This window comes from Paenibacillus sp. FSL R7-0302 (assembly GCF_038006885.1).
GTDB lineage: Bacteria > Bacillota > Bacilli > Paenibacillales > Paenibacillaceae > Paenibacillus_AQ.
This window is the reverse complement of the sequence record NZ_JBBOWB010000001.1, coordinates 5,301,309-5,416,651: the sequence shown is the minus strand read 5'-3', so window position 1 is coordinate 5,416,651 and position 115,343 is coordinate 5,301,309. Positions and strand designations below refer to the sequence as shown.

General features: G+C 52.8%; 102 protein-coding genes and 1 pseudogene (1 of these 103 only partly in view). 70 read left to right on the top strand and 33 right to left on the bottom strand.

Annotated features, from left to right (window positions below):
- Positions 1-70 precede the first annotated feature (70 nt).
- Positions 71-1,705, top strand: coding sequence for a chaperonin GroEL (gene groL, locus MKY96_RS23420; protein ID WP_036723193.1), 1,635 nt, complete (start codon positions 71-73; stop codon positions 1,703-1,705).
- A gap of 144 nt (positions 1,706-1,849) precedes the next feature.
- Here groL and MKY96_RS23415 read toward each other — a convergent pair whose 3' ends face one another.
- Complete coding sequence (locus MKY96_RS23415; protein ID WP_340943719.1) at positions 1,850-2,827, bottom strand: tRNA dihydrouridine synthase; 978 nt, start codon at positions 2,825-2,827, stop codon at positions 1,850-1,852.
- Positions 2,828-3,070: 243 nt separating this feature from the next.
- Here MKY96_RS23415 and MKY96_RS23410 point away from each other — a divergent pair, with 243 nt between their 5' ends.
- The 10 genes from MKY96_RS23410 (at position 3,071) to MKY96_RS23365 (ending at position 22,235) form a co-directional block, all read left to right on the top strand.
- Positions 3,071-4,714 (top strand): clostripain-related cysteine peptidase, encoded by a 1,644-nt coding sequence (locus tag MKY96_RS23410; RefSeq protein WP_340943716.1) that lies wholly within the window; start codon positions 3,071-3,073, stop codon positions 4,712-4,714.
- A 14-nt stretch (positions 4,715-4,728) separates the two neighbouring features.
- Complete coding sequence (locus tag MKY96_RS23405) at positions 4,729-11,547, top strand: hypothetical protein (RefSeq protein WP_340943713.1); 6,819 nt, start codon at positions 4,729-4,731, stop codon at positions 11,545-11,547.
- Between the two features lie 3 nt (positions 11,548-11,550).
- Positions 11,551-17,241 (top strand): dockerin type I domain-containing protein, encoded by a 5,691-nt coding sequence (locus tag MKY96_RS23400; protein ID WP_340943711.1) that lies wholly within the window; start codon positions 11,551-11,553, stop codon positions 17,239-17,241.
- The gene (locus tag MKY96_RS23395; protein ID WP_340943709.1) at positions 17,238-18,851 is read left to right on the top strand and encodes an S-layer homology domain-containing protein; all 1,614 of its coding nucleotides are present in this window, start codon (positions 17,238-17,240) and stop codon (positions 18,849-18,851) included. The genes MKY96_RS23400 and MKY96_RS23395 overlap by 4 nt, the downstream gene beginning before the upstream one ends.
- 271 nt (positions 18,852-19,122) lie before the next feature.
- Positions 19,123-19,377 (top strand): hypothetical protein, encoded by a 255-nt coding sequence (locus MKY96_RS23390; protein ID WP_340943708.1) that lies wholly within the window; start codon positions 19,123-19,125, stop codon positions 19,375-19,377.
- Positions 19,374-19,550, top strand: a complete 177-nt coding sequence (locus MKY96_RS23385; RefSeq protein WP_155991288.1) for a hypothetical protein — start codon at positions 19,374-19,376, stop codon at positions 19,548-19,550. The genes MKY96_RS23390 and MKY96_RS23385 overlap by 4 nt, the downstream gene beginning before the upstream one ends.
- A complete protein-coding gene (locus MKY96_RS23380) occupies positions 19,537-19,899 on the top strand; it encodes a hypothetical protein (RefSeq protein WP_340943706.1) in 363 nt (120 codons plus the stop codon). The genes MKY96_RS23385 and MKY96_RS23380 overlap by 14 nt, the downstream gene beginning before the upstream one ends.
- 179 nt (positions 19,900-20,078) lie before the next feature.
- Positions 20,079-21,035, top strand: coding sequence for a peptide-methionine (S)-S-oxide reductase MsrA (gene msrA, locus MKY96_RS23375; RefSeq protein WP_340943705.1), 957 nt, complete (start codon positions 20,079-20,081; stop codon positions 21,033-21,035).
- A 74-nt stretch (positions 21,036-21,109) separates the two neighbouring features.
- Positions 21,110-21,841 carry a ZIP family metal transporter gene (locus tag MKY96_RS23370; RefSeq protein WP_340943704.1) on the top strand — a complete coding sequence of 244 codons (732 nt, stop codon included), beginning with the start codon at positions 21,110-21,112 and terminating at the stop codon, positions 21,839-21,841.
- A 94-nt stretch (positions 21,842-21,935) separates the two neighbouring features.
- Positions 21,936-22,235, top strand: coding sequence for a hypothetical protein (locus tag MKY96_RS23365; protein WP_036693755.1), 300 nt, complete (start codon positions 21,936-21,938; stop codon positions 22,233-22,235).
- 91 nt (positions 22,236-22,326) lie between these two features.
- Here MKY96_RS23365 and MKY96_RS23360 read toward each other — a convergent pair whose 3' ends face one another.
- The 3 genes from MKY96_RS23360 to MKY96_RS23350 all read right to left on the bottom strand — a co-directional run bounded on the left by MKY96_RS23360 (position 22,327) and on the right by MKY96_RS23350 (position 26,068).
- On the bottom strand, positions 22,327-23,235 hold the full coding sequence (locus MKY96_RS23360) for an aldo/keto reductase (protein WP_340943701.1): 909 nt from the start codon (positions 23,233-23,235) through the stop codon (positions 22,327-22,329).
- Positions 23,236-24,140: 905 nt separating this feature from the next.
- Positions 24,141-25,130, bottom strand: a complete 990-nt coding sequence (locus tag MKY96_RS23355) for an aldo/keto reductase (protein ID WP_340943700.1) — start codon at positions 25,128-25,130, stop codon at positions 24,141-24,143.
- Between the two features lie 95 nt (positions 25,131-25,225).
- Positions 25,226-26,068, bottom strand: coding sequence for an AraC family transcriptional regulator (locus tag MKY96_RS23350; RefSeq protein ID WP_340943698.1), 843 nt, complete (start codon positions 26,066-26,068; stop codon positions 25,226-25,228).
- A gap of 443 nt (positions 26,069-26,511) precedes the next feature.
- On the opposite strand from MKY96_RS23350, the pseudogene MKY96_RS23345 reads away from it, so the two are divergent.
- The 4 genes and pseudogenes from MKY96_RS23345 to MKY96_RS23330 form a co-directional block, all read left to right on the top strand.
- A pseudogene (locus MKY96_RS23345) lies at positions 26,512-27,006 on the top strand (general stress protein); the annotation flags it as partial.
- Positions 27,007-27,899: 893 nt separating this feature from the next.
- A complete protein-coding gene (locus MKY96_RS23340) occupies positions 27,900-28,274 on the top strand; it encodes a lactococcin 972 family bacteriocin (protein ID WP_340943696.1) in 375 nt (124 codons plus the stop codon).
- 82 nt (positions 28,275-28,356) lie between these two features.
- The gene (locus tag MKY96_RS23335; protein ID WP_340943694.1) at positions 28,357-30,579 is read left to right on the top strand and encodes a DUF1430 domain-containing protein; all 2,223 of its coding nucleotides are present in this window, start codon (positions 28,357-28,359) and stop codon (positions 30,577-30,579) included.
- Between the two features lie 4 nt (positions 30,580-30,583).
- On the top strand, positions 30,584-31,225 hold the full coding sequence (locus MKY96_RS23330) for an ABC transporter ATP-binding protein (protein ID WP_340943691.1): 642 nt from the start codon (positions 30,584-30,586) through the stop codon (positions 31,223-31,225).
- A gap of 88 nt (positions 31,226-31,313) precedes the next feature.
- On the opposite strand, the gene MKY96_RS23325 is transcribed toward MKY96_RS23330, so the two are convergent.
- Entirely contained in the window at positions 31,314-32,264 is a 951-nt protein-coding gene (locus MKY96_RS23325; protein WP_340943689.1) for a DMT family transporter, read from the bottom strand.
- Between the two features lie 262 nt (positions 32,265-32,526).
- Between MKY96_RS23325 and MKY96_RS23320 the strand changes: the two genes are divergently transcribed.
- On the top strand, positions 32,527-33,951 hold the full coding sequence (locus MKY96_RS23320) for an aminotransferase-like domain-containing protein (RefSeq protein ID WP_340943688.1): 1,425 nt from the start codon (positions 32,527-32,529) through the stop codon (positions 33,949-33,951).
- A gap of 65 nt (positions 33,952-34,016) precedes the next feature.
- Positions 34,017-34,697, top strand: coding sequence for a hypothetical protein (locus tag MKY96_RS23315; RefSeq protein ID WP_340943687.1), 681 nt, complete (start codon positions 34,017-34,019; stop codon positions 34,695-34,697).
- A gap of 446 nt (positions 34,698-35,143) precedes the next feature.
- Here MKY96_RS23315 and MKY96_RS23310 read toward each other — a convergent pair whose 3' ends face one another.
- From MKY96_RS23310 to MKY96_RS23275, 8 genes are all read right to left on the bottom strand, one after another.
- Positions 35,144-36,466, bottom strand: a complete 1,323-nt coding sequence (locus tag MKY96_RS23310) for an IS4 family transposase (protein ID WP_340943685.1) — start codon at positions 36,464-36,466, stop codon at positions 35,144-35,146.
- A gap of 290 nt (positions 36,467-36,756) precedes the next feature.
- The gene (gene cysC, locus MKY96_RS23305; protein ID WP_340943684.1) at positions 36,757-37,317 is read right to left on the bottom strand and encodes an adenylyl-sulfate kinase; all 561 of its coding nucleotides are present in this window, start codon (positions 37,315-37,317) and stop codon (positions 36,757-36,759) included.
- Entirely contained in the window at positions 37,317-38,186 is an 870-nt protein-coding gene (locus MKY96_RS23300) for an STM4011 family radical SAM protein (protein ID WP_340943682.1), read from the bottom strand. Before MKY96_RS23300 ends, cysC begins: the two co-directional genes overlap by 1 nt.
- Positions 38,183-39,541: an STM4012 family radical SAM protein gene (locus MKY96_RS23295; protein WP_340944739.1), complete on the bottom strand. Its 1,359-nt coding sequence runs from the start codon at positions 39,539-39,541 to the stop codon at positions 38,183-38,185. The genes MKY96_RS23300 and MKY96_RS23295 overlap by 4 nt, the downstream gene beginning before the upstream one ends.
- Before the next feature lie 72 nt (positions 39,542-39,613).
- Positions 39,614-40,396 (bottom strand): STM4013/SEN3800 family hydrolase, encoded by a 783-nt coding sequence (locus MKY96_RS23290; RefSeq protein ID WP_340943680.1) that lies wholly within the window; start codon positions 40,394-40,396, stop codon positions 39,614-39,616.
- Positions 40,393-41,376, bottom strand: coding sequence for an STM4014 family protein (locus MKY96_RS23285; RefSeq protein ID WP_340944737.1), 984 nt, complete (start codon positions 41,374-41,376; stop codon positions 40,393-40,395). Before MKY96_RS23285 ends, MKY96_RS23290 begins: the two co-directional genes overlap by 4 nt.
- Positions 41,310-41,783: a hypothetical protein gene (locus MKY96_RS23280; RefSeq protein WP_340943678.1), complete on the bottom strand. Its 474-nt coding sequence runs from the start codon at positions 41,781-41,783 to the stop codon at positions 41,310-41,312. The genes MKY96_RS23285 and MKY96_RS23280 overlap by 67 nt, the downstream gene beginning before the upstream one ends.
- 86 nt (positions 41,784-41,869) lie before the next feature.
- Positions 41,870-42,715, bottom strand: a complete 846-nt coding sequence (locus MKY96_RS23275; protein WP_340943676.1) for an STM4015 family protein — start codon at positions 42,713-42,715, stop codon at positions 41,870-41,872.
- Between the two features lie 119 nt (positions 42,716-42,834).
- Between MKY96_RS23275 and MKY96_RS23270 the strand changes: the two genes are divergently transcribed.
- A complete protein-coding gene (locus tag MKY96_RS23270) occupies positions 42,835-43,692 on the top strand; it encodes a hypothetical protein (RefSeq protein ID WP_340943673.1) in 858 nt (285 codons plus the stop codon).
- On the opposite strand, the gene MKY96_RS23265 is transcribed toward MKY96_RS23270, so the two are convergent.
- From MKY96_RS23265 to MKY96_RS23255, 3 genes are read right to left on the bottom strand one after another with little or no spacing between them, the layout of a single operon-like run.
- Positions 43,575-44,984 (bottom strand): nucleoside recognition domain-containing protein, encoded by a 1,410-nt coding sequence (locus tag MKY96_RS23265; RefSeq protein WP_340943671.1) that lies wholly within the window; start codon positions 44,982-44,984, stop codon positions 43,575-43,577. The genes MKY96_RS23270 and MKY96_RS23265 overlap by 118 nt on opposite strands.
- Positions 44,962-45,693: a FeoB small GTPase domain-containing protein gene (locus tag MKY96_RS23260; RefSeq protein WP_340943670.1), complete on the bottom strand. Its 732-nt coding sequence runs from the start codon at positions 45,691-45,693 to the stop codon at positions 44,962-44,964. The genes MKY96_RS23265 and MKY96_RS23260 overlap by 23 nt, the downstream gene beginning before the upstream one ends.
- The gene (locus MKY96_RS23255; protein ID WP_340943667.1) at positions 45,690-45,944 is read right to left on the bottom strand and encodes a FeoA family protein; all 255 of its coding nucleotides are present in this window, start codon (positions 45,942-45,944) and stop codon (positions 45,690-45,692) included. Before MKY96_RS23255 ends, MKY96_RS23260 begins: the two co-directional genes overlap by 4 nt.
- 246 nt (positions 45,945-46,190) lie before the next feature.
- Here MKY96_RS23255 and MKY96_RS23250 point away from each other — a divergent pair, with 246 nt between their 5' ends.
- Positions 46,191-47,093, top strand: a complete 903-nt coding sequence (locus MKY96_RS23250; RefSeq protein ID WP_340943664.1) for a helix-turn-helix transcriptional regulator — start codon at positions 46,191-46,193, stop codon at positions 47,091-47,093.
- Here MKY96_RS23250 and MKY96_RS23245 read toward each other — a convergent pair.
- The 6 genes from MKY96_RS23245 to MKY96_RS23220 form a co-directional block, all read right to left on the bottom strand.
- Positions 47,085-48,179: a GerAB/ArcD/ProY family transporter gene (locus MKY96_RS23245; RefSeq protein ID WP_340943660.1), complete on the bottom strand. Its 1,095-nt coding sequence runs from the start codon at positions 48,177-48,179 to the stop codon at positions 47,085-47,087. The genes MKY96_RS23250 and MKY96_RS23245 overlap by 9 nt on opposite strands.
- A 10-nt stretch (positions 48,180-48,189) precedes the next feature.
- Positions 48,190-48,423 (bottom strand): hypothetical protein, encoded by a 234-nt coding sequence (locus MKY96_RS23240; protein WP_155991300.1) that lies wholly within the window; start codon positions 48,421-48,423, stop codon positions 48,190-48,192.
- Positions 48,424-48,435: 12 nt separating this feature from the next.
- Positions 48,436-49,668, bottom strand: coding sequence for a Ger(x)C family spore germination protein (locus tag MKY96_RS23235; RefSeq protein ID WP_340943658.1), 1,233 nt, complete (start codon positions 49,666-49,668; stop codon positions 48,436-48,438).
- Entirely contained in the window at positions 49,665-50,768 is a 1,104-nt protein-coding gene (locus MKY96_RS23230; RefSeq protein WP_340943657.1) for a GerAB/ArcD/ProY family transporter, read from the bottom strand. Before MKY96_RS23230 ends, MKY96_RS23235 begins: the two co-directional genes overlap by 4 nt.
- Positions 50,765-52,387 (bottom strand): spore germination protein, encoded by a 1,623-nt coding sequence (locus MKY96_RS23225; protein WP_340943654.1) that lies wholly within the window; start codon positions 52,385-52,387, stop codon positions 50,765-50,767. Before MKY96_RS23225 ends, MKY96_RS23230 begins: the two co-directional genes overlap by 4 nt.
- Positions 52,388-52,781: 394 nt before the next feature.
- Complete coding sequence (locus tag MKY96_RS23220; protein WP_340943652.1) at positions 52,782-53,948, bottom strand: phosphodiester glycosidase family protein; 1,167 nt, start codon at positions 53,946-53,948, stop codon at positions 52,782-52,784.
- A 197-nt stretch (positions 53,949-54,145) separates the two neighbouring features.
- On the opposite strand from MKY96_RS23220, the gene MKY96_RS23215 reads away from it, so the two are divergent.
- Positions 54,146-54,724 (top strand): histidine phosphatase family protein, encoded by a 579-nt coding sequence (locus MKY96_RS23215; RefSeq protein WP_340943650.1) that lies wholly within the window; start codon positions 54,146-54,148, stop codon positions 54,722-54,724.
- Positions 54,725-54,926: 202 nt separating this feature from the next.
- The gene (locus tag MKY96_RS23210) at positions 54,927-55,778 is read left to right on the top strand and encodes a GGDEF domain-containing protein (protein WP_340943649.1); all 852 of its coding nucleotides are present in this window, start codon (positions 54,927-54,929) and stop codon (positions 55,776-55,778) included.
- Positions 55,779-56,005: 227 nt separating this feature from the next.
- Here MKY96_RS23210 and MKY96_RS23205 read toward each other — a convergent pair whose 3' ends face one another.
- Positions 56,006-56,740: a glycerophosphodiester phosphodiesterase gene (locus tag MKY96_RS23205; protein ID WP_339254033.1), complete on the bottom strand. Its 735-nt coding sequence runs from the start codon at positions 56,738-56,740 to the stop codon at positions 56,006-56,008.
- Positions 56,741-57,057: 317 nt separating this feature from the next.
- Between MKY96_RS23205 and MKY96_RS23200 the strand changes: the two genes are divergently transcribed.
- On the top strand, positions 57,058-57,468 hold the full coding sequence (locus MKY96_RS23200; protein ID WP_340943647.1) for an NAD(+) diphosphatase: 411 nt from the start codon (positions 57,058-57,060) through the stop codon (positions 57,466-57,468).
- Positions 57,469-57,560: 92 nt separating this feature from the next.
- Here MKY96_RS23200 and MKY96_RS23195 read toward each other — a convergent pair whose 3' ends face one another.
- Positions 57,561-58,232 carry a sensor domain-containing protein gene (locus tag MKY96_RS23195; RefSeq protein ID WP_340943644.1) on the bottom strand — a complete coding sequence of 224 codons (672 nt, stop codon included), beginning with the start codon at positions 58,230-58,232 and terminating at the stop codon, positions 57,561-57,563.
- Between the two features lie 213 nt (positions 58,233-58,445).
- Here MKY96_RS23195 and MKY96_RS23190 point away from each other — a divergent pair, with 213 nt between their 5' ends.
- Positions 58,446-59,141: a copper homeostasis protein CutC gene (locus tag MKY96_RS23190; RefSeq protein WP_340943642.1), complete on the top strand. Its 696-nt coding sequence runs from the start codon at positions 58,446-58,448 to the stop codon at positions 59,139-59,141.
- Here the strand turns inward: MKY96_RS23190 and MKY96_RS23185 are convergent.
- Positions 59,138-60,811: a helix-turn-helix domain-containing protein gene (locus MKY96_RS23185; protein ID WP_340943641.1), complete on the bottom strand. Its 1,674-nt coding sequence runs from the start codon at positions 60,809-60,811 to the stop codon at positions 59,138-59,140. The two genes, MKY96_RS23190 and MKY96_RS23185, sit on opposite strands and share 4 nt — an antisense overlap.
- A gap of 134 nt (positions 60,812-60,945) precedes the next feature.
- Complete coding sequence (locus MKY96_RS23180; RefSeq protein WP_340943640.1) at positions 60,946-61,929, bottom strand: ABC transporter substrate-binding protein; 984 nt, start codon at positions 61,927-61,929, stop codon at positions 60,946-60,948.
- A gap of 283 nt (positions 61,930-62,212) precedes the next feature.
- Here MKY96_RS23180 and MKY96_RS23175 point away from each other — a divergent pair, with 283 nt between their 5' ends.
- On the top strand, positions 62,213-63,268 hold the full coding sequence (locus MKY96_RS23175) for an SPFH domain-containing protein (protein WP_340943638.1): 1,056 nt from the start codon (positions 62,213-62,215) through the stop codon (positions 63,266-63,268).
- The gene (locus tag MKY96_RS23170; protein ID WP_340943637.1) at positions 63,265-64,248 is read left to right on the top strand and encodes a sugar kinase; all 984 of its coding nucleotides are present in this window, start codon (positions 63,265-63,267) and stop codon (positions 64,246-64,248) included. Before MKY96_RS23175 ends, MKY96_RS23170 begins: the two co-directional genes overlap by 4 nt.
- Before the next feature lie 136 nt (positions 64,249-64,384).
- On the opposite strand, the gene MKY96_RS23165 is transcribed toward MKY96_RS23170, so the two are convergent.
- Positions 64,385-64,942: a hypothetical protein gene (locus MKY96_RS23165; RefSeq protein WP_340943635.1), complete on the bottom strand. Its 558-nt coding sequence runs from the start codon at positions 64,940-64,942 to the stop codon at positions 64,385-64,387.
- Between the two features lie 255 nt (positions 64,943-65,197).
- Here MKY96_RS23165 and MKY96_RS23160 point away from each other — a divergent pair, with 255 nt between their 5' ends.
- From MKY96_RS23160 to MKY96_RS23120, 9 genes are all read left to right on the top strand, one after another.
- Positions 65,198-66,103 (top strand): L,D-transpeptidase family protein, encoded by a 906-nt coding sequence (locus tag MKY96_RS23160; RefSeq protein WP_340943634.1) that lies wholly within the window; start codon positions 65,198-65,200, stop codon positions 66,101-66,103.
- Positions 66,104-66,251: 148 nt separating this feature from the next.
- Positions 66,252-66,830, top strand: a complete 579-nt coding sequence (locus tag MKY96_RS23155; protein ID WP_340943633.1) for a hypothetical protein — start codon at positions 66,252-66,254, stop codon at positions 66,828-66,830.
- 82 nt (positions 66,831-66,912) lie between these two features.
- Positions 66,913-67,482 carry an RDD family protein gene (locus MKY96_RS23150; protein WP_340943632.1) on the top strand — a complete coding sequence of 190 codons (570 nt, stop codon included), beginning with the start codon at positions 66,913-66,915 and terminating at the stop codon, positions 67,480-67,482.
- A gap of 120 nt (positions 67,483-67,602) precedes the next feature.
- Entirely contained in the window at positions 67,603-68,355 is a 753-nt protein-coding gene (locus tag MKY96_RS23145; protein WP_340943631.1) for a YjgB family protein, read from the top strand.
- 101 nt (positions 68,356-68,456) lie between these two features.
- Positions 68,457-68,783 (top strand): hypothetical protein, encoded by a 327-nt coding sequence (locus MKY96_RS23140; RefSeq protein ID WP_340943630.1) that lies wholly within the window; start codon positions 68,457-68,459, stop codon positions 68,781-68,783.
- An 82-nt stretch (positions 68,784-68,865) separates the two neighbouring features.
- The gene (locus MKY96_RS23135) at positions 68,866-70,020 is read left to right on the top strand and encodes a winged helix-turn-helix domain-containing protein (protein WP_340943627.1); all 1,155 of its coding nucleotides are present in this window, start codon (positions 68,866-68,868) and stop codon (positions 70,018-70,020) included.
- 79 nt (positions 70,021-70,099) lie between these two features.
- Positions 70,100-71,380 (top strand): MFS transporter, encoded by a 1,281-nt coding sequence (locus MKY96_RS23130; protein WP_340943625.1) that lies wholly within the window; start codon positions 70,100-70,102, stop codon positions 71,378-71,380.
- Positions 71,381-71,400: 20 nt separating this feature from the next.
- On the top strand, positions 71,401-71,967 hold the full coding sequence (locus MKY96_RS23125; protein WP_340943622.1) for a histidine phosphatase family protein: 567 nt from the start codon (positions 71,401-71,403) through the stop codon (positions 71,965-71,967).
- A gap of 72 nt (positions 71,968-72,039) precedes the next feature.
- Positions 72,040-72,315, top strand: coding sequence for a hypothetical protein (locus MKY96_RS23120; RefSeq protein WP_340943619.1), 276 nt, complete (start codon positions 72,040-72,042; stop codon positions 72,313-72,315).
- Positions 72,316-72,661: 346 nt separating this feature from the next.
- Here MKY96_RS23120 and MKY96_RS23115 read toward each other — a convergent pair whose 3' ends face one another.
- The 3 genes from MKY96_RS23115 to MKY96_RS23105 all read right to left on the bottom strand — a co-directional run bounded on the left by MKY96_RS23115 (position 72,662) and on the right by MKY96_RS23105 (position 75,355).
- Positions 72,662-73,447, bottom strand: coding sequence for a TatD family hydrolase (locus MKY96_RS23115; RefSeq protein WP_340943616.1), 786 nt, complete (start codon positions 73,445-73,447; stop codon positions 72,662-72,664).
- A 27-nt stretch (positions 73,448-73,474) separates the two neighbouring features.
- Entirely contained in the window at positions 73,475-74,584 is a 1,110-nt protein-coding gene (locus MKY96_RS23110) for a stalk domain-containing protein (RefSeq protein WP_340943615.1), read from the bottom strand.
- A gap of 195 nt (positions 74,585-74,779) precedes the next feature.
- Complete coding sequence (locus MKY96_RS23105) at positions 74,780-75,355, bottom strand: TetR/AcrR family transcriptional regulator (protein ID WP_340943614.1); 576 nt, start codon at positions 75,353-75,355, stop codon at positions 74,780-74,782.
- A 152-nt stretch (positions 75,356-75,507) separates the two neighbouring features.
- On the opposite strand from MKY96_RS23105, the gene MKY96_RS23100 reads away from it, so the two are divergent.
- The 11 genes from MKY96_RS23100 (at position 75,508) to MKY96_RS23050 (ending at position 87,859) form a co-directional block, all read left to right on the top strand.
- A complete protein-coding gene (locus MKY96_RS23100; RefSeq protein ID WP_340943611.1) occupies positions 75,508-76,728 on the top strand; it encodes an MFS transporter in 1,221 nt (406 codons plus the stop codon).
- A gap of 289 nt (positions 76,729-77,017) precedes the next feature.
- Positions 77,018-77,581 carry a sigma-70 family RNA polymerase sigma factor gene (locus MKY96_RS23095; RefSeq protein WP_340943609.1) on the top strand — a complete coding sequence of 188 codons (564 nt, stop codon included), beginning with the start codon at positions 77,018-77,020 and terminating at the stop codon, positions 77,579-77,581.
- On the top strand, positions 77,578-78,486 hold the full coding sequence (locus MKY96_RS23090) for a DUF4367 domain-containing protein (RefSeq protein WP_340943607.1): 909 nt from the start codon (positions 77,578-77,580) through the stop codon (positions 78,484-78,486). The genes MKY96_RS23095 and MKY96_RS23090 overlap by 4 nt, the downstream gene beginning before the upstream one ends.
- Before the next feature lie 309 nt (positions 78,487-78,795).
- On the top strand, positions 78,796-79,878 hold the full coding sequence (locus MKY96_RS23085) for a LolA family protein (protein WP_340943605.1): 1,083 nt from the start codon (positions 78,796-78,798) through the stop codon (positions 79,876-79,878).
- A gap of 180 nt (positions 79,879-80,058) precedes the next feature.
- The gene (gene alr / locus MKY96_RS23080; RefSeq protein ID WP_340943602.1) at positions 80,059-81,240 is read left to right on the top strand and encodes an alanine racemase; all 1,182 of its coding nucleotides are present in this window, start codon (positions 80,059-80,061) and stop codon (positions 81,238-81,240) included.
- 211 nt (positions 81,241-81,451) lie between these two features.
- Positions 81,452-81,733: a CopG family ribbon-helix-helix protein gene (locus tag MKY96_RS23075; RefSeq protein ID WP_036697455.1), complete on the top strand. Its 282-nt coding sequence runs from the start codon at positions 81,452-81,454 to the stop codon at positions 81,731-81,733.
- A 3-nt stretch (positions 81,734-81,736) separates the two neighbouring features.
- A complete protein-coding gene (locus MKY96_RS23070; RefSeq protein WP_036697332.1) occupies positions 81,737-82,087 on the top strand; it encodes a type II toxin-antitoxin system PemK/MazF family toxin in 351 nt (116 codons plus the stop codon).
- Between the two features lie 124 nt (positions 82,088-82,211).
- Complete coding sequence (locus MKY96_RS23065) at positions 82,212-82,871, top strand: TetR/AcrR family transcriptional regulator (protein ID WP_340943599.1); 660 nt, start codon at positions 82,212-82,214, stop codon at positions 82,869-82,871.
- A gap of 68 nt (positions 82,872-82,939) precedes the next feature.
- Positions 82,940-84,151 carry an MFS transporter gene (locus MKY96_RS23060; RefSeq protein WP_340943597.1) on the top strand — a complete coding sequence of 404 codons (1,212 nt, stop codon included), beginning with the start codon at positions 82,940-82,942 and terminating at the stop codon, positions 84,149-84,151.
- 245 nt (positions 84,152-84,396) lie between these two features.
- On the top strand, positions 84,397-86,559 hold the full coding sequence (locus tag MKY96_RS23055) for a Tex family protein (RefSeq protein WP_340944734.1): 2,163 nt from the start codon (positions 84,397-84,399) through the stop codon (positions 86,557-86,559).
- A 385-nt stretch (positions 86,560-86,944) separates the two neighbouring features.
- On the top strand, positions 86,945-87,859 hold the full coding sequence (locus MKY96_RS23050) for a GNAT family N-acetyltransferase (RefSeq protein ID WP_340943595.1): 915 nt from the start codon (positions 86,945-86,947) through the stop codon (positions 87,857-87,859).
- A 110-nt stretch (positions 87,860-87,969) separates the two neighbouring features.
- Here the strand turns inward: MKY96_RS23050 and MKY96_RS23045 are convergent, their stop codons facing one another.
- The gene (locus tag MKY96_RS23045; RefSeq protein WP_340943593.1) at positions 87,970-88,941 is read right to left on the bottom strand and encodes an S-layer homology domain-containing protein; all 972 of its coding nucleotides are present in this window, start codon (positions 88,939-88,941) and stop codon (positions 87,970-87,972) included.
- A gap of 344 nt (positions 88,942-89,285) precedes the next feature.
- Between MKY96_RS23045 and MKY96_RS23040 the strand changes: the two genes are divergently transcribed.
- The 4 genes from MKY96_RS23040 to MKY96_RS23025 all read left to right on the top strand — a co-directional run bounded on the left by MKY96_RS23040 (position 89,286) and on the right by MKY96_RS23025 (position 93,835).
- Positions 89,286-90,920, top strand: a complete 1,635-nt coding sequence (locus MKY96_RS23040) for an ABC transporter substrate-binding protein (RefSeq protein WP_340943590.1) — start codon at positions 89,286-89,288, stop codon at positions 90,918-90,920.
- Positions 90,921-91,038: 118 nt separating this feature from the next.
- Complete coding sequence (locus MKY96_RS23035) at positions 91,039-91,902, top strand: ABC transporter permease (RefSeq protein WP_051493818.1); 864 nt, start codon at positions 91,039-91,041, stop codon at positions 91,900-91,902.
- A gap of 12 nt (positions 91,903-91,914) precedes the next feature.
- Positions 91,915-92,844, top strand: a complete 930-nt coding sequence (locus MKY96_RS23030; RefSeq protein WP_340943588.1) for a carbohydrate ABC transporter permease — start codon at positions 91,915-91,917, stop codon at positions 92,842-92,844.
- Positions 92,845-92,899: 55 nt separating this feature from the next.
- Entirely contained in the window at positions 92,900-93,835 is a 936-nt protein-coding gene (locus tag MKY96_RS23025; RefSeq protein ID WP_340943586.1) for an AraC family transcriptional regulator, read from the top strand.
- An 82-nt stretch (positions 93,836-93,917) separates the two neighbouring features.
- On the opposite strand, the gene MKY96_RS23020 is transcribed toward MKY96_RS23025, so the two are convergent.
- Both MKY96_RS23020 and MKY96_RS23015 read right to left on the bottom strand, forming a co-directional pair.
- Positions 93,918-94,913, bottom strand: coding sequence for an S-layer homology domain-containing protein (locus MKY96_RS23020; protein WP_340943585.1), 996 nt, complete (start codon positions 94,911-94,913; stop codon positions 93,918-93,920).
- Positions 94,914-94,990: 77 nt separating this feature from the next.
- A complete protein-coding gene (locus MKY96_RS23015; RefSeq protein ID WP_340943583.1) occupies positions 94,991-95,830 on the bottom strand; it encodes an aldo/keto reductase in 840 nt (279 codons plus the stop codon).
- Positions 95,831-96,064: 234 nt separating this feature from the next.
- On the opposite strand from MKY96_RS23015, the gene MKY96_RS23010 reads away from it, so the two are divergent.
- From MKY96_RS23010 to MKY96_RS22910, 21 genes are all read left to right on the top strand, one after another.
- Positions 96,065-96,652 carry a TetR/AcrR family transcriptional regulator gene (locus MKY96_RS23010; protein ID WP_076079584.1) on the top strand — a complete coding sequence of 196 codons (588 nt, stop codon included), beginning with the start codon at positions 96,065-96,067 and terminating at the stop codon, positions 96,650-96,652.
- Between the two features lie 109 nt (positions 96,653-96,761).
- The gene (locus tag MKY96_RS23005) at positions 96,762-97,991 is read left to right on the top strand and encodes an MFS transporter (protein WP_340943580.1); all 1,230 of its coding nucleotides are present in this window, start codon (positions 96,762-96,764) and stop codon (positions 97,989-97,991) included.
- Positions 97,992-98,131: 140 nt separating this feature from the next.
- On the top strand, positions 98,132-98,881 hold the full coding sequence (locus MKY96_RS23000; protein ID WP_340943578.1) for a winged helix-turn-helix domain-containing protein: 750 nt from the start codon (positions 98,132-98,134) through the stop codon (positions 98,879-98,881).
- Between the two features lie 175 nt (positions 98,882-99,056).
- Complete coding sequence (locus tag MKY96_RS22995; protein WP_340943575.1) at positions 99,057-99,512, top strand: SRPBCC family protein; 456 nt, start codon at positions 99,057-99,059, stop codon at positions 99,510-99,512.
- A gap of 17 nt (positions 99,513-99,529) precedes the next feature.
- Positions 99,530-100,843: a beta-ketoacyl-[acyl-carrier-protein] synthase family protein gene (locus MKY96_RS22990; RefSeq protein ID WP_340943572.1), complete on the top strand. Its 1,314-nt coding sequence runs from the start codon at positions 99,530-99,532 to the stop codon at positions 100,841-100,843.
- Positions 100,840-102,087 (top strand): beta-ketoacyl-[acyl-carrier-protein] synthase family protein, encoded by a 1,248-nt coding sequence (locus tag MKY96_RS22985; RefSeq protein ID WP_340943569.1) that lies wholly within the window; start codon positions 100,840-100,842, stop codon positions 102,085-102,087. Before MKY96_RS22990 ends, MKY96_RS22985 begins: the two co-directional genes overlap by 4 nt.
- A 60-nt stretch (positions 102,088-102,147) precedes the next feature.
- Entirely contained in the window at positions 102,148-102,366 is a 219-nt protein-coding gene (locus MKY96_RS22980; RefSeq protein WP_036723283.1) for a phosphopantetheine-binding protein, read from the top strand.
- Positions 102,363-102,743 carry a holo-ACP synthase gene (acpS, locus tag MKY96_RS22975; protein WP_340943567.1) on the top strand — a complete coding sequence of 127 codons (381 nt, stop codon included), beginning with the start codon at positions 102,363-102,365 and terminating at the stop codon, positions 102,741-102,743. Before MKY96_RS22980 ends, acpS begins: the two co-directional genes overlap by 4 nt.
- 20 nt (positions 102,744-102,763) lie before the next feature.
- Positions 102,764-103,963, top strand: coding sequence for an MFS transporter (locus MKY96_RS22970; protein WP_340943565.1), 1,200 nt, complete (start codon positions 102,764-102,766; stop codon positions 103,961-103,963).
- A 10-nt stretch (positions 103,964-103,973) separates the two neighbouring features.
- Positions 103,974-104,354: a cupin domain-containing protein gene (locus tag MKY96_RS22965; protein ID WP_340943563.1), complete on the top strand. Its 381-nt coding sequence runs from the start codon at positions 103,974-103,976 to the stop codon at positions 104,352-104,354.
- A gap of 49 nt (positions 104,355-104,403) precedes the next feature.
- Positions 104,404-105,369, top strand: a complete 966-nt coding sequence (locus MKY96_RS22960) for an amidohydrolase family protein (protein WP_340943561.1) — start codon at positions 104,404-104,406, stop codon at positions 105,367-105,369.
- On the top strand, positions 105,370-106,140 hold the full coding sequence (locus MKY96_RS22955) for a cyclase family protein (protein ID WP_340943559.1): 771 nt from the start codon (positions 105,370-105,372) through the stop codon (positions 106,138-106,140).
- A gap of 53 nt (positions 106,141-106,193) precedes the next feature.
- Positions 106,194-106,502 carry a TIGR04076 family protein gene (locus tag MKY96_RS22950; RefSeq protein ID WP_339254113.1) on the top strand — a complete coding sequence of 103 codons (309 nt, stop codon included), beginning with the start codon at positions 106,194-106,196 and terminating at the stop codon, positions 106,500-106,502.
- A gap of 16 nt (positions 106,503-106,518) precedes the next feature.
- Positions 106,519-107,886 (top strand): radical SAM family heme chaperone HemW, encoded by a 1,368-nt coding sequence (hemW, locus tag MKY96_RS22945; protein WP_340943555.1) that lies wholly within the window; start codon positions 106,519-106,521, stop codon positions 107,884-107,886.
- Between the two features lie 14 nt (positions 107,887-107,900).
- Positions 107,901-108,218 (top strand): carboxymuconolactone decarboxylase family protein, encoded by a 318-nt coding sequence (locus MKY96_RS22940; RefSeq protein ID WP_209878720.1) that lies wholly within the window; start codon positions 107,901-107,903, stop codon positions 108,216-108,218.
- Positions 108,208-109,590 carry a radical SAM family heme chaperone HemW gene (hemW, locus tag MKY96_RS22935; protein ID WP_340943553.1) on the top strand — a complete coding sequence of 461 codons (1,383 nt, stop codon included), beginning with the start codon at positions 108,208-108,210 and terminating at the stop codon, positions 109,588-109,590. Before MKY96_RS22940 ends, hemW (MKY96_RS22935) begins: the two co-directional genes overlap by 11 nt.
- On the top strand, positions 109,587-111,026 hold the full coding sequence (locus MKY96_RS22930) for a U32 family peptidase (protein WP_340943551.1): 1,440 nt from the start codon (positions 109,587-109,589) through the stop codon (positions 111,024-111,026). Before hemW (MKY96_RS22935) ends, MKY96_RS22930 begins: the two co-directional genes overlap by 4 nt.
- Positions 111,023-112,198 (top strand): flavodoxin family protein, encoded by a 1,176-nt coding sequence (locus MKY96_RS22925; protein ID WP_340943549.1) that lies wholly within the window; start codon positions 111,023-111,025, stop codon positions 112,196-112,198. The genes MKY96_RS22930 and MKY96_RS22925 overlap by 4 nt, the downstream gene beginning before the upstream one ends.
- 39 nt (positions 112,199-112,237) lie before the next feature.
- Positions 112,238-112,996, top strand: a complete 759-nt coding sequence (locus tag MKY96_RS22920; RefSeq protein ID WP_340943546.1) for an alpha/beta fold hydrolase — start codon at positions 112,238-112,240, stop codon at positions 112,994-112,996.
- 2 nt (positions 112,997-112,998) lie between these two features.
- Positions 112,999-114,282, top strand: coding sequence for a B12-binding domain-containing radical SAM protein (locus tag MKY96_RS22915; RefSeq protein ID WP_340943544.1), 1,284 nt, complete (start codon positions 112,999-113,001; stop codon positions 114,280-114,282).
- A gap of 26 nt (positions 114,283-114,308) precedes the next feature.
- Positions 114,309-115,343: the 5' portion of a B12-binding domain-containing radical SAM protein gene (locus MKY96_RS22910; RefSeq protein WP_340943542.1), read on the top strand. It continues 252 nt past the right edge of the window; 1,035 of the gene's 1,287 nt are visible here — the first part of the coding sequence; its start codon is at positions 114,309-114,311; its stop codon lies beyond the right edge, outside the window.

Below are 115,343 nucleotides of genomic sequence, written 5' to 3'. Positions count from 1 at the left end.
AGTCAGATTTAGAGTACTTATACACAAGCTAAGATTACGTTCACAATAATATTAGGAGGTTAACTATACAATGGCAAAAGAAATTAAGTTCAGTGAAGATGCTCGCCGTGCAATGCTGCGCGGGGTTGATGCTTTGGCAAATGCAGTAAAGGTTACACTGGGTCCAAAAGGCCGTAACGTGGTGCTGGAGAAGAAATTCGGCAGCCCGCTGATCACCAATGACGGTGTGACTATCGCCAAGGAAATCGAACTGGAAGATGCCTTCGAGAACATGGGCGCACAGCTCGTTAAAGAAGTAGCTACCAAGACTAACGATGTAGCCGGTGACGGTACTACAACTGCAACGGTTCTGGCTCAGGCTATGATCCGCGAAGGTCTGAAGAACGTAACTGCAGGCGCTAACCCGATGGTTATGCGTAAAGGGATCGACAAAGCAGTGAAGGCTGCTGTCGCTGAACTGCAGAATATCGCTAAGCCGATTGTGGATTCCCAAGCGATCGCACAAGTAGCTGCAATCTCCGCTGCTGACGAAGAAGTGGGCCAACTGATTGCTGAAGCTATGGAAAAAGTCGGCAAAGACGGCGTTATCACCGTTGAAGAATCCCGCGGATTCCTGACAGAGCTTGAAGTGGTTGAAGGTATGCAGTTCGACCGTGGATACATTTCTCCGTACATGATCACAGATACGGACAAGATGGAAGCCGTTCTGGAGAACCCGTACATCCTGATCACAGACAAGAAAATCAGCAGCACGCAAGAAATTCTTCCACTCTTGGAGAAGATCGTTCAACAGGCGCGTCCGCTGGTAATCATCGCTGAAGATATCGAAGGCGAAGCTCAGGCGATGCTGATTGTGAACAAGCTGCGCGGAACGTTCAATGCTGTAGCGGTTAAAGCTCCTGGCTTCGGCGACCGCCGTGAAGCTATGCTGCAGGATATCGCTGCTCTGACAGGCGGCCAAGTGATCACTGAGAAGCTTGGACTGGATCTCAAGAGCACTTCTATCGAGCAACTGGGTAACGCCCGTCAAGTGCGCGTAACCAAAGAAAACACTACAATTGTAGACGGAAGCGGCGACAAGGCGGACATCAATGCACGCGTTAGCCAAATCCGTTCCCAGCTGGAAGAAACGACTTCCGAGTTCGACAAAGAAAAACTGCAGGAGCGTCTGGCAAAATTGGCTGGCGGCGTAGCCGTTGTCAAAGTCGGTGCTGCTACTGAAACTGAACTGAAAGAGCGCAAGCTCCGCATCGAAGATGCCCTGAACGCAACCCGCGCTGCGGTTGAAGAAGGTATCGTATCCGGTGGGGGTACAGCTCTTGTGAACGTATATGCTGCTGTAGCTGCTGTTGTAGCTGAAGGCGACGAAAGAACTGGCGTGAACCTCGTGCTGCGCGCACTGGAAGAGCCTGTCCGCACCATCGCTGCTAACGCAGGCCAGGAAGGTTCCGTTATCGTGGACCGTCTGAAAAAAGAAGCTATCGGCATCGGCTACAACGCTGCTACCGATGAGTGGGTAAACATGTTCGAAGCAGGGATCGTTGACCCTGCCAAGGTAACCCGTTATGCGCTGCAGAACGCAGCATCCGTAGCGGCTATGTTCCTGACCACTGAAGCGGTTATCGCTGACAAGCCAGAACCAGCCGCTGCTGGTGGCGGAATGCCAGATATGGGCGGCATGGGCGGTATGGGCGGCATGATGTAATAAGGGTGACAAACCCTTATGCATTAAGGGTTTCCTGAGAAGGAAACACCGTTTGACCACATGATGCAAAAATAAGAGGCTTCCTATGAGTTCATTGAACTTGTGGGAAGCCTCTTTTTCATAGCTCAAATCTTTTAATATTCTTCAATCTAATTTCTGATCTAAAAGAGGTTTTACTAAACGACGCACTTCGTCTGTTGAAGTGGTTTCCATTAATTGGTCTCTTAGTTCGTCTGCGCCTCTAAATCCACGAACATAGATTTTGAAATAACGAAGAAGTGGTCTAAATGAACGTGGCAAGGTTTCTGTTGAATATTTATCGTGAAGATCCAACTGTAAAAGAAGTAAACTGAGAAAATCCTTCGCGCTATGTTCTTTAGAGTCTTTCTCAAAAGCAAATGGATTAGTGAAAATGCCGCGGCCAATCATGATACCATCAACGCCGTATTGTTCAACTATTTTTAATCCTGTTGCGCGGTCCGGAATATCTCCATTAATGGTTAACAACGTATTTGGGGCAATTTCATCGCGCAATTTTTTTATTTCAGGAATTAGTTCCCAGTGTGCAGCTACTTTACTCTTCTCTTTTTTGGTACGAAGGTGAATGGACAGATTCGCAATATCTTGTTTCAATATATGTCCTAACCAATCGCGCCACTCATCAATTTTAGAGTAACCTAATCTTGTTTTAACACTAACCGGCAATCCACCTGCTTTTGCTGCTTGAATAATTTCTGCTGCAACTTCAGGATGGCGTATTAATCCGGCCCCTTTTCCACTGGCTGCGGCGTTTTGTGCTGGGCATCCCATGTTTATATCGATGCCACGAAAACCAAGTTTTTTCATATCAATACTCATCTGTTCAAAAAGTGCAGGTTTATTGCCCCAAATATGAGCGACAATCGGTTGCTCATCAGCTGTGAACATTAACCGGCCACCTACATTTTCTTTCCCAACAGGGTGACAATAATTTTCTGCGCTTGTGAATTCTGTGAAAAATACGTCAGGTTTTGCAGCTTCACTGATGACGTGACGAAATACAATATCTGTGACGTCTTCCATTGGAGCTAATATAAAAAACGGTTTCGGTAAATCCAGCCAAAAGTTTGGTTCGTTACTCATATTATCTTCTCCTGTTGCAACATATAAAAACGATATAATCTATAGCAAAGTCTTTTACCCATCATACATAGTATCATTATTTTTCGTTTGATGCACAATGGTGTGAACGACGGACACATTTGTGGTGTCTGCCAAAGTCGAGCGGCAAGCGCGAACTTAAAGATTTCTTTAACTTTCACACAGGGGTTAATCCGCCATGTAGAATTGTAGCTTAATAGGATTAATCAATTGAAGGGCCGGAACATGATGACAAAAATCAGAGGTTTTATCATTTTTTTAATCTTTCTTCTTGCAATAACTCCATCAACAGCAGCGGCACAAAGCTCCAGCTATGCAGAAGCGCTTAACCGCTTGGGATTGTTCAGTGGAACGGAGAATGGGTATGAGCTGTCGCGGGTGCCCACCAGAGCAGAAGCCCTTGTAATGATGCTGCGTCTGTGGGGGAAGGAGAAAGAGGTCCTGAAAAGCACCTACAAAAGTCCATTTACTGATACAGGGTGGGAAAGCCGCTACGTGTCGTATGCCTATACCAAGGGTGTCGTTAATGGAATAGATGAGTTTCGTTTTGGCGGTAACCGGCCCGTCTCGCTTAACCAGTATTGTTCAATGGTTTTAAGGGTATTGGGATATTCAGAAACAAAGGGCGACTTCACTTATGGAACCGCAGTTTCTTTTGCCTCAACCGTTCTGGGAATAGACCTTACCCAAGAACGCGGATTCAACCGGGGAACGCTCGCAAAAATAAGCAGTTATGTTCTAAACACAAGACCCAAAAACCAGCTTCCCACGCTAGGTCAAACCCTTAGTACAGCAAATATTTTCACCACGCAAGCTTTAAACGAGGCAATGGCACTTTGGGAGCAGGATAAAAGGTTGAATGGAACGACGATTTTAATCTATGCAGTGGGTTCTGACCTTGAATCACAGCAAGGCCGGCTAACCGATGACTTGGAAGAAATTTTGCGCGGTCAACCCAACCAAAATACGAAAATCCTGCTGCAAACAGGCGGAACGCTCAAATATCACAACAAATATATGACCGATGGGACATCCGAACGCTTTGAAGTTAGTCATGGACAACTTCAAAAGCACGAAAGCCATATCCAAACTGCCGCATCAGACCCTAGAACACTGAGGGACTTTCTTGTATGGGGCAAAGCCGTTGCACCAAGTGAACGTTATATCCTGATTCTATGGGACCATGGGTATGGAACAATGGGCGGATTTGGCGCAGACGAGCTAAATGAACGAAAAACGATGAAGGTCTCGGAGCTTTCCCAAGCGATCGGTTCATTAGATATGTATTTCGACTTAATCGTCTTTGATGCCTGTCTTATGGGCACCGTTGAAACTGCCTATGCGCTTAGAGATCAGGGCAAATATCTCATAGCTTCTGAAGATTCAACCCCCGCAGCAGGCTTGTACTATACCACATGGATAGATGCGCTAGAGCGAAACCCGCAGATCAGCACTGAAAGGATAGGACGTTTAATTTTAGACTCCTTTACCCTTCATTCAGGGATGGAAGCTAAGATGCAAACCACCCTATCAATGCTGAAGCTGTCTCAGGCGGAATCCTTGGTTAAGGCCATAGTAAATGCAAAATTTGATCTCTCCCTAACAGACCTTGCAAACCGCTCAGAGCTATTAGGCAAAAACGACGGGATATTCGATCAATATGATCTTATAGAGCTTATGGGACAATCATCAGAAATCACTGCTGCCGCCCAAGCACTTGCCTTCGAAGTAAGAAATTCAGCAGGTTATAAAAACCGCAACGGTGTGGCTTTATATGTTCCTAGCAGAAAAATCGCACGCATACATGAAATGAAAGAAGAACTGCAAGCTATGGGTCTAAGTTCAAAGTATATAGAAACGATTTTCTAACGAGGAGGTATTTTATGAAGAAGATTTTAAGCTTGATGCTGGTATTTTCGCTCTTACTATCAGTAGCGCCTGTGTATGCGAATGTAGCAACAGAGTACAATTATGTGTTTGGTGTGAAAACAGGAGGCAACGAGAACGGCGGAACCGGCGATGATATTTATATGGGCGTAAGTACATATGAATCTGGAATAAACTCTGATCAAGCAGCCAATTTTGGCGGCGCTGCCGCTTGGTCTGATACACAACATACATTTAAATTGCAAAATACTCCACCGTGGAGAATGAACGAGCTCGTTTTTTGGCTGGTGGGCAGTGATGACTGGTACGGTGAGTCGGTAGTTCTGTGGCTTCCTCAAATTGGCGGAAACATAAATCCAACACAGACGAAGACCATTCCAATATACTCATGGACAAAAGACCAGGGTAGACTGTATCGTGACATTTCGGACGTAACCAAAAGAAAATTCACCGATATGGGTGACGTTGATAAGCATGGAGGAGAGTTCTATCTGGATGCGAATTCGTCAGGCTCTGAACGTGCAGAGTGGGACAACTATGTCAGAGATCAATATGGTCACTATGACATTATGCAATATGAGGATGCTCCTGTTGTCAGCTATAGCGTTTCGGACGACGCTGTGGGCAGGGATTGGCTGACATTCCAGGAACCGACAAAAACAAAAACGTTTGAGCTCAATATTGACCGCAAGAAGCTTCACGATCAGATGGTTGCCAAGGACAAAGCAGAGATTTCACTGACCTATAGAGTGGCGCTGCTTGCCCAGTCTACCAATGCTGAGAGCCTCGGGGGAACCTTTGCCCATACAAGCTCAGGAAATCCGGAAGTGAAAACCTATTTGACAACAAAGATAGGGCAAGCGGACTACTATTATAAAGATGTAACTTATACGTTCTATCGTAGCATATATAACCTCGGCAACCCCGATATCACTCAAACGGTTACCTATTCACCGAGCCAGGACAATCTGTATCTCAACCGTAAATTCACAGATGTTAATATCACGGTTGAAGCGGTATCCATTCATAAAAAAACTATGACGCAAGAAATTAAAACGGAGCTGATCACCAACCTCCAAGCCACGCCTTCGTTATATATCGGGAACAACACGACAACACCGCTTGCCAACCTAACCATGACCAAACTGCAGGGCAATGACGGCAAACCAAACGGCAAACTTCAGTTCACTGGACAAGTGCCGCTGGATGTTAGCGCAGTGGAAAGCGAGGGCATAAGGCTTCAGCTTGACAACGTATCTACCCATCTAACGAAAAAAGGCCGGGCGCAGGCCTATTATTTAGAGAATCCAACTCCAGAATCACCGGCATCACAAAGTTTTTATTTTTCAACTCATAAAGTGGACACCAAAACCCCAACTGTAAGAGTGACCGACCAAACTGGAAATGACCTGGTGGGGGCAGATTCCATTCAAGGCAACATCAAAAAGCTGCATGAATTTTATATGGTTGCCAGTGAAACCCTCTATCCGGACGGAAATGTCGCCCACAGCGAGTCGAATCAAAACTATTTGAATTATGAGCTGTACATGAAAACCGGTGATTCCTATGAACCGGCCGCGACAAGAATAACAAACTTTGACGGTACAGGAAACAGAGCAAGAGTTACTGCACCTATTAACACGCAGGTTATCAATGGCGTTAGCATAAAGCTAAGTCCAATTGTTCCAACGGAAGGCGAATTCAAGCTCCGGCTGTATGGATGGGATCAAGCTGACAATCCGCTGGGCGGAGAGGCCGGATTTGCAGAAATTGAGAATATCAAAATCGATAATCTGGCTCCACGGGTGACCGTAACCGAAACGGTACATCCGCAAGATGCACAGCTTCGCAAAAGAAATGACTATAGCTTTGAAATGAATGACCTTGAGCAAAGCAATAACGGCTGGTCAAGAACTTATTATACGTTTATGAACGGGAATGCGGCGCCGCCTGACACGCCAATCAATCAGATTAAACCTGCCTCTGCAGAAATTTCCTCAACTCAAGGGATATGGGCATTTGTAGACTCAGAAGGTGACAGCACCACTGCCATTCTATCCATTCCCAAAGGGGACAACTTTGAGGGAACGCTCTATTATTTCACAGTAGACTCACTTGGAAACGATTCTAGAAACGAGCAAGCCTCTAGATACTATAAAAAACCTGTGAGTATTTTCAATGGAAATGTTGCTGACACACTGATTACGGAGGATTCCAGTCTTCCAAAGCCGCATTTTGACCTTAGCTTTGACGTAAGCAATCCAAACCTTGAAACGAGTTACCGGTGGATTTCTGATCCTGGCAATGACAACAGCTTTACACAAAAATTCAGAGTATACGAATCAAGCGATGATGTTGGTGCAGCTGAAAAAACGAATCTTAGCGGAACCAAAGTGCTGATGGACGGGAAATATATCCTTGAATATCGGGTGAAAAATAAACAGTCTGGTAACACTGCCGAATTCTCACAAGTATACACGTATGACGCCTATCCTCCGGAGATTAAATTTACCGTAGGAAGTCAGCACAATCTCTTTAAATCATCCCATCAGTTTAACGTGAAAGTGACAGACCGCAGTGAAATTGCCAGTGCATATTACTATGTATCCAAGCCGGACTCCGAGATCAGAATGGAGGGTATGCCGAACTATCCGCTGACACTGACACTGGACAGTGACAATATAGCACAGGTTAATCAGACCTTGACGTTAACAGGACTTCCATCAGGTGCGTACAGCATTGTTGTTGTGGCACAAGATCCGCATGGCAGAGTAAGCAAAAAGGTTTCCCCCTACTTTGGCATGAGGTCAGAAGCTGCGATCATTGACACATTGAACTTTACGGAGCCAAAGACTGTAAACGGAATGGGTACAACAACGGATGGAACCTATAGTATCTATGCTGTGTTGAATGAACCGCATGCAGCATGGACTTCTGATAGCGCATTGAAATATCAAAACCCGGTATATTATGCAACAACGGACGGCATGCCAACAGATAACGGCGTTTTAGTTCCTGAGTTCACAGCGAGCAACAATTCCGGCGGGAATTATGCATTTACACTCGACACACCGGTTCCGCTTCAAGAAGGTGTCAACACCATCTACGTCCAGTTTGGACTCATCAATGCTCCTGCGGACGACAGACCGGAGTTTTTAACAGAAGCGAGACCGCTCACCATTCTGTATGATAGCCAGGCACCAACCTTTGAATTGCCGGACTATAACACCATTCAGCCAACCAACGCATCCGTGACAGCAACAATCATCGCAAGTGATGCTGGTACAGGGATTAGCAAACTGACCGTTGCACCCGAGGATGCAGACAAAATCACGGTTTCTCCATATACAGACGGCGCATTCACAGTAACGGTAAGCGAAAATATAACCACAAATCTGACCCTGTCCGACGAGCTTGGCAATCGTGTTCTGGTTCCTATTTCCGTATCTAACATTGACCGGGCAGCTCCATCTGCGCTTGCTTCAAGTGACGTTGTGACCAAAGGAGCCAGACAGGATGGTGTGATTACAGTTAATGTCTCCGACAAGAATGATACAACCGTCTCCTTCGCCCTTATTCAAGACGCGGCAGCAAACCCTATTCTAACCGAAGCGGACTATGCGTTGTTCCAATCAAGCCCATCCGTGGAAATGCAGAGCAGTCCGGTTGTCATTAATGGCGAAGGCAACAAACAGAAGACCTACACCATTGACTTGAAGGGGCTTAGCGGAAGCTATGCCATTGGGGTCAAAGCCGTTGACACCGCAGGAAATGTAACTGAAAAAGTGTTCACTGACGCAAAACTGGACCTGGTTGACGCGGGGGCAGCCATTGTAAGTGTCAGCGCAAACCCCAGAACCACAAAAACCACTGCAACGGTCAGCGTTTATTTTAATGTTCCAGTAACCGTAATGCCAAACGCACCTGTAGAGGGAGATGCTGTGGGGGATATGGCCAGGTCGAACCTATTGTATACAGGACTTTTAACAACCTCCGCTAACTATGTAATGGACTATGAGGTTGTTATCCAGAACAATAATAAAATCAGCCTTTACGTTCAGGACGAGGTTGGAAGAGACAGTGTTCTGGAATTCACGCCTGAGGTTGATTTTGTTACAGGCTTTGATACTACAGGTTATGCAGAGAAAAATGGTCAAACGATTCAAAACGGCGGGTTCATATCCTTTAACCAGGGGGACAAGCTGTATTATATTGTAGTTCCAAATCCAAAGTATGCCGGGCAATATTTCTTTGTTGAACATGCTGTGTTATCTGGATTAGAACTCAATACAGAGCTAAGTGTTCTTGACCCTTCGTTTACAGAAGTTGAAGGAAGAACAGCGTATTCAAAGCTTGTATTTGAAGCGCTAAGAGACAGCAAAACAACAAAATCAGCTTATTTCGAGTCATACACGGCAGAAGGTATGGAAGCTGACCGGATGGAAGCGGAATATGTTTCCATTGCATCGGTTGACGAAACTGCACCAGCTGCAAAAGTAGGCTATTCGATCACGAATTCTACCAACCAGAATGTTACCGCAACACTTTCTGTATATGACCCGGAAAGCGGGATTTTAAAACTTGAACGTTCGTATGACGGCATAAGCTTCAGCCCTATTGACTCCGTTGTTTCGCATACCGAAACCTTCGAGCAGAATGCAACGGTATATTTCAAAGTGACTAACAAAGCCGGAATAGCAACAGTACTGCCGGTCACAGTCTCGAATATTGATAAAACGCCAATTACGCAAGACACACACTACACGGTGGAATACAGCTACGAGAACTATCTTGGGAACTGGGTTCCAATCACAGAAGGAAAAGCCTATAGAAGGGTTATGGCAACGCTCAAGTTTACCGGAGGCGGAAAAACGCTTGCGATGACAAACAACAACGCAGCCTTCTCAAGGACTCTAACGGAGGATAATAACACATTCACATTTGAATTTAAGGATCTTTCGGGCAACACAGGTTCTCATACGGTTAGCTATAACCATTACGACAATACGATTGGACAAACATCCTATGTGTTATCGAATACGGCCAAGACCAACAAAAATATCTTTGCAACGATCAATTTAACGGATGATTCAGGTGAAATCGCCTTTGCAGAGGTGAAGAAGGGCGATGTGGTCTATCCCTTCAAAGGGGAGCCGCTTGAGAATGAATATGTCGTAGAACTGGACAGCTCAGGAATTTACAATGTGACCGCCTATGACTACGCTGGAAACCGTTGGACGACGCCAATCACCGTCTCAAACATTAACAAAGTAGTGCCAACTGCAATCGCAAAAACGTACAGTACGCCACCAACCACCATTACTGCACAAAGCGTGAATGTGGAGTTGACACAGTTCAGTAAGGAGTTCAAAACGATAACAGTCACCGGTGTAGAACCTGCCGGAAGCCTAACTGCGGGCGATATCGTACATATCCCCGGCACAAAAGCTGTCCGCTTTAGAAAAAATGGTACAGTGTCCATGTTCTTTGTTGACGATTATGGCAATGAAGGCCAGGAAGTGATTACCGTATCCAATATTGTGTCCACACCGCCGCAAATCAAAGCCACAGCCACATTAGCTGAAGATAAGCTGAGCGTGAATGTAACCTTTGACCAAATCCGTGACAGTGATGGCGTTCCGCTGGACATTCTTAGGAAACTAACAGACCTTACCGTTTCTTATCGTGGATATGAACATGCACTTCTGACTGAAGTGAAAGACGAAGCCGGCGATGTCCTGTCCTATAAAGAGGCAGTAATCAACGTTAAAACTAACGGGGAGCACGTCTTTCAAATTAGGGACCAAACAGGCATCACGCAAAAAATTCTCGTAACGGTTGAAGGAATTGAAGTAGGAGGCCCAAGGGTTAAGGAAGTCCGCTGGACATACAAATATCTCGAACAGAACCAAAGTGGCGAGTGGGTGGAAAAGGATCATCAAAACAAGATTGTTGTTGGTGTGGACACCTCTGGACAAGAAGAAGGATATGTGGTGGGAACCGACAAGAACCCGGCAACGAACCAGAATGTGAATGTAACGGTAATCACGGATAAAGATGCTAAATTCGTGGGCGGAAAGGATCCTTGGGAACAAGAGAAGTCCATGAACTATAGAGACAATGGACTTTACAATTTTAACCTTGAAGGAAGAACAGGGACCTATACCTCGTATGGTGTTGACATTGGTCTAATCGACAAAACACCCCCTGTGCTAAAACTTAAAAATGGGGAAGAGCTCATCTTCATCGAAGGCATGACACCTAAAAAAGATGCCTCCATTGCCTATGACAAGTCCAAGCTTCTGGACTTCGAAGCATCGGATATGGTTGCGGGTAAAAAGGTGGACCTGACGAACCGGGTCACTATAAGCTATGGAACCGGCGGGCGGGTGTTTAACCCTGACAACATCTCGGCCAATGAATTTGTCCGCTCGAACCCGTACTATATCGACTATACGGTAAGAGATGATGCAGGGAATCAGACCACTATTCGCCGGACCGTTCGCCTGGTAGGTCTTTATGACACCATAGCCCTTGTGAACGGCGTGATGCCAGACAGCTCCAATGCTGCGTCCGTTCTTGGAAACAAGGTTGAAATTTCATTGAAGAATTTCTCCGGGATCTCGTATGCACGTTATGAAAAAGGTGTCTTAACACAAGGTCAGATGAAAACAAAAGGAACGGTCCTGCGGGAGAAAAGCGGAGTGTATACCCTCGATAATGTTACGAGCGGTTGGTACACCGTATATATCCAAACGGATAAACGCGACTATTTCAACATCCATATATATGTCTCAAATCAAGGAGGGAAATAGGCAATGACGTTCTATAGAACAATGAAACGCAGCATAGCTGCAGCTATTATTCTATCCATGCTTTTCACCTTTGCAAGTTTCCCTGTTCATGCTGACGCCAGTAATGCGGATTATTCCATTGCGAACGAATTTATGAAATATTCAATTAATTCAAAAACGGGTGGCTTCTCCATCGAAACCATTGACGGTCATCCGCAAAAAGCGTTTGATAACAATCTTCCGCTTCTGTATAAGGAAGATGCGGCAAGGAGCAACGGAACATCCTTCACAACCGTTCGTATCGACGGAAAGGATTTTATTTTCGGTCAGGAATACGGCTGGTTCGGAATCGATACCAAGCTTCATGAACCTGTCGTTTCAGAGCAAAACAGGCTGTTAACCATTGGATGGGACATTAAGGGCTATACCATCACACAAAAGGTGTCCATTTCAATCGACCCTAACAATTCAAGGACGGGTAACATTGGTATCTCATATGATGTGAAAAATAACAATGCCACGGCCGGAACGGTGGGGATTCGGCTTCTTCTGGACAACGCGCTGGGTTCAGAGATCGACGCACCTTATGTGCTGGTTGACCCGTCGCAGCCGACAATCGTTGAAACCGAATATAGCGGTGACAACCTTCCGCAGCAAATCAGATATGTTGATTCCCTGTCGGCCTCGAACAAGACGGCTTATGCCCTCTTGTCCGGCTGGAGCGGCAACAAGGATGTGAATGTTGATAAGGTGATTGTAGGACACTGGATTAATCTTGCAAACACCAGATACGAGTATACACCAAACCCTAGTGTAGACTTTACTAATTATTCCAACCAATACTTAGTTCCCGACACTGCAACGGCTTATTATTGGAACGAAAAAGCCATTGAGCCGGGTCAAGTCAGAATTTCTGAAATGCTCTATGGGATCGGCAGCTTTGCTGAACAAACCCAAAAGGAGCATGTATCCATAGGGATTCAAACCGGAAATGTATACTTAGCTAACGACAAAAAGGCTTATGAAAACAATGGTGTTTTTAAAGCAAATGTAGTCATTGACAATAGTGTCTCCGGAGCAAAAGAACTTATAGAACCCATTGTGAAGCTTAGCCTCGAAGAGGGGCTTGTGTTTGCAGCCACGAATACACGGGAATACACGGTGATGATTTCGGGCGGTCTTAACATTGGAACGGTGTTTGATATTCCGGATGTTGACATTATTGCTGAGACTCAGTCTATGATTACGTCAAAACGTCTGGTCGTTTCGCTAAACGCCACAGAAATTATTGATGCTAAGACCCATAAAGTGGTTGACTACAGTGCCAACACAAACATTTTGATTCCTGCAGTGGAAGGAAAGCTCCCGGAGGTTTCAATGAAGCATGTTTTCCCGGCGGCCGTTTATTATGAAGGCGACAAAAACCTTACCGTTTCTGGCGATATGAAGGTTTTGATGGAGGCCCTTTCGGGAAGTGACGGATGGAGTCTGTACCTTGTTGCATCCTCAAGCGGTGAGGCTGCTCTGATTGACAAAAGAAAAATAAGCTTTATTGATGAAGGCCAAACGCTTGCGTTCTCAACGAATCAGACGTTGGCGGTTGGGAAGTATGACATTGAATTCAGATTTACAAATCAACAGCTGATCGATGCCTTCGGTACCAAAATTAAAGCAGCAACTACAGTGGACGTTACCAGTAATTTAGCGGATAGAAGTGCAAGCTACGGTATTGTTTCGCTAGTCCGGTTCACAGACGCTGCGAACCACAGACAGTTATATGACTATATCAGTTTTACAAACGAAGATGTCATGAAGAAATTCATAGCTGGCGGCGTGAGCAAAGACGGCATTCTTCACAAAGGAATTGCCTTTAAAGAAGACGAAACAGAAATTCTGTTGACCCTTCGCGGAAAAATCAGACTTATGGATACGGGAACAGAAAAATATTACTCTGCCAGCCCGGCCGACGGCGACATTACCATCAACAGCATCTTGACCTATGACAGCACCGAAGCCCTTAAGATGACCGTTGACAGCAAGGGGGCCAAGCTGGAAGGCGATGGTACCGTCAAAGTGATCAACTCGATTAATATTTGGCATAATAAGTGGCATTTTGAAGCCAGCAATGGAACCAAATATACGCTGAACCGGGAGGCTGTTGCCGGGAAGACTGCTCAGGCCTTTGAACTTCAGCTCGGAGATGCCGGTCATATGCTGCAAAATATTGCAGGTTTTTTGATCAATATTAAATACGGTGTTATGACCCGGGACGATGATGATTTCGGAATTAGCTTTGGCGGTAGAATTTCAATGCCTTTAAAAGCTGCTGATCCATCGAAGGGTGAGGAGCATTATGATTATAAAGGCTCGCTCACAGCGGACGTTCAAGATGTTCTCTATGGAAGTAAAGACAGCGAGATTGGTTTTGTTGGCATTAACACAACACTCTCTGTAGCTCTGCCCAAAGATATATTAGGCCCGTTAGTAGGAAACGAAGCCGGTGTTAAGGCGGATATAACCATTAACACCATTGAAGATATTTATAGCATTGATGCCGGTGTTTCAGTTACTATGCTGGAAGTAGAAGGTTCATTGGCCCTCAAAAAGGTGCCTATTAACTCCGTGCCCAAAATGATGCTGGACAAGCTCACCTTCTTTTTGGCGCCATCCACAATGAAGGTTCCTGTGGTTGCACCTTATGTATTTATCACAGGCCTTGGCGGAGGAATCTCAAACCTTGCAGACACCGTTGCCGGAGAACCGGCAGGCGAACTTCCACCCCTTACCATCCATCTTCAAACAAGGCTATTAATTAATGCCATTATTGTAGGTGACTTTAAGCTGGATGCGAAGCTATCCGGTCTTGCCATAGAAGGCAGCGGCCACTTGGAGAAAGATGAAGAGGGAAGGCTGCTTAATATTCAAGCGGGAATGAATGTTCAATGGATCTCGCCGTTTCAGCTTAATGCCTTCGGCAGCATCAGTATTCATGCCGGAGCCATTCGTGGCGGGATCACGATTAAAATTACGGAAGATTATTTTTATGGTTATGTGTATGCAGGGCTGTTCATTCCAGACTCCATCCCGCTGCTCGGGGGCAAGGAGATCGCAGGCGTTGAGGCAGCCGTCTCCTCTGACTTTGTGGGTGCAAACTTTAAGGTCATTGGGGTGAAGCTGGGCTTTATCTATTATTGGAACGGTGACCTAAGCTTTGGCGGGTCCATCGACCTCTCTTCAAGAGGAGACGCCGTTCACTATGTTCACTCGGAAGCGCTGGACGAGAGCGGCAACCTTGTGCCTACCACCATGATCTATGGAACGAATATGAGAAGACTGAGTACGGAGGCCGTCGCTAAGACAAGGGCCGGAAATGGGGTTACAAAAGAGATTAACCCGGCAACAAAGGATGCACTTCTCTTTGAAATTCCGCTTCGCGGTTTAATCAAGCCTTCTGCCTCAGAAATCAATGTCACCAATCCAAATGGAAAAAAATTAACCATGGTTGAGGATGATAACAAGGGCAACGGAAACTATCTTGTTCAATCTTTAGACGGCACGAATTATTTGTACATTTCAGTCACTGACCCCTCTCTGATTGTTGGGGGGAACTGGTCCGTTTCAGTTTCAACACCTGATGTTTATATTGACAACTTTGCAGTAAACAGTGTTGACTATATGCCCGAGCTGACAGGAGTTAGTGCTGCTACCAGCACCAATACAAGCCGTGAACTTAACGTTTCCTGGACTACGGACAAGCAGGGTCAATATTCGGGTGCACTTAATGTCTATGTCACGAAGGACCCGTCCGTCATGAAAGCCATCGAATCTTCTAACATTCAAGATACTTCATCATTAATTAGTATTGGCAACCTGGAGTTAGATGAAATTGAATCAGGTTCTCATGTGTTCACGCTTCCTGAGTCCTTTCCTGAAGGGAAATATCACGTGGTTGCAATGCTTGTTAACCATCAAGGCGGAATGAGCAAGGAAATCACTGCTTCAACCTTCACTTTTACCAATCCATTGCTCCCTCAAAACCCTAAATCTGTGTCTGCGGTCTACAGCGGTGACGGATATGTGAAGGTTAGCATAACGGGAAGTGACGACACTGCAACACATTATCTTGTGGCGATCCAAGACGAGGATGGGGATGAGGTCGAGAATTCCTTTGGTCAATTTAAAGTGGGCAGTGAGATCCTTCTCAAACCATTAGAAAGCCAAACCAACCGGCCTCTATTACAGGAAGGCAAGACTTATTTTGTTAAAGTGCAGGCGGTTAGAATTGTGGAGTCTGCTCTTACACAGGCGGAATATTACCGCTCAACCGAATTTGCATCATCGCCAGGCTTTGTTATGCCTTCAACGGATAAGCCTCAGCTTGTAAGCGTTGAGACAAACATTGACAGATCACAGGATCTCTATTACTTAAACACTAACCAATTCAAGGCGACGTACACCTTCGACAGACCTGTGAAAATGACCTTAAATCTTAACACCGAAGATAAAAACACGCCTCAAGAATTTAAGAAGGTCTGGTCATTTGAAGAAAATCTTGAAGACGGCCAGCAGCTGGTTGACTTCATAGCGGTTGCTGAAAACCGTGACACCCTCCAAGGCAGCCGCTCATCAGGGGCTATTGGATTTACTGTTGATACAAAAGCACCTGCGTTACTCCTTGATGAAGATGTTCAAACCAGCCTTGATAAGGAAAACGTTGATAACACTGTCAGCAATCAGGTTGTTTTTGTTGGCGCAGACTCAAGCTACAGCTTCCGTGGTCTAACAGATCCATCCGCAACATTAACGTTAGACGGCACTTCAGACGGAATTGTTATCAGTCCGGACGGAACCTTCGTTGTCAATCGTAAGGCCTCAAGCGAGGACCCGAACCAAACCCTGATGCTTACAGCGGTTGATGATGCCGGTAACGAAACGGTTGTTCCAGTGTATCTTGTGAATCGTGTTCTGTCAGAGTATGAAGGCATCAAGCTAATCTCTGACCTGGAGGGCTCCGAGGATCAGCCTGATTCGATTGAGCTTGGCATAGGCGCGGCAACGGCGCTTTCGGTTAAAGCTCTCCGCACAGTGGACGGCACCGTTCTAAAGGCAGAAGACGTTGTGTGGGACGTTCTGTATAATCAGAACATCATCAGACTTTCACAAAATGGGACCATTGAAGCATTAGCTCCAGGCGAAACGGCCATCAAGGTTAGTTACAGACTGTCTGCTTTTGAAGGCCAGAACGGGAAGACGGTCTATAAAGAACTGTCAGACGTAATCAAAATTCATGTAAAAGATTATGGTTACCGTTATGAGGTTCGTCAGACACAAGGGTTCTCGTTGTACGCCATATACACTGAAATGAACATGGGCAAGGCAACGGTTGTGATTGGCGGCAACAAACAAACTCTGTTATATGACAATCTCAAGAAAGCCTATATTGGTGCTTCAAAGGAGCTTGTCACAGGCGAGCAATTAACAGCCAAGCTTGGTTTTGAACCAACGGTGAAATCTCCTGTTCTTCTGCGAGGAGATACCGATGGTAGCGGTGCGATTGATAAAGTCGATGTTTTGGCAACATTGAACGCTATTTTGGACAATGTTTACAACGGCTTTAGTTCAGTAGAAAATTGGATGAGAGCTGATACCAACGGTGACGGCGTTGTTGACATTGTAGATGCGCAGCTCACCCTAATGGAGGCACTTCAAAGATGATCAAATACTTAAAAGTTATTTTGTGCATCATGCTTCTAGGGGCTGTTCTACCATCCTATGCCTACGGCGCAAATGATGCAGCAGACCTTAGTTATCGTGTGGGCATCACCGTAACGGACAGCTCGGGTTCCTTGAAATCATCATTTAAAGTCGGAGAAAAAATACTTGTTAAGCTTAGCCTTTCCTATACTGGTGCCGGAAGGGCACCGGTATATGGCTTTCAGGGAAAGCTGCAGTTTGATTCTTATGTACTGGAAAATACCGGTGTGAAGATGGAAAAGGACATTTCAATGAAAGTTTCCGATGGTGCCATCAACTATGTTTATCTGGATATGACCGCGAAAGGAACAGAGGATGCCATACTGAAAAATATCGGAACGGCTGTATTTCAAGCTAAAAACAGCGGCACGTTCAGCCTTTCTTCAAGCGGCTTCATTCTAACCAACAAAGATGCGACACACCGGTATATTGAACCGGTTGAAGCTGTGCCAATCATTGTGGGCGATGGAGTAAAGGATGCCTCAAAATCTCTGTTATATGAAAACATTGTTGCTGCAAAAGCTTTACTTGCTTCAGTGACGATTGCAGATAATCCCAAAAACATCTATTACCCGGATCATTGGTACCCAACCAAATCCGCGCAAACATTGAGAGCTGTGATTGCTGAAGCTGAGGCTGTTTTTAATAACAAGGACGCGCTGGCTTCGGAAATCTCTGAGGCTATTGAAAAGCTTAGCAAGGGCGTTTCCGATTTCGAAAACTCCAAAATTGCCGGCCCGAAACGTTGGGCTGCTCCGGCCAGCAATACCACAGTCAATAACACCGCAGTTGATCTGTACTATTCCGTTAAAGCTTCTGTTAAAGGCGGAAATGGCAAAATTGCCGAGGGCTTTGAAGTCCAAACCATTCGTGCAACAACCTCTGCCACCATCCGAATGATTCCGGATGAAGGGTTTGAAACCGAATATATCTTTGTCAACGGTGAGAAATTTATAGGCCATGACATTTACACCATTCCAGAGGTTAGCCGTGACACCCTTGTGGTTGTTACCTTTGCGAGAAAAACTCCTTTTACAGATATAGCACATGACGATTGGTTCTATTCTTCTGTAAGGTATGTGTACAACAAGGGACTATTCACGGGAACCTCTGAAACGGAATTCTCACCCTCCGGGAAGATGAGCCGTGCCATGCTGGCCACTGTAATCTATCGTATGGAGAATAAACCGGATGTTACATTTGTGAGTGTATTCTCTGATGTTCTAAGTGGCCGCTGGTATTCAAATCCGGTGATTTGGGCCAATCAAAAGAACATTGTTAACGGGTATGATAAGGGTAAATTCGCTCCCAATGAGGCCATCACCCGTGAGCAAATTGCTGTTATGCTGCATAGATACGCAAAGGTTAAAGGTGTTGGCCTTCAAGCTAAAAATTCAAGCCTGAGCTTCAAAGATGCCAATCAAATTTCAGGCTATGCCAAAGAGTCCGTTGCTTGGGCTGTGTCCAAGGGCATTATGAAGGGCAACACGGATTTAACTATCAATCCTTCGGGTCTTGCTACCCGAGCGGAGGTTGCCACGATGCTCGAAAGGTTTAATGAGCTGAATTGAAATTTAAATGAATACAAACGAATACAAACCAAGCTGACTTAGAGTTTTTCTTTGTCAGTTTGGTTTTCTTTATGTGAACTTTAATGAAGCTGCGGGGGCGCCGGGTCCTCCGTTTTTTTTTGCTGCACAACCCAATCAGAATGGCTATTGCTAGAGTAGATTAGCTTGAGGGTGATTCTGTTAGAGTGGCGGCAATGGACTGCGCCAAAAATGTGGACAGGGGTAAAGGCGCGAATCCGTTCCGATTACATTAGGAAATGGGGGGATACAGATGGATTTCAGTGCATTGACTGGCCTTTTCGTGGATAACAACGGTTCGGTCGTGCTGAATGTTCTGTTATCTACTGCCTTGATCTGGAGTGTTAAGCAAATTGCGAATAAAGAGAAAGTGATTCAGAATTATCAGAAACGGGATGAGGAGAATGAGAAGCAGCTTAGCGAATATAACCGTACGCTCGTGAAGCTGCTGATCGAGAGAGGAACCGCGGAGAAAAAACCTAATGATGAGGGGGTCGTCAACAAGTGAAGCTCCTCGATATCTTTCGCAAGCACGAGCTGAAGCCCAGCCGGGTCAAACGGGAAATTGAGACCCTGGGCCAAATTCAGGAGGCGTATGAATCCAATGATCTAGAGAGGCTTATTGATCTGCACCGTACCGGCTTAGGCAGAAGGGGAGATGATCTGCATGGACATTATTGACTTGATCCTGATTACACTGGAAATGATAGCCTTGATCGCTTTTACCGCGTATGTTATCCGTTACAGCAGGTATTTTATGGGACGAGGCCCCTTGCGTACGTATAATTTGTATCTCCGCAGTGTGTGGATAACTTACGGGGCGGTAGCGCTGCTATGTCTCAATCTGCTCTGGGGCAGGCTGAACATTATTCTCGGGCTGAACCTGTCCGGCAGCTTATCCGATATCCTGCGGGAGTATGTGCTGGTCCTGACCCTGGTAATGCTTGTATTCGCAGGCTTGATGCACAAAGAGTTATGGGACAGCAACCATAGGCACAAGCCCCGCCGTGAGCGCAAGAAACTGAAGTAGTAGGCCCCACTGCGCATCATTCCCCCTCGTACACTAGTCCTCCGCCACGTTCATCTCTCTCAATATGAAAAAGCACCAGCTCCAGCTGAAACAGCTGGCTCTAACCATCGCCCTGACCGTTTTGGAGAAGCGGGATATTCAGATATAATAGGGGAAAAGCATGCAGGGAGGCGGTCTGTTTGACTTCGAATGATACGCTGCAGCTGGCGACCTTCGCCGGCGGCTGCTTCTGGTGTATGGTCAAGCCGTTCGACGAGCTGCCGGGCATCGTCTCGGTAGTGTCAGGTTATACAGGCGGGCACACGGAGAATCCGACTTATGAAGAGGTAGGGTCGGAAACTACCGGGCACCGGGAGGCGGTGCAGATTGTCTATGATCCGGAGCTGTTCCCGTATGAACGGCTGCTGGAGATCTATTGGCAGCTGATCGATCCGACGGATGACGGCGGGCAGTTCATGGACCGGGGGCATTCTTACGCTCCGGCGATCTTCGTTCACAATGAAGAGCAGCGGAAGCTGGCGGAGCTGTCGAAGGAGAGGCTGAAGGCCAGCAAGCGCTTCAAGGCGCCGATTGTGACGCCCATCCTGCCGGCTGCGCCGTTCTATCCGGCGGAAGCGGAGCATCAGCAGTATTACCGGACCCATCCGCTGGATTATAAGCTGTATCAGAAGGGCTCGGGCCGTGACGACTTCACAGCGCTGCACTGGAACAGCCGTGAGGATAAGAAGCGGCTGCGGGGGCAGCTTACAGAGCTGCAATATGAGATCACCCAGAACAAAGGCGCGGAGCCTGCCTACCAGAATGCGTATTGGGACCACTTCGAGGAAGGCCTCTATACGGATGTGATCAGCGGTGATCCGCTGTTCAGCTCGGCAGACAAATTCGACTCCGGGACAGGCTGGCCCAGCTTCACGGGTCCGGTGGAAGAGGGGATGATCCGGCGGGAAGCCGATTACAGCGGCGGACAGGTGCGGACCGTGCTGCGCAGCAGGTTAAGCGGAGCTTATCTGGGGTATTTAACCTTTGACGGCCCGGAGCCGGCGAAGCAGCATTATCATATCTATTCTGCCGCCCTTCAGTTCGTCCCCAAGGCAGAGCTTGAAGACAGAGGGCTGGGTCGGTATGTGAGACTCTGAAGCTATGGGTCTATTTATAGCTGCCTTGAGCATATGCTGAATCTATAGTCCTGTCCACAAAAGGGGTTGAAGATTTGGCGGGTGCACTTTTAGGCAGCTTTTTGTCTGCCATGGCAACGGTGCTGGGCGTTATTCCTATTCTGTTCGTAAGGCGGCTGTCCGAGCTGTGGAAGGATGTGCTGGTGGCCTTCACAGCCGGGATCATGGTCTCTGCAAGCACCTTCGGGCTGATGCCGCAGGCAATCAGAGAATCGGGTATTACTGCACTGACACTGGGGCTGATTACCGGCGTATTGCTGCTCGATCTGATCGAGAGTCATATTCCGCATATCGATGTGGAGAATAAGCCCGGCCTCAGCAATCTGGATTCCAAAGCGCTGCTCGTCATGATTGCGCTGTTCATTCATAACATCCCCGAAGGGCTCAGCACAGGCTTCAGCTATGCCAGCGAGCAGACAAGCCTCGGCCCGATGGTTGCGATTGCGATTGGCGCGCAGAATATGCCGGAAGGGCTGATTCTGGCGATCTTCCTCATGAATGCCCGCGCCAGCCGGCGTAAGGCGTTGACGATAGCAGCGTTGACCGGTCTGATGGAGATGGTGTCGGCTGTGATCGGGTATTTTACAGCCAGCTATGTACAGAATGTGGTTGGATACGGGCTGGCATTCGCAGCCGGGGCAATGCTCTTCATCGTGTATAAGGAGCTGATCCCGGAGAGCCATGGCCACGGCTTTGAACGGCCCTCGACGTATTCATTTATCTTCGGGCTGCTGGCGATGGTCTATATTACGCAGTTTTTTGGCTAGGCTGCTTCCGCGGCAGTGTCGTTTGCATCTGCCTGCCGCAGCCGCTATACTATAACGCAATCCCCGGTTCCTATGGAGAAGGAGTGATAACAGGATGGTTAGACTGGAATGGGAAGCTGCATTATCCTTCGTATTATTGATTGCTTCATATCTGTGTTTATACGCGGCTATTCAGAAGCGGACGAATTTCGCCCGCTACAGCATGACGGTTCTCCTGATAGCCAGCGGAGCGCCGCTGGCCGTGATGCTGATTCTGGAGAGCAGAAGGGAAGCGCTGGATGCCAATATCGGGCTGGGCATGGCGTTCCTGCTAACCTGGCTCATTACTGCAGTGGTATTTGTGGCTGCATTGATTACGTGGATAGTTAAGGCAAGGAAGCGCGCTCATAGGTAGACAATAAGAAGCTAAGCAAAATAAGAAGCTGTCCAGAGACTGTAATGCCTACAGTTTCCGTACAGCTTCTTCTGTTAGCCGTAAGGCCGCTCTACACGTGCAGAGTATACCGTCCTGCCTTGCTGGAATCTCGTACAGCTTCAAGCTCCAGTGCAGAGAGCGGCTGTGAGCGGGCAGCCGCCATATTCTGCCGCAGCTGCTCCAGGCTGCTGGCCCCCGGGATCACGGCGGCTACCGCCGGATCGGCCAGCGGATATTGAAGCGCGGTCTGCGTCAGCGTCCGGGTAAGGGTGGTCTGGCTCATCAGCTGCTCATGCAGGGCCGTGAGCTCGTCCTCCGTATAGTCCAGGTATGCCCGCTGTGCCTTGCTGCGGCCATGATCGGTCAGAATGCCGCTAGCCAGCGGCCCCCGCGCAATCAGGCTGATGCCCGCGCGGCCCAGCAGCGGAAGAATGCTCTCCTCCGGGCGTCTGTCGAGAATGCTATACTGGCTCATCACGCTGACGATGCCGGAGCGCTGCACATATTCACGGATCACATTCGGCCGGATGGAGGAGATGCCGTAATGCCGGATAACCCCTTCCCGCTTCAGCTCCTCGAAGGCTTCAATCGTCTCATCGATATCATCCTCCAGCGTTCCTCCGTGCAGCTGATACAGGTCAATATAATCGGTCTGCAGCCTGCGCAGGCTCTCCTTCACAGCGGAGCGGATATAGGCCTTGGAGGCATCCCAGCTCCAGCCTTCCTTGCCGGGAATTCTGCGGTTGCCCACCTTGGTCGCCAGGATCACATCGGCGCGGCGGTGCCGGATGGCCTGACCGACAATCTCCTCATTGCGGCCCTCATCGTAGAGGTCGGCGGTATCCAGAAAGTTAATTCCGCGTTCGAGCGCTTCGTGGATAATGGCGGTGGCCTGCGCTTCCTCTGTCCCCAGCGACATGCAGCCAAGCCCCATGGCACTTACATATAAATCGGATTGCCCCAATCGGTTAGTCTTCATCGGATGTCCTTTCGTTACGCAGTGATAGTTATTGATGGTTATGAATGAGTTCATTATAGCATTCAGGCACACCGTAAGCACTCGGGCAGGACTGCTTCAAGATTCAACGGGTACAGCATCAGGTTTAAATTAGTGAAAACCGTTTTTTGCAGCGCCCCGAGTAGCGTACCCACTCATAGGCTTAATTGTATTTTGTACAACTAAAGCGTCTGGTTTGCTCCCCAGTATACGTTTAGCTGTATTTCGTACACTTAAAATCCCCGCTTTCCCGAGTTCCACCCGTTGGGCAGATTTAGTTGTACAGATTACAGCTATAAGAGGCAAGCCTTCTTTTACGCTGTTTTTAAGTGTACATTCTGCAACTATCCCTGAATGTCTACTTGGAACTACACGCCATAAAGCACTGATTAGTTGAAGCTCTCCCGCCAACCCAATGTTCTATTGCACCAAATAACCAACTGATTGTATTTCCTGCAATGGAAACCTCATATTTTGCTGTGAAATGGGATTCTACTGTATTTCGTACAGCAGAAAGTTGCATTTCAGGTGAAAAATAGCCATTGCTCGAGATTCAACTGTACAGAATACAATAGAGCCTAGGTGATAGCCGTTTTTAGAGAATTCTATGGTACAAAATGCAATTGCTATTGTTCTAGCTAGCACAGCATCAGATGTTTAGCTACAGGAATGAAGCATTCGCGTGATAAGATCTGATCATTGTCATATTCACAAGATTAGCTCTGATGATGTACTAGTTAGGGAGATCTGTACAAAAAAAGAACCCTGCACCACCGCGAGCGGTGGGCAGGGTTGCCGTCATATCTGTGATCTAGGATCTGTAATCTATAATCTGTGATCTGGTATCTGTGATCTGTAGGTTCGGCAGGTGCAGTATCCGCCCCGGCTTATCCGCGCAGAATTGTCTCAATCTGCTCCAGCTCTTCCGCGCTTAGCTCAGGCGCATTCAGTGAAGCTACGGCATCCTCGATCTGGCTGATCTTGCTTGCCCCGATCAGTGCAGAGGTCACCTTGCCGCCGCGCAGCACCCACGATAAGGCGAGCTGGGACATCTTCTGTCCGCGTGCAGCCGCAATCTCGTTCAGCTTGCCAACCTTGGCAAGCACCTCAGGCGTGAGCTCCTTCTCCGAGAGGAAGACACTCGGACCGGCTGCGCGGGAATCAGCTGCGATGCCGTTCAGGTAGCGGTCGGTCAGAATCCCCTTTTGCAGCGGGGAGAAGGCGATGGTGCCGATGCCCTCTTCCTCCAGCACATCCTGCAGGCCGTCCTCAATCCAGCGCGACATCATTGAATAGTTCGGCTGATGGATCAAGCACGGCGTGCCTAGGCGGCGGAGAATCTGCGCGGCTTCACGCGCTTCCTCCGGTCTGTAGTTCGAGATGCCGACGTACAGCGCCTTACCCTGGCGTACCAGCAGGTCGAGGGCAGACATGGTTTCTTCCAGCGGTGTATTCGGATCTGGACGGTGGTGGTAGTAGATGTCTACATAATCCAGCCCCATCCGCTTCAGGCTCTGATCCAGACTGGAGACGAGATACTTCTTGGAGCCCCATTCACCGTAAGGGCCGGGCCACATATAGTATCCTGCTTTGCTGGAGATGATCAATTCATCGCGGTAAGGGGCAAGATCCTTCTTCAGCATCTGCCCGAAGCTCTCTTCGGCAGAGCCGGCGGGCGGACCGTAGTTATTAGCGAGGTCGAAGTGGGTGATTCCTAAGTCAAACGCCCGGCGGACCATAGCGCGGCCGTTCTCGAAGACATCATTGCCTCCGAAATTATGCCACAGCCCGAGGGAGATGGCCGGCAGCAGCAGGCCGCTGCGTCCGGTGCGGTTATATTTCATCGTGTCATAGCGTTCAGGATTGGCGATATACATATTGGATTCCTCCTAAGTTTAAGTTGTGCGGGACTTCATACCTCCCTAATTGTAGCGGATAAACGCTTTCAATCGTATGTCAGCAAGGATGATTTTTATAGCACAATGTCCGTATCTGCATGGCGGAGCCGGTATTCTTTGGGCGAGCAGCCCTTCACCTTCTTGAACATCCGGGAAAAGAGCAAAGCATCCTGATACCCCACGGATTGCGAGATCTCCCCGATGGTGCAGCCGGTCTCTGTCAGCAGCTCGCAGGCTTTGGACATACGGAATTGGAGCAGATATTGCTGCGGCGGCAAGCCGACCGTCCGCTTGAACAGCGCCGACATATATTTGCGGTCCAGCTTCAGGGAAGCGGACAGACTCTCCATCGTCACATTCTCGGCGTAGTGGGCTTGAAGGTAATGCAGGCACTGCTCGACATAGACACTTCTGCTGCGCGGAGCCGGGCTGTCGGCAGCCGGGACCTTGCGAAGCAGCAGGGCGAAGAACTCATAGAGCATCACCTTCAGCGGCAGGTCCAGCAGCGCTCCGCTGCTCCCCGTCTTAGATAACCTGGCAGACAGCGAGGGCATCAGCTCCTGATCCATCGGGAACACCGGCTGCTCCGGGGTAAGCGAAGTTCGTGACAACAGATAGGCCGCCTCCTCCCCGGTAAAAGCAATCCAGGAATACAGCCAAGGATCATCCTGATCTGCGGCATAATGTGTTACCACATGCGGATAAGTGAGGAAAGCCTGCCCTGCGTTCAATGTATGGGTGGCTTCACCGACGGTTACCTTGCCGGTTCCGGCGTGAATGAAGTGGACTTTGTACAGGTTGCGTACTCCGGGTCCGAATGAATGACCGGGTGCGCACTGCTCCTGGCCCCAGTAATGCAGATATAAGTCAGGATTGGCCCGGTGAGGGCGATGGGCGTTATATTTGAATACAGTCATGCTTGCAGCCTCATTTCCTAAAAGGATGATGGCACTCCTAATGAACATATAACTCTAGTATACCTCAGAAGGAGGAGGACCGGACAACCGCAAATAGTCCCAGCCCGGGGAGGGGAGGGACTGAGAGTATGAGGCTGAAGGCAGACTGGCTGGTGCTGCTGGGAATCAGGCTTCCATTTTGAGCATAGAGTATAGTCTCTTTTGGATTAATAACTGCCATGAACCGGAGAATTCAGTGTAATCTAAGCTGACCTCAAACCACTGAATTTGTGGAAAATGTGTCCGGCGGGCAAATTCCTGTTTCATAAATTTTTTTGCGGAACCCGGCTCAAGATCAAAAGTTACCAGTTTCGCGGAGAAGGGTTTGGTTAAGTAAGGGATGTGAAAGTAAAGCGAGAGTCAAACCATCAACAACCTAAATCAGCTACCAGGAGGGAATCGTTATGAATAAGAAAATTGTAGGTGTGTTCCATACCGAGCATGAAGCTTCACGGGCCATTGAAGACTTGAAGGCGCACGGCTTTCTGACAGAGGATATCTCAGTGATAGCGAGAAATAAACGCGATGTGGAAGCGATCAATGATGAGACGGGAACCAAGGTGCCGGAGGGCTTGGCTACCGGCGCAGCAACAGGCGGCTTGCTCGGCGGTGTGACCGGACTGCTCGCAGGCATCGGTGCGCTGGCAATCCCGGGAATCGGGCCGATTATCGCAGCGGGGCCGATTGCAGCCACCCTGACCGGAGTAGCCGTAGGAGCAGGAACGGGCGGTCTGGTCGGCGGTCTGATCGGGCTGGGCATTCCGGAGGATGAAGCCGCGAGCTATGACAACTATGTGGACGAAGGCCGCATTCTGGTTATGGTGGATGCAGATATTGCGCGCGAAAAGGATGTGTACACTGTATTCCGCAACCATAATTCGGCGAACGCTGACCATTATATGAGGGATACCGGTCCTGCGGGTACGGCTGCTGATATGAATGCTCCACGGGACTCCGTGACAGACGCAGTGGATGCGGCGTTCAATGGCTCAGGTCTGGAAGGCCGGCATGATACGGGGCTGGATACGATGAATTCGGCCACCGAGCATGATCTCCCGGAGCGAAGCGCAGTGGAGGATATGAAGCGGCCGGGAATGACAGGAGATCTGTATTCAGGCACGCGTAACGGCATAGACAAGACACCGGATCATACTGCGGAACGCAGGCTCCAGGATGAGGAGGATCGGCTGGCACAGGAAGCCGCCAGGCACGAGGGGGCACGGCCTGGCAGCCTTGTTGATGAGAAGGCGAAGGATGACAGCGAGCTGCTCAGAAACCACGGGCGCACCCGTTAAGCGGCGAATGAACAGCGGATGACGCATGAGCTTAGGATGATGAACGGCACATAAGATGACCACAGACAAGGGTTTCCCGAAGTCCCGCCGGACTTTAGGGAGGCCCTTGTTTTGCGGTGCGGATCCAAACCTATTAACACTGTACATGATATAACATGAAATGATGTTTTCGCCCATAATTAGACACCAAAGTATTTTATAACAATATTTGGTATGTTAAGCTTGTAGTAGGAAATATATGGAGTGAACGAACATATTGCTAGTATATTTTCTTTTATTACATAATTTTGTATTTTTGTTTTATTAATATTGAAAGGAGGTGAGAAGAACTATGTCAAATATTAGGCCGCCGAATGAGAAAAAAAGGTTCCTATATACCCCCATATCTTGACCCTGAGAAAGTTTTGGACTGGGTGGATATCTAAGAACCTATGTAGCATTGTACATTCTAACTTTATCTGTGTAAACTCAAAAAATGAATAAGGAGAGATTCATAAATGTTCAAAAAACATACATTAACTTCAATAGCAATAGTAGGAGTACTTACCTTAACTTCCTTAACACCAGCCATGGCTGCGAGTGTCAATGGAGCAACAAGCGGTTCAGTGAAATTAACCAATGCAATGATTACTCCGTTCGCAAGTACAAGTGTGGGTGGAGGAACCTGGAACTACGGAACTGAAAAAGTCGGAAATCAAAAACATGTATGGTCACTCTATGACCATTCAGAGTTGTCGCATAAAGCTTCGACTAAATTAGGAAGTGAATCTCATACAAGTGGTTGGAAATATGCAAAAACCACAGCTAAATCCGAGATCTATGGTAACAAAAGCAGCACAGGATATGCATACTGGGATGTCTATAAAAAATAATAAAAGTCATCATTAAAATGATGTGATATTCCACTTTTGAAGTGGAGTATCACACCTTTTTCTTATAAGGAGATTGTTGAACTTGAAAAAAATATCCTTACTATTTCTGGTAGCAGCTTTTTTGTTTTCTTATTATACTGCATATCTTCAAACGGATTATGAAGAATTTGAGAAGGTTAAGAATATAGAACAAACCGTTGGCAAAGAATTTGTAATTCCGAATTTACCCGGATTTGCAAGTCCTGAAGAGGTTTACCCGATATTAGCTTCAGCAGCAGAGGCTTCCAAAGTGAATATTTTACGAGCCGGTATTAATTATAAAGAGAACGATGAAGTAGAAATTTTTAAATATATACTGCTAACAACCAGCACAGATCTTTTTAATCATTTTAAGCTTAAACAGGGAAGATATCTAACAATAGCAGACACCAAACAAACTAATTTCTATTTATCCACAGTGAATTTAGAAGGTAGTCATCAAATTGGTCAAATCAGAGATTTCGGAGATAACAACAGAATCAGCATAAAGCCGTTGCAATCATCTTATGAAATTTTTCCTGTTCAAGGAGCATACTATGCAGAAGCAGCTGACGACAAAGTTTTTAATGATTTTATAAACCTCTTTGCGGATAAAGCGAATAAGTATTTTAACAAAAATGATATTATTTTTACTGCTAATGATTTTGTAAAAGATTCAAATGAAGATGAAGTACGCAGTGTTACTTTTCCCTGGATTACCATTTTAACTTATTTAAGCTATGCAATTTATGGAGTTGCAGTAGTTTTACTTATCTATTACTTGTTCAATGAGTCCAGAAGAATAGGAATACTGAAAATGCATGGCATCTCAAATGTTCGTTTGTGGTATATTCTGGTGGGAAAACTTATAACATTTGTATTTATATTTTCTGTTGCAATTTCACTGCTTCTAGCCCTACTAGTAAACAATACAACTTACATATTTATATACACAGTGATGTTTAACCAGTTTAAAGTTTATGTCCTACTGATCATCCTTTCACTAATTTCATATTTGTATATTATGAGAATTAAGATAATTAGTATCATTAAACATTACAAATACACGAATCATATATTTGTGTTGAATATGCTTATTAAGGTTGGTTGCTCCATCCTTTTGGTCTTGATAGGACTTTCAACATGGTCGGAATATACATCTATTAATGATAAGCAGCATGAATTAAAGAATTGGGAGCATAGTAAGGACTACGGTGTACTTTATCCGGTAAACAACGGCTACGACGGAGATAGAATATTTGGAAGTGATTCCTTATTTGAATTAACTTCGCATGATGAGCTTTATCATATGCTGAATAAGATGGGGGCAATATTAATAGAAACACAAAGTTATGAGGAAGATCAACTTCTTTTAGACAGAAATTGGAAAGGGATACGCTCTATAAAGGCAAACAATAATTACCTGCAAGAGTTTCCAGTCTTTGATATCGATCATAAGGCTGTACAAATCTCTGAGGATACGAGTGATTGGGTATTGTTGGTGCCTGAAAAATACCGGGACAAGGAAAAAGAAATATTAAGTTTCTTTCGAAATATGAGAAAAAACAATATGGAAAATGATCAGGGGTTTTATAAAAAAGAAATTCCTAATCGTCTAAAAAATCAAAAAATTGATATCAAGTGGATTAACAATAATCAAAAGATATTTAGTTTTAATCCGAAAGTATTTCCTTCTGAGAATAATGTTATAGTTGATCCAATTATTGAGGTTGTAACAGAGTACAATAGTGTGCTCACAGACAGAGATACCATATTAGGCCGGGGGCCGGGAGATCCTTTAAAAATAAAACTGATGAATAGAGATCCGCTGTTAACGTATAAAATGCTGGAGCCTAAGTTTAAAGAATTGAAAGTGGACGATAATTTAAAACACCTGGTTACGATTGATCAATATATTTTAGAGGAAATTTACCAAAAGGAAATTGCAATGAAGGAAAGCCTCCTTACTATTGTGGGACTGGTGTCAGGTTTCATCTTGCTTACAACTCAGAATATTATAATTTATTTCAACAAAAACCAGCATAAGCTTATAGTCCGAAGATTATTTGGTACAGGTTTTTTCAGAACTTATAAGGAATACGTAATTTTATTCTCACTCGTATGGATAGTTCAAATAGTGATTTGTAGTGGTATGAATAGAGGAATTGAGCCTAGAATGCTAATAGTAGCAGCTATTTTGCTATTGTTCGATTTTATAGCTTCCTCCATAGCAATTTTGCTCATAGAAAAGAAAAACAAAGTGAAGGTTTTAAAGGGGGGGAATTAAATATATGAATACTATATGTGAACTTGTTGATATATGTAAAAAGTATAACAATCATACAGTCATAGATAATATAAATATGACCGTCTCAAAAGGAGAGATGGTTGCTATTACAGGGAGAAGCGGTTCGGGTAAGACTACCCTATTGAATATCCTCGGACTACTTGAAAAGCCTGATAGCGGTAAGATTAAATTGTTTGACGAGAAAGATCAGAGAATCGGTCCCCTCCGTAGAAACAGGCTTCTCCGGACAAAAATTTCGTATCTGTTTCAAAATTATGCATTAATTGATAATGAAACCGTTGAGTATAACTTGGAAATACCACTTATGTATTCTAATGTAGGAAAGAAAGAAAAGCGAAAAATGAAAATGGCTGTACTGGAGCGGATGGGTCTAGAAATTTCACTTAAACAAAAAATACATGAACTTTCGGGTGGAGAGCAGCAAAGGGTTGCTATCGCAAGAATTCTGTTAAAACCTTCTGAAATGATATTAGCTGATGAACCTACAGGCTCGTTGGATGCGGAGAATAGGAATGAGATCATGAGGATTCTAAAAGAGCTCAATGACGAAGGAAAAACGATTATAATCGTTACCCATGATCAATATGTTACTGAAGTATGCAGTAGAATTATAAAGCTTGAGTGATGAGGTGAAGCCCGTAAAGATAACAGAACAGCCTTTATCCCTTTAGGTCGGGGTACAGGCTGTTTGTGTTTGGGGAGAAGCGCAGCAGTTACTCCTGAACCAGGGGTTCAACGCTTGCTTTTGGAAGAACGGGCATTACCGGTTTAGGCTTGAAGAACAACTGCTTTAGTGCGCCGGCATTCACAAGGATGGTTCCGAATATAATCGTGAACACGCCAAGCAGCGTTACCCAGGTGACTGCTTCGTTATAGAACAGGAAGCCTACCCCAACGGCAATCGGCGGCGAGATGTACAGCCAGGTGGACGGAAAAACCGGATTCGTCTTGGAGACGAGCCAATAGAACAGCGTATGTCCGACCATGGAGCCGACAACGGTCAGGTAGAGCAGGGAACCTGCGGTTTTAAATGACAACAGGAAGGACGGGTGCAGCGGCTCAGTGAACAGGGAGATGATGAACAGCAGCGCCCCGCCGTACATCATCTGGGCAGCGTTCAGAGCCACGGGGGACTCGCCGGAGAAGGTGGTGATTACTTTTTTGGAATAGATTGCCCCCGCCGCGTAGCAGAGTTCCCCAATCAGCACCACCACACAGCCGATCAGCCAGAGCGGGGTAACGTCAGCCGCCAGGCTGGGCAGCACCAGCAGCAGGACTCCGGTGAACCCGATGATACAGCCGAGCAGGGAGTAGGCGGGAGCTTTTTGGCGCAGGAAAACCGTCTGCATCAGCAGAATCATCATCGGTCCGGTGGCTGATAATACGGCAGCAAGCCCGGAGGATACATATTGTTCCGCCCAGTAGAGCGCGGCGAAGGTGCCGAAGGTAAGGGCTGCTCCTGTGAGCAGCATTTCCTTGCGCAGCAGCAGGGAGAAGCGGGCTTTGCCTCTAAGAACCATGAACAGGAACAGCACCGCACCCGCCACGAAAAAACGCAGACCCGCAGAGAAGAAGGGCGGCGCTCCGGCGTCTACGCCGATTTTGATGGCCAGGAAGGTAGTGCCGAAGATCAGACAGACAAGTGAATAAGCTAACAGAATCATGGTTCAGTTCCCCTTTGCGGTGGTGATGTGCCACCCTCTTACAAGATTTCAGTTAATCATAGCCTCATAGGCACAGAACAGATTGGAGATAGTAGAACAGTTGCGGGAGGGAATGCTGTACAATAAGGGCAAAGAGAAGTTAGCGGCTGGGCGTGCGCGGATATGTAGAAGTCGGCAAGCGTCAGAGGGAGCTGTGTCGAGTGAATATTGAGAATTGGAACGGGGGCGACCCCGGTACATGTTGCAGAAAGGCGGCAGGTTGATGAAAAAAATAGCGGGTGCCGGGCAGAATAATCCCTTATTCCGCCAAGTCTATGAGTTCATGCTGAACCGGATGGAGCGGGGGGAGTGGAGGGCCGATGATAAACTGCCTTCGATCCGGCTGCTGGCGGAGGAGCTGGGGGTTCACCGGCTGACCGTGTTCAAGGCCTACCGGGCGCTGACCGAGAGCGGCAAGCTGTATGTCAAAGACAAATCCGGTTATTATGTGGCCCCGGGCAGCAGGCTGAACCCTCCGCCGGACGAAGGCTCGGCAGTGCCTGGATATATGGTCAGGAGCCCGATGTCCGATATTCAGCGGCTGCCGGTCACGTACCAGTTCTCCCAAGCGTTGATTGATCCGGGCCTGCTGCCGAACCTGTTCCTGTCCGATTATGTCAAAAAAGTATTCGATCTCTACCCGAAGGTCATGGGCACCTACTCCACCGTGGAAGGGGATGAAGAGCTGCGTGTTACGCTGAGCAGCCATTTCGAGGAGCGGTATAGGCTCCAGCTGTCGGCCCGCGAGCTGCTGATTACTTCAGGCGCACAACAGGCCATCAATCTGATTGCCGGGATCATGCTTGGTCCGATGGATGCTGTGCTGGTGGAGCGGCCTACTTATAGTGTGGCGCTGGATATTTTTCGGCGGGCAGGAGCGCGGCTGGTAGCTGTGGATATCTCGCCGCAGGGCTATGACCTGGCGGCGGTGGAGGAGCTGATGCGTAAGAATAAGCCGCGGATGTTCTACATCAACCCGACCCATCATAACCCGACGGGGTATACGATTCCGGCGAAGCAGCGCAAGCTGCTGGTGGAGCTTGCAGAGCGCTACCGCTGTCTGCTCGTGGAGGATGATCCGTTCCGTGACATGTACTTCTTAGAGGAGCCGCCCCCGCCGTTCTTCGCTTATGATACAGAGGGCTGGGTCATGTATATCAGCAGCTTCAGCAAGTATGTGGCCCCCGGCCTGCGGATCTGCGCAGTGGCCTGCCGTTATCCGTTTATGGAGCGGCTGATCGCCGCCAAGTCCTTGGCGGATAACGGGACGCCCCTGCTGAATCAGAAGATTTTTCTGCATTATTATACCTCGCCGCGCTTACAGCAGCATCTTGGCAAGCTGCGGATTGCCCTTCAGGTGCACAAAGAGATTATGGAGGAGGAGCTCGCGGCCACCGGCTGGGAATGGACGAACCCGCAAGGCGGGCTTAATCTGTGGGTCAAGCTGCCGGACAGTATTCCGGTAGCTAAGCTGCTGGCCCGTTGCCTGGAGCAATCCATCTCCTTCGTTCCCGGTGAGCTCTGCGATCCGCTGGGGGAGATGAAGTCCTGGCTGCGTCTCAGCTACTCGTTCGCCAGTGAAGCCTTGCTGCGCGAGGGAATGCAGCGGCTCACCGCCATTGCGCGGGAGATTGAGGCGGGGGAATAGATGGCGGGCGTGTGTAACCTTTCTCTGGAAATTTCCGTCTGAGGGTTATGAGGAGCGTGATATTGATGGTAACGAGAAGGAAAATGCGGGGCGCCTGTCTGATGACTCTCTGTACGCTGATTGTCTTCATGACGCTGCTGACTGTGCGCCCGCAGGTAACCTATGCCTGTTCTTGTGCAGTGTCTCCTTCACCGCTGGAAGCAATGGAGCAGAGTGCAGCTGTTTTTGAGGGAACAGTAGTTTCGATTAAAGAGAAATTTAAAATTATGCAGTCCAGCGCTGATCCGGTGCAGGTAACCTTTCAAGTGGGAGCCCGGTGGAAGGGTGAATTGGGGGAGAAGGTTACTGTAACTACGGCATCGTCGGGGGCGAGCTGCGGCTTCGAGTTCACCAAGGGGGAACGCTACATCGTGTATGCAGGCGGAGAGGAAACAGCGGGTGAGGGAGGAACAGCTAAGCTTACAGCCAGCTTGTGCAGCCGGACCGCATTGTTCTCTGGTGCCGAGGAGGACCTGAATGAGCTAGGCGCTGGAATGTCAGGGGGCTCGCCCACGGAGCCGCCCGGGATCGCTGATGATCAAGGGGCCGTCTCTGGTAATAACCCAACAACTGAAAATAATCCAACGACCGTGCCTGAAACAAACTCTGTATCTTGGCTGATTTACGCTGGAGCAGGTATCGGTATAGTAGTCCTTGGAGCCGTCGCAGTGATTCTCCTGCGCCGCCAATCTAACTCGCGCAAATAATCCGGAGTACCGGCAGTAACTCCTGAATGAAGCGGACGCGGGCCTGCGATGAGCATAGGAAGGGCAGAAGTGCACCTGAATGCTGTGGATGCGGGCTAAAGGAGCGAATGGGGTGCACTAGTGCACCTGAATGCAGCGGATGCGCGCGAAAGGAGCGAATGAGGAGCACTAGTGCCCCTGAATGCAGCGGATGCGCGCTAAACGAGCAAATGAGGTGCACTAGTGCGCTTGAATTCCCCGAATGCGGGCAAAAGGAGCGAATGAGGAGCATTAGTGCCAATGTCATTAAGATAAGTTCGAAGATAAGTTTGGAATTAATAAAGAGAATCCAAAACGGTATGGGGAAACGTCCTATGCCGTTTGTTTTTGGTGTAAGGAAGGAAAAAAGCGCATAGCAAACAAAGCGGATGGAAGATCCACTTAAAAAAATGTTCATGCGAACCGAATTATGCTACTCTGTAGACGAAGCTAATGGCGGATTTGCTACGTATTCTGCGTGTATTCCTTTGCCCAGGACGGGTGAGACGAATCGGCAAAATATTTTTGCGAATCAAAGCTTCCACATCAGGCGGGGGTCCATCGCCCTTGGAGCGCAGGAAATGTCTACAGACGTGAACGGCCACCGTGAAGTTGACTTGGTAGAGGTGCCGTTTATCCTTTTGGGAAATGACTACGTGCGAGGTAATCATTTCAGCGAAATTGTAGAGGATCATTCTTGCGAATATCTCTTGGGTAATGGACTCTTGCTTCTTTGCGTGAAAATGGGTCAGACCGATGGTGTATTTTAAGGCCCGGAAAGAGGTCTCAATCCCCCATCGCAGGTGATACAGTTCCCGGAGTTCATCCGGTGAGAATTCAGCAGCCGGTAGATTGGTAAGGACGGTTTCATAATCGCCACTGGGCAGGAGGAAACGAACCACCCGAAAGGAAATCGGGTAAAACAGGTTCTTTTGCATGTCCAGAAAATCAAAGCTAGAGGTGGCCGGAAGAATTTTATAGATTTCGGGGTGATCCCTGAACGCTTTCGTTCGTTTTTTAGTCAGCGTCAAGTGAATCTCCTGATCAAACGCCCCTTCAAAGGTCAAGTGCAAGCCCGAAAGAATGCCATTCGAATGCAAATCCTTGACCCGTATGACGTACTTCCATCCTTTCCGTTCCAGATGCGCGAACGTATTGTAGCTTTCCAATCCTCGATCCGCCAACACAATGACGTTCCCCTGAATAGGGGACCGATCCACCATCGTGGACAGCGCCCTTCCTTCGTTGCGCAGCTTTCGAGGTTGAAGGATGGCGTCCACGTAAAGCCGGTTACAGAGGTCATAAGCAGCGTTCAAGTGCAGAAGGTTAAAGCCTTTCGAGTGGGGCTGACTTTGAGAATAGGTCAACGGGTCCGCAGGATCTGTTGCAATATGCAGATCGGAACCGTCAATGGCCAATAATCGATAGCCTCGATAATCCTTGAATTCCGTATGGGACGCGGTAAAGGTGTGAAACAAAGATTCGACCGCAGACGGCAAAATTTTATTTCTTTGCTGAACAAAAGCAGAAGAAGTTGCGGTGTTAACGTCATAGCCCTGCGATTCCAACAGTTCCTTATAGAGGCTGTTGCCGCCCATAAAGATCAGGGTTTGCATAACCATTTCAAAGGGTAGTTTTTTCGTTCGGGTAAAATCCTTTCCCGGGTTTCTGACGTAAGGCGCGGGGGCAGCCGCCATCTCACGGATGAGAGATGTCAGTCTGTCTTTCAGCGAATTTGCATAAGCATTCATTGGCGTAACCTCCTCGTTTTTTCAAGGGGCTTCGCCACACGTTTTCTACGGATTGTCAAGATTTTTTTGTGCAAAAAAAGAGCAGGCTATCTTTTCGATAACCTGCCTTTTTCTTGTTTTTGGCTCTATATCTTAACTTAATGACATTGGCATTAGTGCACCTGAATTCAGCATACGCGCGCGAAACGAGCGAAGGAGGTGCACCAGTGCACCTGAATGCAGCAGACTCGCGCTAAATAAACAAAGGAGGGGCATTAATGCCCCTCCTTATTCGTTATGCTCCTATTCCATCAGAGCCGATAAAGCCGATGCTCTGTGAGCCAGCTGATCAGCTCTTCCATGCACTGTTCCGGTGTGTGCTCCGCTGTGTGCAGCGTCAGCTCCGGGTCTAACGGGGCTTCATAAGGATCGGAGATCCCGGTGAAGGCCGGAAGCTCACCGGAGCGGGCCTTGGCGTACAGCCCTTTGACATCCCGCGCTTCGCAGACGGGAAGTGGGCAGTCCACATAGACCTCGACGAAGCCCGGCAATTCCTGCCGGGCATAGCTGCGCATCTCGGCATAAGGACTGATTACCGAGACCACGGTAATCACGCCATGCCGGTTCAGCATCCCGGCGAGGTAGACCGCCCGGCGGATGTTCTCGAACCGGTCCTCGCGGCTGAAGCCTAGTCCCGGCCCCAGGCTGCGCCGCAGTTCATCGCCGTCCAGCCATTCCACTGCCTGGCCCTGCTCCCGGAGCCGGTCTGTGAGCAGCGCGGCAAGCGTAGACTTGCCCGCTCCCGAGAGACCTGTAAGCCATATCGTTAATCCGGCAGAGGGCTTGTGTGCTTGTAGCTTACCAGTAGTCATTACTCTGTCCTCCCTGCGCCGTAAGGAATCCGCTCCAGCAGGCCGGAGCCGTAGATCTGCTCCAGGCCCAGCTCCGGCATATGAATATAGCCGATGTAGCAGTCGCAGACCTTCATGCGGCAGCTACGCTGGGCCGCCAGCCCTTCCAGTCCGTCGCGGTAGAGGTTGCCGATGACCGCACGGTCCTTGTAGCAGCGCTTCACCAGGCCGGGACCCTGCACGTAGAATACGCTGCTGCCGGCATTACAGCTGGCACCGAGACTGTCGTAGTCCATCGCATTAATCTGGAAATGCGGATCTATCCCGCTCAGGAAGCTTATATCCTCCGCCGTATAATAATCCCGCTTGTCCTTGTAGGCATTCACCCACAGATAGACGTCCTCCGGCAGGGCCGCACGCAGCGAGGCGATAGCCGGGAAGGCACTATGAACCCCCACACTGCCTACGCTAAAAGGAATCCCCCGGGCGTATACACTCATGCACTGCGCCAGGAACCGCTCCTCACTGACCTGACCCGGATGATAGGTTGCCCAAAAGGCTGCCTTGGCCGGGTTCAGTTCAGCAGTGAAATCAAGCCTGGCGGACAGATTGGTCTGGATGGCGACCTTGTCCACATGCTTCAGATGGGACAGCGTGATCAGCGCATCCCGGTACCAGCGGTGCGTCAAGCCCTCGCCATACGGATTGAAAAAAATAGACAGGCGGTGGCCTGCAGCCCCCTGCTCCGCCACCCAGCGGACGAAGGTCTCAAGACCGGCACGGTCTTTGGCGAGGGTGGCGGCGCTGTCTTTGGTTTTGCCGAAGGGGCAGTACGGACAGTCATAGTTACAGGAGGAGAGGGAGCCCCGGTAGTAGAGGACTGCCTTCATGGCAGGATGAACTCCTGCATCTGCTCGCGGATCTCACCGGAGATGAACCAGTCACCGATGGAATCGGAGTAGCCCAGCCCATCTGGAGTCAGCCGCAGAATGCCCTCATCATCCGTGGCGAACCCGCTCTGTACCAAGAGGCCAAGCTCAGGGTGATTCTCCCATAGCTTAGTCCCGAACCGCTGGTTATAGTCGGCAATCGTCAGTCCTTCGCTGTGCAGGATGGCTTTTAGAATGAACCGCCGTTTCTGTTCGGCGAGGCTCAGCACGATGCCATAATCGGCTGTATCATAACGCTCTGCTGCAACATAATCCGCAATGATGCTCTCCGTGGCCTTGCGGCTGACGCCATAGCGGGAGGCATAATGAACATTCCGGGTATAGGAACGCGCGCCGCAGCCGAGGCCGACCATCCCTTCCTCCTGGCAGCTGTAGTCGAGAATATTCTTACCGGTCCCGGCGTCCTCCTTGGCGAATCTGCGCATCGAGAATTGCCGGTAGCCACGCTCTGCCAGTACTGCACGTGCTGCTTCATAGCATTCGTGGCGGATATCCAGCTGGTTCACCAGGTCGCCCGGCTTCACAATCGTATGCTCACGGGTGTAGAGCGGATAGAGGAAGATTTCCTCCGGTTCATGCAGCAGCGCCTGGTTCAGCGAATAGAGCCAGGAGTCCACCGTCTGCCCCGGGAGTCCGTAGATCAAGTCCAGATTGAGGATAGGAAAATCAAACTGCCCCAGCAGCTCCAGCGCACGGTACACCACCTCGGGGTCCTGCGGGCGGTAGATCGCAGCTGATTCGGCGGCCACGAAGCTCTGGATGCCCATGCTGACGCGGTCCACGGTATGTTCTTTCAGAATCGTAAGCTTCTCCTCCGTCAGCGTTTCGGGTGAGGTCTCCACGGAGATAGAGGTGGTTCTAAGATCGACTCCCATAATCTCTGTAGCAATGCTGAACAGCCGGTTCAGCTGTGCGGGAGCCAGCAGGCTGGGCGTTCCGCCGCCGATCGCGAAGCGCGCGTAAGGCTTGTGCCCGGTGAAGGCCGCCCATTGCCGGGCCTGGCGTTCCAGCGCGTCTACGTATTCGGCGTGGACATTCGCTCTTTTATCAGGCAGGGTGAACAGGTTACAGAAGCCGCAGCGCGCGCCGCAGAAGGGAATATGCATATACAAGAAGAAGCTCTCCGCAGGCTCATCCCGCCACAGCTCCTCTAACGAAACGGGCGGATCAAGCTCGCGGTAAGCGGTTTTGTGCGGATAGGAATAGAGATAATTACGGTAGGGATGGGCTGTAATCTGCCCGGCCCACTGCTGAAGCTCCCCTGAAGAGAAGGGAGGCGGTCCGTCTTGGTTCATATGATGCAGAGATTGCCGGATGGACGTCATACGTTCTCCTTCCTTGTGCGGGATCGAATTTCAGTTCAATGCTTATAAAATAAATTCCCGGTACGGAACATTCCATACCGTGTCATGCGCCAGCCGGTGGCCTTGGTAGCCGTCCTCTCCGTAAGCCGTACCGTGATCGGAAAAAGCCAGACAGAACACCGGATTGCCCCGCTTACGGAACGCATCGAACAGACGCCCCAGCTCCCCGTCGGCATAACGCAGCGCTGCGCGCTGGCTGTCCACCGAATCCTTGCGCGCACCCGGCAGGAACATATGGTTCGGGCCATGGATCGCCGAGACATTCATGAGGAACAGCCGCTGGTCCTGCGGGGTGTTGCCGAGCAGCTTGAGCGCATGGTTCACCTGATGCTCCGTCGAGCGCGGGTTCGTGACCCCGAAGGTCATCCGCCAGTAGCTCTGCTGGAAATAACCGGGGAGGACGCGGGCGAGGGGCACTTTTTTGCTGAAAAAGATTACGCCCCCGATACACACCGTCTGATAACCCGCCGCTGCCAGCCCCGACACCATGTCCGGTGTATCGAACAGCCAGGTATGGGGGTGGGTCTTCAGCCCGGTATTCCTGGAGTGGAACAGGCGCACATGCTCAGCCTTATTCGTGTTAGCCGGAGTGGGCAGGAAGCCGCCGAAGAAAGCGTGATGGGCCGCATAAGTGAAGCTGCCGGGGGTATGCCGCTGCTCCCAGGAGCCGCTGCCGCACAGGTTGGGGCAATTCGCCTCCTCCAGCACAGCCGCATCGTAGCGCAGAGTATCGAGCGTAATCATCAGTATATCGTGGGTGCCGACAACGGCATTCATATCAGTCATAGGGATAGGTTCCTTCCGGAGAGCTGCTTCATTTCCCATTCGTAGGTGCCGCAGCCCTGGTATTCAACATCGTACAACAAGTCGCCAAAAGGATTCACATCCGCCGTATACATCTGCCCGGAGCTTCCTGCCAGCACATCAATCCCCGCGATAGAGCAGCGCGGAAAAGCGGCCAGCGAAGCCTCCGCTGTCCGGCGTACTTCTGCCTGCTGCGCCTCGCTCAGCCCGGCTTCCGCCGGGGTCATCCGCCGGCTGCGCAGATGCAGATTCGTAATCGGTGTGGAGCTGACTCTGGCGACAGCGTGGCAGGCTTCTCCAGCGACAACCAGCTGGCGGATATCGAAGGAATGCCCGTCCTTGCCGGGCTTCGGAATCCACTGCTCGGCATAGGCGCCGTGGCGGTAGAGCCAGTTAATGATTCCGGCAAGGCGGGCAGAATCGGTATAACGCTGCAGCTTGCCGGAATTATAATACACCGGGGGACGGGTGATATAGCTCTCGACTCCGATGGTGGTAACCGCCGACTCAGCTCCTGTTGCCGGGTTCAGCTGATAAGCAATCACGCCGGAAGCAGCGGAGCCGCTGGCCAGCTTGATGAACACGCGGTGCATCCGCTCCGACAGCATCAACTGGCGCAGGGATGCGTAATCCACGGGGACTTGTCCGCCGCTGCCGCGAAGCGGCCGGGGAACAGGGACGCCGGACACGGCGAGAATCTGCTGGGTCCGGCGCTTGTCCGTCATGGCTGCGATCTCCGCCGGATCGTTGGTCCAGCGGGAGGCGGGCAGGAGCTGCCCGGCCTCCTGCCGGAGCCGCGCCAGCAGGCGGCAGTAGCCGCGGAACCACTGGGACGGGTGATGCAGCACGCCGGGCATGTCCTTCAGGGCTGAGGCCGTTTTGAAGCTGAGCGGCCTCAGGTCCGGCTGCTGCCCGAACGGGTGCAGCGAGTCGTCTTGGTCCGGCGCATCCGGTGCGCCCAGCGCGATAAGCGCGCGCCCAGCGCGAAGCTGCCGCCGGGGGACTCCAGCCGCAGCAGTGGCGGGCACGCTGCGGATTCCGGCGCAGCGTGCCCGCTGGAGCTGCCGCCCGGAGAATCCGGCAGCAGGCGCTGCGCTTCCGCTGCGGACGCCGGTGCGGAGTGACCGCCGAAGCTGCCGCCCGGAGAATCCGGCAGCAGGTGCTGCGCTTCCGCTGCGAATTCCGGCGCGGAGTGCCTGCCGCTCCGGCGGTCGGGACACTCCAGCTGGAGTTGCCCCTGCGCTCTAATCGGCGCTGGTGAATGCAGAGCCGCCAGCGCAGGCGCTCCGTCCGCAGCCTGCTCCAGCAGATCAGCCAGCGGCTGGTTCTCCAGCAGCCCGGCATAGGGAATCAGCAGTGCCGGGGGCATCCCGAGGCGCGAGCGCGCCTGCTGGATACCGGCCGAGCGCCGGTCGCCGGGCTGGCAGAAGACAATCAGCGGTGCGGCGGGCTGCATTATTCTGTGATCGACGGATAACGCCAGTCATCATCGTCATCGGCCTGCTGCTGGTCGCTGACATCCACCGGCAATCCGCTGTTCTTCAGGCGCAGCATCATCTCGTCAGACATGTAGTGATGGCTCAGGTTGAGCAGCTTCAGTCCCTTCACCCGCTCGCTGGCGAGCAGCGCCTCAGCGCCAGTGTCGCTAAGCGTACCCAGTGACATATCGAGGGTATGGAGCTGGTCCAGAATCGGTGCATCCACCAGGGCGGCGGCAATTTCGTCCTGAATCTCACTGTTTTTGAGTCCGAGATAGGTAAGCTTAGGGAACTTTCCAGGCTCGATCAGCGGCAGGAGATCCTCCAGTCCGCCGTCGAAGCCGTAATTGTCTACACCAAGGTATAATTCCAGCTTGCGCAGATTCGGCAGGCGAGAAGCGGCAATGTCCGCCAGCACGGCCTTACTGAGTCCGCCGGTAATAATAATGAGTTCTTCGAGCTTGTCATGCTGCAGTTGGCTCAGACGCAGATCGGTACCGCCTTGTGCAGTCAGGGATTGCAGCTCAGGATAAGCGGACAGCAGCGGCGAGAGATCGGTCTGGTTAATCCACGAGATTTCACATTCCTCGTAGCTCATATCCCCGATGAACAGCTTACGCAGTGCCGGGAAGCTGGCGCTGTGCTTCACCAGGGCCTGGACGGCTTCCTCCGAGGTGTTCTCGTAGGCTTGACCCCAGTCGCCAATCGTAAGGCTGGTCAGGCCGGCGGCTTCAGGACTTCCGCTTAAGCGTTCAATCTCCGTCTCCATCCGCTTGCCTTCTTCAAATGCATCATAATCAATACTGAGCTTCACTGCTGTCATGAACAATCCCTCCCGGAAAATAGTAGCTTCCAAATCACCCTAACATGTAGTGAGAGGGAGAGTCAAATGGCAGAGGAACAGGTGCACCTATTTCCCCGTTAACGCCCGTAACCACGGGGGTGTACGGCCCCAATGTAATCGAAAAACCGATCACATTCGGCCTGACGGCGGCGTGTGGTCCCAATGTAATCGGAAAACCGATCACATTGGGCCTGGCGGAGACGCGTGGTCCGAATGTAGTCGAAAAACCGACCACATTTGGCATGGCGGTGGCGCGCGGCCCCAATGTAGTCGAAAAACCGATCACATTTGGCGTGGCGGTGGCGTGTGGTCCGAATGTAATCGAAAAACCGATCACATTTGGCACGGCGGTGGTGTATGGTCCGAATGTAGTCGGAAAACTGAACACATTGGGCCTGGCGGAGGCGCGTGGTCCGAATGTAGTCGGAAAACCGATCACATTTGGCACGGCGGTGGCGTGTGGTCCCAATGTAATCGAAAAACCGATCACATTTGGAGTGGCGGTGGCGTGTGGTCCGAATGTAATCGAAAAACCGATCACATTTGTCACGGCGGAGGCGCGCGGCCCCAATGTAATCGAAAAACCGACCACATTTGGCATGGCGGTGGCGTGTGGTCCGAATGTAGTCGAAAAACCGACCACATTCGGCCTGGCGGTGGCGCGTGGTCCGAATGTAATCGAAAAACCGATCACATTCGGCCTGACGGCGGCGCGTGGTCCAAATGTAATCGAAAAACCGACCACATTTGGCACGGCGGTGACCCCCGCCGCGAAGGATGCGCCCAGAGCGCAAAAAAGCACTATCCGCCCGTCCGGGGGAATAGTGCTTTGCATGATTTACACCCAGCCGAACAGCCAGGCTGCCGAAGCCACCGCGAAGGTTACGCCGATAGCGATAGCGAGCGGGATTACAGCGGAGAGCACGGCCCATTTCAGGCTTTTGGTCTCCTTGTAGATGTTCACGAGTGTGGTGCCGCAAGGATAGTGGAGCAGGGAGAAGAGCATCATATTCAGCGCCGTCAGCCACGTCCAGCCGTGGCTCAGGAAGATGTCCTTAATGCTGCCGAGACCTTCGATATCGACCATGGCCCCGGAGGACATGTAGCCCATCAGCAGGATAGGCAGCACAATTTCATTGGCGGGCAGGCCGAGGATGAAGGCCATAATAATGAAGCCGTCCATGCCGAGCAGCTGCGCGAACGGATCGAAGAACGCAGCCATATGATTCAGCACACTCTCACCGCCGACAAATACATTGCCGAGAATCCAGGTGATGATCCCTGCCGGAGCGGCCACGATGATGGCGCGGGTCAGCACATTGAGGGACTTTTCCTTGGAGGAGCGGACAATGGTCTTCCAGATCTGCGGGCGGCGGTAGGGCGGCAGCTCCAGGGTGTAGTGGGTAGGCACACCGCGCAGCGCGGTTTTGGACATGATCCACGATACGCTCAGGGTGACGATAATTCCGACCAGTACGATGCCCATTAACACCAGCGCAGTCGCGAAGGTGCGCAGTGCTCCGGTGGTTGCCGCCCCGACCATGAACATGGAGGAGAGCAGAATAAGCGTAGGCCAGCGGCCGTTGCAAGGGACGAAGTTGTTGGTCAGAATGGCCAGCATCCGTTCACGGGGCGATTCAATAATGCGGGTGGACAGAATAGCGGCAGCATTGCAGCCGAAGCCCATCGACATCGTCAAGGCCTGCTTGCCATGCCCCCCGGATTTCTTGAACAAGCGGTCCATATTAAAAGCCACCCGGGGCAGATAGCCGAAATTCTCCAGCAGTGCGAACACCGGGAAGAAAATCATCATAGGCGGCAGCATGACGCTGATGACCCATGAGGTGCCTCGGTACAGCCCCAGCACAAGAACGCCGTGCAGCCAGGCCGGGGCATGAACAGCCTCGAAACCGGCGGTCAGATAGCCTTCGATCCAGCTGAAGAGGGAGGCAATCCAGCCGGAAGGGTAGTTGGCTCCGGCAATGGTAATCCAGAATACCAGGCCAAGGCCGGCCAGCATAATGGGGAAGCCCCAGATTTTTGAGGTGACGATATTATCCAGCTTGTAGGTGCTGCCCAGCTTCTTCTTGTCGTGATAGGTAACAGCATCGCTGCAGATTCCGGCCGATACCCCGTAGATTCCGCTGACGATCTCGTCACGGACCGCTCCTTTGTCTGCCAGCTTTTTCGCGGTAGCGAGCAGGGAATCGAGCGGGTCTTGGCCGTTAATGGCATGCGGTGACTCCATGGCGGGCCACCTCCTTCGCTACAGATATACCCTTGCGTCCCATATGGGCTTTGAGGGAAGCCAGCAGGCTATGGTCACCGTCCAGCAGACGCAGGGCAATCCAGCGTGCCGGATATCTGGCGCCGACCGTCTGTTCCACCATCGGGATCAGCTCGGCAATGCCCCGCTCAATCTCATCGTTGTAGGTGATCTTCAGCGGCTCAGCCTTGAATTCACCGGTCGCTACGCGTGCGATCTGATCCAGCAGCGCTTCAATACCGATCCCGTTGCGGGCCGAAATGGCCGTGACAGGCACCCCGAGCCGCTCTGCAATCCGCTTCAGATTAATATCAATGCCCAGCCGCTTGGCTTCATCGATCAGATTGATGCAGACTACGGCGCGTCCCGTAATCTCCAGCACCTGCAGGGCCAGATTGAGGTTGCGCTCCAGCGACGTTGCATCCAGAACCACCAGCGTGACATCCGGCTCCTCGAAAATAATATAGTCCCGGGCCGCTTCTTCATCGGCGGAATTGGAGTAGAGCGAATAGGTGCCGGGAAGGTCAACGGCCCGGTAAGTATGCTCCTTGTGGGTGAACCGCCCTTCGGCGGTGACTACGGTTTTGCCGGCCCAGTTGCCGGTATGCTGGCGCATCCCGGTCAGCAGGTTGAACAGCGTGCTTTTGCCCGTATTGGGATTGCCTGCAAAAGCAACGGTATATTCGCTCATCCTTCTCCGCCTCCAATCAATTCGCCATAAATGAGGGAACTCTCTTCCCGGCGCAGGGCAATGGTAGTATTGCTGATCCGGTAAGCCGTAGGGTCTCCAAGCGGACTGCGCCGCAGCACTTCTACACTATTCCCGGCGACAAATCCGAGATCAAGCAGTCTTCTCCGCAGCACGCCCTGGACCTCGATGCCGCTGATCCGCAGCGTGCTGCCGTTCGTAGCTTCAGACAATGGAATTACGGATCCAGCCATAAGCTCTCCCACTTTCGTATGAATAATGAATGAATAGTTATAGTTATCCTTAAGTATGAAATATGCACTTGTATAGTATATTGTGCAGGGCACAGAATATTGCATCCTGCCACAAGATTAGTATACGTAAATAAATTTGTCCTTGCAACAATAATGTTTCCCTAGGGAAAGATAAATACAGCAAGATTTATCAAAAGTATTTCCGGTGTCTGCTATATACTTTGAGTTGTGGAGGGGGTGAGAGTCATGCACTATCAGTTGATTCACAAAAGCATCGAATTTATTGAGCAGCATTTGGAAGAGGATTTGGATTTGGAGAAGGTGGCTAAGGCAGCAGGGTTATCCAAATATCATTTTCACCGGATTTTTCGCAAATACGTGAACAAAAATGTCCATGAATATATCCGGGCCCGCCGTCTCAGTCAAGCAGCCAATCTCCTGCTGTATTCCGAGACACGAATTCTTGAGATTGCGCTGCAGTACGGCTTTGAGAGCCAGGAGGCTTTTACAAGAGCCTTCAAGGAAATCTATGATTTGCCGCCTGCGCAGTACAGATCGCAGGTGAGACTATTGATTCAAGAAAGAGAGGTATATACAATGTCAGAGATTACAGGCTGGTATATTACAGGTACCCACCAGGAGAAATATAAGGTCGAGATTGATCCCCGCGTCTGCTATAAGACAAGTCCCTCCATGCATCTTCGTTCCAGCGGGGAAGCTGCGCAGGACGACAATGGTTTTGGAACCTTGATGCAGCAGTTTCAGGCAAGAGAATATCGGGGGAGACGGATGCGCTTCTCCGGGTTCGTTAGAACGGAGGAGGTCACCGGCTGGAGCGGCCTGTGGATGAGAGTGGATGATAATAAGCAGAATATGTTAGCTTTTGACAACATGCAGAACCGGAGCATACAAGGGACCACGGAATGGAACCACTATGCTTGCGTCATGGATATTCCGTCCGAAGCCGACGTGATCAATATCGGAATTCTGCTGAGCGGAAGCGGACAGGTATGGCTGGGGGAATGTGAATTCGAGGAAGTGGGCAAGGATGTTCCCGTAACGGATGGCTCTACAGGTGCGGAGAACCTTCCGTCCGGGCCGCAGAATCTGAAGTTCGACCAGCAGCCGGAGCACTCTGCTTCAAGCTGAACGCTGTAACCGGCCCCGCACCCAGATCGACAGGGCCAGCAGCAGCGGAATGGCGACCTGGAAGAGCGGGTCAAGCTTCAGGCTCGGCCCCAGGCCGACGGCGATATGCTGGGTGTAATCCCGTTCCAGGAATGAGGAGCCGTAGATGACTGCCCCCACAGGGAAGACCCACCATTTCGCCGGTTTGCCGGTCAGCTCTGCAAGAGCTTTTACGGAACAGAAGTAGAAGAGCATCATCTTGATCAGCAGCCCCAGGAAGAGCTGGATCGTGACCAGAATATCAAGCCGCTCGACAAATTTGAGATTGGACAGCACCCGGACGGTTTTGAGAAAAGGCAGCTGGCTCACTCCCGCGATCGCCGGGCCGAGGACGGCCACATTCAGCGCGTTCATGAAGATCAGGAATGCGCTGATGAGCAGATAGGCGTTCACGGTGTATTTTACAGGCACACCGGGCTTCTCCCATAGCGTCCACAGCATCAGAAAAACAATCATCTGCCCGAAGGGAAATGAGACGATCTCCGGCAGCGCCGCTTGCAAAACCGGCATTACCCCGCCCTCCATAACAGGTGCCAGGCGGCCCAAATCAATCGCCCCCATGATGCTTAGCATCAGAACGAGCAGGAAATAGAAGAACAGCATGACCGGCAGCAGCACCTCAGGCAGCCTGAAGACAACCTCCGCCCCCTTCCAGATCGCATATAGGGCCAGCAGCACGAACACCAGCATCGTAATGGCCATCGGGGTTCTCGGCAGCATGGTCATCGCCGTCAGCTCGCCGAGGTCGCGGACATTGCGCATGGACTGATAAGCGAAATACAGACTGTAGACCGCGCCGATGAACGCCCCTGGAGCTGTGCCGAAATGAGCCTTGAGCATTCCGATCAGATCTGTGCCCGGAGACCGGTGCTGAATCCACATCAGCACAAGGAGCAGGGCGAAGCCCGCCGCTGAACCTGCACACATCGCCAGCCAGGAATCCTGCTTGGCGGTGCCCCCAAGCAGGAACAGCGGCGTGCTGCCGATTTCAAACAGCATAATCATGAACGCAATCTGCAGGGAAGAGACCTGTTCTTTGTTCACCATGATTGCATCTTTAGCCTCCTAACCAATAGATAATGGCTCTGCCGACAGGCTGGAAGAACGCCGTATACAGGCTGCCCAGCGATACATGAGGGGTATTGGTAATTCCGCATAGATTAAGATACGCCCCGTACCCCATAATGCAGCCAAGTAAGAGCCGTCTCCGGCGGCGCTCTTCTCCACGTAGCTTCGTCCACCCCCAACCATAGGCAAGCGCATAGAGTATAAGAGTAATAGCTATTTTCATAGATATGCTCCTTTACTTCTGCTGAACAGACTTGAATGATTTATTACTGAGTCCGGTCCGTTCTATCTCGATAGAGACCTGCGGGCGGATCTCAATCTCCTGAAAGACGCTGTCCCAGCTCTTCTCCTTCTCAATCTGCTTCCAGCGCTTCGGATCGCTCCGGTGCACTCTCACAGCAAATCCGGTGACGTCTGCCCCCAGCTGCTTGACCTCCGCCCAAGCGTTATTCATTAGCTCCAGCACCCGCTGCTCCAGCGAGGCCTCCATTTCACTGATCGCCTTGCGGTCGTTCAGGTCCATGACACTGCCAAGCTCCGTCAGCACACCGCTGCCCTTGACGTTAACCTCCATCACATAATGATCCTTGTCCCAGACAGGGTGGACGGTGGTGGACGAATTCTGCAGGATGAATGAAGCATCCAGCTTGTCGCTTGCCCCCGGCCGGGAGGGGAAGGCGATGGTGGCAGAATCAACGTTATCGGTCAGAAAAGAAAGCCCGAACGCCTGCTTCTGGCTAAGCCAGCCCGCGAACGTGTCTCCTTTAATGACGCCCAGCCTTCCCAGCGCCAGCCGCGAGGGCAGATCTGTTACCGCTGTCTCACTGGTCTCATCCATCGTCCGGGAGCCGGTTAGCAGTATCTCCGGCAACACCGCGCTTTTGGACTCGGAGGACAGCGCCATCGCCAGCTCATACAGCCGGGTTCCCGGATAGTAGGACAAGAGCCTTGATTCCTGTTCGATCATAAGCTGGATGCCGGCGCCCTGATTCTTGGTCATTTGCATCAGCTGATCCAGAATCATCCCGGCATCTCCCTGGGAGATGAACACAAATACCGTTTCTCTGGCATCCTGCTTGCGCAGGAACATATCAATCAGCTGATTGATCCCGTGTCTGGCCAGGCTCTCGCCGATGACGGTGATTCTGGAGTGGGAGAAGAACATCTCCCGCGTACTGGTCAGATTCGTTCGTTCAATGGCTTCCATGATCGTCCGCCCCTTGACGGTGAAGGTGAGGAATGGCGGCGAGCTTGTGCTGCCTCCTCCGCTGCCGCCCATCCCGCTTGCGCCGGAGGAAGGATTGATGACCTGGTACGTGGCCTTCCACTGATTGTCCTCCCAGTCATAGGCTGAGCCGGAGGTAATGCCCAGTTCGTTAAGCTCCCGGTCATCCCAGCAGCCGGAGAGCAGAACGGATAGAAGCGGGAGGCAGAGCAGGAGGCGCAGCAGAGTGCCCGGTTTGTTCATGTGTCCCATCCTTTCCGCTTGGAGCGAGACTTCTGCACCTTATTCAGCAAGATCGCGCCCAGCGGAACCAGCACGTTGAACAGGCAGAAGACCACGAACCGGCCTTCCTGATTGTAGTTGTTCAGCTTGGCTGAGCTTTGCCAGGAGAACAGGCATTCCAGGGCTATAATCAGACCTAGGGCTCCAATGAAGGGCCGGCTGCTGCTGACCCGGAACGTCTGCTTGAAGCACTCCACTGTCACGAACAGGAAGATCGCAAATTTCAGATAGATCGACAGCACCCAGTAAGAGATGAAGAGAATATCCAGCTTCTCTATGAACCGGCCGATCCGGAGGATGCTGATGGTAGCGAAGCCGGGGTAGGCACTCAGCTTAATGAATTCCGGGCCGAATACCATCAGGGCGGTGATCAGAATGAACATCATCAGGATTGCAACGAACAGCAGGCCTGTCCAGCCGATAATCTTGGCTCTCTGCGGATATTGCAGATAAGGGGCCAGAAACAGCAGCACCGCCACTTCAGACATCCATGCAGTCGGTGTCAGGCTCGCCAGGGTGATCTCAGCCAGACTATGGTCGAACATAGGCAGCAGATGATGCACATTCAGGTCGTTGTACAGCCCTAGCAGATACAGCGGTACGAAGAACAGATAGAGCAGAATAACCAGACTGTTCACTCTGGCGATAGCTTCAATGCCCTGCCTTACCATATAGATGGTGATGAAAAGAATCAGAATGACGAGCACCGTGATCGGAGTATTGATCAGGACGTTGTCTTTAAGGAAATTAACGAATTCACGCAGAATGGTTGCCGTGGTGTCCAGGTAGAACTGGAGCATCAGCAGACCGAGAATCACGGACACTACCGGAGAGCTTTTCTCCCCGACCCACTCCAGAAAAGGAGCACCGTTGCTGCTCTGAATTACCGCCCCGACAATCCACGCTATTAGCAGCCCCGCCACGGTAGATAGGATAATCGCTAGCGGAGCGTCCTGCTCTGCATAGGAGCTGATAATGATAGGAAGCACGACGGTAGCTGTCGGCAGTATGGTATTGACGACAAGCATGACGGCCTGGGTGGTGCCGATTTTTCCATTCATGCTGGACCCTCTCCCTGCGGCTTGGGCTGTGCCGGTGATGGATTAGCGGCATTTTCAACGGGCTGCGGCTTCTGGTTAGGGGCTTGTCTGCGGGTCTCCTTGCCCAGATTGGTCTTGGGACGCATATTCATGCTCCACAGCGGAACGCGGATGAAGATATCCTTCAGATAACGGGGTATCATCGGCGCTACCGGAGACAGGTAGGGAACTCCGAAGGAGCGCAGGCCTGCCATATGAATCAGCAGCACCATCAGGAAGGACATAATGCCGAACAGGCCGAGCGAGGCAGCGATGAACATCATCACGAAGCGGATCAGCCGGATGGAGTTGGCGATGGCCAGTGACGGAATTACGAAGTTCGAGATGGCGGTAAAAGAAACCACAATGACCATTGCCGCCGAGACCAGCCCGGCCTGAACGGCAGCCTGCCCCAGCACCAGCGCACCGACGATAGAAATAGCCGGCCCGATGGTGCGGGGCATACGTACCCCCGCTTCACGCAGGACGTCGAAGGTCAGCTCCATCAGCAGTGCCTCTGCGAAGGCGGGGAGCGGAACGCCTTCCCGCTGGGCAGCCAGACTGATCAGCAGCGTGGTCGGCAGCATCTCCTGGTGAAAGGTAGTAACGGCAATATAAAGTGCAGGCAGCAGCATAGAGACGAAGAACGCACCGTAGCGGATCAGCCGCAGAAAGGAGGAAATATCATACCGCTGGTAGTAATCCTCGCTGGATTGAAAAAAGTTGAAGAAGGTGGACGGGGCCAGCAGCGCAAAGGGAGTGCCGTCAATGACAATCCCCACCTGGCCTTCCAGAATGCCCCCGGCCATGGCGTCGGGACGTTCGGTATTCTGAATGGTGGGAAAAGGCGTCAGTCCGCCGTCCTGTATGAATTCTTCAATATAATTGCTCTCCAGAATGGCGTCGGTATTAATGGCGTTCAGCCGGCGGCGGATTTCGGTCAGCACCTGTTCACTGGCGAGGCCCTTCAGATAGACGAGGGCAATTCCGGTCCCGGTACGCTGGCCGACGGTATATTCCTCAATCCGCAGATCAGCAGTTTTCAGGCGGCGGCGCAGCATGGAGGTCCCGGTACGCAGGCTCTCGGTGAAGCCTTCCTTGGGCCCGCGGATCACCCCCTGGGAGGTCGGCTCATTAATGCTTCTTTTCTCCCAGCCGGAGGTGTCGGCGGCCAGTGCGACCTGAAGCCCCTCGAACAGAATCAGGGTATAGCCGTCAAAGAGCAGGGGCAGCAGCACCTCCAGGGTCCGGGCCTCCTTCACTCCCCCAACCGGCAGAATGTGCTCCTTGATCAGATCGAAGGCAGCTTCTGTGGTCATCTGATCTCCGTTCAGCGTGCTGTTCTCCATTAAGGACTGGAGGACCGCCTGATTGACGGTATCGGCGTTGACCAGACCGTCAATATAAATGAAGGCAAGGGTAAGTGGAGGCTTGGCTTCACTCTTATAATGGCGGATGACAATATCGGAGCTGCTGCCGATCCGGCGGCTGAACTCCTGCAAATTCTCCTCAAGGGAGAGCTTCAGCGGAAGCGGTGCAGGCACGGAGGTTTCTACAGGATCATTGGTAGTCTGGCGGCTCTTCTTCGTTTGCTGAGGCATCTCGGGGGGCTCCTTTATGCTGAAATCTGGATGTGCTCCCTGTATTATCCCCCGCTGGCGGATTCCTTATTCTGCCTGATTACAGACTGAACTGAGCCCGCTTGAGGAGCCGCTGGAATCCAAAAAAGAAACTGCCCTTAGGAATGGCAGCTTCTCAGCATTCCATAAAGGCAGTTTCATCAACACACTTAAGACTTACATTCTAAGCTTGGTCGTCGCTGCGGTGAACATTTGGACTTCCGGCCGCTGCCCAGTTTGGATTTCCTGATTTAGACCGCTCCTCGCGGTAGAAATCCAAACACAAAGGCGGACGCTACCGCTCCTCCAGTTCCAAATTTCCCCTCCGCTTCTTATTGCTTTTCGTTAATTTCTTAAGTGCTTTCTTATCTATGCATTATTTTGTCTGTACGACCAGCGCATTGCTGATCAGGCGTCCCGGAGTCGTCAAGTACTTGCCGTTATAGTACAGGCCGCTGGAGGCACCGCCATCGAGGTTCATTGCCTGGTAGGCTCCGGCCTGCTTCATAATTTCCGCCAGCTGGGGGATGGTTGCCCCGCCGGAGGTCAGCAGAATCAGCTTATGGTCGCGGGTGATGCCCAGCGCGCTGCGGGAGCCTCCGCCTGTCAGGATTTTGGGGTCCCGGAAGCCTTCTGCCGCCACATTCAGCGCGACCTTTCCATTGACCAACAGCCGTGGTCCTGCCTGGAGTGCGCCGTGAACGGAACCGGAATCGAAGCGGGCTTTGAATTCACTGCCCGGAATCAGCTCAGCCAGCATATTGCGGTCGTAAGCGAATACTGCCCGTTTGTCTCCGGAGCTGTTCTTCAGCATCTTGCCGCCGCTGATGATGTAGCCGTAAGGAGCCTTGAAGGCGCCGTCAGTATAGGCGGCGAAGAATGTGCCGTTGATCGCTGCGGCGGCATTGCTGCGCTTGGCGATGCTGGCAAGGGCTTCCGTCTTGCCGACGGTATTCCCGGCCAGAACGGCATCCAGCTTGACCGAAGGATGCAGCAGGGAGACCGTGACTGTCTGGACGCTGAAGGAGCGGCCGCCGACCTTGTAGGTATGATGTCCGCTGACTACAGCGGGCGAGCCGCTCTTGATCAGACTGCCGTTCTGTACAGGCAGGGTGGCTGTCTCAGCGGTGCCTGTATCAGCCCCGCTTGTCAGCGTAAGCGACCCGGCCTCCTTGTTCCACTGGAGCTGTATGCCAAGTGTCTGGCTTACAAGAGATAAGGGGACGTAGGTAGTCCCGTTCTCACTGAAGGGCCGCACACTTACGGTAACGGGCTTACCGTTGACGGAAGCCCCGGGCTTGCCTGGAGTGAAGGTAATGGAATTCCCGCCGCGTGACATCTGAATCTGGCCGCCGGAAGCGGTAAGCACAGACTGGATACCGGCGAAGCCGTTCAGGAAGCGGAGCGGGATGAAGGAGTGATTCTCCTTGTCCACATATACGGCAAGCTTGGGCTGCGGTGCCGCGGCGGCACCGGATTGCAGTGCTGGGAGAAGGACAGCCAGCAGACAGAAGGCGGTAAAGAGGATAAGCATTTTTTTCATGATACACAAAATCTCCTTTAGGTTGTAGCAGTATAATCTGCAGGTTAGGATGATTCTGGAACAGGCCCCAGAATGCAGCACTTGAGCTACCATCATATAATCGACTCCCGTTACCGTCAATGGAGCATGCATCCAGCAGCGGGTTAGTTTATAATGGGATCACATTAGAATATCTGCATATAAGGGTGGTAGCGATCATGACAAGAATAGGCTTAATCCGGCACGGCAGCACACGCTGGAATCAGGAGGGCCGGGTACAGGGCCACACGGATAATCCTCTGGACGAGGAAGGCTTCCGGCAGGCCGGCGTGCTTGCGGAGCGGCTTAGCGGCGAAGCGTGGGATTATATCTATTCAAGCGACCTGCTGCGGGCCAGACAGACGGCGGAGACTATCGCCGGGAGGCTGGGCATCCCGCTGGCCGGTCTCCTTCCGGACATCCGGGAGATGAACGGCGGATTAATTGAAGGAACCACAGAGAGTGAGCGGATCGAGCGCTTCGGCAGCCAGTGGAAGACGATGGATCTGAAGCTGGAGAGTACGGAGCTGGCCCGTAAGCGGGGAGTCCGGGCGATTGAAGAGCTTGCTGCCCGCCATCCCGGCAGCAATGTGCTGGTAGTCAGCCACGGGGCTATTCTGCGGAGTACGCTGGCCGGACTTGTGCCTTCCCTGGATGTGAGCGTGCTGCTGAAGAACACCTCTATCACCTGCCTGGTCAAAGAGAATGACAGCTGGAGCTGTGAATTGTACAACAGCGCGGAGCATATGGACGGATAGGACGGGATATTTCCGAGCATTTCATTACAATAAAGCGCCGGTCCTGCCGATAATATGCTTAGTGCTGATCCGGTGGGGGTATTAATGTCCAGCATCCCCTGCGGGAGTTGTTCAGAATATGTTCAGTCGGATCCTGTACAGTAGCGCTTGAAAGCGATAAAACCAACAATTCATTGATAGGCTGAAGGAGGGCGTAAGACTAGTGGAAGAGGCCCGCAATTATATGCTGACGATTCTATCCATACTTATAGGGGTCCTGACCGTATATAGCACGCTCAGATTGACAAAGGATTTCGCCAGACAACCGCAAAGAACCCGGGCGGTCCGCTCGAGTCTTGTGGTGCTGGTAATTAGTGCCGGGCTTGGCGGCATGCATCTGCTGGGCAGAAGAGCCTTAACCGGCTTCACTACAGAAGGCAGAAGCCTGCTGATCTCTTTGTTCCTGTACATGCTGACACTTGCCGGTATACTATATCTGTTCCTGCGGGTGCGCATGATCCTTGGGGAGCGTGACCAGCTCAAGGAGTTGGCATACCGGGATACGCTCACCGGCCTGCTGAACAAGAACGGAATGGATCATTTCTGGGATCACTGCAAATTGAGCGAGCAGCTGTCGGTATTATATCTCGACCTGAACCGGTTCAAATCGATTAACGATACCCTCGGCCATCATACAGGGGATCTTTTACTGGAGGCCGTAGGAACCAGCCTGCAGCAATTTACCTGCAAAGGTAAGCGGCATATTTTCCGGGTGGGCGGAGATGAATTCGTCATTATCGCCAAACGCTGCAGCCGTAAGGAGTCAGAGCAGCTTGCCCTTAAGGTTCTGGAGCGCATCACCCGGACCTATAAGCTGGAGAGCCATGAATTATTCGTGTCCGCCAGTGTAGGCGTGACGATTAGCCAGGGCCGGATTGACCCGAAGCAGCTGCTTCAGGAGGCGGATTCGGCTATGTACAGTGCCAAGCAGCTGGGCAGCGGGCGTTATGCCGTATACAAGCAGGAGAGCCGTATTCCTTCCGTGAAGCTGATCAGCAGCTCAAGAGCGCAATAAATATTTCGTTCAACAGGCGAAAAACAGCATACATTGCTGCACGCAGGTAATCTCATTCACCCGCAAGGGTGATTTTCTTCAAAATATAAGAATTTATATGTTGCACATGATAAATTATCCTTCTATTTCTCGCTGAAACGGTACCGTCCTTTAAAAGGACGGTACCGTTTCCACTTGTAATAGCGGCTGCGCCATCCTTTATGGACAGCGCAGCCGTGTTATATCAGTCAGACGCCTCTGGCAGCCAGCAGCCCGGCCAGAACATCAGGGTGATCGGTAATGATCCCCGCCACCTCAGCATCGATTAATGCCTGCATCCGCTCGGGATCATTAACCGTCCACGGATGATAGACAATGCCTTTCTCCGCTGCGGCATTCACGAACTCCGGCAGTACCGAGGAATGATGGGCATGCAGCGCATCTGCCTGCAAGGTGGCTGCGTAATTCCAAGGACGGTACAGCCCCTCGCCGTAGAGAATACCCGTACGGATCTCCGGTGCCAGCGACTTGCAGTATGCCAGGGAATAATGGTTGAAGCTGGAGATCACCACCCGCTCACTCATGCCCTGCTCCCTTACAGCGGCGATGACCTTCTCTTCCATGCCGGGATAGAGGAAGGTCCCGTTCTTCAGCTCGATATTAAGAATCGTCTCCCGGCCCTGCAGCAGATCCAGCAGCTCGTCCAGTGTCGGAATCCGTTCTCCTGCGAACTCAGGGCTAAACCAGGAGCCTGCATCTACCTCCAGTACTTCACGTAGCGTCTTATCCTTCACATAACCGCTGCCTGAAGTGGTGCGGTTAAGACTCTCATCATGGATCACTACCACTGCCCCGTCACTGGTCATCTGTACGTCTGTCTCAATGCCGGTTGCACCAAGCTCAAGACCCTTGCGGAAGGCGGCCATTGTGTTCTCCGGGGCGGCTGCGGATGCGCCGCGATGCGCGAAATTAATGATGTTCATGTCGAGTAGTTCCCTCCATCTCTATGATGTAATGCAGCCCGGAGTGTCCGGGCCCCTTATAGTATATTCCACATCACGTCAGGAAACCCTGTCCCCTGCTCTATAAAGGACGGGTTTCTTGAATTTTACCGTGGTACGTCCGGAAGCAATCGCTTAGAATAGACAACAACTATACTACCTACAGAAAGAAGCGATAAAGCTTGAAGTTTTGTCTGGAATGCGGAAGCCGCTTGGTAATGAAGGAATGCAATGGAGAAGGTGAGGTACCCTACTGTGATTCATGCGCCGTCTTCAGATTCCCTGTGTTCAGCACAGCGATGAGTACAGCCGTACTGAACCGGGAACTGGACAGAATCCTGCTCATCCAGCAGTATAAGCGAAAGGATTACATTCTGCTCGCCGGGTATGTGAACAAGGGAGAGAACGCCGAAGTGGCTCTGGTCCGTGAAGTGAAGGAAGAAGCGGGGCTTGAGGTCATAGCTTATGAATATATGCGCAGCCAGTATTTCGCCCCGTCCAATACATTAATGCTCAATTACATCAGTGTGGCTGACACGGAGGACCTGAGTGCCATGAGCGACGAGCTGGACCACGCAGCCTGGTTCACACTGGATGAAGCTGCGGACGCTATATTACCGGGCAGCCTCGCGGAGAGCTTCCTGCTCACCATCATTGATAAGCTGAGACAGGGGCGGGCTCTGGAGGATTTTACAGCGGCTGTCCGGTAATTGCGAATACTGAATGGTTACGGCTTCCCTTCGGGCACAACCCGCTTCGTAAGCTTTGGCAAGTGAACTATTAATAGATATGCGGGAAGAGATCAGGTATGTATGACTTCAATCGGGGTACTGGCGGAATTCACAGGTGTTCCTGAAACTGCGTTGATCCAGGCCGCGTACAGACGTCCAAGACCTACAAGCAGCAGCGGCAGAATCAGCAGCAGTACAAATCCGGTTCCGCATAGAATCCACGAGCGTTCATCTGAGGTTGTGCCGGACAGGAAGAAGAAGAACTCCGGGTCCAGCATATTCAGATCATAGGAGAATACCGATGAACTGATTCTCTGGGCCAAAGGTGACAGAAGAGCACTGAAGGCCACCGCAGGCAGAACCAGTGCTAGTGTGAACCCCAGAATACCTGCGGGCAGCTGGAGGAGACTGTACAGGATTCCCCGGTACGACTCGCCTTGGCGGAGCTGCTGCCCTAATGTCCGCAGCCCCGCCCAGCGGAAGGCGGGAGCATGATCTGCGGCAGCAGGCAGCCCTGTTCCACGTCGGCTGTTGCCGCTGGACCAGGCTTCAACGATCTTGTGTTCACTGGACATCATGCTGCGGCACCAGGCCAAGGTCAGGGCCAGCAGCGGCAGCCCCACCCATACAATAATCAAGGGCAGGCTTGCACATAGACCTGTAACAGCAATTACGAAGGCGATGATTCCTTTGGGCAGAGAGAGGATCAGCATTTTCCACGCGTGTATACTTTGTCTTATCATTCAGGGCGCTCCATTCCGGATTTCCAAATTTCAACTTCTTCAGTATAGAGGCTTCATCCAGAGAACACACTCTCCAAAAGGCGGGAAAAATCCTGGTCGCAGGTCCAGTACTGACATAGTCAGGAATCTTCCTGTTATTTACAATGTTTATCTTTATACTAAGGGTAGAGCGGTTTATAAGGATTACGACTAAGAAGGGGAGTGTAGCAATTTATGCTGTTAGAGGTTATAGCTACTACAGTAAGTGATGCAGTCATAGCGGAGCGTTATGGTGCCGACCGGATTGAACTGATTACGGGAATCCTTGAAGGCGGATTAACGCCCAGTCTGGGACTGATCGAAGCGGTCCGGGAGAAGGTCAGTATTCCAGTGAGAGTGATGGTCAGGCCGCACGCCCGCTCCTTCGTGTATGACGCATCCGATGCAGAGACCATGCTGCGCGATATCCGGCATATAGGCGGGATAGGCGGGCTGTCTTTGGTTATGGGCATGCTCCGCCAGGACCGGACAATAGATGAAGAGCTGCTGAACCGGCTGCTGGAGCGGGCAGGGGGGATGGAGGTTACCTTCCACCGTGCGTTTGACGAGGTGCAGGACCAGCTTGAAGCCCTTGAGGTCCTGAAGCGGTATCCGCAGATTACCGATATCCTGACCTCCGGCGGGACTGCTGCGGCCAATACACCCGGCGGTATGGTAAGGCTCGCCGTATTGGAAAGGCTGTCTGCCGGTTCTTCGCTCTCCATCCTGGCAGGCAGCGGTCTGAACGCCGCTGATCTGAAGGATTTCGTTACAAGGACCGGCGTCCGCCGGGTACACTTCGGATCGGCGGTCCGGGAGGATGGCGATCCGCTGAAGCCCATTGACCCGGAGCGGCTCGAAGCTATCCGGGCGCTTCTCAAGCCCTATTAGAGGCCCAGCAGTCTGGGCAGCAGCGTCAGCAGCCGCTCCCGGGTCAGCGCATCGCCGGAATTCCATTTGGCACCATCCAGCATATAGGCATGGCCCTGCTCCACGGCAGGCAGACTGCTCCAGAGCTCCGTCTGGAGCAGCTGCTCCATGGCCTCCCGGGAGTCCTCCCGCTCTGGAATCAGCATGAAGACACGGTCCCCTGCGTAGCTGTGCAGCATGGCCGGGTCCACTTCGCGGAACCCAAGATCCTTGTCCAGAATGTCCTTGATCTCCGCTGTCGGCTGCAGGCCGCCAGGGGCATACAAGGCTGTGGACAAGCCGGTCATTCCCATGGCGTATAGATGGTTGCCATGGTCATAGAACAGCGCTGAGGCCGTTTCACCCGCCCGCAGCCCTCCGGCGTAGAGACGCTGCCACATGGCGGCGTTCTTGGCATGGTAGGCTTGCAGCCAGACCTCAGCTTCGCGCTGCTTCCCGAGCCACTCTCCAAGAATCCGCAGCCGCTGCTCCAGCGGTGCGAATGAATCGAAGGTGAGTGACGGGGCGATGCCGGATACCCCCCGGTAGATCTGTTCATCCGGGCTTGCGAGGATAATCAGGTCAGGCCGGATAGACCGGGTCAGCTGCGGGTCCAGCGGAAATCCCACATTGGCTAAGCGCTTGACCCGGTGGCTGTAGACACTGCCCCGGGCGAACGCTTCGTCACCGCCGACAGGCTTCACCCCCAGCGCCAGCACATCGCCCAGTGTCTCTCCGTGGTAGACAACACGCTTCGGACGCTCCGGGATGTCCACCGAATGTCCGGTCCAGTCCGTGACGGTAATCCGGCGCTGCTGCGACCGGGCATATTGCCCGGGAGTCATTCCCGTCTTCTGCCGGAAGCGGCGGCTGAAGTAGTATTCGTCGGAGAATCCGACCAGCCGGGCAATCTCGCGCAGCGGCTCGGCGGCTTCAAGCAGATAAGTCTTCGAGTGCCCAATACGCACATCGGTCAGATAATCGAGCGGGCGCTGGCCGGTCAGCTTCTGGAAGATCGGAGTGTATTGCCACGGGGAGACACCGGCCAGCTCCGCGAGCTGCTTCACTGTGATGCTCTCCCTGTAATGCTGCTGCATGAAGTGTATCGTGCTCTCCACCGATTGCGCCGGACTTGGCAGCTGGCGGGTGGAGTAGTTCTGTTCAAGCAGCAGGAGCAGCAGCTCTTGGAATTGGAGCTGTTGTCTGACATGCTGGAGCTCATCCCTGCCGTTATGATGCGCAAGCAGCTCTTCCGCCAGCCGGATCACTCTGGTGAAGGGGTGGACAATCAGCTCTTTTTGCCCCGGGAGCAGTTCATCCAGGCAGAACGCAGGGGAATCACCTGTAGTAACAGCGGCAAAAGTCAGCACATAATAATAAAGCGTCAGCTCCCGGTTCTCCAGACTGTATGAGGTTCCGGGAGGCAGCAGACAGCACTTGTCCGCATGCACAGAGAGTGAGGTCTGCTCCGTGATTCCGAGTTCACCGCGCCCGCCCGTAAACAGCAGCAGCGTATGCTGCTCCGCTGTCTGCACAGCCGATATAGTGTCAGCGCTCTGCATCACCAGCTCAATGCTCCTGAATTGAAACAGCAGGGAATGGAGAGGGGCGGACGGGAGAGCAGTCAGGTGGTCGTGGTCAGGCTCGCGCAAGTCAGGCACTCCTTTCAGGCCGATTAGAATTGAATTATATTGAGAACGATTATCAATAAACAATATTGTATATAAAATAAAGCAGCTTATCAACAGGCGTTGATAAGCTGCTTTTCAGTCTGTCTGCCCCGGAATTATTGCTTGCCCAGCATGGTAGGAATCTCGCCGAGCAGCCACTCTCTGGTGGTAGCATCACTGGAGGTCTTCATGATGTCCTGTGTGTAGACGTAGCCGTTCTTAACGGCAGGCAGGCTGTTCCACACCGCGCTCTTCAGCAGATTGCCGGTCGATTGCTTGGCTTCTTCTACTACCGGAGTCAGCAGGAAGATGCGGTCTCCGGCGTATTCCCGGAGCACTTCCAGCGAGATTTCCTGGAAGCCCATATCGGCATCCAGCACCTTTTGAATCGCCGGGGTAGGCTTGAAGCCTTGCTCTCCGTACAGTACCTGCGAGAGGCCCGTCGTTGCCATAACAAACAGCCGGTCCCCCGGATAATAAGTGAAGACCGAAGCGGTCTCGCCGTCCTTCATCCCCGAAGCCTTAAGCTGGGCCCACATCGCATCCTCCTTCGCTTGATACTGGGCCAGCCAGGCCTCCGCTTCCTGCTTCTTGCCTAAAATATCTCCAATATCCAGCATCCGCTCCTTCAGGGGGGCGAAGGTATCGAAGATAATCGTTGGAGCAATTTTGGACAGAGCCTCATAATCTGCTTCCTCAATGCCGGCATAGATAATCAGGTCGGGCTGAAGCTCAATCGTCTTCTCCAGGTTAATGGGGAATCCTACATCTTCCACTCCAGTGAGTTTGTCCTCGAAGACCTGGCCTTCACCCATGGAGAGCGGATAGCCGATGGCTTGTACACCAAGTGCCAGCAGATCGCCATACGTTTCTCCGGAATAGATAATCCGCTGCGGATTCACTGGAATCTCTGCTGTATGGCCTTTGTAATCCGTGTGTGAACGGGTGGTAGCGGCAGGTTCAGCAGTGGCTTGCGCGGCAGGTGCGGTGGTTGCTGCACTGCTCCCCTGATTATTCTTATCGCTGCTGCAGGCGAGCAGTAAAGTGCCCATCAGGAAGAGCATGCCCAGGATAGCGAAGGGTTGTCGAGTCTTGTTCATTGTATGTATGCCTCCCAAAGGTATTGTGATTACCAATAATGATAATCATTATCGTTTAGACCATCATAAATTATAGCCAGTTGTTACTCAATGGACAAAACACGAGACAGGAATTGAATTTGTACAATATTTTTTTGCCTGTTTTGTTAATAACATATTGATAATATCAAGGAGGTCTGCTATGATGTTGTTAATAACAAGTTAATAATAACAATTAATTAATAACTGAGTTCACCTTTGCTCAACAGATGACTCAGAATACAACCCCTAGGAGGTAATGACCATGTTTGGATTCCGGTTCGTGAAATTTCAGCCTAGTGATTATGTGCTCAAGGTGAAGAATGGCAAGGTAGTGCGTGAAGGGGTCGGGCTTTCTTTTCATTATTATGCGCCGACAACCTCGGTGGTTGTGGTGCCTGTCTCCTCGATCGATGTTCCATTCATGTTCGAGGAAATTACGGCGGACTATCAGACGGTAACCGTCCAGGGGCAGCTGACCTACCGGATTGTCGATTACCGCAAGACCACCCAGATCCTCAACTACACCTATAATCTCAAAAAGAACACTTATCTCTCCGACGATCCGCACAAGCTGGCCCAGCGGGTGATTAATATCGCCAAGGTCCTGACCAAGAAGCAGCTCGGGCAGCTCCCGCTGAAGGAGGCTATCCAGTCGAGTGAACGTCTTGCCAAGCTGATTACCCATGAAATCGGCCAGAGTGCGGAGATTGAGAAGCTGGGCATTGAGCTGATGGGCCTGTCCATTCTGGCGATTGTACCAAATAAGGAGACGCTGCGGGCCTTGGAAGCGCAGGCCAGGGAGGAAATGCTCCGTAATGCGGATAACGCGCTATATGAGCGGCGCAATGCTTCGATTGAGCAGGAGCGGCGGGTGAAGGAGAATGAGCTGAATACGGAGATCGCCGTTCAGACGAAGAAGAGACAGATGCGTGAGGCGCTGCTTGATTCTGACCGGTCAGCGAAGCAGAAGCAGAACGAGATGAAGGAAGAGCAGCTGATTTTTGATACGGAGCTGGAGGAGAAGAAGCAGGCGCTGATTGAGCTGGCCATAGCGAATAAGAGAGCCGAAGCAGATGCCAAGGCTTACGAGCTGACGGCGGTAATGAATTCGCTGCAAAATGTATCGCCTAACGTCCTGCAGGCGCTGACGAATGTCGGCATGAACCCGGATAAGCTGATCGCCATCGCCTTCCAGGAGCTGGCGGAGAATGCCGGGAAGATCGGCCAGCTTAACATTACGCCGGATCTGCTGCAAGGAATCATGGCCGGTTCGGCAGGAGGTGGAGCCGGAGCAGACAGAGGAGGTAACGGACGATGAGCAGCCGGGGATCGGAGAACAAAATCATACTGATCAAGCGCAAGACACGACTGGAGGAGCTGGTGGTCCGCTACAACACAATCCAGCAGGCCCAGTTCTATATTGAACGGCTGGGAGCCGATTTCAGCGACTACTTAAGCGAGGATTTCCAATACCGCAAAGCGGTGGAGACCGCAGTGACCGAGCTCAGCGCCATCGGCCGGCTCCAGGTGCTGGAGCGGCAGCATGTGCCGAATTTCATCTTCGGGGCTGAGGATACCGTAGTGGTCCTGGGCCAGGACGGTCTGGTCGCGAATACGCTGAAATACCTTCAGGAGCAGCCGCTGATCGGAGTGAATCCTGATCCGCTGCGCTGGGATGGCGTGCTGCTGCCCTTCAGAGTCAAGGAGGTGCGGCAAGTAGTGAGTGAGGTGCTGCGCGCCCAGCGCCAGGTCCGTGAGGTTACCCTTGCCAAGGTGGAGCTGAATGACGGGCAGAGCCTGTACGGGGTGAACGATCTGTTCATCGGCCGCCGGACCCATGTCTCGGCCCGGTATCAGCTGGAGCTGAACGGGCAGCTGGAGCAGCAGTCCTCCAGCGGCATCATTGTCTCGACCGGCCTGGGCTCCACGGGCTGGCTCAAGAGTGTGCTGGCCGGAGCCGCAGGTATCGTCAGCCGTGCCGCACAAATGCAGCATGCAGAGGCTGAACGGACAGCCCGGGTATCTGCGGAGATTGCCGCAGTCAGCGCGGGCAGCGGGCTGGCCTGGAATCATCCTGAGCTGTATTTCACTGTGCGGGAGCCTTTTCCAAGCCGGACGACTTCAGCAGAGCTGGTATTCGGGAGAATCAGCAGCGCTCTGCCGCTGCGCATTACGTCGCAGATGCCAGAGGATGGCGTGATCTTCAGCGATGGTGTAGAGAGCGATTATCTGGAGTTCAACTCCGGGGTGGAAGCGACGGTTGGGCTCGCGGAGAAGACCGGCAGGCTGGTAGTCTAGACGAGGCGCAGACCGTTCATGGCGGGGCGGGTACGCCAAAAGGGTTCTCTCAGCTTCCGCTGCTGCGGTCTGAGAGAACCCTTTTTAGCATACAACACAGCTGTTCAAGCGAAGCTGCCTATGCTCCCCGCTCTTCCTACTGGAAGCTTCGTCCCTGGTTCATTGGAGCGTTATAGGAGGAGCCTGCGGACATCGGTGTATGCATTGGCGTATGCATCGGCTGGTGGTTGATCCCCGCGTTGATCGGGCTATGCAGTGAGTTCACCGGCTGGCTGCTTGAAGTGAAGGACGGGCTGAAGGAGGAGTTATACCCTCCCATTCCTGTATTGTGGCTCTGACCCATTGGCTGACTCTGTCCCATAGAATGCATTAGTCCCATCTGGTTCCCGGAATTGAAGCTTGGAATGCTTGTATGGGTATTGAAGCCGGAAGTCTGCGGGAACTGCTCCATCGATCTGACCGACTGCGAGATCTGCTGCAGCTGCTGCATTGCGGTCTGATGGCCCTGCAGCGCCTGCTGGATCATCTGAATGGCCTTGCTGTTATGCTGGCTAAGCTCCTGGAGCTTGGCGGCATCCTGCTGCTCCTGCTGGAGAAGCTGCTGGTAATTCTGCGTTCCCTGCTGGGTCTGTGCCATCAGCTGCTGAACGATTTGCTCGCATTCCCGGATCTGTGCAGATGAGTTGGTATTCAAAATTGTTGGCCTCCTTGAGATGGGTGTTATGGTCATGCGGGCTTATTATCTCTGATGGGGCTGGCGAATATTCACGCTTCTGTTGCAAGGGAGGCGCTTCCGCCAAGAACGGTTACAATATTGCAAACGTTGCGTCACTCCGGGCGGGACGAGTTGATAAGAATAGGTACAGGCTGCTCTGCAACTATTGCGGCAAATGAACGTCTATGTAGAAAGACAATCCAGAATCATCCATAACCTGGAGGTGGGGCAACTATGAGTCAGCGTGAACAGGCAAGCCGGATTCAAACGTATTTTCCCAAAAGCATCGCACTTACACTGGTATTCGTAATGCTTTTGACCGCATGCTTCACAGGATCGGCCGCTGCGGCATCGTCTTCCTCAGATCTGATCATTGTGAACAAAAAAACGAACAAACTGGCCTATTACAGTGATGGCAAGCTGGTGAAGATTTTTCCGGTCGCTACCGGTAAAACGAAAAGTCTGACGCCTGAAGGCAGCTTCAAGATGGTGGTCAAAATCAAAAACAGACCCTACTACAAGGATAAGATTCCCGGAGGCGATCCGGCCAATCCGCTGGGGGACCGCTGGCTGGGGCTGGAGGTAAATGACACTTACGGCACGACCTATGCCATTCACGGCAACAACAATGAATCCTCAATCGGTAAATATGTCAGCGCCGGATGCATCCGCATGCATAATGACGATATTCATTGGCTGTATCCGAAGATTAAGAAGAATACCCGGGTAATCATTACAACCTCCGGGCTTGAGATGGCGGGCATTGCCGAGAAGAACGGCTACCGTCTGGGATCTACGATGATTGCGGGAGCTTTTGTCAAGGGCGGGGAGAAGCTGCCGGTGAAGAATTCCTTCCTGCTGGAGGATGCACGGGTGTACATTCCACTGAGTGAATCCGTGAAGCTGCTGGGCGGAAGCCTGATGCAGGAGGCGGGAACCGGAGCGCTCATCATCACAATAGGCAAGAATACAGCAGTTCACAAGCCGCTTAGCACGAAGGCAAAAGTGAACGGCAAAACGGTGGAGATGCTAGCCTCCAAAAGTATAGACGGGCGCCTGTATATTCCACTGGGCAGCTTAACGCCGCTGTTCGGCCTGCCGTTCAGCTGGAATGCTAAAGAGGGAGTAGTGAAGCTATAAAGTAGTAGTGGCTGCACAAGGCCAGATTATCCAACCAAGATGCCGCCGTATACTGCGGCTTCAGAAGCCAGCCGATCGATTATTGATGGGCTGGCTTCACTGTTTCACCAGGTGGAGTAGGGTGACAGGATACATAGAGAATAGTAATATGAGAGAGATTTGTTATATTCTTGATTTTCCAGGGGAGGGACTGAAGATTAGAGTACGGATTATAGGCGGCTGCGGGAGCGGAAAAACGTATGTCTCCAGAAAATTAGCTCTAAGTTACGGAATTCCATGCTATGAAACGGATAATTTTGTCTGGGATCGCAGGGACAACACCAAGAACTCCCCGGAGGTACGGGATGCCAAGCTCGCGGAAGCTATGGATGCGGAGTCGTGGATCATAGAGGGCGTGCATTACCAATGGGGAACCGAAAGCTTCCGGCAAGCGGATCTGATTTTTCTGATTCGGCCTAAGGCTTATGTACAGGATGCCCGGGTCATCAGCAGGTTCATGAAGACCAGGCTGGGGCTGGAGCAGGGGAATTATAAGCAGTCGTTCAAGTATCTCCGGGTGATGCTGCTGGAATGGAACCGCGGCTTCAGAAGGGAGAGTATTCCTGCGATTATGGCATTAACCGAACAGTATCAGGCTAAACGGATCATCGTGCAGCAGAATCGTGAGATTTTGCAGCATGTCGGCAGGTATGTGCGGGGGAAGAGTGTGCTGGGAGCGAGTGATTAATGGGATTGTATGGGAGGCCCGAGTTGTGCGGCCGGGGTTATGGACATGAGTGATAGACTACTTTTGCGTGAGGGGTGAAAGTATGGAGCCGTGGATCGAGGAAGAACTTAATTTATACGATTTTGTAGGCTTTTGGAAAAGAGTGCTGATTAATTTCATCGATTTCCTGATTCTTATGTTTCCAACCTACTTGCTGGAGCGGATTTCAGTTTCTGCTGCAGAATCGGCAGGGTCAGCGTTCCCGCTTTTTATACAGTTTGTACTGCTTATGGCGTTCAATGTATTTATGGTTGTCCAATACGGAGGCACGCCGGGCAGGCTTCTTTTGAGGGCAAGAATCGTTGATGAGAATGGAAGATATCCGGTGCTCAAGCAGGCTTTGATCAGGGATAGTTTTATTATTATTAACAGCTTCCTGGCAGTGATTGTAGGTCTGAATTCAGAGGCGTTATCCGCCATACCAAGCAGTCTCGTGAACTGGAGTCCGCTTGCGGCGGATTTGAATGCTTTTGTTGGCTGGGTCGTGGTGTTGGATTGCCTATTCATCGTATTTACCCCACGCAAGCGGGCGCTGCATGATCTGATGGCCCGAACGTATGTGGTGAACAAAACAGCGCTGGACCGTGATCAGACAGGGAAATTCATAGCATAAGGCAATGTGTATAATACCTGAATCAGGAGGCCTGCACCTGCAACCTTTGTTACAGCCCCTGCGTCATAGGGTACAGTTTAGACACAAGAGGATGTTTCCAACAACGAAGGAGATGGCAGCATGACTACATCAATTAGAACATTCACAGGTATTCTTATCGTTGGGGCGATGCTCAGCCTTACTGCCTGTAATTCCGGCAAAACGGAACCATCGCCTAACAATACGGCTGCGGCTACAGTAACTGTACAGCCAGGGGATAGCACTTCATCGGCAGCAGAAGGTGCGCAGGTGAGCGAATCTGGTACAGATGACGGCGCTGCTGCGGGCGCAGAGCCTGTAACTGCTGACTCTGAAGCTGCAGCGGGAGCGACATCAGAGTCTACGGTAACTGAAGTCGCAGGGGCAGAACCAGATACCGTGGCTCCCGCCACCCCGCAGGAACGGAGCAAGCAGCTGAAGGAGCTGCTGGAGCTTGCTAAGCAGGGCAAGGTGCCCGGCGTCGAATATGCTGCACACACCGGACTTATTGATGAGGTGGAAGCCGCGTGGGGAGAGCCGGATCTCAAGGAATCGGCAGGCAAAGGGATCTATTCCACATATTCGGGCAAGCAGGTGGTAATCGGCTTCAATAAGGGCAGCAAGATTTTCGATGTGCGCTCCAGCGCCCCGGCCCTGCGTAACCTGACACTGGAACAGATTGAAGAGGTGCTCGGGAAGCCGGATGCCACCACCGTGAATGGGGAGCATAACATCTATATTTATCAGGCCAACAAGCAGTATCAGCTCAAATTCATCATCCCGGAATCCACAGGAACGGTAGATCATATCTCCGTGTTCTCGGAGCAGGATTCTATTAATAATATGGCAGGCTAGTCAGCTCAGAGCATCTTAGAGCAACTATGATATCCCCTTGCAGCGGCAACTGCAGGGGGATTTTTTCGGTTTACAGCCATGTAATCGGAAAACCGATTACAATGGGACCGAAGGCGGCGCGTAGGCGAAATGTAATCGAAAAACCGATTACAATGGGACCGAGGGCGGCGCGCAGGCCAAATGTAATCGAAAAACCGATTACAATGGGACCGAAGGCGGCGCGCAGGCGAAATGTAATCGAAAAACCGATTACAATGGGACCGAGGGCGGCGTGTAGGCCAAATGTAATCGAAAAACCGATTACAATGGGACCGGGGGGCGGCGCGCAGGCGAAATGTAATCGGAAAACCGATTACAATGGGACCGGGGGCGGCGCGCAGGCCAAATGTAATCGAAAAACCGCTGGCGCGTGGGCCACGCCGCCTTAACCAGTTGCGAGTACTTAAATAAAGTCAACGCATGATGTATACTTTCTCTTATGAAAGAAATCAGAAGAAATGAGGCACGGCCATGCATCTGGAGCTGATCGCAAGTGAATACAAAGTGTCCTCCGGCGGATTGACGGTGGAGATGCTGCCCAAGGAGTTCGCACTACTGCAGTTTCTGTACCGCAACCGGGGGCGGACCTTCAGCCGCGAGCAGCTGCTGGATAAAGTGTGGCCGATGGAGTATCCGGTGGAGCGGACGGTGGACGATCATATCTACAGGCTGCGTAAGAAGCTGAGGCCGTTAGGCGGGATCGACATTAAGACGATCCGCGGCTTCGGCTACAGTCTGACAATTCCGGGGAGCCTTGCGGGCGTAGCGGTGAATCCGGCAACGCATGATTCTGGGCTGCGGGATACCATGCGTGAGGTCTTCTCGAAATTCCATGTGTACGGCCAGGGCAAATCGATGCTCACTCTGGCCCGCCAGCAGGACATCCTTGGCTATGAGCTGGACCCGCATTATGCGATGGTTGTTCATTTCGTGCAGGGAGATCTGGAGTGGATGATTCATACGGACGAGATTCCGCTGAAGGACCGGCTCTTTTACCTCAATCTGTTCTACTTCTTCACTGGCAATCCCAAGGAGAAGGTGGAATACGCCGAGCGCCTCATAGAGCGGAATCTGCTGAACGCCCCTGAACAGATGGAGCTGGAGATTCTGACGATGCTGGACTTGTACACCCTTGCCGGGTTGCCGGAGCTAGCGCTGGAACGCCTGAAACGAACCTACCAGGTCATCGCTGAACCCGGCTTCGAGAATTTCATACCTGTTACGATGATTACCGAGTTGTTCGTCCGTCTGGTGGCGGGTGCCGGTGAGGAAGAGCTGGAACGGCTGGATGAAGCAGTGGGCCGAGTGCTGCGGGATAAGCCTTTTTTGCGCGAGATTGGCAGTTATAAGGTGGTAAAAGGTCTCTGGTCGCTGCGGCGTGAACAATGGGCGGAAGGGGATAAGCTGATTCAGGAGGGGCTGCAGGTGATGGAGATGTCCGGCTTCGTTCCGCTGCGGCTCTATTCGATCTACCGGATTCACCATTTCTGCCGCATGTTCCTGGCGGGAAGCTCCTTGGACCGCAAATATGAGGAACTGTTCACTACAGGCCTTGAAGTTTGCGGCCTGCCCCGGCTGGAGCAGGCGCTTGAGGAACTGCTGCTGGGGCTGCCGGAAGCCCTCTGATATTTCTCTGACAATCCTCCGTTATCTTAGGATCATAGATGGATCATCTAAGATTACAGGTAACCTGGAGGAATGTCAGATGGAGATTTCAACCAAGCAGGGAACAAGCCTGCTGCACAACAAAACGTATATGCGGGTCTACACGGCGTTCGCCACTGCCAGCTTCGGCGACTGGTTCGATGCGCTGGCCATTCAAGTGCTGGTCGGCTACCGCTGGCAGGCCAGTCCGCTGATGCTGGCGCTCATTCCGGTAGCCCTAGCGCTGCCGAGCATTCTGCTCGGCTCGGTTGCCGGCGCGGCCGCCGACCGGATGAACAAGCTGAAGCTGATGCGTATCTGCGACCTGCTGACCGCTCTCTTGACCCTACTGGTGCTGTTCGCTCCGAGTATGGTCTGGCTGCTGCCGCTGCTGGCCCTGCGCTCCGCGCTGTCCACGCTGAATATGCCGGCTCAGCAGTCCCTGACCCGCAGTCTCGTGAGAGAAGACCAGCTGCTGCAAGCCTCATCACTCAACGGACTGGTCAACCAGGGCTCCAAAATCGCAGGTCCCTTGCTCGGAGGTCTGGCCCTCGCCTTCCTTACGCCGCAGTGGTGCATCCTGCTGAATGCCTTGCTGCGCGGCTGCTCTTATCTGTTGTTGTTGTCTATCAAATATAACCGCACTGATGAAGCAGACAGTAAGCAGTCTGAAGCGCATGAAGGCAAGATTCCGCTTCTCACAATGTGGCGGGAAGGCTGGGGATTTCTGCTGCGTAGCCGGCTGCTGCTGACCGCGATGTTATTCGGACTCGCCGGTGCACTGGTCATTCAGGTGGTTGATTTTCAGTTCACCAGTCTGTTTCGGATCTTCGCCCCGGAGCGGGAAGCGCTGCTGGGCTGGATGGTTGCCGCTACGGGAGCAGGAGCCGTGCTGATCATTCTGGTTCTGAACAAGCTGAAATCCGAAGACGGGTATGGCTGGAAGCTGGGCCTCGGGTATGTGCTGATTGGCGGGGCGATTGCGGTGCTGGGTCTGCTTCAGCCGGGGGCATCAATTCTGTGGGTGCTGCTCATCGGCTTTGTGCTGGGGATCGGCAACGGCATGTTTATGGTGACGTTCAATTATTGTCTGCAAAAAGAAACCCCGCCGCACATGATAGGCCGAATCTTCGGGATCCAGAATACCGTACTCAGCGCGGTGCTGATTGTAGCGCCTCTCCTGGGCGGTGTGCTGGTGCAGTATGCGGGTCCGGCCCGTATATTTGTCAACATTGGCTTGCTGCTGTTGATTCTGGGGGGTACGGGGCTGCTGCTTCAGCGCCAGCTCTGGCCGGCGGCAAGCAATACAGCTGAGAGCGCCGTCCAGGGCGTGGTGCAATAGTAGACGAACAGGAGGAGCTTATGACTACTTATATCTACATGGTGAGACACGGGGATTCGCTGCGGACCGGGGTGGATGAATGGACGCGCGGCCTGTCGCCCAAGGGGGAAGAGGATGCCCTGCGGGTCACGGAATGCCTGAAGGATGAAGGCATAGATGCCCTGTACAGCAGCCCGTATATCCGGGCGGTTAATACAATTGCGGATTTGGCGGATAAGCTGGAGCAGGAAATCATCCTGATCGATGATCTGCGGGAAAAGGTCTGGATGGAGGGCAACCAGCAGCTAACCGACGAAGGCTTATACGATGAACTTCAGAAGATGTACACCGATCCCGATTATGCCCTGCCGGGCGGGGAATCGAACCGGGAGTGCCAGGCACGGGCAGTGAAGGCGCTGCAGAATATTCTGCGGACCCATGAAGGGAAAAGGGTGGCCATCGGCACCCATGGCATGGTGATGTCCTTGATGATGGGCCATTTCTCCCCGGGATATGGTCTGGACTTCTTACTACAGACAACGAAGCCGGATATCTATGTCATGGAGTTCCAAGAAGATGAAGTACTGGTCCGGCGGATGCCTTTTTAAACTAAGGGGTAGAATAGTTATCGTTATTACAATAAAATGGTAAAATGAGGTGAGGAGTACAAGGAGGTTAGTATGAAAAATCCATTATTTCGAAGCTTAATTGTTGGACTAATATTTGCATGTGTTTATTATGCCATTCAGATTATCCGTGGGATGTATCTAACAAAGAACTATGTTCCAGACATTGCAGGTAGGTATACGACGGTGGATTATTTGCAACACAAAATCACATTCGGGTATGAATATAGTCCATTAGGGAGAGTAATTGAATGCTCTGGTTTAATGCTACTTGGAATAATGGTTTACTTTACTTGGAGATTTTTGAGAATAGTTACTACTAAAAAGTGATAGTCACTACGCTAAAAGGCAACAATAACTCAATAAATCCAAGAGGCAGCCGACCAATGTGATCGGCTGCCTCTTTAAAGACCGGGTTAGAGGCGGACATTCAGGGCTAGTTGTATTCTGTACATTTAAAAACAGTCAAAGGGAAGGATTTCCTCTTCTAGCTGTAGTTTGTACAACTAAATTTGCCCGAGTGGGCGAGATCCCGGATAATGAGGCATTTTAGATGTATGAAATACAACTAAACGGCTATTAGGCAGTAAATTAAACGATTTAGTTGTACCGAATACACTTAGGCATTTCGCCTGTACCTTAATCCGGTCTGATGCTCTACTTAATTAGAGCGGCCCTATACCTGTAGCCCATAGAATCTCACCGTATTCGCCGTCAGCTTCGCTTTGGCTTCAGCCAGCGTATAGCCATGCAGTGCTCCCCAGGCGGCAGCAACGTCATGGACCATAGCCGGATGGGTGGTGCGCCCGGCGAACGGTCCTTCAAATGGCCAGGGGCCGTCCGTCTCCGCCATGACCAGCTCCGGAGGGTAGCGGCGTGCCAGCTCCTGAATCTCCGGTTCGTAGAGGATATCGGGAGTGAAGGAAATGTAGTAACCGCAGCTAATCATCCGGTCAACGGTAGCAGCGGGGCCCTTGAACCAGTGGAAATGGGCCTGCGTAAGGCCATGCTGCTCCAGCAGATCGCATACGGTCCATGCATCCTCATAGACGGCATGCAGTACTACAGGCTTGCCCAAACGTGCAGCCAGTCCAAGAAGTCTGTCCAGAAGCTGAATGTAGGGTGCCATATCCCAAGCTTCGCCACGCTCCACAGCTGCTGCCCGGGAGTAGTAGGGAAGACCGATTTCACCAATAGCGACCATATTGTCCGCATGGGTTGTAATCCAATCCAGTAGTGTATTTAGCTCTTGTTCCGCAGGCAGAGGCTGCTCGGGATGGAAGCCGTAAGCCGGCTTCACCAGACCGGGATACCTGGCTGCGAGCTCCCGGGTACGCTTGCTGGAGGCGAGATTCATGGAGACCGCGATCAGGGCCTTAATGCCCTGCTCCGGCAGTCCCTCCAGCAGGGAGGACACTACGTGATCCTCATACTGGTCAAGATGAATATGGACATCAATCATTGGCAAGCCTCTCCTTCCGGCAGCCGATTATTTCTCCACAATGGCTTCACCCCGTTCATGCGGCTCAAAAGCAATAGACCCCAGCTCCATCCCCGTCTTGCCTGCCTTATATTCCAGCTTCAGGGTACCGACACTCTCGGTCATGCCGACCATTAAGCTGGTATCTGCGAGCAGCTTGTTATTCTCAACTTTGTAGTAAGTCACTGCGCCAATGGCCGCTTTGCTGCCGAAATACTTCAGGCCGTCCTCAGCACGGTCCGGGAGTCTCAGCGTCAGTTTGGAGGGCGCGGATCCTGTAAGCTCAAGCTTCAGCAGGACATCGTCCTTATCGAGCGAAATACTGGAGGATACTACAGCAGAAGCCGCCTTGTCCGCAGCAGGCACGGAGAGCTCCTTCCCCTGCTCCGGCTTCACGACATGAACCTCCTGTGCAACCAGCGAGGTTCCGGTTCCCAGAGTGAACACAACCGTAGCCTCCGGTTTGCCGTCCGAATCTACATCGGCATAGAAGAGCTGAGGCGGGTGCGAGTAGTCTCTGGGTACGGTCCAGTTGAAGTGTTGCTTCTTGCCGTTAACCTCAAGGATGAAGCCTTTGTAGGTATTGCCGTCCTTCAAGGCAGCATAAAGCTTCACCTTGCTGTTATTGCCGGCAACGGCAAGAGGCTCTGCGGGAACCCTGACCGTGGTGCTCAGATCGCCTGGGGTAACAGTGACCCGGCTTCCGCCAGGCTTGAGCTCCGTGACAGCTCCCGTAAGGGAATCCAGCGTAGCTGCTGCGATATATACACGCCCCGCCTTCAGCAGTACGGGCGCATCCAGCGTTTCATTAGCGCCTCCATCCGTTTGCATGGAAGCGCTACCGGGCGTAAGAATCGTCTTGTCCCAGCTTGTGGACAGAGTAAGCTGCTTGAGGGTGTTGTTCCATTGCAGCTGCATCGGATAGAACTCCAGCAGCGTGCGGGCCGGAACATACAAGATGCCGCCGGAATGGAAGGGCGCAGCATAGGGCAGAACGGCTTGTCCGTCCACAACAAGGGATAGAGGGGCAGCAGCAGAATGGGCAATATCTATGGATGAACCCGCCGCATGGCCTGCGAGGAGCAGGGCAATAGCGGCAGCGGTAATTAATTTTTTCATAAGATAACCTCCGGAGTCTGGAAATTCCAATCTCTTGTATTATAAATGAAAAACGCCGCCTGCGGGTCACGTTCTGTTAACAAAGATAAGACAAGCCTGTTACAGCCCTAGCTCATACAGCCCATACTGCCCATACTGTATTGTGCCTATCCGCCTGCAACTTGCCATCCCTTATATAGTAGTCTTGCAGGAACCTCAAGCTTGTAGCGCCTGAAGGGCAAGCGACACCAGGGATCTGACGGAGGCCTCGCTCAGTTCTCCCCCGGTCAGCAGCAGCCGGTAAAAAATAGGGCCGTAGACCAAGTCGATACAACTCCCGATATCGAGTCCCTGCTTCAGTTCCCCCTGGGCAATCCCCCGTTCAAACAGCTTCCGGGCTTCCTCGCGGCGCGGGCCGAAATATCTGCTCCGGTATGCCTCCGCCAGTCCGGTATCGGATTGCCCTTCACCAATCAGCTCCGTAATGACTTTACCTTCCCGGCTGGTGAGGAACTGCGCGAGCGTCCCCGCATGAATCAGAATATCCTTCTTGGCGGAACCGGTATCCGGGATCGGAAGTCTCGCATTAGCAGCATACAGATATCCGTCCATCACCACCGCCGCTTTATTCGGCCACCATTTATAGATCGTTGCCTTACTGACCTGGGCCTGCTCCGCAATCTTCTCCACGGTAACTGCGCCGAAGCCGGTCTTCAGCAATAATTCATATGAAGCGTTCAGAATAGCGTTCTTGGCCTCGGTATTGCGCGGGCGGCCTCTTTTTTTCTCCATGGTGATCCCTCCTGACTGTGCTGGTTCAACTATAATTGGAGTATAGCATAAAATCGCCTATTTACAATACTGAACGTTTAGTATATTATTTGCTCATAACTAATTAGTGTACTTAGCGTTCAGTATTTAAAAACTGGAAGGTGGCGCTTCAAATGAAAGCTGGAATTCCTGCGCAACAACAATCAGTATCCCCTGTTACTCAAAAGGCTGTTCCCGGCTGGATCACATTTCTGCTGGCTGTCTCCTGCGGACTGATCGTGGCGAATCTCTATTATACCCAGACGCTGGTTGGGCCCATCGGGCAGGCCATTCATCTGTCCGCTGGAGCGACAGGGCTAATAGTTACCCTGACGCAGATCGGTTACGTAGCCGGACTGCTGTTCATTGTCCCGCTCAGTGATATTATCGAGAACCGCCGGCTGACTGTGATGTCGCTGATTCTGGTTGTGGCCGCCCTTGTGCTATCCGTCCTGGCACCGAATGCACCGCTGTTCCTGGCCGCCTCCCTGCTGATCGGGCTGGGCTCGGTAGCAGCACAGGTCCTGGTGCCGTATGCCTCCTATCTGGCCACAGAGGAAGATCGCGGCCGCGTCGTCGGCAATGTGATGAGCGGCCTCTTGCTGGGCATTATGTTCGCCCGCCCGGTTGCCAGCTTCATGGCCGGACTCTGGGGCTGGCAGTCCATCTTCATAGTCTCGGCTGTCGTAACTGCGCTGTTGACGCTGCTGCTAGCCCGTGTCCTGCCTGCCCGGAAGCCCGCTCCCGGCTTGAGATACGGACAATTGCTCCGCTCTCTGGGCACATTGCTCATGCTTACGCCGGTGCTGCGGCGCCGCGCTTTATACCAGGCCAGCCTGTTCGGTGCCTTCAGTCTGTTCTGGACGACAGTTCCCTTGTATCTGTCCAGCGAGTATCACCTGTCCCAGCAAGGAATCGCCCTGTTTGCCCTGGCTGGTGTAGGCGGAGCCGTAGCCGCGCCGATTGCGGGCAGATTGGCTGACAAAGGCTGGACCCGGTTATTGACCGGTCTAGGCATTTCACTGGCCGTTCTCTCCTTTATCCTGGCCTATCTGCTGCGGGATACCTCCAATCTTACACTAGGTCTGCTGGTGCTGACGGCCATTCTGCTCGATATGAGCGTGTCCGGTAATCTGGTGCTGGGGCAGCGGGCGATCTATTCACTGGGCAATGAGACCCGGGGGCGGCTGAACGGCTTGTTCATGGCGATTTTCTTCATTGGAGGCGCCGTGGGATCATCACTCGGGGGCTGGGCGTATGCTTACGGCGGCTGGAGTCTGACCACCCTAATCGGGCTGGCACTGCCAGTGCTGGCGCTGATCTACTTTTTGACCGAGAAGAAGGAGCGCGCTTGAGAAAAGCAGACATGGTGTTCAGCAATAATCCGCATAGCCAGTAATTCCTAAAAAAACTACAGTAGGCAGAGGAGCTAGATCCTCTGTCTTTTTTTCGAAATATAAGAATGTATAGGTTTCACGCTATACATTATCCTTCTATTTCTCGCCGAAACGGTACCGTCCTATAAAAGGACGGCAAAGCCGTTTCCACTTGCCTGCATATGTAATGGATTCGATAGATAGAGCGTATTAGCTCATGTAAATTACTTGGCCAAGTAAATTCAGCCTGGAAGGGAGGGCTTAAGGAATGCAAGAGCGCGCATTGCTGCCTTTGATACATGACAGGGTTCCTGCTCATATAGAGACAGAGCTGGAGTTTGCAGCGGTTTTTGAAGCCTATTATAAACGGATATTCAACTATATCGCCTACCGGGTGAGCTGCCGTTATACCGCCGAGGATCTGGCCAGCCAGGTATTCGAGAAGACGCTATCCAAGCTGCCCGCCTACTCCCCGGAGAAAGCGCCGCTGGAAGTGTGGCTGTTCGCCATTGCCCGCAACGTAGTGAATGATTATTACCGGAGCCGCGCGCGTCAGCGTTTCTTCTCCCTGGACAGTATCCGGGAGCTGGTGTCGGGCAAAAAAGAGCCGGAGACGCTCATCCTCGGCAGAGAGCGCAGCGATAGGCTACAGGTGGCGCTGGACACGCTCAGCCCGAAGGAACGTAACCTCATCGCTCTGAAATTCGGGGCGGATCTGAAGAATACGGAGATTGCCCGGATTACCGGAATCTCGGAGAGCAATGTCGGAGTCATTCTCTATCGCAGCATGCGAAAACTGAAATCTGAAATAGGGAGTGTGGAAGAGCTATGAATGACAAGAAGAGCGCCGCACAGGCAGATGAACTTGAGCTTCAGGAGCTGGGGGACTATCTGGCCCGCCAGGACTTCTCACGGGAGTCCGATCCGGCGGAGGTTCTCCGCCAGGTGAAGAGCCGCTCCATTCAGAAACAACAGGAGGATGATAGAATGAAGAACAAACAACGGGTCAGACGTCCGGTGATGATTGCAGCTTCCCTGCTGGTAGCTGCCGTGGTGAGTATATCCTTCGTCAGACCCTCGTTCGCACAGGAAATGCTGGAGCGTGTGCTGAATTCAGTCTATCTGGGACATATTGAGGTCGCTCAGATGGACGGGAGCCACCCTAAGGAGTTCCCGGACGCATGGAAGGGCAAGATATTTGACCAAGAGGGTAAGCCCGTCACCTCATTTAACCCCATGCCGGAAGCCATCTTCAATGCAGCCGGGGAGGCCATCGTCAATTTCGACGGGGATAAGCTGATTACCCTGAGCGAGCAGGAGCAGCTTGACAAGGAAGCGTCAGAGCAGAAATTTATCGTCAAGGAGGCAGCGAAGCTGGATCAATACGCTCTCTTCAAGGTGAAGCTGCCGGAATACCTGCCAGAGGGCTTTGCCTTTGAACGCGGGGAGTTCTATAAGGACGAGACGGGCGTAAGCGGGCAGATTGTTGAACTGTTCTTCGCTAGCAAAGATAAGGATAAGCGAATCTGGATGCAACTGCGCCTTGCTAATGAGGAGAATGCCTTTTCAATGGCAACTGACGATAAGGTGGAGCAGGTGAAGCTCAAGGGGACGGATGCGGTTCTGGTCAGTGACAGAAGCCTGGACTGGGAAGCGAACGGCGTGATGTACGGCCTCAGCACCCGTGGCCTTGACCGGGCTGAGGTTCTGAAGATCGCAGAGTCGATTAACTGGTAAGCCGCTGAGGAGCGGATAAGGGAACAGGTACGAGGCATAGACAGGCATAGGAAGAATCAGAGCATCAGACTGCAACCCCGAGCGAGGGAGGATTGCGGGCTGGTGCCTTTTTGTAATAGCGTTTCTACTATATAGAAGGAAATAAGAGGAACCATACATAGATTGTTAGATTCCCGGGTGGCGGGAGCGGATTCGCGGCTGGAATAACACTTCTCTTCATGCTTGTCATGCCCGTCTGCATATTGAGGCCAAGTCCTTCATAGACATGTACTAATCAATGCATTCAAAACAGGTTAAGGGGATGATGTCATGCGCCGGATAACATGGGTACTCGCGATCATTATGAGCGTGGCCTTAGTATTGGCGGGGTGCGGGAAGAAGGATGCCGCCTCTGTAGTCAAGGATCTGAATCAAGTGTCTGACAAGCTGGAGAGCAAGCAGGGAGCTTATCAGGGCTCAGGCACGATGACCTTGTACACTGGGGAGCAGCCGCAGGATTACAAGGTGGAGGTATGGTATAAGAATCCTTCGTATTACCGGATCAGCCTGTCGAATGTACAGAAGGATGTGAAGCAGATTGTGCTGCGCAATGATGAGGGCGTATTCGTCCTGACCCCAAGCCTTGGCAAAAGCTTCCGCTTCCAGAGCGACTGGCCGGACAGCCAGGGTCAGGTCTATCTGTACCAGACACTGCTGAAGGGTATCGTCAACGACAATAACCGGCAGTTCGTGGAGGACGGGGATAATTATGTGTTCGAGGTCGCTGCCAACTATCAGAGCAGTGCGCTGGTCCGCCAGAAGATCTGGCTGAACAAAAAGACCTATGAGCCGAAGCAGGTGCAGGTATCGGATTCTGAAGCCAAGGTTGTGGTGAACGTGACCTTCGACAGCTTCAAGTTCGATCCGGAATTCACAGCAGATTCCTTCGATATGCAGAAGAATATGGCGGCCGGCAGCCCTTCCGAGAACACGATGGCGGAAGTGGACCAAGAGGGCAATCCGGTGGTCTCTGAAGACGGCGAACAGGCTGGTGAGCCGGTTGCGGCCGAGATGGGCGACTTCGGGATCATTGAGCCGGCTTACATTCCGGCCGGTGTGAAGCTGAAGGACACGAACAAAATTGAAGGCAGCAAGGACCATGCGGTGCTGATCCGTTATGACGGCGTCTACCAGTATACGATTATGGAAGCCCGTCCGCTGGACCGTGCGGTGTCGCTGGCTCCCGGAACATTGGTCGATCTGGGCTTTACGGCAGGCCTGCTTAGCGGGGATGAGCAACAGACGCTGACCTGGATGAGCGAGGGTGTTGAGTACCGGATTACAAGCGCAAATCTGCCAGTTACGGAAATGATGCAAATAGCCGCTTCTATGGAGGAACAATCGGGTAAATAAAAATCAGTGGGCGGATACTGCGCAAGGTGGGAATCATTCCTCTACCCGCGGTATCCGTTTTTTGTCTACATCTGCCCACATTGACAGCGGCCTTCACGAGCATTACCATTGGCAGTAAGACTTCTGATCTGTGCGAATAAGGCAGAGATGTTTTACTACAATGTAAGAAGGTGACCTGAAGTGAAGGCAAGCTATCGGCCGACAGCAGCCGAGATTAACCTGGATGATTTGCGTGCCAACTACGAAGCTTTTCGCGGCGTATTGCCGCAGGAGACCAAGTTCATGGGATGCGTCAAAGCAAATGCGTATGGACATGGAGCAGTGGAAGTGACGCGGGAGCTGGAGCGGCTTGGAGCGGACTACGTCAGTGTTGCTTTTCTGGATGAGGCATTGGAGCTGCGTCAGGCGGGAATACTACTTCCTATCCTGGTGCTGGGCTATACTTCACCGGAAGGCATTGCCGTAGCCTGGGAGAACAATATTACCGTTACACTGTTCACACCGGAGGTACTGGAAGCGGTTAGCACCCTTCCTGTAGAGAAGGAGCACCGGCTGAAGGTACACATCAAGATTGACAGCGGAATGGGCAGACTGGGATTATTGCCGGAGGATGCGCCCGCATTCATCGCTAAGGTGCATTCGGTGGCACAGGCGGAGCTTGAAGGCATGTTCACCCATTTTGCCAGAGCAGACGAACGCAACAAAAGCTATACACTAATGCAGCACCGACGTTTCATGAGCGTGGCGGAAGCGCTTCGGGACATGGACATTACCATCCCGATCATACATACGGGCAATAGCGCTACGGCCATTGATACACCTCTACTATCCATTAACATGGTGCGTGTAGGCATAAGCTTGTACGGATTCTACCCCTCGGCTGAGGTGAACCGTGAGCTGGTGGCTCTACACCCGGTAATGACGCTGAAGACGCAGGCTGTATATGTCAAAACCCTGCCGCCTGACTCAGGCATCAGCTACGGCACCCGGTACTTCACGGCAGACGATGAGATCATCGCTACGCTCCCCGTGGGGTATGCTGACGGATATTCCCGCATGCTAACAGGCAAAGCGGAGGTGCTAATACGCGGACGCCGCGTTCCTGTCGTCGGAACCATCTGCATGGACCAGTGTATGGTATCACTGAAATCTTTCGCTCTAGAAGCGGAACAAATCAAAGCAGGCGAAGAGGTTGTACTCATCGGCCGCCAGGGCACCGAGTCGATCACGGCAGATGAACTGGCGCTCCATTTAGGGACGATCCACTACGAAGTAATCTGTATGCTGGCTCACCGTGTACAGCGCGTGTATGTACGCGAAGGTACGCTACTAAGCCTCGTCAATCCCTTGCTGCAAGCCTAATACCCTGACCAGATACCTAGTACAGGAACTGAATATAAGGAACGTACCGTATAGAGCTTGTGACTTATAGTCTATACGAACCGCCATTTCTAGTTTATAATGGGATGCAGCATACTTGATATACTGGCGGCATATATTCCTTGTATAAAATTCCTTGTATATTGTAACACTGGAACACAAGGGCAGAAGGTTTGTGGGGGTGGAAGAGAAGGTGGCCAATTTGCAGAACACCAAAAGAATCATGATCAGCTTGCCCGATCATCTCTTGCAGGAAGTAGATGGGATCGTTCAACTGGAGAACTCTAACCGTAGTGAATTGATCAGGCAGGCCATGAAGCTGTACTTGAGCGATCGGAGGAAACGCACCATCCGCGAGTCCATGCAGCGGGGCTATATGGAAATGGCTAAGATTAATTTGACCATGGCATGCGAGGCCTTTCTCGCTGAGGAAGATGCAGACAGTACTCTTGGCCGCTTAGTAAGCGGGGTGTAACTATTGATTGTTAAACGCGGCGACGTTTTTTTTGCCGACCTTTCACCGGTTGTGGGTTCTGAGCAAGGTGGAGTAAGGCCGGTACTGATTATTCAGAACGATATTGGCAATCGTTTCAGCCCGACTGTGATTGTGGCAGCTATCACTGCCCAGATCCAGAAGGCCAAGCTGCCGACGCATGTGGAGATTGATGCAGCTGCTCATGGCTTTGACCGGGATTCCGTGATTCTGCTGGAGCAGGTTCGTACCATTGATAAGCAACGCTTAACGGATAAAATCACCCACCTGGACGATGAGACCATGAAGCTGGTGGATGATTCGCTGCAAATCAGCCTCGGGCTGATTGATTTCTGAACCCTACGGGGATATAACATCAATCATCGTAACAAAAGGCAGGCCGGAGCAACTCCGGTGCTGCCTTTTTTGATATACCCGAGGATAGATGAGCATGGATGATGGGGGTTGTGTGAGGGCATAATTGCGTGCTATAATTGGACCGATCGGTCGGTCTAGAGGAGGGATAACCATTAAGGGACGTTCAGATGGAGAAGAAACGAAGAGCCGGATTCTGGAGCATGCCTCCAGTTTATTTGCGCAAAAGGGCTACGGCGCTGTAAGCATGAACGAGGTCTGCACAGCCGCGAAGGTCAGCAAGGGCAGTCTGTATCACCATTTTCCGGGCAAGGATGAATTGTTCCTGTACGTGGTGGAGGTGGATACCCAGAATTGGCTCAATGAGTGGGAGGAGCTGCGGAGCGGGATTAGCGGAACGGAGGCCCGCCTATACGCGCTGGGGGATCACTATGCAAAAGATATCCAGAATCCGCTGATTCATGCCCTGGAGGAATACGGCAGATCCCATACGCTCTCGGAGGAGATCAGCGAGCGTCTTTCACATATTTTCGAATCGGTAACAGAGGCCTGCCGTGTGCTGCTGCAGGAGGGGATGGATTCCGGTTACTTGATCCGTGGTGACCTGGATAAGTATGTGATCACGCTTAGCGCTATGCTGGAGGGGATCAGCCGGGTCCATGAGATCACAGGCCGGACAGATACCCCGGAGACGATCAGGGCATACTACCGTGCGGGAATTCAGATCCTGCTTCAGGGGATAGGGTCCGGGAAGATTGAGCAATGAATAGAGATAACTGATGAATTAGAACTAGAGCATATAGCAAGGCTCTGGGATATACGGAGGGAAACACCATGTCATTACTGTTAAAAAACCGGGGAGCGATGCTGCTCCTGATGATGAATATCTTTTTGGCGTTCACGGGGATTGGTCTGGTTGTGCCTATTATGCCTACCTATATGAACGAGCTGGGCATCGGCGGGAGTGTGGTCGGACTGCTGGTGGCAGCCTTCTCGCTGACGCAGCTGCTGGTCTCGCCCTTCGCCGGAAGACTGTCGGATAAGATGGGCCGCAAAAAAATCATTGTCGGCGGGCTGGCCGTATTCGCCTTCTCGGAGCTTCTGTTCGGTCTGGCTAATGCCTCCTGGGTGCTGTTCGTATCCAGAATGCTTGGCGGTATCGGTGCCGCGATGATTATGCCTGCGGTTATGGCTTATGTGGCAGACACCACTACCTCGGAGGAGCGGGCCAAGGGCATGGGCTTCATCAACGCAGCCATTACCACCGGCTTCATCATCGGGCCGGGCATCGGCGGCTATCTTGCGGAGCTGGGCATTCGCGTCCCTTTCTTCGTCGCTGCGGGAGCGGCCGCCATCGTTGCGGTTATTACCCTGCTGGTTCTGCCGGAATCGCGTTCAGCGGAGCTGCGGGAAGAAGCAAGAACGATGGAAGGTAATAATGATAGTCTAATCATGCAGCTCATGCGCTCGTATCGCGAGCCTTATTTTTTCGGATTAATTATTGTATTCGTGCTGTCCTTCGGTCTGGCCAATTATGAGACGGTATTCGGACTGTTCGTAGATCATAAATTCGCGTTCACCCCTAAGGATATTGCGTTTGTCCTGACATTCGGCTCCATTGCCGGGGCGGTGGTGCAGATTACCGCATTCAGCTGGATTCTGAACAAATTCGGGGAGAGCCGGGTCATTTCCGCGTGCCTGCTGATTGCGGGCCTGTCGATTCTCCTGACACTGTTCGTGCATGGCTTCGTAGCGATTGTTTCTGTGACCTTTGTTGTTTTTCTGGCTATGGATATTCTTCGCCCGGCTGTCGGCACCCAGCTCTCCAAGATGGCAGATGATTCGCAGCAGGGCCTGGTGATGGGGATGAATTCTGCTTATACGAGCCTTGGCAACATTGCCGGCCCGATTGTGGCGGGGGTTCTGTTCGACCTGGATATCAATTTCCCTTATGCGGTGGCTGCGCTGGTCTTGTTCATCAGCTTCATGTTGTCGGTTGGCTATGCCCGGCGGAGAAGAAGCAAGCAGGTTACTGCGGTGCGCTAGTATCCGGAGCATGAATAGAATAACGGACTTATGATTATGATTGCGGCTGCGCTATCCCGGTGGGGACGGTGCAGCCGCTTCTTCTTGTGTACGGGGTAAACTTTGGTCCTGCGGCAAACTGTGATAGTATTTCAGTAGAGAGCTATGAACTCAGACTGTGTATAGAAAGAGGGATCTACTTGAGCGTTGATACGAATCAGGCGGCGAAGGCGGCGGAAGATGCCGCTGCCCGTCAGGAGCAGGAACTGATACTTGCAGCGATTGCGAAGGAGCTGAGCATCAGTCTGAAGCAGGTAAGAACTACGGTGGGGCTGCTCGATGAGGGCAACACCATTCCGTTCATCGCCAGATACCGCAAGGAAATGACCGGGGAGCTGGACGAGAATGTCCTCCGCGATGTCGAAGAACGTCTCGGATATCTGCGTAACCTCGGTGACCGCAAGAAGGATGTGATCCGCAGCATCGAGGAGCAGGGCAAGCTTACGCCTGAGCTGCAGGCGAGCATCATGAAGGCGGTGAAGCTGCAGGAAGTGGAGGATCTGTACCGTCCGTTCAAGCAGAAGCGCAAGACGCGGGCCAGTGTCGCCAAGGAACGTGGACTTGAACCGCTGGCGGATTGGGTGATGGAGCAGAGACGCCAAGGGGTTCCGCTGGAAGAGGCTGCGAAGTATATCGATGCGGACCGGGGTGTGGAGAGTGCCGAACTGGCGCTGCAAGGGGCGATGGATATCATTGCCGAGAATATTGCCGATGATCCGGCGATCCGTTCCTGGGTGCGCCAGTATACAGCGAGTCAGGGGATTCTGGTCTCCGAGGCCAAGGATGCCCAGCAGGAAAGTGTATACGAGAATTATTATGCGTACCGGGAGCCTGTGCACCGGATCCCGCCGCACCGTATTCTCGCAATCAACCGCGGGGAGCGGGAGAATATCCTCAAGGTCGGCATCGAGGTGGTGCCGGACAAGATCCATGCATTCATCATCCGTAAGCTGGTGAAGGGACCTTCGCCGGTCAAGGAGCTGCTGGAAGCGGTGACCGAGGATGCCTACAAGCGGCTGATTGCCCCTTCTGTTGAGCGCGAGGTGCGCGGAGAGATGACAGAGAAGGGGGAGACGCAGGCGATCTCCATCTTCTCGGGCAATCTGCGCAGCCTGCTGCTGCAGCCGCCGGTGAAGGGACGGCATGTTCTGGGCGTCGACCCGGCCTACCGCACCGGCTGCAAGCTGGCCGTCGTGGACGATACCGGCAAGCTGCTGGAGGTAGCGGTCACTTATCCGACGCCGCCGAACAACAAGAAGCGTGAGGCGGCGGCCAAGTTCAAGGAGCTGATCGCCAAATATGGCATCCAGCTCATTGTGATCGGCAACGGCACCGGCTCGCGGGAGACGGAGCAGTTCACGGCCGAGGTCATTGCCGAGGTCGGCGACCCTGACCTGGCCTACCTGATCGTTAACGAGGCAGGGGCCAGTGTGTATTCGGCCTCCAAGCTGGCGCAGGAGGAGTTCCCGGATCTGGATGTGGCGGAGCGCAGCGCCGCCTCCATCGCCCGCCGCGTGCAGGACCCGCTCGCGGAGCTGGTCAAGATCGACCCGAAGGCCATCGGTGTCGGGCAGTACCAGCACGATGTGTCGCAGAAGCATCTCGAAGAGAGCCTGAGGGGCGTCGTGGAGTCGGCGGTTAACCATGTCGGCGTCGACGTGAATACCGCTTCGGCCTCGCTGCTCTCCTATGTGGCAGGAGTGAATACGACGATTGCCAAGAACATTGTGAAGTTCCGCGAGGAGAACGGCAAGTTCACTACGCGCAAGGCACTGCAGAAGGTGCCGCGCCTGGGCGCGAAATCCTACGAGCAGTGCATCGGGTTCCTGCGTATCCCCGGAGGGGACAATACGCTGGACCGCACGCCAATCCACCCGGAATCCTACGCGGTGGTGGACCGGTTGTTCCGCGAGCTGGGGCTGGATGTGAAGCAGCTCGGCAGCAAGGAGGTTGCAGAGCAGCTAAGTGCTCTGGATGCGGAGGAACTGGCGGTGAAGCTTGCGGTGGGCGTGCCCACGCTGCGTGACATCATGGAGAGTCTTCAGCGTCCGGGCCGCGACCCCCGCGAGGAGCTGCCGCTGCCCATCTTCCGCAAGGATGTGCTGAAGATGGAAGACCTGTTGCCCGGCATGGAGATGCAGGGCACGGTGCGCAACGTAATCGACTTCGGCGCCTTCGTTGACATCGGGATCAAGAACGACGGGCTGGTCCATATCTCCCAGCTTAGCGGCAGCTATGTGAAGCATCCGATGGACGTGGTCTCCGTCGGTGACAATGTCACCGTATGGGTGCTGGGCGTGGATGTGAAGAAGGGCCGCGTCAGCCTGACGATGCGCCAGCCGCGCGAGGCGGCGGACAGCGGGGAGTAGAGGAAGAGGACGTTATGGACTCAGAGGACCTTATTTTGCTGAAATCGGCATTTTGTGGGTCTTTGCGGACTCAGGAGCCGCTAATTCAGGCTTCGGAGCCTGTAATTAGGCCTGACAGCCTCATTAACGTCTTCTGAGTCCGTTTAGGGTGACAAAAGGGGCTTTTCAAGCAAATAACGGCCTCCTGGTCCGCAAAGACCGGAGGCTCAAAAATCAAGCTGTGCTTTCCTTCATCAGGATGGCACAGTTTTTTTGCGAAATGGAGCTTATGAATTTGAGCTGGAGATTCACCTCGGCAGTATAAAACAACTATAGTCATTCAAGAACGGAAGCCCCCTGACCGGCAGTGGTATGATGGACAGAAACAGAAGGTGGCGGATGGGAATTGAGCAACAGAGTGATCCGGCAGTTTGAAGAGAGGGATATGGCGGCGCTTGGCGCGATGTACGAGCAGGTGTCGGCGCAGGAGGATGTGCTGTTCTGGTGGGTGGGGGATGCGGATAATTGGGAGAATGTCTTCTGTGCTTTTGAAGGGGAGCAGATGGTGGCCAAGGGCCAGCTGCAGCTCTTTAATGTGGTGCCACCGGGACGCGCGGCAGAGAGTAAACATAAGATGTTCGTGAATTTGAAGACATGGCCCGGACGGGAAAAGGATATGGAGCTGCGGGACAGTGTCTACGCCCTTCTGCTGGAACGGGCACAGGTGCTGAAGCGTACGCTGCCCCCGGAATATGGAACCCTCCTGTGCACAGGCAATTATGCGGCGGAGGAGAGCAGCCATGCTTATTTCGCAGAGCATCTTGGTTACTTGCCGGATAGCTGCTTGTATACACTTCAGCGCGATCTTCGTGAACCTATCCATGCGGTGGAACTGGAGGAGGGTCTTGAATTGACCAATGCGTCTATGGATTCGCCGGAGCAGCGGGCGGCTTATCTGGAACTGGAGGCGGAGATCTGGCCGGAGACCCCGCTCGGAATGGAGCGTCTGCTGGAATATCAGGAGCATCCGCACTGGACATCGATGGTTGTGCGGGATGCAGGCCGGGTGGCGGGCAGTCTGATGGTCTGGCAGGAAGAGGAGCTTGGCATCATTGAGGATGTATTTGTCTGCAAGCCCTGGAGAAGAAGAGGCATTGCCAAGGCGCTGCTGAATCATGCGTTAATGTATCTTCAGGAGAAGGGTCTGGAGCAGGCGCAGCTGGTCGCATTGACCACGAATGATTCTGCACTGTCCCTGTACCATTCAGCCGGTTTCCAGACTGGGCGTCAGGAGATCCGATACGCTAAGGAGCTGGGCTAACGAACGACTCCCTGATTCATACACACTGTGAAAATCACATATCACAAAAAGCGCACCAACCGGACATCCGGTGGTGCGCTCTTTGTGGTGATCTAGTTAAGCGGAGGCTGTTACTTTATGACTCTGGAAGCAGCCGAGGTTGCCGATCCTGGCGAAGCTTGGGCTACTGCGGTGTAGCCTTCCGGCAGATAGGTGACGGCGGTGCCTGCCGAGATGACCTGCGGGTTCATGGACCCGGGCTTCGGTGAGGTTACCTTGAAGTAGATCACTGCGGTTTTGTCAGCGCCGAACTCAATCCGCTCAATGACCAGGCCATATCCCGGGTTCGGCAGATTGGATACGGTCACCGTAGCTTTGTTGACACCGGCGGCGGCTTTGTCCAGTGTAACAGCGGCATCGTATGTGCCGGACGGAGCCACGATGTTCTCATCCATCATAATCACTTCCTTCACGAATTTGGCCGCATCGTAGACCAGGACGGCAGCTTCTGCACGGGTAACCGCCTCGTCCGGACGGAAGGTGTTGTTCTTCTCCAGCGTGACCAGTCCGGTGTTAATCAGAATCTGCAGGCTGTTCATCTCAGAGGCGGACAGCTTGCCGCCGTCCGTAATGTTGGCATACATCTCCGTATACGCGAAATCTCCTTTGTTCTGTAGCGCCTGAAGCAGCAATTGTGCGAACTGGACCCGTGTCATCACAGCATTAGGATCAATAGACCGCTCCAGCGGCAAGCCGCTTTCTTTGGCCTCCAGGAAGGCGGAGGCATACCATGCCTTATTACTAACCTTGTCAAAATAATCGCCGGCTGTCTTGCCGGAGGTGTCCTGCGCCGAGAGCTTCAGGCCGCTCACGATGAGCTGGAGCCCTTGCGCATAAGTCAGTTTGGCCTTCGGGGCGAACTTGTCGCTGGTCACTCCGTTAAGGATGCCCTCCTGATGAAGTGCATTGATTTTGGCTTCCGCAGCGTGGCCCTTCAGATCTGAGAAAGCGGAAGCCGGTGCCCCGATCGCTAAGGTTGCCGCCAGAATGCTGCAGGCCAGTGAGATTTTGGCCGTGCGCATCCGGGTTAATGTATTCTTCATTGTACATCACCTCGTATCCTCTTAGATGGGATTCAGGAGCAAAAGGTTGCAGCCCATCACTCCATAGATGGAATTATTATTCTCTAACCCCGCAGCGGTGATTCGCCGGAGGTCCAAACAATTCATCATGTGTCAATTTTCACCTACCGAAAGTCGAATCTTCGCCTGAATTCAGCTCCTCTTGCAGCTAAAAAGGTCAATATACGATGATTAAAAGGTAATATACGGTGAGACAGGGTGCGGAAGAAAAATTATAATAATGATAACGCTTTCGTGAATATTGCGACGAAGGAATGGCTTGTATTACCGATCATTTATGAATTCCTACTAAGGGGGTAAGTCAAATGAGAAAAAGGAGTATTCTAGCCTTGGTGCTGGCAGGCTGTCTGGCAGGACTATCACTCGCAGGCTGCAGCAGTAAAGGGAACAGCCCGGATGCGGGAAATGACAGCAGCAACACGCCGGAGGGGAAGACGAAGCTGAAGGCGATTATCGTGAAGCATTCACTGACCAAAGATGTCACGCAAATGAAATGGCTCGCTGAAATAGAAGAGAAGGCGAATGTCGAAATTGAATGGCAGCAAATCTCTGCGGACTGGGATCAGAAGAAAAGCGCCCTGTTTGCCAGCGGTGAAATTCCGGATTTGCTGTTCAATGCGACCTCTAACTCCGATTTTGTACAATTCAACGGGTTGTTCGAGGATCTGGGCCCGCTGATTGAGCAGGACGCTCCTAATATTCAAAAGATGTTCAACGAGCACCCGGAATTGAGAACGCTTGCTACACAGATCGACGGGAAGCTCTACGGCACTCCGCGTTATAAGGGCATCTGGCCCGGCTCCACCGCCTCGATGTTCATTAACAAAACCTGGCTCGACAATCTCGGCCTTCAGGTCCCTACGACCTGGGATGAGCTGGAGACTGTGCTGCTTGCCTTCCGCGAGGGAGACCCGAATCAGAACGGGGACAAGACGGATGAGATTCCAATGGACTTCAACCCGATCGGCTGGGATTTCACACCGAAGCTGCTGCTGGGCAGCCTTGGGCTGCCTCTGTCCAACGGGGCGAGCGACGGCTACTTCACCGAAGGGGCGCAGGTTAAGAATTTCTATGTAGATGAACGGTTCAAGACACTCATGCAATTCCTGCAGAAGCTGTACAGCCAGAACCTGATCAGCAAGGAAGTGGTCACGCAGGATTACTCCAAATACCAGTCCGTTGCCCGCGGGAATGGAACTACGGCCAAGGTCGGATTCACCTGGGGCTGGGAGACAGGGGACCGCTTCGGCAACGAGCTGAAGGATCAATATGTTACCCTGCCGCAGCTGAAGCAGCATGCAGATTCTACGAATGAGCTGTACTGGAGCAATGACTACTACTACCAGAATTACGGCTCTAATGCGGTGTCGGTCAGTGCCCGCTCCAAGAACAAGGAAGCCGCGATGCGGTTCATCGATGCTTTTTATGAGCCGGTGGTGAGTCTACAGGTCCTGTTCGGCGGGATGAATGACACAGATAAGGGAATCAAGGATAACGGGGATGGCACGTATGCGATTCTTCCTCCGGCGGATGCATCCCTCGACCCGGGCTCGTGGAAATGGACGAATTCGTTCGCCGATAACGGCCCGATGTACATTGCCGATGCACTGAAGGACAAGGTGACGCTTGGGTCCGATATGCAGAATGTGCTGAAGGAGAAGGCCGTCTATGATGAGCTGCTGAACAAGGCGGACGAGAAAAGCAATGTCTATCCGCAGAACTTCATGAAATACAGCACGGAGGACACTAACACCCTGGCAATGAATCAGGCGAACGTCAATAATATCACGGATCAGAAGTGGGCCAACTGGCTGACCACCAAGGTTGATATTGAGAAGGAGTGGGCAGCCTATGTCGCCTCCGTCAATAGCTCCGGCCTGGAGCAGAATCTGCAAATCCGCCAAAAGGCTTATGACGAATACCTCTCGACCTTGAAATAGTGGACTTGAATGGAAGGGGCGCTCCCAAATGAAACCAGCACAGACCACGGTGCCGCATCAGACGCTGCGGGGGAACGGATGGCTGCGTAAGCATGCAGGGCATGCTCAGCTATGGCTGATGGTGCTTCCTGCGGTCATATATATCGCCATTTTCTGCTATGGTCCGATGTACGGCATCCAGCTTGCTTTTCGTGAATTTGATTTCAGCAAAGGACTGACGGGCGGGGAATGGGCCGGGCTCAAATATTTCGAGCAGTATTTCAACAGCCCGATGTTCTGGCCTACGCTGCGAAATACGTTTATCATTGCGTTTTTCTCCATCCTGCTGGGCTTCCCGATGCCGATTCTGCTGGCGCTGGTGGTTAACTCGATCCGCAGCAACAGACGCAAGCGTATCCTGCAGACTACGGTGTATATGCCTTACTTCATTTCTACTGTTGTTCTGGTTGCGTTGCTGCAGATTATGCTGTCTCCTACCACCGGGCTGATCGACGGCTTCCTGAAGGCCTTGCACCTGATCCCTGCGGATACGAATCTCATAGGTGACCCTGGCGCCTTCGTTCCGGTGTATGTCATCTCTGCCATCTGGCAGGCCTGCGGCTGGAACAGCATTATCTTCATCGCCGCCCTGTCCTCGGTGGATGCGCAGCAGTATGACGCCGCCCGGATTGACGGGGCTAACCGCTGGCAGACCGTCTGGCACGTGGAGATTCCGGCCATCCTGCCGACCATTATTATTTTATTGATTATGAATATGGGCAGCATACTCAGTGTAGGCTTCGAGAAGACTTTTCTTATGCAAAATAGTCTCAACAAGCCCGTCTCGGAGGTCATCTCCACGTATGTCTTCAATGTGGGCGTGAAATCCAACCAGTTCAGCTTCGGTTCTGCGGTCGGACTATTCAATACCCTGATCAACTTCACGTTCCTGATGCTGGCGAATGCACTGGCCAAAAAAACTTCAAAAATCAGTCTAATGTAAGGAGGAAATGGGATGTCAAACAGTCAAGCCGCTCATTCGCAAACGATCAAGCATTCGGGCGGCATCGCAGACAGGCTGTACACGCTGGTGGTTGCGGTCATAAGCATCGCAGCGTTTATCATGGTCGCGTACCCGCTGTATTTCATCATCATAGCTTCCGTCAGCAACTCCACCATGGTGAATCAGGGACAGGTTATTCTATGGCCTAAGGACATTAACCTGTACGGCTATGAGCAGATATTCAAGGACACCCGGATCTGGCAGGGGTATAAAAATACGATTATTTACACGGTGCTGGGTACGCTGCTCAATCTGCTGGTCACGCTCCCTGCGGCGTATGCCTTGTCCCAGCGGAAATTCCGGGCACGCAGGTTCATTATGCCGCTGTTTGTGATCACGATGTATTTTGGCGGGGGCATGATTCCTACCTATCTGCTGATCCGTGACCTGAATCTGTTGAATACGCCCTGGGTAATGATTGTGAACGGTGCCATTAGTGTATACAATCTGATTATTACAAGAACCTTCTTCGAGACCGCTATCCCGGAGGAGCTGCACGAAGCGGCTACCCTGGATGGCTGCTCGCACTTCCGTTATTTCATCTCGGTGGTGGTTCCGCTGTCCAAGGCAGTGATCTCCGTCATCACGCTCTATTATGTGGTGGGTCACTGGAACGACTTCTTCAACGCCTTGCTCTATATCAATACGGATAGCTTACAGCCGCTGCAGATCGTCCTGCGCAATATTCTGTTATCCAATCAGGCGTTCGCGGGCGGAGCCGGATCAGGTGCCGGGGCCGGTGCGGGCAGCTATGCCCAGCAGTTCGCGGATCAGATCAAATATGCGGTCATTATCGTATCGACGGTGCCGGTGCTGATTATCTATCCGTTTATCCAGAAGTACTTCGAGAAGGGCGTAATGATCGGTGCGGTGAAGGGCTGAGCGTATAGCTGACGCTGCGGGCAGCATCCGGTGGGCCGGGAGGGAGGGAACCTCAGTGAAAAAAAGTCTTGAACTGCTCGATTCCATCGGCGAACCTGTATCTCAAGATATGAAGGAAAAGCTTATTCATGGCAGCAGACAATTCCGCATGAGTGTGCATGTAACCAAGGTACCTTCCATGAATAATCTGGTGCTGTATTCCCACTGGCATGAAGAGCTGGAGCTGCTGTTCATGATCAAGGGCACGGCCAAGTTCCATGTGGGGCAGGAGAAGCTGGTCGTCCAGAGCGGAGAGGCGGTCTTCATTCAGCCTAATATGCTGCATTCGGCGATCCGGGTGGATCAGGAGGAGATTATGTTCTGCGCGGTGCTGGTGCATTTCAATTTCCTCTCGAGCCTGGAGAATGACCAGATTCAGCAGCAGTATATCTTCCCGCTCTTCCTCGACAACCGGCGTTATCCGCTGCTGATCGGGCGGGAGCTGGAGGAGAAGCTGCGGCTGATTCCACTGCTGGAGGAGGTGCGGGATCTCTATCAGCAGGAGACGCACGGCTATGAGATGCTGATTAAGGCCAGGCTGTTCGAGGTGCTGTACCGGCTGGAAAAGTATGCGGCTGAGCATCCGCAGGCAGGACTGCCCGGGCAGTCCCGGGGCGGCAACAGCTCGATGCTGGCCAAAAAAACGCTGGCCTACGTCCAGCAGAACTACAGCAAGCGGATCACGCTCTCCGACATGGCGCAGCAGGTCAACATGAGCCCGTCTTACTTTTGCCGGTTCATGAAGAAGCAGTTCGATCTGTCCCCGATGGACTTCCTGAACGAATACCGGATCTCGGAGGCGGTCAGCCTGCTGGAGACCACGGATAAGAAGATCATGGAGATCTCCGGCATGACCGGCTTCAGCAACGTGAACCGGTTCACGGAGATGTTCAAGAAAACCTACGGCTGCCGCCCGATGGATTACCGGAACAGGCTGCGGCAGAGTAAATAGCTTGGACTAGAAGAAAAAGCAGCCCCTATCGCAGGGACTGCTTTTCTTTGTGCTGTGGCTTGTGAACGGAAGAGAGCCCGTGTTACTTCGCTGGAGCCGATGGCTCAAGCCAGCGTGAATCCATTACAGGCTCAGCGGTGGCGGTGTAGCCTTCAGGCAGGTAAGTGGATACCGTGCCTTTGGTAATGACTTGCGGATACATTTTATCCGGGTCAGGCAGGGTGACCTTGAAGAAGATCACTGCTTTGGTGGCACTGGTGAATTCGATACGCTCTACCGTCAGGCCGTAACCGGGGTTAGGCAGATTGTCAACGGTGATGGTGGCTTTGTTGACGCCTTCAGCGGCTTTGGCCAGGACTACATCGGAGACGTAATTGTTAGCCGGAACCGGCTCCGGCTCAGAAGGCTCATTGCCCGGATTGTTCGGCGTAATCACCCGGTCGGCGAATTCAGCGGCATCATGGATCATGACAGCGGCTTCAGCGCGGGTAATCGCATCGGACGGGCGGAATTTGCCGTTATCCAGCGTGAGTACCTTCGTGTTCAAGAGCACCTGCAGGCTGTAATTCACCTCTGGAGTGAGCTTATCGCCATCCTCAATCATGAAGAACATCTTAGTTACCGGGAAATTGCCCTTGCTCTGCAAGGCTTGGGTCAATAAATGGGCGAACTCCGCACGGGTCATCGGTGCATTCGGGTTGATATCCTTTGCCAGCGTCAGGCCGCTCTGCTTCGCAAGGGCGAAGGAGGAGGCGTACCAGGCATTATCTTTTACATTGTCAAAGAGCTGGCTGGCCTTAGCACTGCTGTCGGTACCTGCTTTCGGTGCAAGCGACAATCCTTTTACAAGGAACTGTACGGCTTGCGCATTCGTCACTTTGGCATTGGGGGCAAACAGGTCATTCGTAATTCCGTTAATTACACCGGCGTTATGCAGCGAATTGATCTTGGTTTCGGCTGCATTTCCCTTGAGGTCCGTGAAGGCAAATGCGGACGCTCCGAAGGATAAACTGGCAGCCAGGATTCCGCACGCGATGCTCATTTTTTTTGCGTGCTTCGTTAGATTCGTTGGTTTCATTGTGCATCACCTCTATATACTCAGATGGTTATTAGCGGCGAAAGGTTGCAGTTGTCCGGAAAATAATACGAAAAAACTTAGGACAACGGGATAAACCGGGTGGACCACAGGTAAAATTTATTTTGCGGATCGGTAAATCCTCTTTTATTCTGATCCAGGGCTGCAATTCTCTTCATCTCTTCGTCCGACAGGGAGAAATCAAACAGCTCCAGATTTTGCTTCAGCCTGGCAGGAGTAACCGACTTCGGAATCACAGCGATATCCCGCTCCAGATTCCACCTCAGGATGACTTGCGCTGCTGTCTTATCATACCTCTCTGCCATTTCGGTGAGCACAGGGTGGGTAAGCATCTCCTGGTTACCATGTCCAAAAGGGCTCCACGCGACATGCTGGATACCGTGCTTGCTCATATAGTCATGAAGCGACCCTTGCTGGAGCAGCGGGTTCGTCTGAATTTGATTCACTGCGGGGACAATCGTCCCCTGCTTCATGACCTTATCCAGATGCTCCTGCTCAAAATTAGATACCCCAATTGCCCGGATTTTGCCCTCCTTGTATAAAGACTCCAGGATGTGCCAGCTTTCTAGATAGTGCTTGGCCGGCCAGTGGATCAGGTAAAGGTCAACATAATCCGTTTGGAGTTTTTGAAGACTGGCTTCAAAGGCTTTACGGGTCTTTCGCCCCAGGTCAGTGCTCCATACTTTGGTGGTAATAAAGAGCTCGCTTCGAGGTACACCCGATTTCTGAATAGCCCTGGCTATCAGCTCCTCGTTGCGGTAAGCTGCTGCCGTATCCAGATGCCGGTACCCGTTCTGAAGCGCCCATACTAGAGCGTCTTCATTATTGTCTTTGATGTTATACACACCCAGACCCACCTTCGGCATCTGGACTCCATTATTCAAAACGAAATGTTCCATTTAACATCTTCCTTTCTTTTTAAGTTCGTATAACCAGCCCTCTTGGTCAACGATTATAGCATAAGAAGGCAACTAATCATCATTGGGAAAGAAAATCGAGACGGATGCACTTCGTAGGATTTTGACGGGATGCTCTTTTCCGCTGTCGCACTCCATATAATAATCAGGCTTACATTCCCAAATATGAACCCATATAATTAAACCGAACAGTCGGTTTTTTGTAGGAGGGATGAAATGAGTACACCAAAAGGTTCAGTAAAGCGGAGTATGATCCTAGACCAGGCGTTGGAGCTTTTTGTGCAGAAGGGATATGCCGCCACCTCGATGGAGGATATCGTCAAGCACACCGGGGTCAGCAAGGGCAGCATTTATTACCATTTTTCCAGCAAAGATGATTTGTTTGTGAGTATGGTCGAAAAAATCAACCGCGAATGGGTGGAGGAGTGGTCTGAGATTCGCCGCCAATTTCCGGAGGTTGGAAGCAGACTAATGGGAGCAAGCTTGCATTTTGTGAACAGCTTCCAGAGTCCTCTGACGAAGGTGGCTGAAGAGTTCTCCATGAATATGCAGGAGGGTTACCAGGAGATACATCAGCGGCTGATTGAGATCTCAATGGTGCAGATTGAAGTATTTACCGAGATCTTCCGGGAGGGGATGGAGCAGCAGGTATTTACTATGGCGGACTCTAGCCGGCTGGCTGTGTTATTCACCAGTATGTTAAGCGGCTTGACGCTGTATCCCCAAGTGTTCCCCAAAGACGGGATGCACCAGCATACGCAAGAAGCGGTAGCTCTGTTATTGGAGGGAATTAAGAAGAAATGAATGAAGCGCAGCCTGTTCGAGTCGTTGAACCGCAGTTCTCGGGCTGGCCCGCTTCATTTGACAATTATTAAACCGAACGGTCAGTTTTATCGAAAAAGGAGGTAATACGATGAAAGAATTGTTGCGAAATCGGGTATTCCTGCTGGTGATGGCCTCGGATGTGCTGCAGCAGGTGGGGATTTGGGTGCGGAATATGGCTTTGCTCTATTATGTGGTGCAGCAGACGCAGGGTGACCCGGTGGCTGTGTCCTTGCTTACGGTGGTGGAATACGCGCCGATTTTCTTATTTTCCCTGGTGGGCGGTGTGCTGGCTGACCGCTGGCGCCCCAAGCGCACCATGATCTGGGGCGATGTTCTAAGCTTTCTCTCTATTGTGCCAATTTTATTTGTGGTGGCATGGGGATACTGGCAGGCGGTTTTTATTGTGACGATGATCTCCGCGATTGTGTCGCAGTTCTCCCAGCCATCCTCGGCCAAATTGCTTAAAACCCATGTTCCTGAACAAGAGCTGACGGCTGCCATGGCGATGACCCAGATGGTCGGCTCGCTGTTTATCATTCTGGGCCCCATCCTCGGCACCTTTGTTTACTACACCTTCGGAGTTATGGTTTCCTTGAGCAGCCTGCTGGTAATCTTTGCGCTTTCCGCTTGTTTTTTGCTCTTCCTGCCGGATTCACCGCGCTCCATGGAAAGGTTGTCAGTGCAGGCTGTGGTCAACGATTTACGCGGCGGACTGCTCTACCTGCGGGAACATGCCAACTTGAAAGTGTTGATGGTGATGTTTGGCGTCCTTGCTCTGGGAGCCGGTCTGACCGCTCCGCTTGACATCTTTCTGGTTACGGAGCGGCTGGGATTGGCAGAAGCAGACTTGCAGTGGTTTACCGCCTTGTCCGGCTTGGGCCTCCTGATCGGGGCAATAATCGCCGCCAGCCTGTCCGGTCGCCTTAAGGGCAAAGGGGTGGTTTTCGCCGGTTTGATTTTACTCGGGGCGGGGACAATGATTGAAGTATGGTCGGTCTGGCCCATTCTAACAGGCGGGATGCGGCTGATTACCGGTCTGTTCCTGGCTTTGACGCAGACTGTAATTGGCACGTATATGCTGACTTTGGTTCGGGCTGAATATATCGGACGGATTAATGGACTCATCACTCCAATTTTTACCGGGTGCACGCTGATCGGGACAGGACTTTCTGGTATGCTGGTGGCGCAAAGCTCGCTTATCTTTGTCTATATGCTATCCGGTTTGATTTTGATGCTGGCGGCCTTGGTAGCGCTTCGTCTACGCTTCGACTACCCTGCAGCTAAGCAGGCAGAGGGGGGAGAAACAGCGGGGAAGTAATGCAGATAGAGGGTTGTCCGTAAAACAGAGGACCGTAGCGAAAATGCGCGGCCCTTTTTTGTTCATTTTTCAAGTAAGAAGCTATGATATTTTTCCTTTTATATCCCAAAAAATACTATATTATAGAAAATGTAATCTTTGTGAAACCGGTAGTATTTGAGAAGAATGGGATTGGAGAGAAGTTCATGCGTGTTGCGCTGGTGTGTTGTGCAGATTCCACAGAGCCTTGTGAGGATTGCAGGTTTAAGAATGTTCATTCCTTTTTTGCACAGGTGTACGGTTGTAAGGTATTGCATTTCAAGGAGCTTGATGCGCTGGTCGATATTGTGAAGGAGGGCCTCCGGCTCGATGGTGTAATCATTAGCACCCCTGACTTCAACCCGGGATTCATTCATAAGATGCAATACCTGCAGCAGATGCATACGCTGAGAATATTCTTCATTGTGGAGGAGATCAGCGCTCACGGCAACCCTGTCCCCTTTCCTTCCAATCATATCTACATCAGCAGCTTTGAGCGCTACGGCTTCCAGGAGGAATTGTTCAGCCGGTTGCGCTGCTGGTTCGACGAAGGACTGGACCCTTATACACATCGCACCAGACAAATCAAGGATATCGCCCTTCATCTACACTCCAAATCCCTGAAGGTCGGAGAATTCGTCATTGAGCTTACCTGTAAAGAATTCGAACTCCTGGATCTGCTGCTGGAATGCCAAGGCCAGTACATCCCCACCGAGCAGATTCTGCACCAGCTGTGGGACAGGTATACATCCCCTGAGATTGTAAGGCAGTACGTATACAAGCTGAGGCACAAAATCGAGATCATCTCCGGACGAAGCGACATCATCCTGTTTCGCCGGGGGATCGGATATTCGGTGAACCCATTGATCTGACAGAGTTCTGTCAGGTCTTTTTTTTGTGCCCTGGGAAACACATAGATTGCACTCTTCCGTATCCTCCCATAAATCAACAATAACTGTAAATTAACGCAAGCTTAACAGCCGGGTTATGTCTCCTTCCGGGCTTAGGCGTTACGATGTCATTAATACGAATGGGGAGGCATATGGAGTGGCAACGATTCAGAACAGTATCTGGATTCACGCAGACCGGATCACCGTATTTGAGCGGACGAATGATATTGCGCACTGGACAGATTTATTCACGGAATATAAGGAAACGAGGGTGCTGGAGCAAGGGGAGGCCTACATCCGGTTTGAGCTGACGACACATCCCGAGGGGAACCGCCCTTCACGCACATGGGAATCAGAACGCTGGCTGGACCGGCCGAACTTCCGGATTACGGCCAGACGCCTTGCGCCGCTGCTGCCGTTCAAGCATATGAATCTCGAATGGCTCTATGAGGAGCAGGACGAAGGGACGTATATGACCTGGATTCAGGAATTCGAGGTAGATCCGGCAAGCGGGCTGAGCGGGGAGCAGGTGGAAGCGCATCTGAACCGCACGACCAAGGAACAGATGGCAGCTATCAAGCACAATATCGAGAAGCAAACGGTTCGGAGCTGAGGGCTTACATGGAGAATGTGACAAGAAAAAGAGTCGTAATCACTGGCATGGGGCTGCTTACCCCGCTGGGGAATACGCCGGAGCAGTTCTGGAGGAACAGCCTGCAGGGCAAGGTGGGATATGACCGCTTGCAGGGCTATGAGCATATGGCGCTCAAAAGCCGCGTTACCGGCACCATACCGCAGTTCGAGCATTTGGGCCGGACGGCTGATGAAGCGCAGCGGGCAGGCATGGGGCGGCCGGGTATTCTGGCGGTCAACGCTGCGATAAGGGCGGTTGCCGATGCGGGGCTTGTGTTCACGAAGGAGCTGCGGGAGCGTTCCGGGGTCTGCATCGCCAATGCGATTGCCGACACCCCGTTCTCGGAGCAGACCTTCCTGCGGATGACGGAGGGCGGGCAGGGGCCGATTGATCATGGACTCTGTCAGGAGGATTTGTACCGCAAGGGCATGTTCTCTTATATTGCCTTCGAAGTGGCGCATGAGTTCGGGCTTCAGGGAGAGGCACTGGTCATGTCCACAGGCTGCACGGGCGGCATTGATGCTGTCGGATATGGCTATGAGTCGATTACAGCCGGGGAACATGACGTGATGATCTGCGGCGCAGCGGAAGCACCGGTCAGCTCGATGACTATTTCCTCCTTCGATGCCATCGGTGCGTTAACCTCCAAGTTCAACGATGATCCGCAGCGGGCTTCGAGACCTTTTGAGAAGAACCGCAGCGGCTTCGTTCTCAGCGAAGGCTGTGCTGTTGTGGTGCTGGAGGAGCTGGAGCATGCGCTCCGGCGGATGGCACCGATCTATGGCGAGGTGACCGGATTCGCCAGTACGAATAACGCTTTTCATATGACCGATCTGCCGCAGGACGGGGATGCGCTCAGTCTGACGATGAACGAGGCGCTCGGCAACGCGGGCCTGACAGCGGAGGACATTCAATATATCAACGCACATGGAAGCTCGACTCCGCAGAATGATGCTTTTGAGACCGCCGCTTATAAAAGAACGTTCGGAGAGCTCGCCTACTCCATCCCGATCAGCTCCACGAAATCGATGGTAGGCCATCCGCTCTCGGCAGCGAGTGCCATTGAGATTGTACACTGCCTGCTGGCCTTGAACGAGGGCTATATCCCGCCAACCGCCAACCTGGACGAGCCGGACCCGGCCTGTGATTTGAATTATGTACCGAAAGAGGCGATCCAGCGCGACCTGTACCATATTCTGACCAATGCCAGCGGATTCTCCGGGATTCACTCCGCGATGATTCTGGCCGCGAACGAATACAGCAATCGGGCAGGCAAGCTTCAGACTGAACAATGGATGTGCAGCCTATGAAGAATACAGTATTCGTAACCGGAGTAGGGATGGTGGGGCCGTGCGGGAATAGTGCCGGGGCCTTCTGGGAAGGACTCCTGAGCGGCCGTAATTATATGACTCCGCTCCAGCTTGAGGGTACGACTGGTACCGCGCCTCCCTTCGCTGGACAAGTCCGCGGGATGGAGCCGGAGCGGGTCATCTCGAAGCGTCTGCTCAAGAAATGCTCCCGCTTCTCTGTCATGTCGATTCTGGCTGCGAAGGATGCCATGGATGATGCGCACTGGGAGCTGGATCAGATGAGCCGCGAGCGGATCGGCATCTTCGTCGGCAACAACTCGGGGGGCTGGGAGAGTGCGCGCAATGGCCTGCGTGTCCTCCATACTGAGGGGGCGCCCTTCATTGACCCGAATCTGGCGAGCAACTGGTTCCCGGCGGCGGCACAAGGGCATATGTCCCTGGCCTTCGATATCAAGGGCTACAGCAAGACGGTGATCGCCGACCGGAGCAGCGGGCTGCTCGCCATTGCGTATGCGGCCAGAGCCATCCGCAGCGGGATCATCGATGCGGCGATTGTGGGCGGAGCCGAGACGCCGCTTGATCCGTGGGCGCTGTCCTTCTATAACACGGAGGGGCTGCTGAATCTGAGTGCGGACCGCCCGCAGACGGCATACCGGCCGTTCGTGGAGGGACGCAGCGGGCTGGCCCTGGCTGAAGGAGCCGCGTTCCTCTGCCTCGAATCAGAGCGCAGCCTTCAGAAGCGCGAGGCGTCCCGCCGGGTACGGGCGAGCATCCAGGGCTTCGGCTTCACGAATGACGGCCAGGCCGCCGCCCCGCCTGAGGAGAGTATAGCGCAGTGTGCCAGGGCGATCCGGCTGGCGATCGGACATTCGGAGACGCAGCCGGAGAGAATCGGCTATCTGTCGCTGGATGGGGCCGCCTCCGCCCGCGAAGACGGAATTGAATGCTCGGCCATTCAGGAGGTGTTCGGCAGTAATACAGAAGCCAAGTGGGCGGGCTGCCCAAAGACCGTCTTCGGCAACACGATTGGAGCGGCAGGGGCGTTCGATGTCGCACTGAGCGTGCTGGCTATGAATCACGGGGAGCTGCCCGGCCTTTCGTATCTGGCAGAATCTGTTCAGGACAATGGCTTGAACTTCGTGCCGGGGATCAGCCGCCGGACCGCTGTGGAGTCTTCGCTGATTCTGTCCAGAGGGAGGGGGGGTGTCTCTTCGGCACTGGTTGTGAACAAGGAAGAGCTGTGAACCGTGAATTGTAAAGCAAGATGCGTAAGGCCCATTAACTCTAAAGGAAGGGTGTATCTAATGGTATTCGAGAAGGTAAAAGCAATCATTGAGGATATTGGCATTGAGGATGAGATTATCGAATCATCACGGCTCTATGACGATTTGGCCCTGGATTCAACAGAGCTGGCGCTGGTCTCTACAGCACTTGCGAAGGCGTTTGGCATCTTCATTGAGAGTAGGGTGCTTAAGACTTATTCTGTAGCCCAAGTGATCGAAGCCGTTGCCTTGAAGGCATGATCAGAGGGATCGGCATGGATCTGGTCAGTATCAGCTTCGTGGAGCAGATGCTGGCCAAGTGCGGTGAACTCTTCATCCAGCAGTACTATTCAATGGAAGAAAGGGAACTGTTCGCCTGTAAAAAAAGACATGCGGAACAGTTCCTGGCCGGCAGATTCGCCGCCAAAGAAGCGCTGCTGAAGGCCTTCGGCACCGGAATGAACTGTGAGCTGGACTGGAATGAGCTGGAGTTCCTCAACCTTCCCAGCGGCCAGCCCTATCTGGTCCGCAGCCGAAGACTGGAGTCTTATATACAGCAGCAGGAGAGCATCCACGTAAGCATTAGTCATCACGGTGATTATGCTGCTGCATTCATCATTATTGAGAGCAGTCAATGACTGTGAGGAGGACGAATCACATGAGCAACAACAAAATATTCACACTTTTGGCCATCAACATTCTGCTTGTATTCTCTATTATGGTCAGCATCTTCCCGATCGCACCCCTGATCAGCAGTGATCTCGGCATGACCTCCGGTGAGATTGGAACCATAGCGGGCATTGCCTCGCTGGTGATGACCTTTCTGTCCATTCCGTCCGGCGTGTTCGCAGACCGGTACGGGCGGAAGAAGATTATTATCGCCTCCATGGCATTATCGGCAGTGGCTGTATTTATGGTGGCTGCATCCCACGGAGTGCTGCTGTTCACGGCGGGGTGGCTGCTGTTCGGCTTCGCCAGAGGGTTCGTGTCCACGCCGATCTTCGCGGTGGTGATGGATGTGTGCAAGCCCGAGGAACGGGGCAGAGCGATGGGTATTGTGTCCGGGGCGATTGGCGCCGGGTCGGTGCTGGGGTATGTGGTGAGCGGGCTGCTGAGCAATTATTTCGGCTGGCATACCTCCTTCGCGGTGCTGGCTTCCCTGCTGCTGCTGTCCACGCTGGTTACTACGCTGCTGCTGCGGGAGACCGGAGTCAAGAATACAAGCCGGAGCATCGGGCAAGCCTTCAAAAGCTCCTTCAAATGGCTGGGCGTCCGCGAAATTCTGCTGGCAGGCATTGTGGGAACCCTGTGCTTCATGGTGGGTGTCTTCACTACCTTCCTGGTGCCGTTCGCGGCTAAGGAACAGGATATCTCCCTGGTGCTGCTCAGCTTGCTGTTCATTCCGTATGAAGCGGTAGCCTCGTTCGGGGCGGTCTTCATCGGCTGGATCTCGGATAAGGTAGGCAGACATGCGCCCCTGATCTGGGCCCAGTCGATCTGCGTGGGAGCGCTCGTGCTGCTGTATGCACTGGACTTCAACCCCTGGCTGCTGACCTTCGGCTATGCCCTGATCGGGCTTACGGAGGGGCCGATTATTACCCTGGTCAACACGATTATTACGGATAAGGTCATTAAGATTAATCCGATGGAGATGGGCGCGGCCTTAGGAACCTTCCGGACCCTTCAGGGGGTCGGGATTGCGCTGGGGTCCACGCTTGGCGGATTCTTCTACAGCCGGATTGGAACGCATCCCAGCTATCTGGTGGCCGCCGGGCTGATGGTGCTGACGATTCTGATCTCGCTGAGTCTGGGCAAAAAGGAAGAAGCAGGCGTCACCGAATATAAATCTGCGGGATAAGGGGTGCAGTATGAATCAGGTCTACACGAGAACAGTGGTCCATATGGATGAAGTGCCGGTGGTTCATTCCAGAGGAGGACAGATGCGCGTGCTGGCGAGTCCGGCGACTGTCGGGTCCACCCAGCTGATCATGGGCCATGTCCTGCTCCAGCCGGGAGAAGAGATCAAGGAGCATCTTCATGATTACGGCGAAGAGAATGTCTATGTCGTCCGAGGACGGGGAACGGCGTTCATCGAGGATATTCCGCATGCCATCCGGGAGAATAGCCTGTTCATTGCTCGAAGGGGTGAGCGGCACCGGGTAGTCAATGAGGGTCCGGGCGAGCTGGAGCTGGTCTTCGCTACAGCGCCGCTGGCCCCGAGGCCAGAGATTGGGCACAGAGAGGTCTGACCTCCCTTTTAGGCAATACCAATTCTAAGCAAAGTGGTGAGAAGACAACGTGAAGAGTGAGCTTGTGATTGTAGATACCCATGCCCATTTCGCCGTCAAGGAGAATAAGAGCCGGGAGCTTAGTCTGGCCGCAGCCGGGACCATCCCGGATTACAAGAAGCAGAAGGGCTTCGATGACCTGCAATATTTGAAGAAAATGGTGGGCGCTGACGGAAACGGCTTCGTGGACGAGAACAATATGCTGGAGGATTACCTCGCTTGTATGGACGAGAACCAGATTGCCATGAGCTGGGTCCATCAGCTGAGCTTCGAGGATGTCTACGGCTATGAGGTGCTGTCCAATGAGAAAATCGCCGAGGCGGTCCGCGCCCACCCCGACAAGCTGCGCGGCTTCGCCAGCGTCAATCCCTATAAGGGGAAGGAAGCGCTGGCGGAGCTGGATTATGCCATTAAGACGCTGGGCATGCAGGGCTTCAAGCTGAACCCCAATGATTACGGCGGCTTCGTCCTGAATGACCGGGATTTGCTGTATCCGCTGTATGAGCGGTGCAGCGAGCTGGGCGTTCCGGTCAGCGTGCATACCGGGATTACGCCGGGCAGTATTTTTCGGATGAAGCATAATTACCCGATTCTGCTCGATGATGTGGCTGTGGATTTTCCCGACCTGACCCTGATTGTTGAGCATATGGGCCATCCCTGGAATGACCTGTGCTATTACATGGTCGGCCGGCACGACAATATGTATGTGACGATCACGGCGGTAGCCAATATTCTGATTCACAATAACCCGAAGGTATTCCGCATGGAGCTGGCCAAGATGATCTCGGTCTGCGGCAGCCACAAGATCCTCTGGGGCTCGGACTGGACGGTTACCCCGAACATCGCCGAGGTGCTGAATTACATGCAAAAGGTAGTGATCCCGCTGCCCATGAAGCTGATGATGGGGGTGAAGGAGATCAAGCGGGAGGATGTCCAGAACATCCTGGGACGCAACGCACTCAGAATTATGAAGTAGGTGAGAACTTTGGCAGTTCAGTTCATTGATTTAAGCGTGCCGATGGAGCAGAATCCGGGCGAGCTGGCCCCGTACGGGTTCGAGCAGACCGGCCATCAGGAGGGGGCGGACCGCTTCGCCCGCCAATTCGACGGGAGCCGGAAGGACTTTCCGGGCGAAGAGTTCCTGAACATGGAGATGATCACCGCGTCCACCCATACCGGAACCCATTTCGATGCCCCCCTGCACTTCGGCTCCAGGAGTGAGGGAGAGCCGGCAGCATCCATTGACGAGGTGCCGCTGGAGTGGTGCTTCGGCGACGGGGTGGTACTGGATTTCACCCATATCCAGGCGGGTGAGGCTATTGAGAAGCGGGATATTGAGCAGGCGCTTGAGCGGATCGGTTACCAGCTGAAGCCGCTGGATATTGTACTGATCCGGACAGGTGCGGACCGGCACTGGGGAACCCCCCGGTATCTTACGGATTATCCGGGCATGAGCAGGGAGGCTACGGCATTCCTGACCGGCCAAGGTATCAGACTGATGGGCATTGACAGCTACGGGTTCGACCGTCCGTTCAAGCATATGATCAGTGATTATAAGCGGACCGGGGATAACGCCTATCTGTTCCCCGCTCACTTCTGGGGCAGAGAACAGACGTATTGCCACATGGAGCGCCTGGCGAATCTGGAGCAGATTCCGGTACCGTACGGGTTCAAGGTGGCTTGCTTTCCGATCAAGATCAGGCAGGCCGGTGCGTCCTGGGTACGGGCAGTAGCGATTATCGGGTAGCGCATTTCAGTGCAAGTGAAACGAATCACATATTAGATGAGGAGGAATTAGGGATGAATTATGAGTTTGAGCTTAAGGTTACGGGCGTTAAGGGGCATTGCCGGGCAGGACATAAGGAAGGGGATATCATGAAGGTCTCCCCGCTGAACGCAGGCAATCTCTGCGGAACGGCCTTTCATGCGGTCTTCCCGATGCTGCTGGCGCTGAACATGGATGCGAAGCTGCCGTGGGACCCGGAGGGCAATATTGTACACTCGGCTTGCCCGGATATGCGCAACCAGATGACTATGGAAATCCGCCGCATCCCGGTGGAGCCGTCCGGAGATTCTCCATATGCAGGCCGGATGCTGCAATCCAAATGAAGGGAGACCGCTCCATATGAATAATGCGAAGCTATACGTTGAAATGTTCAAGGAGAGAGATTCGATCTGCGTCTCGCATTATCCGGTGCCTGTCTCACAGCACACAGAGCCTGAGGTCCGGTCGCTGATGGAGCTGGAACAGGTGAATACCAAGGATACGCCGGTAGCGCTGTATCTGCATATTCCCTTTTGCGATGCGACCTGCTCGTTCTGCCCCTTCAACCGTTATCTGAAGCGGCAGGATCAGGTGGACCGCTACCTGGCTGCTGTCCGGCAGGAGATGGACAGCTATGCAGCTACGCCGTTTGGCAGCAGTGTTACGGTCTCCTCCATTAATCTGGGCGGCGGAACACCCTCCTGCCTGTCCTCGGAGGAGCTGACCGGACTCCTGCAATACATGAAGCAGTCCTTCCGCGTGGAAGAGGAGGCCATGATCTTCATCGAAGGCAACCCCCGTAATTTCACGGCGGACAAGCTGGAGACCTTGGCTTTGCAGGGCCTCAACCGGATCAGCGTGGGCGTGCAGACCTTCCAGGAGGAGCTTGCCGAGGTACTGGGACTGTATCACAGTGTCGAGGATTCGTTCGCATTAGTGAAGAATGCGCGTAACAGCGGTATTGAGAATGTCGGCATTGATCTGATGTACAATCTGCCGGGTCAGACGCTGGATCAATGGCGGGCGGATATCCTCACCTCCATCGAGCAGGAGATTGACCATATCTGTGTGATTTCCTTCTGTGTGGTGCCGCATACGCAGATCGCCTCGCGTATAGCGGACGGGAAGATACCGGGCATCGGGGATGTCTACCGGGAGATTGAGCTGTATACCATCGCCAAGGAGATGCTGCTGGAAGCCGGGTATGAGCAATACAGCGTCATAGATTTCGCCAAGCCGGGCAAGACGGACCGGCACGCCACCCTGTACTTCTCGGAGCAGGCGCATATGATCGGCATTGGCGCGGCTGCTTTTGGCATCATCAACGGCTACATGTATATCAACAGCGGCAATCTGAATGAATATATGACCCGCGTGCAGGATGGGCTGCTGCCGGTCAATTGCGGGGAGAAGGCCGACGAGCGGGAGCTGGCGCACGGGGCCATGGCCAAGGGGCTGCGGATGCTGTCCGTGAACCGTGCCGGGTTCGTGAAGATGTTCGGGCAGGAGCCGGAGCAGCTGTTCCCGGAGACGATAGAGCGTCTGGTGCAGGACGGGCTGCTGATTCAGGATGCGGAAGGGATTCGGCTGACTGAGGACGGCATTATATGGGGCAACAATGTGAGTAAGCAATTTTTCTCCGCGAAATATGCGGATTACGGGCTGCAGCACCGGATGAAGCTGGCCAAGGGACGCCCGGTGCAATCGGTACAATCGGTTCAATCATAAGGAGGGTATAGCTGATGAGCGATATGTTGATGAGAGTTAATCCGCAGGTAGGGGCCGCTTTTGATAGCATGTGCAAGTCGATTGAGGATACGGGGACGCTTGAGCCTAAGGTGCGGGAATTGATCCGGCTGGCTTGCGTAGTTACAGACCGTTCTACCTACGGCATCCGGCTGCATGCACTGAAGGCTTATGAGCTGGGTGCGAGTGCGGAGGAAGTGACAGAGACTGTGATGAATTGTCTGCCGGTGGCAGGGATTGAGGCTGTCTCCTCCGGTCTCGCTGCGGCATTGTCGGCTGTGGAAGCCAAGCGGGGTGTTCATCATGGCAGTTAAGACCACAACCAACGAATCCTTCTACAACGTCTATCCCCATAGAGATCCAATCTGTGTGTCCCACTATCCCAATCCTGTGACCGAGGTTACCCCGGCTGATATTTACGGAACAATGGGCCTTGGTGACCAGCCTCCGGCGCATAATGTCGGCGCAGTCTATGTCCATGTTCCCTTCTGTGCTTCCGTCTGTATCTTCTGCCCCTTCAACAAGATGGCCTATCAGGAAAAGCAGGTCGAGCAGTACATGGAGGCCGTCAAGGCCGAAATTGGCATCTATGCCTCTTCCCCGTATGGTTCGCAGTCCACGATCAGTGCGGTGACGTTCGGGGGCGGAACGCCTTCGGCTCTGTCTGCCGGGCGGATGGTTGAGATGCTGAAGAGCGTCCAGGAGAATTACCGGGTGACGCCGGATGCACAGATCTCATTCGAGGGCAGTCCGGCAACCTTGACGCTGGAGAAAATGCAGGCCATCCGTGCCCAGGGGGCGAACCGGATCAGCATCGGTATCCAGACCTTCAATGACAAGATGGGGCAGCATCTGCGGATGAGCCATGATTCCCGGCGGGCCTTCGAGGTGCTGGAGGAAGCGAAGGAGGCGGGCTTCGGGAACATCGGCATTGATCTGATGTACAACCTGCCTGAGCAGACCATGGAGGAATGGCTGGAGGATGTCCGTACGGCGGTACGTCTGGGCATCGACCATATCACGGTATTCTCTCTGTGTGTAGTACCCTTTACGGCACTGTTCAAAATGATTAAGGAAGGCAAGATTCCGCCAACCGGCAGTGTCGAGCTGGAAGTGGATATGTACCTGGAAGCCAAACGGCTGCTGCAGGAAGAGGGTTATGTCCAGTACAGCGTGTGGGATTTCGCCAAGCCGGGGTTCGAGGACCGGCATGTCCTCTTGTACTATACCCAGCAGAAGGATCTGTTCGCGCACGGCCCGGCCGCCTTCGGTTATGTCAACAAGCTGATGTATATCAACCAGGGGGATATTCAGGAGTACAGCGACCGGCTCCAGCAGCAGTTCCTGTCCGTCTTCATCGCAAGTCAGGCGGATGATCTGGAAGCGATGCACGGGATGATGGCCAAGGGCCTGCGGATGCTGTCCGTGAAGCGGAAGGATTTCACCGGCATGTTCGGATTCCAGCCGGAGGAGGTCTTCGGTACGACGATCGATGAGCTGGTAGCCAAAGGCCTGCTGGAAACGGATGAGCATGAGATCCGCCTGTCCGCGAGAGGTATTGTCTGGGGCAACAACGTCTGTAAGGAATTCTTCTCGGAAGCGAACCAGCAGACCTTCGAGAGCCGTGTGAAGCTGGCACGCGGACAAAAGCCGGCTGAGGCTGCCGGAGAGGAGCTGAAGGGATGAAGCTGTCTGTCGGCACGAACTTTGATGACCGGTTGCCCATCCTGCTGAAGGATTCGCATGTGGATGTTTTCTACGGCAAGCTGTCCTCTGATCTGGTGGGCGGCGGAAGACCAACCTTTGCACTGCCTACCATAGACCGGGCGAGGGTGGAGGAGCATGTGAAGCTCCTGCATGCCTACGGGTTCAAGTTCAATTATCTGCTGAACGCTACCTGTCTGGATAACCTGGAGACGACGAAGGATTTCCATTACCGCCTGCGCGAGCTGCTGGAATGGATCGGCACGCTGCAGCCGGAATATGTGACGGTATCGCTCCCGATGCTGATTGACATGGTGCGCACCGCGCTGCCGGATGTGAAGATCAGCCTGTCTACCTTTGCCAATGTGAACACGCTGAGACAAGCCCAATATTTCGAGGAAAAAGGCGTCAGCGAGATTACCCTGCCCGAGAGCCGGAACCGTGACTTCGCCTTCCTGGAGAGCCTGCGCAAGAATACCCGCTGCGACTATCAGCTCATTGCGACCAATGACTGTATGCTGGATTGCCCGATGCGCCATAATCATGCGAATTTTCAGAGCCACGCCTCGCAGTGTAACCATGTGACGGACGGCTTCGCGCTGGATTATTATATGCTGCGCTGTACGGAGCGTAAGCTCCAGCACCCGGAGGAGCTGCTGAAGTCGCAGTGGATTCGCCCGGAGGACATGTATATCTATGAAGAGCTGGGCTATCACAAGTTCAAGCTGACCGAGCGGATGAAGACCACGGAGAAGATTGCGGCTACTGCGCAGTCTTACTCCGGGCGGAAGTATCAGGGCAACCTGCTCAGCCTGCTCAATTCGCGGATGGCGGAGGCCGACTTCGAAATGCCGAACTTCTCGAAGAACATCAAGGAGGATTTCGCACCGTCCGACAAAATGAGACAGGTCTACCGCCTGCTGTTCAGCTTCCAGGCCAGCATCGACAACGAGAGTCTGGAAGGCTTCCTGGAGGGCTTCCGCTCGAAGCGCTGCGACCGGATGGACTGTGACAAGTGTGGCTACTGTGCCGAATGGGCCAGCCGGACCGTGTCCATGGCAAAGCCCGGGGATGAGGCGCTGAAGGAATTCGAGCAGCTGTTCGCGGCGCTCGCTTCGGGAAGCTTCTTCGAGTCAGCGCCAGGAGCGAAGGCGGTCTGGAGCGCGGAGGGCGAGAGTCTCCTGGGCGCGGTCATTGGGCGCAAGCCTGAGTTCATCCGCGATATGGCTGGTCCTGAGATCCGTAAGAAGTCTGAGGAGCTGGCGGCTGCCCGGGGAAGTGCCCAGGTCTTACGGCAGGATGTCGCCAAGGCCAATGTACTGTGTACCCCGGCAGATTTCCGGATGTTCGCACTTAGCGATCTGCGGGCGCTGGGCTTCGATACGGCTGAGCTGGACTTAGAGGAGGCAGCCGGATGAAGAAGATCATCGGGCTTGCCGGGTCCATGAAGAAGCATCACAGCTCCAGCGAATATCTGCTCTCCGTTGCGCTTGAAGCCGCAGCGGAGCAGGGGGTGCAGACGGAGCTGCTGCGGCTGAATGATTACAACATTCTGCCCTGTGACGGCTGCGGCAACTGCATGAACGGCAAGCACTGCCACCTGCTGAAGGACCCGGAGGATCAATTGACAGAGCTGTACGACAAGCTGAAGGAGGCGGACGGATTCGTCTTCGCCTCCCCGGTCTATGCGCTCTCGCTTCCGGCCGTCTGGAAGAACTGGATCGACCGCTGCGAGCCGTGCAGCGACGAGGATCTGGACTTCGAGTACTACAATTATGACCGGGTAGCCGGAGTGAAGGGTAAGGCGTTCAAGGGCAAGGTAGCCGGACAGATTGTTGTCGCAGCGGGACCGGGGCATGAATGGGCGCTGGCCTCGCTGATGCCCTGCTTCACGGCGATCAAGCTGTCGATGATTGCCAGCGCGGGCATCAGCCTGATTGAATATGACGGCCAGCCGGGTATCCGCAAGCGCTCCTGGAGCAAGCCGATTGAAGAAGCGGAAGAGGCGAAGATGATGGCCCGGGCGGTCGGGATGCGGGTGGCCTCCTCCTTGGGCTTCTCTTACTTCGACCTTCCCGGGCAGTCGGGGGCAGGGCAAGGACAGGGAAGCGGGGGGCAGGACCCTATGGAGCAGAGCCAGGAACGCGGGGTGCAGGCTGAAGTCTGGTCTGTCTTCACTGTGCAGGACGTCCGGGATGAGGAGGTTACGCTCGGTGAACTGGCTTCGATTCAGCCGCGCATCTTCGTTATCGGCGATCAGCAGGCCAGCCTCCGCTGCGGGCCGCTGCTGGAACAGCTGGAGCAGCAGTTCGGCGGGAGCGCAGACTGTGCGCTGATTGCAAGAGTGGGGCAGCTGCCCCACTTCATCACGCATGAATTCGTGAAGGAGAAGACAAGCCAGACCGTTCCCGGCTTCACGCTCTACTATGACTGGGAGGATAAGCTGGCCTCAAGCTGCACCCTGGAGCCCGGACAGCCGGCCATTCTGGTAGGCAGAAGCCCCGGGGAGTGGCGGTTGTTTGCAGTCGATGAAGCAGACGGCCGGGATATAGACCGGGTCGTGGACTATCTGGAGGAAGCTGTCGTATGAGCGGCCCGGCCGGGAAGTTCAAGGGAGGATACACACTACATGCTGAAGACTAAGGGGATACCTTTACATTACAGTATTCAGGGCGCCGGGGAGGCTGTGCTGTGTCTGCACGGCAACCGGGACTCTTCGCTCGTCTTCGGGGACCTGGCCCGGGCGCTGGAGCCTCATTACCAGGTGCTTCGGGCGGACTTGCGCGCACACGGCCAATCGGAATACGCCGGTCCGGCCTTCACCCTGGAGGACATGGTTGATGATATTCTCAGGCTGCTGGATGAGCAGGGGCTGAAGCAGGTCTCGATCATCGGGCATTCCCTGGGCAGCACGCTTGCGCTGCTGCTGTCCGCCCGTGAGCCGGACCGGGTGAAGAAGCTGGTGCTGATGGGGGCCGCCGCCACCTTCGCGGTTCCGTTCAAGCGGCCGGAGCACGGGGAAGAGATTACGCCGGAGGCTGTGCGGCAGACGAATGCGGCGGCGGTTCCGTATTTTTTCACCGAGGGGCATGAAGCGGTTCAGCATCAGATTCTGGAGGGCTGGTCCCGGCTGCCTGCCGCGACCCACCGTCTGATGATTCAGATCAAGCATCCCGATCTCCGGCCGCTCCTTCAGGGCATCCGGCAGAGAACGCTGATTATTAGCGGGGAGGCGGACCGGATTACGCCGCTGCACAAGGCGCTGGAGCTGAACCGGTATTTGCCGGACTCCCGGATGCATTCGGTTCCAGGCGCTGGACACTTTATGTTTCTTGAGGCGGGCGAAGACGTAGCTGCTGCCGCGCTTACTTTTCTTAAGGGGGAGTGAGCATGGGCAGAGTGCTGCTGATCTCGGCGAATACGGAGAAGCGGCCCCCTGTATTCCCGCTGGGTCTTAGCTATATTCACGCCAGTCTGGTCGCTTCCGGCTGGGAGGCAGGCATGCTGGACATGACGCAGCTGGAGTACACCCGGGAGGCCGTTACGAATTACCTTAACGCCTATGCGCCGGATTACATCGGCTTGTCGATCCGTAACCTGGATAATTGCTGCATGCAGTATCCCCGGAGCTTCGTGGATCAGGTCTGCTTGATGGTGGATTGGGTGCGTGAATGGAATAGCAGGGCTGGTATCATTCTGGGCGGGGCGGGCTTCTCGCTACTGCCCAGGCAATGGCTGCAGGAGACGGGAGCCGATTACGGCATTGTCGGTGACGGCTGTGACAGTATCGTGGAGCTGCTTAACCAGCTGGAGGCGGGGCAGGTGCCGTCCGCAGTAAGCGGGCTCATGTTCAGGACAAGGGCCGGGGAATGGAATTACTGGTCGCCGTATGCGCCTGAACAGCTGGACCAGGAGTATTTTCCCAGCCGCAGCGGGTTTCTGCACAGCTATGATGTGGAGCGTAGGGTCCGCCATAATGTATTGACCAAAAGGGGCTGTGCGCTAAGCTGCACCTATTGTGCTTACCCGTCACTGGAGGGCCGGGCCGTCCGCCTGCGGTCGCCGAAGAGGGTTGCCGATGAAATTGAGCAGATGGTGGTTCAGTATGATATCGGCTCTTTTGATTTCGTGGACAGTGTGTTCAACTATCCGCTGGAGCATGCCGAAGAGATCTGCCGGGAGCTGATCGGGCGGACACTTCCGTTGTCCTGGGGCTGCTTCCTGAATCCGCGGTTCTTCACGGCAGAATTCGCCGGGCTGCTTAAGCAGGCCGGGTGTACAGAGGTGGAGTTCGGCATTGATTCAGGCAGCGATATCTGCCTCAGGTCGTTCAAGAAGAACTTCCGGCAGGCCGAGATCCGGACAGTGGTCCAGCTCTGCCGCGACCAGGAGCTGGACTTCAGCTTCTGCCTGCTGATCGGGGGACCGGAGGAGACGCCGGAGACCCTGCACGAGACGCTGGATCTGATGGAGGAGCTATCGGTGCAGCGCATCTTCGGCTTGTTCGGCATCCGTATACTGCCGTCCACTGATATGTACAGCTATGTCGGTTCCCCTGAGCCGGATGATCTGCTCCATCCGAAGTTCTTCATGTCTCCACAGCTGAGTCTGGAGCAGGCGAACAGCATCTGTGCGCCGTACCGGGAGCGTAACCCGGACTGGATGTTCATATGAAAGAGGAAGAGCGGGTGGAGTGAAGCATGAGAATACTGGTGGTGTCTACGAATACACTGCTGAAGCCGCTGCCAGTTCTTCCGGTTGGGGCGGGAATGGTCTATTCGGCTCTGACCGCTGCCGGATTCAGGACACGCTTTCTGGATCTGGCTTTTGTGGCTGAGCCGCTGGAGGCACTCCGCGAGGAGCTGCGGGTCACCGGAGCGGATCTGATCTGCCTCTCGGTGCGCAACATCGACAACCAAGTGATCCAGCAGCCCGAGAGCTATCTCTCTTTCTTACAGCAAGTCATGCAGGTATGCCGTACTTGCAGTTCGGCCAAGGTACTGCTTGGCGGGGCTGCCATGCTGGTCATGCCGGGCGAGCTGGTGAAGGAGCTGGGGGCGGATTACGGCATCAAGGGGAGCGGGGGCGAAGCGGAAGCGGTGCGGCTGGCCCGTGAGATCGAGCGGGGGCAGGCCCCGGAGACAGGTACGGTACGTAATGCAGATCCCGCCTATCATCCGGTGTACAGCCGTATTCCGCCGAAGCCGCTGTTCGCTCCGCAGTATTTTATCCCGAACCCCCGGATCAAAAAAGCCTCGATGGGCTATCAGGCCTCCAGAGGCTGCAGCCGGCACTGCATCTATTGCTCGGAGGGCTACATGAACGCCGGCGCCTGCCGGATTCCTGCGGAGCAGTTCAGCGAAGATATGAAAATCCTGGTGAATGACTATCAGGTGCATAATATTACTTTTGTAGACGGTGTGTTCAATCATGATGTGGAGGAGACGATGGAGTTCTGCCGGCTGATCGGCCGCACCAGCCCCTTGCTGGAATGGAGCTGCGCCCTGACTCCGGCCCATATTACCGGGGACCTGATCCGCTTGCTGAAGGAGACCGGCTGCCGCTTCGTGGACATCGGGGCCGACTCGGGTTCGCGGCAGATGCTCCGGCGGATGGGCAAGCAGTTCACCCCGGAGCAGCTTGTTGAACTGGGACACCTGCTGGAGCAATATCGTCTTCCGTATTCGGTATCGCTGCTGTTCGGCGGGCCTGGGGAGAATGCGGAGACGGTACAG

Excerpts from the sequence above, each read along its gene's own strand:
- groL (WP_036723193.1), top strand. The coding sequence starts at position 71 with ATGGCAAAAGAAATTAAGTTCAGTGAAGATGCTCGCCGTGCAATGCTG.
- MKY96_RS23415 (WP_340943719.1), bottom strand. The coding sequence starts at position 2,827 with ATGAGTAACGAACCAAACTTTTGGCTGGATTTACCGAAACCGTTTTTT.
- MKY96_RS23410 (WP_340943716.1), top strand. The coding sequence starts at position 3,071 with ATGATGACAAAAATCAGAGGTTTTATCATTTTTTTAATCTTTCTTCTT.
- MKY96_RS23405 (WP_340943713.1), top strand. The coding sequence starts at position 4,729 with ATGAAGAAGATTTTAAGCTTGATGCTGGTATTTTCGCTCTTACTATCA.
- MKY96_RS23400 (WP_340943711.1), top strand. The coding sequence starts at position 11,551 with ATGACGTTCTATAGAACAATGAAACGCAGCATAGCTGCAGCTATTATT.
- MKY96_RS23395 (WP_340943709.1), top strand. The coding sequence starts at position 17,238 with ATGATCAAATACTTAAAAGTTATTTTGTGCATCATGCTTCTAGGGGCT.
- MKY96_RS23390 (WP_340943708.1), top strand. The coding sequence starts at position 19,123 with ATGGATTTCAGTGCATTGACTGGCCTTTTCGTGGATAACAACGGTTCG.
- MKY96_RS23380 (WP_340943706.1), top strand. The coding sequence starts at position 19,537 with ATGGACATTATTGACTTGATCCTGATTACACTGGAAATGATAGCCTTG.
- MKY96_RS23365 (WP_036693755.1), top strand. The coding sequence starts at position 21,936 with ATGGTTAGACTGGAATGGGAAGCTGCATTATCCTTCGTATTATTGATT.
- MKY96_RS23360 (WP_340943701.1), bottom strand. The coding sequence starts at position 23,235 with ATGAAGACTAACCGATTGGGGCAATCCGATTTATATGTAAGTGCCATG.
- MKY96_RS23355 (WP_340943700.1), bottom strand. The coding sequence starts at position 25,130 with ATGTATATCGCCAATCCTGAACGCTATGACACGATGAAATATAACCGC.
- MKY96_RS23350 (WP_340943698.1), bottom strand. The coding sequence starts at position 26,068 with ATGACTGTATTCAAATATAACGCCCATCGCCCTCACCGGGCCAATCCT.
- MKY96_RS23340 (WP_340943696.1), top strand. The coding sequence starts at position 27,900 with ATGTTCAAAAAACATACATTAACTTCAATAGCAATAGTAGGAGTACTT.
- MKY96_RS23330 (WP_340943691.1), top strand. The coding sequence starts at position 30,584 with ATGAATACTATATGTGAACTTGTTGATATATGTAAAAAGTATAACAAT.
- MKY96_RS23325 (WP_340943689.1), bottom strand. The coding sequence starts at position 32,264 with ATGATTCTGTTAGCTTATTCACTTGTCTGTCTGATCTTCGGCACTACC.
- MKY96_RS23320 (WP_340943688.1), top strand. The coding sequence starts at position 32,527 with ATGAAAAAAATAGCGGGTGCCGGGCAGAATAATCCCTTATTCCGCCAA.
- MKY96_RS23315 (WP_340943687.1), top strand. The coding sequence starts at position 34,017 with ATGGTAACGAGAAGGAAAATGCGGGGCGCCTGTCTGATGACTCTCTGT.
- MKY96_RS23310 (WP_340943685.1), bottom strand. The coding sequence starts at position 36,466 with ATGAATGCTTATGCAAATTCGCTGAAAGACAGACTGACATCTCTCATC.
- cysC (WP_340943684.1), bottom strand. The coding sequence starts at position 37,317 with ATGACTACTGGTAAGCTACAAGCACACAAGCCCTCTGCCGGATTAACG.
- MKY96_RS23300 (WP_340943682.1), bottom strand. The coding sequence starts at position 38,186 with ATGAAGGCAGTCCTCTACTACCGGGGCTCCCTCTCCTCCTGTAACTAT.
- MKY96_RS23295 (WP_340944739.1), bottom strand. The coding sequence starts at position 39,541 with ATGAACCAAGACGGACCGCCTCCCTTCTCTTCAGGGGAGCTTCAGCAG.
- MKY96_RS23290 (WP_340943680.1), bottom strand. The coding sequence starts at position 40,396 with ATGACTGATATGAATGCCGTTGTCGGCACCCACGATATACTGATGATT.
- MKY96_RS23280 (WP_340943678.1), bottom strand. The coding sequence starts at position 41,783 with ATGCCCCCGGCACTGCTGATTCCCTATGCCGGGCTGCTGGAGAACCAG.
- MKY96_RS23275 (WP_340943676.1), bottom strand. The coding sequence starts at position 42,715 with ATGACAGCAGTGAAGCTCAGTATTGATTATGATGCATTTGAAGAAGGC.
- MKY96_RS23265 (WP_340943671.1), bottom strand. The coding sequence starts at position 44,984 with ATGGAGTCACCGCATGCCATTAACGGCCAAGACCCGCTCGATTCCCTG.
- MKY96_RS23260 (WP_340943670.1), bottom strand. The coding sequence starts at position 45,693 with ATGAGCGAATATACCGTTGCTTTTGCAGGCAATCCCAATACGGGCAAA.
- MKY96_RS23255 (WP_340943667.1), bottom strand. The coding sequence starts at position 45,944 with ATGGCTGGATCCGTAATTCCATTGTCTGAAGCTACGAACGGCAGCACG.
- MKY96_RS23250 (WP_340943664.1), top strand. The coding sequence starts at position 46,191 with ATGCACTATCAGTTGATTCACAAAAGCATCGAATTTATTGAGCAGCAT.
- MKY96_RS23245 (WP_340943660.1), bottom strand. The coding sequence starts at position 48,179 with ATGGTGAACAAAGAACAGGTCTCTTCCCTGCAGATTGCGTTCATGATT.
- MKY96_RS23240 (WP_155991300.1), bottom strand. The coding sequence starts at position 48,423 with ATGAAAATAGCTATTACTCTTATACTCTATGCGCTTGCCTATGGTTGG.
- MKY96_RS23235 (WP_340943658.1), bottom strand. The coding sequence starts at position 49,668 with ATGAACAAACCGGGCACTCTGCTGCGCCTCCTGCTCTGCCTCCCGCTT.
- MKY96_RS23230 (WP_340943657.1), bottom strand. The coding sequence starts at position 50,768 with ATGAATGGAAAAATCGGCACCACCCAGGCCGTCATGCTTGTCGTCAAT.
- MKY96_RS23225 (WP_340943654.1), bottom strand. The coding sequence starts at position 52,387 with ATGCCTCAGCAAACGAAGAAGAGCCGCCAGACTACCAATGATCCTGTA.
- MKY96_RS23220 (WP_340943652.1), bottom strand. The coding sequence starts at position 53,948 with ATGAAAAAAATGCTTATCCTCTTTACCGCCTTCTGTCTGCTGGCTGTC.
- MKY96_RS23215 (WP_340943650.1), top strand. The coding sequence starts at position 54,146 with ATGACAAGAATAGGCTTAATCCGGCACGGCAGCACACGCTGGAATCAG.
- MKY96_RS23205 (WP_339254033.1), bottom strand. The coding sequence starts at position 56,740 with ATGAACATCATTAATTTCGCGCATCGCGGCGCATCCGCAGCCGCCCCG.
- MKY96_RS23200 (WP_340943647.1), top strand. The coding sequence starts at position 57,058 with ATGAGTACAGCCGTACTGAACCGGGAACTGGACAGAATCCTGCTCATC.
- MKY96_RS23195 (WP_340943644.1), bottom strand. The coding sequence starts at position 58,232 with ATGATAAGACAAAGTATACACGCGTGGAAAATGCTGATCCTCTCTCTG.
- MKY96_RS23190 (WP_340943642.1), top strand. The coding sequence starts at position 58,446 with ATGCTGTTAGAGGTTATAGCTACTACAGTAAGTGATGCAGTCATAGCG.
- MKY96_RS23180 (WP_340943640.1), bottom strand. The coding sequence starts at position 61,929 with ATGAACAAGACTCGACAACCCTTCGCTATCCTGGGCATGCTCTTCCTG.
- MKY96_RS23175 (WP_340943638.1), top strand. The coding sequence starts at position 62,213 with ATGTTTGGATTCCGGTTCGTGAAATTTCAGCCTAGTGATTATGTGCTC.
- MKY96_RS23170 (WP_340943637.1), top strand. The coding sequence starts at position 63,265 with ATGAGCAGCCGGGGATCGGAGAACAAAATCATACTGATCAAGCGCAAG.
- MKY96_RS23160 (WP_340943634.1), top strand. The coding sequence starts at position 65,198 with ATGAGTCAGCGTGAACAGGCAAGCCGGATTCAAACGTATTTTCCCAAA.
- MKY96_RS23155 (WP_340943633.1), top strand. The coding sequence starts at position 66,252 with ATGAGAGAGATTTGTTATATTCTTGATTTTCCAGGGGAGGGACTGAAG.
- MKY96_RS23150 (WP_340943632.1), top strand. The coding sequence starts at position 66,913 with ATGGAGCCGTGGATCGAGGAAGAACTTAATTTATACGATTTTGTAGGC.
- MKY96_RS23145 (WP_340943631.1), top strand. The coding sequence starts at position 67,603 with ATGACTACATCAATTAGAACATTCACAGGTATTCTTATCGTTGGGGCG.
- MKY96_RS23140 (WP_340943630.1), top strand. The coding sequence starts at position 68,457 with ATGGGACCGAAGGCGGCGCGTAGGCGAAATGTAATCGAAAAACCGATT.
- MKY96_RS23135 (WP_340943627.1), top strand. The coding sequence starts at position 68,866 with ATGCATCTGGAGCTGATCGCAAGTGAATACAAAGTGTCCTCCGGCGGA.
- MKY96_RS23130 (WP_340943625.1), top strand. The coding sequence starts at position 70,100 with ATGGAGATTTCAACCAAGCAGGGAACAAGCCTGCTGCACAACAAAACG.
- MKY96_RS23125 (WP_340943622.1), top strand. The coding sequence starts at position 71,401 with ATGACTACTTATATCTACATGGTGAGACACGGGGATTCGCTGCGGACC.
- MKY96_RS23120 (WP_340943619.1), top strand. The coding sequence starts at position 72,040 with ATGAAAAATCCATTATTTCGAAGCTTAATTGTTGGACTAATATTTGCA.
- MKY96_RS23115 (WP_340943616.1), bottom strand. The coding sequence starts at position 73,447 with ATGATTGATGTCCATATTCATCTTGACCAGTATGAGGATCACGTAGTG.
- MKY96_RS23110 (WP_340943615.1), bottom strand. The coding sequence starts at position 74,584 with ATGAAAAAATTAATTACCGCTGCCGCTATTGCCCTGCTCCTCGCAGGC.
- MKY96_RS23105 (WP_340943614.1), bottom strand. The coding sequence starts at position 75,355 with ATGGAGAAAAAAAGAGGCCGCCCGCGCAATACCGAGGCCAAGAACGCT.
- MKY96_RS23100 (WP_340943611.1), top strand. The coding sequence starts at position 75,508 with ATGAAAGCTGGAATTCCTGCGCAACAACAATCAGTATCCCCTGTTACT.
- MKY96_RS23095 (WP_340943609.1), top strand. The coding sequence starts at position 77,018 with ATGCAAGAGCGCGCATTGCTGCCTTTGATACATGACAGGGTTCCTGCT.
- MKY96_RS23090 (WP_340943607.1), top strand. The coding sequence starts at position 77,578 with ATGAATGACAAGAAGAGCGCCGCACAGGCAGATGAACTTGAGCTTCAG.
- MKY96_RS23085 (WP_340943605.1), top strand. The coding sequence starts at position 78,796 with ATGCGCCGGATAACATGGGTACTCGCGATCATTATGAGCGTGGCCTTA.
- MKY96_RS23060 (WP_340943597.1), top strand. The coding sequence starts at position 82,940 with ATGTCATTACTGTTAAAAAACCGGGGAGCGATGCTGCTCCTGATGATG.
- MKY96_RS23045 (WP_340943593.1), bottom strand. The coding sequence starts at position 88,941 with ATGAAGAATACATTAACCCGGATGCGCACGGCCAAAATCTCACTGGCC.
- MKY96_RS23040 (WP_340943590.1), top strand. The coding sequence starts at position 89,286 with ATGAGAAAAAGGAGTATTCTAGCCTTGGTGCTGGCAGGCTGTCTGGCA.
- MKY96_RS23035 (WP_051493818.1), top strand. The coding sequence starts at position 91,039 with ATGGTGCTTCCTGCGGTCATATATATCGCCATTTTCTGCTATGGTCCG.
- MKY96_RS23030 (WP_340943588.1), top strand. The coding sequence starts at position 91,915 with ATGTCAAACAGTCAAGCCGCTCATTCGCAAACGATCAAGCATTCGGGC.
- MKY96_RS23020 (WP_340943585.1), bottom strand. The coding sequence starts at position 94,913 with ATGAAACCAACGAATCTAACGAAGCACGCAAAAAAAATGAGCATCGCG.
- MKY96_RS23015 (WP_340943583.1), bottom strand. The coding sequence starts at position 95,830 with ATGGAACATTTCGTTTTGAATAATGGAGTCCAGATGCCGAAGGTGGGT.
- MKY96_RS23010 (WP_076079584.1), top strand. The coding sequence starts at position 96,065 with ATGAGTACACCAAAAGGTTCAGTAAAGCGGAGTATGATCCTAGACCAG.
- MKY96_RS23005 (WP_340943580.1), top strand. The coding sequence starts at position 96,762 with ATGAAAGAATTGTTGCGAAATCGGGTATTCCTGCTGGTGATGGCCTCG.
- MKY96_RS22985 (WP_340943569.1), top strand. The coding sequence starts at position 100,840 with ATGAAGAATACAGTATTCGTAACCGGAGTAGGGATGGTGGGGCCGTGC.
- MKY96_RS22980 (WP_036723283.1), top strand. The coding sequence starts at position 102,148 with ATGGTATTCGAGAAGGTAAAAGCAATCATTGAGGATATTGGCATTGAG.
- acpS (WP_340943567.1), top strand. The coding sequence starts at position 102,363 with ATGATCAGAGGGATCGGCATGGATCTGGTCAGTATCAGCTTCGTGGAG.
- MKY96_RS22970 (WP_340943565.1), top strand. The coding sequence starts at position 102,764 with ATGAGCAACAACAAAATATTCACACTTTTGGCCATCAACATTCTGCTT.
- MKY96_RS22965 (WP_340943563.1), top strand. The coding sequence starts at position 103,974 with ATGAATCAGGTCTACACGAGAACAGTGGTCCATATGGATGAAGTGCCG.
- MKY96_RS22950 (WP_339254113.1), top strand. The coding sequence starts at position 106,194 with ATGAATTATGAGTTTGAGCTTAAGGTTACGGGCGTTAAGGGGCATTGC.
- hemW (WP_340943555.1), top strand. The coding sequence starts at position 106,519 with ATGAATAATGCGAAGCTATACGTTGAAATGTTCAAGGAGAGAGATTCG.
- MKY96_RS22940 (WP_209878720.1), top strand. The coding sequence starts at position 107,901 with ATGAGCGATATGTTGATGAGAGTTAATCCGCAGGTAGGGGCCGCTTTT.
- hemW (WP_340943553.1), top strand. The coding sequence starts at position 108,208 with ATGGCAGTTAAGACCACAACCAACGAATCCTTCTACAACGTCTATCCC.
- MKY96_RS22930 (WP_340943551.1), top strand. The coding sequence starts at position 109,587 with ATGAAGCTGTCTGTCGGCACGAACTTTGATGACCGGTTGCCCATCCTG.
- MKY96_RS22925 (WP_340943549.1), top strand. The coding sequence starts at position 111,023 with ATGAAGAAGATCATCGGGCTTGCCGGGTCCATGAAGAAGCATCACAGC.
- MKY96_RS22920 (WP_340943546.1), top strand. The coding sequence starts at position 112,238 with ATGCTGAAGACTAAGGGGATACCTTTACATTACAGTATTCAGGGCGCC.
- MKY96_RS22915 (WP_340943544.1), top strand. The coding sequence starts at position 112,999 with ATGGGCAGAGTGCTGCTGATCTCGGCGAATACGGAGAAGCGGCCCCCT.